Genomic DNA, 115,343 nt, shown 5'->3' on the forward strand with positions numbered 1-115,343 from the left:
TCATTGGTGTCGGTGGCGTGGGTGGGGCATTGATTGAACAAATCTACCGCCAGCAACCTTGGCTGAAGCAGCGCCATATTGATCTGCGCGTCTGCGGCATCGCCAACTCCAAAGCCATGTTGACCAATGTGCATGGCATCGCACTGGATAACTGGCGTCACGAATTGGCTGAAGTGCAGGAGCCATTTAACTTGAGTCGCCTCATTCGCTTGGTGAAAGAGTATCACCTGCTCAATCCAGTGATTGTGGACTGTACCTCCAGTCAGGCGGTGGCGGATCAATATGCGGATTTCTTGGCCGATGGTTTCCATGTGGTGACGCCAAACAAGAAAGCCAACACTTCATCCATGAATTACTACCGCCAGATGCGCGCAGCAGCGGCAAAGTCATGCCGCAAATTCTTGTATGACACCAACGTCGGCGCGGGTCTGCCGGTGATCGAAAACTTGCAGAATCTGCTCAATGCCGGTGACGAGCTGATGCGCTTCTCGGGCATCTTGTCAGGATCGCTCTCCTTTATCTTCGGCAAGCTGGATGAAGGGATGAGCTTGTCAGAGGCCACACTGCAAGCCAAGGCCATGGGGTATACCGAACCCGATCCTCGTGATGACCTCTCTGGGATGGATGTTGCCCGTAAATTGTTGATCTTGGCCCGAGAAGCAGGGTACAAACTGGAACTGGCGGATATCGAGGTTGAGTCCGTGCTGCCAGCAAGTTTCGATGCCTCCGGCGATGTCGACAGCTTCTTGGCGCGTTTGCCATCATTGGATTCGCAGTTTAGCCGTCTGGTGGCGAATGCTGCTGAGCAAGGGAAAGTGTTGCGTTATGTTGGGGTCATTGAGGAGGGGCGCTGTATCGTACGGATGGATGCGGTTGATGGTAACGATCCCCTGTATAAAGTGAAAAATGGCGAGAATGCGTTGGCTTTCTATACCCGCTATTATCAGCCTATTCCGTTGGTATTACGCGGTTATGGCGCAGGCAATGACGTCACTGCTGCTGGGGTATTTGCCGATCTTTTACGCACATTATCATGGAAGTTGGGAGTTTAAATATGGTTAGAATCTATGCTCCGGCATCAATTGGTAATGTCAGCGTCGGCTTCGATGTATTGGGTGCGGCAGTTTCGCCGATAGACGGCACCTTGCTCGGCGATTGCGTCAGTGTGACAGCGGCAGAGAGCTTCAGTCTGCGCAATGAAGGCCGCTTCGTGAGCAAATTACCTGATGACCCGAAAGAGAATATCGTTTATCAATGTTGGGAGCGTTTTTGTCAGGCAATAGGTAAAACGATCCCGGTGGAGATGGTACTGGAAAAGAACATGCCGATTGGTTCCGGGTTGGGTTCCAGTGCTTGCTCTGTGGTGGCGGGCTTGATGGCGATGAATGAATTCTGTGGCCAGCCGCTGGATGAAGTGACACTGCTGGGGCTGATGGGTGAGCTGGAAGGGCGTGTTTCGGGGAGTGTCCATTTTGATAATGTCGCGCCCTGCTATTTAGGCGGGATGCAGTTGATTCTCGAGCAGGCGGGCTACATCAGTCAGGAAGTCCCCGGTTTTGACGACTGGCTGTGGGTGATGGCCTATCCGGGCATTAAAGTCTCAACGGCGGAGGCGCGCGCCATTTTACCGGCACAGTATCGCCGTCAGGATTGCATCGCACATGGGCGCAACTTAGCGGGATTCATTCATGCCTGCCACACGCAGCAGCCAGATTTAGCTGCCAAGATGATGAAAGATGTGATCGCCGAACCTTATCGCACGCAACTGCTGCCGGGCTTTGCGGCGGCAAGGCAAGCCGCGCACGATATCGGCGCACTGGCTTGTGGCATTTCTGGCTCCGGCCCGACGCTGTTTGCTGTCTGTAACGACACAGAAACTGCGCAGCGCATGGCGAGCTGGCTACAAAATCATTACCTGCAAAACGACGAAGGTTTTGTTCATATTTGCCGTCTGGATACCGCAGGCGCACGACTATTGGGATAACGCATGAAACTGTATAACCTTAAAGATCACAACGAGCAGGTCAGCTTCTCGCAAGCGATCAAGCAGGGCCTTGGTAAGCAGCAGGGGCTTTTCTTCCCGCTGGACCTGCCCGAATTTAACGTCACAGAGATCGATCAACTGCTGGATCTGGATTTTGTCACGCGCAGCAGCCGGATTTTGTCTGCATTTATTGGCAGTGAAATTGCCCCTGACGTGTTGACCAAGCGGGTTCAGGCGGCATTTGAGTTTCCAGCCCCGGTGGCGCAGGTTGAGAATGATATCGCCGCACTGGAGCTGTTCCACGGCCCGACTTTGGCATTTAAAGATTTCGGTGCGCGTTTTATGGCGCAAATGCTGGCCGAAGTGGCTGGCGACCAGCCCGTTACCATTTTAACGGCAACTTCCGGTGATACCGGTGCGGCAGTGGCTCATGCTTTCTACGGCCTGAAAAATGTGCGTGTGGTTATCCTCTATCCACGCGGCAAAATCAGTCCGCTGCAAGAGAAGTTGTTCTGTACGCTGGGGGGCAATATCCACACGGTGGCGATTGATGGCGATTTTGATGCCTGCCAGGCGCTGGTCAAACAAGCTTTTGATGATGAAGAATTAAAGCAGGCACTGAGCCTTAACTCGGCTAACTCAATCAATATCAGCCGCTTACTGGCGCAGATTTGCTACTACTTTGAAGCGGTTGCCCAACTGCCCCAAGAGGCGCGCAATCAACTGGTTATCTCGGTACCCAGCGGTAACTTTGGTGATTTGACGGCGGGTCTGCTGGCTAAATCCCTCGGTTTACCGGTGAAGCGCTTTATCGCGGCAACCAATGCCAATGACACTGTGCCGCGTTTCTTGGTGAACGGCCAGTGGCAGCCAAAATCCACTGTGGCGACAATTTCGAATGCCATGGATGTCAGTCAGCCGAATAACTGGCCGCGCGTAGAAGAGCTATATCGCCGTAAAGTCTGGCAGTTGAAGGATTTGGGCCACGGTGCGGTGAGTGATGAAGTGACCAAAGAGACGATGCGCGAGATGGCGAAGCTGGGTTATATCTCAGAACCTCATGCCGCCATTGCTTACCGTGTATTGCGTGATCAGCTGCAAGATGGCGAGTTCGGGCTGTTCATCGGCACGGCGCATCCGGCAAAATTCAAAGAGAGTGTGGAAGAGATTCTGGGCCAAGAATTACCGTTGCCAAAACCGCTGGCCATTCGGGCGCAATTACCTTTGCTGTCCCATGATTTACCCGCCGATTTCGCGAAAATGCGCGCATTCTTGATGGCATTACCGAAGTGATATTTTATCGGTTTTAAAAATTTGTGTTAGAAGACGCCAGAGTCATTGACGGGTTCTGGCGTCTGGCGGGGTGACTGCCCCGATGGGCGCTCCGACGGCTTACGCCGTTACGACCCATTCGGCGCATTTCCCCGCCTATCAACTATTTTGATAGCTGAGCGGGCATTATTAATGCTGCTCTGGCCGCTTAAAGACCAGTTCGTTTTTCGCCGACAGTCCCGCATCAAACTCATAGCCCTCCAGATTAAAATCAACCAGTTGCTCGGGTTTGGTGAGCTTGTTCTGAATGATAAAACGGCTCATCAGGCCGCGAGCTTTCTTGGCGTAGAAACTGATAATTTTGTATTGACCGTTTTTCTCATCCAGAAATACCGGCTTAATTATTGAACCGGCTAATTTGGCGGGTTTCACGGCCTTAAAATACTCATCAGAGGCGAGGTTAATCAGCACATTATCCCCTTGCTGCGCCAGCGCCTGATTCAGTTTCTCGGTTATCTGGTCACCCCAAAAGGTATAAAGATCTTTGCCCTGCGGGTTAGCCAGCCTAATGCCCATTTCCAGTCGATAGGGCTGCATTAAATCCAATGGACGCAGCACGCCATACAAGCCAGAAAGCATACGTAAATGTTTTTGGGCGAAATCAAAATCGGCCTCGCTGAAAGTCTGTGCCTGCATCCCGGTATAGACATCCCCTTTGAAAGCCAGAATCGCCTGACGGGCATTTTCTGGCGTGAAATCTGGCTGCCATTCACCGAAGCGCGCGGTATTAAGCCCCGCCAGTTTGTCGCTAATCCCCATCAGACTGCTGATTTGAGCTGGCGTCAACTCGCGACAGATTTTAATAAGCGCTTGTGACTTATCCAACATTTCAGGCTGAGTAAACTTGTTAGTCGCTAACGGACTTTGATAATCAAGGGTTTTGGCTGGGGAGATAATAATAAGCATCACGACATCCTGTTAATCCAGATAACACACTGTAGCAAAAAGCGCACGCCAGCAGAAAGAAGATTGGGCGATTGCTAAGATAGGTAGGCTGCTTCTTTTATCGGGCGTATAGTTTTCAAAGTAAATATCCTTTCCAAAGGATAAATAGCTTAGCTAAATCGTCTCAGCACCACAAGAATGGACGAAGTGGCTATTAATTAGATGATTTTCCGCTGTTTTGAAAGGCGAAAACGGTTGCGAAACCGATAGAGCAAGGTTGCGCTTTTTTTAATCAGTTTAACTGCCTTGCACCAAGACTTACGCATGTTATTATCAAGACAAGGCAGTGCTTCGAAATAGCTAATATTGCGAAATGGCTAACATTCCAAAAGCGATGAGTCACCATTTCGAAAACGATAAGAAGATTTCGAAAGCGATAAAGTTGCGACATGCCAAAAGTTCATGCACAAACGACGAGAAACGACAACATGACCGATAAACTTACTTCCCTACGTCAAATCACCACTGTAGTCGCCGATACTGGGGATATCGCGGCAATGAAGCTGTATCAGCCGCAAGATGCCACCACCAACCCATCCCTTATTCTGAATGCGGCACAAATTCCTGAATATCGCAAACTGATCGATGAAGCCATTGCCTGGGCGCGCGAACAAAGCAGCGATCATGCTCAGCAGATCGTCGATGCTACGGATAAACTGGCCGTCAATATCGGTTTGGAAATTCTGAAACTGATCCCCGGCCGTATTTCTACCGAAGTTGATGCGCGCCTCTCCTATGACACCGTCGCTAGCGTGGCAAAAGCCAAGCGCCTGATCAAGTTGTACAACGAAGCGGGCATCAGCAATGACCGTATTCTGATCAAGCTGGCCTCGACTTGGCAGGGTATCCGTGCCGCAGAACAGTTGGAAAAAGAAGGTATTAACTGCAACCTGACACTGCTGTTCTCCTTCGCTCAAGCGCGTGCTTGTGCTGAAGCAGGTGTGTTCCTGATCTCTCCATTTGTTGGCCGTATTCTTGACTGGTACAAAGCCAATGGCGACAAAAAAGAGTTTGCGCCAAACGAAGATCCGGGTGTGGTTTCAGTGACCGAGATCTACCAGTATTACAAACAGCACGGTTATAAGACTGTGGTGATGGGCGCGAGCTTCCGTAATCTGGGCGAAATCATTGAATTGGCTGGTTGTGATCGTCTGACTATCGCGCCATCACTGCTGAAAGAGCTGGCAGAAAGCGAAGGCCCGGTAGAGCGCAAATTGTCTTACACCGGTGAAATTAAGCCGAAACCTGCACCACTGACTGAAGCTGAATTCTACTGGCAGCACAATCAGGACCCAATGGCGATTGATAAACTGGCTGATGGTATCCGTAAGTTTGCTATCGATCAGGGTAAGCTTGAGAAAATGATCTCAGACCTGCTGTAATCGGAGCAGATCACGCGAGATTTGACGAAAAGGTGGCGTAAGCCGCCTTTTCTGTTTCTAAAGGCCGCTTATTTTCTACGGCCTATTCACCAGAGAGGTTTACTGCCCGGCCACCACTTCAATCACTTTGGGTATGCTATCATTCGACCAGATAATCGCATTTCGTCGAGGTAGTAGCATGAATACATTACGTATAGGTTTAGTCTCCGTCTCTGATCGGGCGTCGAGCGGGGTTTATCAGGATAAAGGCATTCCGGCGCTGGAAGAGTGGCTGGCAAGTGCGCTAACCACCCCCTTTGAAATAGAAACGCGCCTTATCCCTGATGAGCAAACGCTGATTGAACAAGCACTGTGTGAGTTAGTCGATGAGATGGGTTGCCATTTGGTGTTGACCACGGGTGGAACCGGCCCGGCAAGGCGAGATGTCACCCCTGATGCCACTCTGGCGATTGCCGATCGGCAGATGCCCGGTTTTGGCGAGCAAATGCGTCAAATCAGCCTTCATTTCGTTCCTACCGCTATTTTATCCCGTCAAGTTGGGGTTATCCGCAAGCAGGCATTGATCATCAACTTACCGGGGCAGCCTAAATCGATTAAAGAGACGCTGGAAGGGGTGAGAGATGCGCAATCTAACGTCGTTGTCGCCGGTATCTTTGCCAGCGTGCCTTATTGCATTCAGTTACTGGACGGACCTTATATCGAAACGAACAGCGCAGTCGTAGCAGCTTTCCGTCCTAAAAATGCGGTAATTGAAATAAAAAGCTAAATTAAGATTTTTTATAACATAAAATGCCATAATGAACGTGTGGGGAATTTTGTACGGTATAGTCATGTTTACTTTACAAAAGATGAAAATATTTTTCTTCCCCAACTCTGGTTTACTACGGTGTCATATGTCTCAAGAACACAACTCATCTCAAAGCGACTCATCCCAACAGGATGCTGCTCACCAACATAATCGTCGGTTGAACAAGCAAGATTATAAAACGCTGACTCTGGCTGCATTGGGCGGGGCGCTAGAGTTTTATGACTTTATCATCTTTGTTTTTTTTGCAGCGGTGATTGGCGACCTCTTCTTTCCGACGGATATGCCTGAATGGCTGCGTCAGGTACAGACATTTGGTATTTTCGCTGCCGGCTATCTGGCCCGCCCATTGGGTGGCATCATCATGGCGCACTTTGGTGATTTGGTTGGCCGTAAGAAGATGTTTACTCTCAGTATTCTATTGATGGCATTGCCAACACTGGCAATTGGTATGCTGCCGACTTACGCCTCTATCGGCATCGCTGCGCCATTACTGTTGCTCTTAATGCGTGTGTTGCAAGGTGCTGCTATCGGCGGTGAAGTCCCCGGTGCATGGGTCTTTGTGGCTGAACATGTACCACGCCGACGCATTGGTATTGCCTGTGGCACCTTAACCGCCGGTCTGACTGCGGGGATCTTGCTGGGGTCACTGGTCGCCACAGCAATGAATACCACGTTAAGTCATCAGGCTATATTAGATGGCGGCTGGCGCGTACCGTTCTTCTTAGGCGGGATTTTCGGTCTGTTTGCGATGTATTTGCGCCGTTGGTTGCAGGAGACGCCTATCTTTAAAGAGATGCAGGCCCGTAAAGCCTTGGCTGAAGAGCTGCCGCTGAAATCTGTACTGGCTAATCATAAGAGAGAAGTGGTTGTTTCGATGCTGCTCACTTGGTTACTTTCTGCCGGTATCGTGGTGGTTATCCTAATGACACCGACTTATTTACAGAAACAGTTCGGCGTGCTGCCGGCTTTGGCATTGCAGGCGAACAGTTTGGCGATTGTCGCGTTGGTCTGTGGTTGTGTGATTGCGGGGTTGGTGATTGACCGCTTCGGAGTCAGTAAAACCTTTATTGTCGGCAGCCTGATGTTAGCCGCATCAACATGGTCGTTCTACCACACCAATCTCACTGATCCTACTCAGCTCTTTACCCATTATATGATGGCTGGATTCTGTGTGGGGATTGTGGGCGCGGTGCCTTATGTGATGGTGCGCGCTTTTCCCGCAGAGGTTCGCTTTACCGGTATTTCCTTCTCCTACAATGTGGCTTATGCCATTTTTGGCGGACTGACACCGATTCTGGTGACTTTATTGATGAAGGTGACCCCTATGGCACCCGCATATTATATGTTGCTGTTATCGCTGGTAGGATTGTTACTGGGTGTTTATCTGCGCAACGATATTAACAGTGATGCGAAAGCGCCTATGCCAAAAAGCATGATGAGCTAAATCTGAGGCGGCGATAGCCTAACAAATATAAATCTCAGTGAAAGCACAGCCCATAATTTGATAAAAATATTATGGGCTGTTTTCTTTCCACTCATGGATTAGAATTCTGATTTAAAGGTAAATCCAACCTTTTGTTTGACGCGTGCTGAAGGCTCAGAAATGACTTCAGAAAATAATATTTTGGCACCCTGTTGCTGTAAGTATCGAGCTAATACGCTAACGGCAGCTGTCCCTGCCCCTCTGACTGTGCCTTCAGCATAGGGGGATAATACATAATCGGGTTGTGTTGCGGAGGCCACCAGTTCAACTTGATCTCTATTATTAAAACTATCGGCCAAAACAATCGCAATAATTTCCCCGCGAAATTTAACAACTATATAAATTTCACCGGGGCGTTTAATGATCAATCTACGGTGTATTATACCGGTAACAATATTGCCAGCATGACGAGTTTTATTTAATGCGCTGGCTTCATCAGGATTGTCAAGTTGTTCAATGTGAGCACTTTGATATTGCTCCACCCATTGCACTATAGTTTCAATGAGCTGTTCTCGTGAGGCTTGATTCTTCTCAATTTCAGCAGCAGAAAGTTTTTCGACCTCCTCGGGAGGGGGCGTAACGATGATTTCAAATTCAAAATCTATTTCAGGATGTGCGACCAACTGACCGTGTTCCATCACTTGTGGCACTGTTGGTTTAAAGATAAATGATTCTAATAGTAACTCATAAATGCCTAATGGTAGCTGTTCTACCTTATCGGGCATATCATCAGATGCATAATAAAAACTATGGTTCAAATAACTCAGTTGAGCATAATCGAATGCAGTCTTAATTTGACTGAGGGCATTTTCGGAGGAGTGTGTGGTTACACTTTCTCTTACCGCCTGACTGAATCGTTGTTCTATTTCTGTATGCTCCATTGCTATGGTTGCCCCGGTACTTCCGGTTCTTATAATGGAATTTATGATTCGGCTAAAATAATCTGAATTCCAGGTTTGCAGACTAGCGCCAAATAACAGAGTGAAATCAGTCATAATATCTAGCGTCCAATCAATGCAATGGGGCCTTATCTGACGCGATTGCCGTGAGTGCAGCAACGAATAAATAGGAATCATACAGGTTTTTGCTACTGCAGGCAGGCTGAGTGATTGTTGGCTCTTTGTGCTGTCGATATAGGTCAATGTCATCTGGTTATCAAAGAACTCTTTTTGGTCTGGATCTGGATCTGTATTTATTGATGGTTGCTCTTTTAGTGGGCGACTCTCTCCTGCAATATGTAATGTTTTCCCTTTGGTATTACTTCTGAAATAGTTAGCTGCACTGTATACTATATTCGATAATTGCCGACATGACCCGTGAGTAATGTAATTGTAGATGTTTAGGAAGGGCACAAATGAACATATTATTTGACTTGTTTGGCTTAAATCCCTTTTCGCCCAATTGTGATCACCTGAATCAGCGGCAAGTATGGCTTTATTTAAAATTAATGGCCCAAGATCATTGTAATTTTTTATTATTATCTCTGGCTCTACATCAATATGGGATAACCACTGAAAAGAGATAATAGGTGATATGTCCACTAGTTCATCATCTAGGGTTTGAATGTATTGAATTTGTACGATGTCATCATTGACTTGTATAATAAATGAAAGTTCATCAGCATTATCTTTGTGTGCAAACATGAATTTATTAAGCATATTGTAATCAGAGAAGCTAATTCCCTTTTGTATCATGCTAATACTCGGACCGAGTGACAGACTGACACTATAACTGTCATCCTTCCCTTGGTTTGGGCTATTAAAAACCAAGAGTATTTGCTTGTTAGGCAAACGTTCATCATCCCAGTAGTCACCAAAAGATTCAGCGAGATTTATTTTGTATGTATCAAAAATAGTACATTTTTGATCACAATTGAGTTGCTTATTTTCTGATATCTTAATACCGGTTATTTCGTTGTACATCTCCAGACTACTCAATTTGTCAGCATTTACACTTTCTGTTAGCGAGTAGAAGGGGGGGTTGTAACTATCATTACTATAAATTTTTGTCATCATCCCTTGAGGGATTTTTATTGATCTTGTACTGTCATTGTCAATAATTGGCCAGTTGTCTTCTGCATATGATGATTCTCTATGTTTATTGTATAAATCAACTTGATCACCCGAAGAGAAGCACGAACTCTCACCTTGATAATTATCTTCGGTGTAAAAACAAACTTTGGTCTCATCGGAATAAGCGAATTTTGATATGGTTAATACAGAGATTGCTAATAGTTTTAGTGCTATTTGCATAGGCATCCCCTTGGTGTTATTAATTATAATCTATTTTGTCTTTATCGAAACTTTGCAATTATATGACATGCTAAAATTTTCGCTTTATCTATTTTTAACTATAATGTTTAATTGTCTTGTGATGTGTTTTTTATAGAGGGTTTTATTATTTGGATGAGTTGTTTTTTTATGACCAATTAAGATTGGGGTTTTATTTTTTTTGTTGCCATAAAAACAGATAAAAACGCTGAGTATTAGATTTCCTCTAACACTCAGTGTTTCGTTAATACAACGATTATGTTCGTGCTGCTATTAAATAGCAGGCTGGGCGTGTAATTTTTGGCCTGGTTCGCCAATTGGCAGTACGGTACGACCATATTGTTCGTTCAGCACTTCAGCCATTGCCAGATAAATGGCACTGGCACCACAAATAATGCCTTCGAAGCCAGCGAAGACCAGCAATGAATGGTTACCTGTGAAGTTACCCACTGCTAGCAGAGCAAATAGCACTGTCAGGCTGCCAAAAACAAACTGCAAGGCGCGGTTAGCCGGTAAGGTGCCAAAGAACATAAACAGCGTGAAGATGCCCCACAGACCTAAATAAACACCGAGGAATTGTGCGTCAGTGGCCTCTGCCAGACCCATTTTAGGCAACATCAGCAAGCCCACGAGGCTCAGCCAGAATGCGCCGTATGAGGTAAATGCCGTTGCCGCAAAGGTATTACCCTTTTTGTACTCTAATAAACCGGCCAAAATTTGTGCCAGGCCGCCGTAAAAAATCCCCATGCTCAAAATAACAGAGGTCAGGGGAAAGAAGCCTGCGTTGTGCAGGTTAAGCAAGACGGTAGTCATCCCAAAGCCCATCAGCCCTAATGGGCCAGGATTCGCCAACTTGGTGGTGTTCATAAGTCCTCTGTCACTAACAGAATGCTAAAAAATGGATAGACCCTTCTCCCTTGACGCCGCAGGGGTTGGCTGACGCCTCACCTGCAACATCAAACTCTTTGGGTATCATTATCCGAATAAGTATAAAGCGCCTGAATGACCAAAAAGTCGTCAATTCCCTCAGTGCGCGCGGCATCATAATGATCCCAGCGATTGGAAACAATGATCTTGAGGGTGATAAAAAGTATTTTTTTTTCACCTCCCCCCTTGATGATGAGTTTCGTGGCCCCATCTTATTCCCAACCGCAGGAGCTAATCGTGGATCAGCGGATACATGCACCAACACAATATTGGGCATGAAAACATTGATTAACAAAATACGGGCAGTTGAAAATAAGCAATCCGCCCACATATAGATTAGTAACTTGACCGAATATGACTTTTTAGTGGAGGCGTTTTAGATGGGTAAAATTATTGGTATCGACTTGGGTACTACCAACTCTTGTGTAGCTATTATGGATGGCGCAAAAGCGCGCGTGCTGGAGAACAGCGAAGGCGACCGCACCACGCCTTCTATCATCGCTTATACCCAAGATGGTGAAATTCTGGTTGGCCAACCGGCTAAACGTCAGGCTATCACTAACCCGCAAAATACATTGTTTGCTATCAAGCGTTTGATTGGCCGTCGTTTCCAGGATGAAGAAGCGCAGCGTGATAAAGATATCATGCCGTACAAAATCGTGGCAGCTGACAACGGCGATGCTTGGGTTGAAGTAAAAGGCCAGAAAGTTGCACCACCGCAGATCTCTGCTGAAGTGCTGAAGAAAATGAAGAAAACGGCTGAAGATTTCCTGGGTGAACCAGTGACTGAAGCGGTTATCACTGTACCTGCGTACTTCAACGATGCTCAGCGTCAGGCAACTAAAGATGCTGGCCGTATCGCAGGTTTGGAAGTAAAACGTATCATTAACGAACCAACCGCAGCGGCACTGGCCTACGGTCTGGACAAAGAAGTCGGTAACCGTACTATCGCGGTTTATGACCTCGGTGGTGGTACTTTCGATATCTCTATTATAGAGATCGATGAAGTTGATGGCGAAAAAACTTTCGAAGTTCTGGCAACCAACGGTGATACCCACTTGGGTGGTGAAGACTTCGATAGCCGCTTGATTAACTATCTGGTTGATGAATTCAAAAAAGACCAAGGTATGGATCTGCGTACTGATCCATTGGCAATGCAGCGCCTGAAAGAAGCCGCTGAAAAAGCAAAAATTGAGTTGTCTTCAGCTCAACAGACCGACGTTAACCTGCCGTACATCACGGCTGATGGCAGCGGTCCAAAACACATGAACATCAAAGTGACCCGCGCTAAATTGGAGTCACTGGTAGAAGATTTGGTCAACCGTTCTATTGAACCACTGAAAGTGGCGTTGCAAGATGCTGGCTTGTCTGTTTCCGACATTCAGGACGTTATCCTGGTGGGTGGTCAGACTCGTATGCCAATGGTTCAGAAGAAAGTGGCTGATTTCTTCGGCAAAGAACCACGTAAAGACGTTAACCCAGATGAAGCTGTAGCGATTGGTGCGGCAGTGCAGGGTGGTGTTCTGTCTGGTGAAGTGAAAGACGTCCTGTTGCTGGACGTGACTCCGCTGTCACTGGGTATTGAAACCATGGGTGGTGTGATGACTCCGCTTATCACCAAAAACACCACTATCCCAACTAAGCACAGTCAGGTGTTCTCTACTGCAGAAGACAACCAGTCTGCGGTAACCATCCATGTGCTTCAGGGTGAGCGTAAACGTGCTCAGGATAACAAGTCTCTGGGTCAGTTCAATCTGGACGGCATTCAGGCTGCACCGCGTGGTATGGCGCAAATCGAAGTGACCTTCGATATCGACGCCGACGGTATTTTGCATGTGTCTGCAAAAGACAAAAATACCGGTCGCGAGCAGAAGATCACCATCAAGGCATCTTCTGGTCTGAACGAGGAAGAGATCCAGAAAATGGTACGCGATGCTGAAGCTAACGCCGAAGCTGACCGTAAGTTTGAAGAGCTGGTACAGACCCGTAACCAAGCTGACCATCTGATTCACGGCACACGTAAACAGTTGGAAGAAGCCGGTGACAAACTGCCAGCAGAAGACAAAACTTCAATCGAAGAGGCTTTGAAAGCATTGGAAGCGGCGCTGAAAAGCGAAGATAAAGCTGAGATTGAAGCTAAAACTCAGGCTCTGGTGCAGGTCTCTGGCAAGTTGCTGGAAATGGCTCAGCAGCAGCAAGCTGCCGCAGGCGGTGATGCTGGCGATACCAGTGCCAAGAAAGAAGACGACGTTGTAGACGCCGAATTCGAAGAAGTGAAAGACAAAAAATAATCGCCCTTAAGCGGGCACAGCAGTGGTAGGCCTTACTGTTGCTGGAAACCAGCACGGGCGTCGAGGAAACTCTACGCCCGTGCACGCATGTTAAGGGTAGGAAAAAAAGAGAATGGCGAAGAGAGATTATTACGAGGTTCTGGGTGTTCAAAAGAACGCCGATGAACGTGAAATCAAAAAGGCCTATAAACGCCTGGCAGTAAAGTATCATCCGGACCGTAATCAGGACGAGAACGATACCGGCGAAAACTTTAAGGAAGTTAAAGAAGCCTACGAAATTCTGACCGACCCACAAAAGCGCGCAGCATATGACCAATATGGTCATGCCGCCTTCGAGCAAGGTGGTATGGGCGGCGGCGGTTTCGGTGGTGGTGGCGGTGCTGATTTTAGCGATATCTTTGGTGATGTTTTCGGCGATATCTTTGGTGGTGGACGCCGTCAGCGTGCCTCCCGTGGTTCGGATCTGCGCTACAACATGGATTTGACACTGGAAGAAGCGGTACGCGGTGTGACTAAAGAGATCCGCATCCCAACACTGAATGAGTGTGACGTTTGCCATGGTAGCGGTGCTAAGCCGGGAAGCTCTCCGGTCACCTGTTCGACTTGCCGTGGTGCGGGTCAGGTGCATATGCGCCAAGGGTTCTTTACCGTACAGCAGGCATGTCCGACTTGTCATGGCAACGGCCAAATCATTAAAGATCCGTGCAATAAGTGTCATGGGCATGGTCGCGTTGAGAAATCAAAAACACTGTCGGTTAAGATCCCGGCGGGTGTTGATACCGGTGATCGCATTCGCTTAACAGGCGAAGGTGAAGCGGGTGAGCACGGTGCACCAGCAGGTGATTTATATGTTCAGGTGCAAGTTAAAGCGCATCCAATCTTCGAACGCGAAGGCAATAATCTGTATTGCGAAGTGCCTATTAACTTTGCAATGGCAGCCTTGGGCGGCGAGATTGAAGTCCCAACACTGGATGGCCGCGTTAAGCTGAAAGTGCCTGCGGAAACCCAGACTGGCAAGCTGTTCCGTATGCGTGGCAAGGGTGTGAAATCTGTTCGTGGTGGGAGTCAAGGTGACTTGCTATGCCGCGTTGTGGTTGAGACACCTGTCCATCTGAGTGAAAAGCAAAAACAACTTCTGCGTGAACTCGAAGAGAGTTTTGTTGGTGCTGCGGGTGAGAAAAATAGCCCCCGCTCTAAAAGCTTTCTAGATGGCGTGAAGAAGTTCTTTGATGATTTGACTCGCTAATAAATGGCTTAACCTGTAAGCCATGCAGGTTAAGCCATTAGTCATGTTATGCCGCTCAATTAAGGGGTTAACGGTCCCTTCATTTAGCGGCATTATTCTCGCAACTGATTAATCTAATTTAACAGTATGTTAGGTTATAGCGAGTGGCAGACAACCTGCTTTTATTTTATTGACTCCCGCCGCGTATTAACTCATTACCCATCATATAATATGACTTTGAAATTAAATGTTGCTTATTTATATTTTATTTTGAATATAAAATAATGTCACATTTATATAATGCCATCTCAATTATCAATTAATAGACGATTTATAATAATCATTATCAGTTTCATGCACATAAATATAAAAATGGTGTTTGTTTCTATATTTAATAAAATCAACAAGATAAATAAAAGATAGCATGATTTTAATTGCGATATGAATACTAAAGCTCGAATGTAAATAAAAAACCACAACTGGGATATTAATAGATCCAATACTAATTGGATCTATTATTTATTTTGACAATAATTATGTGCCGAGCAAATTTTCTGCTGCATCTTGTCGTAAACAGGTAGGAGGTTCTGTCCGGTCACGTCGATTGTTACTCTTATTTAATATTCCAGTAGAGGTATTATTCACATGGTAACTAATAAGAAATTTACACATGAAAATGAAACAGCTGCTTTATATTTAATGGATCTAATTATGGGTTACAGCTATCAGGCATCACTTCGTGCCGTGGCTCTTTTAGGGGTGGCCGATCATCTTTTGGGTGGGCCAAAAACCGCGCAGGAATTGGCGCAGGAGTTGGACGTTGAAGCACTGCCCCTGCATCGGGTGATGCGATTATTGGCGACACGAGATATTTTTAAAGAAATTGACGGGCAGAAATTTATTCTTACTCCTGCGGCAGAGTGCCTATGTAAATCATCTCCTTATTCACTTCGTGGGGCGGCAATGATGCTGACGGATGAAACATTCTGGCGACCTGCGGGGATTATCGCTGAGAGTGTTCGTGGCCACTCCGCTTTTAAAAAGGTGTTCAACACCTCTTTCTTCGAGTATTGGTCACGCCCAGAAAATCATACTGAGGAGAATGATTTTCACGCCGGGATGTCTTCAATGTCAGAAGTGGAAAACCCTTGTTTGGTGCGCAGCTATGAATTCCCCAAAAATGCGACCGTGGTTGATGTCGCTGGGGGAATGGGCGGATTGCTGCTTAGGGTGTTGCAGGCCAATCCAACACTTCATGGCATTTTATTTGATAGGGAACCGGTTCTGGCAAGAACCCGTCTTGGCGAGTTAGGGGATGATTCACGTTGGAGACTCCAACCCGGTAGTTTCTTCGAGTCATGCCCACCGGCTGATATCTATTTACTGAAATATATCGTCCATGACTGGCCTGATGAAAAAGCGACAGAAATATTGCTAAATTGCCGTAAGGCAATGTTGCCAAATGGGAAAGTACTGATCATGGACACCCTTATTCAGGAAGACAACCAACCCCACTTCGGCAAAAGCATGGATATTCTTATGTTGGGCAGCTTTGACGGTGGGAGAGAGCGCACTGAAGTTGAGTTGAAAGGGATGCTGGCGAATGCTGACCTGAAAATAAATCGCATTATTGATACCGGCACTTATCTATCAATTGTCGAGGCTGTTGCTCGTTAATGATAGGGATATGAGCTACCCAAACTCCAGATACAATTTTCTATCGAGCCCACATTTCATTTTGTGGGCTTTTCTTTGTGACTGATTACCCGCATAAATCATCAGTCACTTGGTGCTTGAGTCGCGAATAAATGTGATTGACGTCGCCTATTGCTCGGTTATTTCGAGTATTAACTGCAATAAAAACGACTTTTTACGAGCTAATAATTAGCCTAGAATTTATAAATCAATTGCCAGTTACGCTAACTGGTTTCTCTGTCCGATGTAGGGAGTATTCATTGTGACAAACATGATTCGTCAATTTTTACGCCAAGAGGCGGCGGGGGGGATGATTCTCATCTTCGCCGCCATCGTGGCCCTATTTATGGCTAACACCTCGCTACAAGGGATTTATCACTCATTTCTTGATGTGCCGGTATCCGTAAAGATAGCGTCACTGGATATCAGCAAGCCACTATTACTGTGGATTAACGATGGTTTAATGGCGATATTCTTTCTCGTCGTTGGGCTAGAAGTTAAGCGCGAGCTGATGGAAGGTTCACTGGCAGGTCGTGATAAAGCAGTTTTCCCCGCAATTGCCGCATTGGGTGGTATGTTGGCCCCTGCTTTGATCTATTTGCTGTTTAATGGTGCGGATGAAGTGACCCGCCAAGGTTGGGCCATTCCGGCTGCAACGGATATCGCCTTCGCATTGGGTGTGATGGCGCTATTGGGTCCTCGGGTACCGACCAGCCTGAAAGTATTTTTACTGGCACTGGCGATTATCGATGATTTGGGTGTCATCATTATAATTGCGCTGTTTTATACCCATGAGGTATCAGTGCAAGCTTTGGCGATCGCCGCTGCGGCTATTGCGCTGCTGGGATACATGAACTGGCGTGGCGTCGGGAAAACCTCTGCTTATTTACTGGTGGGGTTAGTACTGTGGGTTTGCATTCTTAAGTCAGGTGTACATGCGACCTTAGCCGGCGTCATTGTTGGCTTTATGATTCCGCTGCATACCAAAAATAAACGCTCGCCTTCGGAATCGCTGGAACATGGTTTGCATCCGTGGGTTGCCTATTTGATTTTGCCATTATTTGCATTTGCCAATGCAGGCGTTTCATTACAGGGTGTCTCTCTCTCTGGGCTGACATCGTTACTACCTATGGGGATTGCGAGCGGCCTGTTTATTGGTAAACCTCTGGGAATTTTCATCTTTAGTTGGCTCGCGGTTAAGTTAGGGATTGCTAAACTGCCTGATACGATAAACTTTAAGCAGATTTTCGCTGTCTCAGTCCTTTGTGGTATTGGCTTTACAATGTCGATATTTATCGCTTCACTGGCATTTGAAGGCGCGGATCTTGCTCTGACGACCTATTCCAAACTGGGTATATTGCTAGGTTCGACCTCGGCAGCGATTGTGGGTTACAGCTTATTGCGCCTTGTGTTACCGGCGAATAAAACAGCAGCTAACTAGTCCAATGTATTGCTAACACAATTTATTGTTAACCCAACGTATGGGTATTGCCGGTGTCAAACAGAGGCATCGGCAGTTTTACTTGATGGAATTCCTGGCTCACAGTTCGTGTAGTCTAAAACAGGGAATGTTTTATCGTGTATGGGGCCATCTACCTTGGCTTCGCGATATGTTAAGGAGATAACGACATGCGAGTGTCACATATCAATTTCAATCATCTTTACTATTTTTGGCAGGTCTGCAAGGAAGGCTCCGTCGTGGGTGCTGCGGGAGCATTATTTCTGACGCCGCAAACTATTACCGGCCAAATTAAAGCCTTGGAAGAGCGACTGGGCGGTAAGTTGTTTAAACGCCAAGGGCGGGGCTTAGTGCCATCGGAACTGGGGCAGTTGGTCTTTCGCTATGCCGATAAAATGTTCATGCTCAGCCACGAAATGTTGGATATCGTTAACTATCGCAAAGAGTCCAATCTGCTCTTTGATGTGGGCGTTGCCGATGCTTTATCCAAGCGCTTGGTGAGTCAGGTGCTGGAAACGGCGGTCGTTGATAATGAAAAAATTCATCTGCGCTGCTTCGAATCGACCCATGAGATGCTGCTCGAGCAGTTAAGTCAGCATAAGCTGGATATGATTCTTTCCGATTGCCCAGTTGATTCCAGCCAGCAAGAGGGGCTGTTCTCGGTCAAACTGGGCGAATGCAGTGTGAGTTTCTATTGCCGTCAACCCATTCCGGATTTACCTTTCCCCGCTTGTTTACAGCAAAAACCTTTGCTGATCCCCGGCCGCCGTTCAATGCTCGGGCGCAAATTACTAAACTGGATTAACAGCAAAGGGCTACAGGTGGAAATTTTAGGGGAGTTTGATGATGCGGCGCTGATGAATGCTTTCGCTATCTACAACAATGCCATTTTTGTCGCCCCAACAATTTACGCTGCTGATACCTATGCCAAAGATGATCAAATTGTTGAAATTGGCCGATTGGATAATGTGCAAGAGGAGTATTACGTCATTTTTGCCGAGAGAATGATCCAGCATCCGGCAGTACAGCGGGTATGCAACAAAGATTTTTCAGCACTTTTTAGCGGCTAATATTTTTTGCAGCTAATAAAGTGCTTCGGTGATTGAGTGGCTAATATGTGAGCGGTTGGCGATCAACCTTATCGCTCTAGGGGCAGGGATGCAGTGAAAGAGATGAATGATTAGCCAAACGATGGACATAAAAAAACCGGCCTAGGCCGGTCTTTTTACTAAGCAACCAACATAATGCAATTACTGCATTGCGTTGATTTGCGCTACTAAGTTTGACTTATGACGCGCTGCTTTGTTTTTGTGGATCAGACCTTTACAGGACTGACGGTCCACAATTGGTTGCATTTCATTAAATGCTTTTTGCGCTGCGTCTTTATCGCCAGCTGCAATTGCCGCATACACCTTCTTAATGAAGGTACGCACCATTGAGCGACGGCTAGCATTATGCTTGCGGCGTTTCTCAGACTGTACGGCGCGTTTCTTAGCTGATTTGATATTAGCCAAGGTCCAACTCCCAAATATATTCTATTGAGGACAATTCAAAGGCCGAGGAATATGCCCTTTTAGCCTTCGTTTGTCAATGGATTTGTGCAAATAAGCGCCGTTTGTACGGGCGGCACTTGCTACGTTGTGATGGAGCGGGATTTTACCAGCTTCGCGCTGTGGAATACAGTCTTTCGAAAGAAAATTCCACAGTTCACTGCCTCGAAGGGATTCGACGGTGGTTCTTGTAAAAATCTCAGCCTGCTTCTGTATTCAACGGCGAGCGTATTCTACAGGATAAAGTCAGTAAAAGGGATTTTACCTGCATATTATTGGCAAAATGGTATGACTTTCGATTAAAGGTGCCAATCGCGGGTTAACCTTAACCGCTGTACAAGGTATAATCCGGCGATTCCCACTGTTTTTGAGCCAGCTATGGAGCTTATTCGCGGTATACATAATATCCGGGCACGCCACCATGGTTGCGTGCTAACTATCGGTAACTTTGATGGTGTCCATCGCGGACATCAAGCCTTATTGGAGCAGCTAAAGCGCGAAGGTCAGCGTTTGGGGCTGCCCGTTATGGTCATGATATTTGAACCGCAACCACTGGAATTGTTTGCAGCGGACAAAGCACCAGCACGGTTGACGCGCTTGCGTGATAAAGCGCGATATCTGGCTGATGCGGGTGTTGACTATTTATTGTGCGTTAAATTTGATCCGCGTTTTGCAGCGAATACGGCGCAAGCTTTTGTTGCTCAGTTGCTGGTAGAGAAGTTGGGTGTTAAGTTTTTAACGGTCGGTGATGATTTCCGCTTTGGCGCAGGGCGTCAGGGGGATTTTCAGCTGTTACAACAGGCGGGTGCTGAATTTGGCTTTGATGTCATTAGCACTGACAGCTTCTGTGACGGTGGGTTGCGCATTAGCAGCACAGCGATTCGTCAGGCGCTTCACGACGATAATCTCGTGTTGGCCGAAGCACTACTTGGCCACCCGTACAGTATTTCCGGCCGTGTAGTTCACGGCGATGAACTGGGGCGGACGATTGGCTTCCCCACGGCGAACTTGCCGTTAAAACGTTTAGTCGCTCCGGTAAAAGGAGTGTATGCGGTTGATGTTTATGGCTTGGATCCAGAGCCATTGCCCGGTGTTGCCAATATTGGCACCCGGCCTACTGTTGCGGGTGTTCGCCAGCAACTAGAGGTTCATCTGCTTGATGTAACAATGGATCTTTATGGGCGTCATATAGATGTGGTGCTCCGCGCGAAACTGCGCAATGAACAGCGTTTTGCTTCGCTCGATGCCCTGAAGCAGCAAATCGCCAATGATGTGGTGACGGCCCGAACATTTTTTGGGCTAAAGACACCGGTTTAATATTTCTAGCCGAAACGGAACCGAGAATCTAATGAGTGACTACAAGAATACCCTGAATTTACCTGAAACAGGGTTCCCGATGCGCGGCGATCTGGCTAAGCGTGAACCTGACATGCTGAAACGTTGGTATGAGCAGGATCTGTACGGGATTGTTCGTGCGGCCAAGAAAGGTAAAAAGACCTTTATTTTGCACGACGGCCCTCCTTATGCGAACGGCAACATTCACATTGGTCACTCTGTTAACAAAATTCTCAAAGATATTATTGTTAAATCGAAAGGAATGGCTGGCTACGACTCACCTTACATTCCAGGTTGGGACTGCCACGGTCTGCCGATCGAGTTAAAAGTTGAGCAGCTAATTGGTAAGCCGGGCGAAAAAGTCAGTGCCGCAGAGTTCCGTGCTGCCTGTCGTAAATACGCGGCTGAACAGGTTGAAGGCCAGAAAGCGGACTTTATCCGTCTGGGTGTACTAGGTGATTGGGACCATCCTTATCTGACGATGGATTTCAAAACCGAAGCCAATATCATTCGCGCATTAAGCAAAATTATTGATAACGGCCACCTGCACAAAGGCGCGAAGCCAGTGCATTGGTGTACTGATTGCGGTTCGTCATTGGCTGAAGCTGAAGTTGAATATTACGACAAAACCTCACCTTCTATTGATGTGCGCTTTAACGCCGTCGATGCCGCCGCAGTGAGCGCAAAATTTAGTGCAGTGAGTGCCAATGGCCCGGTTTCACTGGTTATCTGGACCACCACCCCGTGGACCTTGCCAGCCAACCGCGCAATTTCATTAAATGCTGAGTACATCTATCAGCTGGTGCAGGTTGACGGCGAGTGCCTGATTCTGGCGGAAGATCTGGTTGAGAGCGTCATGAAGCGCGCTGGTATCGCGGAATGGACCGTGTTGGGAAGCTGCAAAGGTGCTGATCTCGAGCTATTGCGCTTTAACCATCCGTTTATGGGCTTTGATGTTCCGGCGATTTTAGGCGACCACGTGACACTGGATGCCGGTACTGGCGCGGTTCACACGGCACCCGGTCATGGTCCAGATGACTTTGTTATTGGTCAAAAATATGGTTTGGAAGTAGCGAATCCGGTTGGCCCGAACGGCTGCTATTTGGCGGGGACTTACCCAACGCTGGATGGGCTGTTTGTGTTTAAAGCCAACGATGTGATTGTTGAGCTGCTGCGCGAGAAGGGCGCACTGCTGAAAGTGGAAAAACTGGTCCACAGCTATCCATGCTGCTGGCGTCACAAAACGCCCATTATCTTCCGCGCTACGCCGCAATGGTTCATCAGCATGGATCAGAAAGGTTTGCGTAAACAGTCACTGGAAGAGATCAAAGGCGTGCAGTGGATTCCAGATTGGGGGCAGGCGCGTATCGAAACCATGGTGGCCAATCGCCCAGACTGGTGCATTTCTCGCCAGCGCACTTGGGGCGTGCCGATGTCTCTATTTGTGCACAAAGAGACCGAAGCGCTTCACCCGCGTAGTATTGAGCTGATGGAAGAAGTGGCAAAACGTGTTGAGCAAGACGGCATTCAGGCGTGGTGGGATCTGGACCCGGCTGAGATTTTAGGTGCCGATGCCGCGGATTACGTCAAAGTGCCAGACACGTTAGACGTCTGGTTCGACTCTGGCTCAACCCACTCTTCCGTGGTTGATGTGCGCCCTGAGTTTGGTGGTCATAGCCCAGACATGTATCTGGAAGGTTCTGACCAACATCGTGGCTGGTTTATGTCGTCACTGATGATTGCGACCGCGATGAAAGGCAAAGCGCCTTATCGTCAGGTGCTGACCCACGGTTTCACCGTGGATGGTCAGGGGCGTAAAATGTCCAAATCCATCGGTAATACCATCAGCCCGCAAGAGGTGATGAACAAACTGGGTGGCGACATCCTACGTCTATGGGTGGCATCGACCGATTACACCGGTGAAATCGCCGTTTCTGACGAAATTCTGAAACGTTCTGCTGACTCCTATCGCCGCATCCGTAACACCGCGCGCTTCTTGCTGGCTAACCTGAATGGGTTTGATCCGGCGCAGCATCAGGTGAAGCCTGAAGAGATGGTAGTGGTTGATCGCTGGGCCGTGGGCCGTGCTCAAGCAGCCCAAGCCGAGATTATGGCAGCGTATGAAAATTACGATTTCCACTTAGTGGTGCAGCGCCTGATGCAGTTCTGCTCGGTTGAGATGGGTTCCTTCTATCTGGATATCATCAAAGACCGTCAGTACACCGCGAAAGGCGACAGCGTTGCTCGCCGTAGCTGCCAAACTGCGCTATTCCATATCGCCGAAGCATTGGTTCGCTGGATGGCTCCAATTATGTCATTCACCGCAGATGAGATCTGGAATCAATTGCCGGGTGAACGTCCGCAATACGTCTTCACTGAAGAGTGGTATGACGGCCTGTTCGGGTTGGCAGGCGATGAAGGCATGAACGATACTTTCTGGGCCGAGCTGCTGAAAGTCCGTGGCGAAGTGAACAAAGTCTTAGAGCAAGCCCGTAGCGACAAACGTATCGGTGGTTCGCTGGAAGCCGCAGTCACCTTGTACGCAGAGCCGGAATTGGCCGCACGTTTGAACAGCTTGCAAGATGAGTTGCGCTTTGTGCTGCTGACCTCTGCCGCGAAAGTCGCAGATTATGCCCAAGCAGGGGATGATGCGCTGCAAAGTGAGTTGATTGCAGGGCTGAAAATTACCTTTAACAAGGCTGACGGTGAGAAGTGCCCGCGTTGCTGGCATTACACTCAAGACGTCGGTTTGGTAGCGGAACATGCTGAGCTGTGCGGCCGCTGTGTCACTAACGTTGCCGGCGACGGTGAAGAGCGTAAGTTTGCCTAATGAGTAAGCCAATTTGTTCGACCGGATTGCGCTGGCTGTGGCTGGCGGTACTGGTGGTGATTTTGGATCTTGGCAGCAAGCAGTGGGTCATGACCCACTTTGCGCTGTATGAGTCCATATCACTGATTCCTTTTTTCAATATGACTTACGCACAGAATTATGGCGCGGCATTTAGTTTTCTCGCGGATAAAAGTGGCTGGCAGCGCTGGTTCTTTGCTGGGATAGCCATCGGCATCTCAGTCATATTGATGGTTATGATGTATCGCTCAACGGCAAAACAGCGCCTGATAAACTGTGCTTATGCATTAATTATCGGTGGTGCACTCGGGAATTTATTTGACCGTTTAGTACATGGCGCAGTGAACGATTTCATCGATTTTTACGTCAATAACTGGCACTTCCCGACATTCAATCTGGCTGATGTTGCGATCTGTATCGGTGCTGCGTTGGTCATATTTGAAGGCTTCTTGAGTCCGGCTGATAAAACGGCGATTGATAAAGGTGAGTGATATGTCCGAGGGTGGTTATCAAGTGCAAGAGCCTCTTGTGCAAGAGAATAGCGCGGTACTGGTGCACTTCACTCTGAAGCTGGAAGATGGCTCAACGGCTGAATCAACCCATATTCAGGGGAAGCCCGCGCTGTTTCGTTTAGGTGATGATAGTCTTTCAGATGCCTTGGAACAGCAGTTGATTGGCTTGAAAGTGGGTGATAAGCACACTTTCACCTTACAACCTGAAGATGCATTTGGCTTGGAAAGTCCTGATCTGATTCAGTATTTCACGCAGCGTGACTTTGCGCTAACAGGGGTGCCAGATGCTGGCACCATCATGCTGTTTACCGCTCGTGATGGCAGTGAAATGCCGGGCGTGGTGCGAGAGGTTGCTGAAGAGTCCATTACTGTTGATTTTAATCACCCGTTGGCAGGGCATGTCGTCAGCTTTGAAATTGAAGTGCTGGAGCTTGACCCCCAACAGGAGGCTGTCCATGCAGATATTGCTGGCTAATCCACGTGGCTTTTGCGCTGGCGTTGATCGGGCTATCAGTATTGTTGAGCGCGCGATCGAGATGTATGGCGCGCCAATTTATGTGCGGCATGAGGTCGTCCATAACCGCTATGTGGTTGATAGCCTTCGCGAACGCGGGGCTATCTTTATCGAAGAAATTTCGGAGGTGCCTGATGGCTCCATTCTGATTTTCTCGGCCCACGGTGTCTCGCAGGCCGTTCGCGCAGAAGCGCGTGAGCGTAAGCTGACGATGCTGTTTGATGCGACCTGTCCGTTGGTGACTAAGGTGCACATGGAAGTTGCGCGCGCCAGCCGCAAAGGTAAAGAAGCTATCCTGATAGGCCATGCGGGTCATCCGGAAGTGGAAGGGACGATGGGGCAGTACAGCAACCCGAAAGGGGGGATGTATCTGGTTGAGTCACCCGACGATGTCTGGGCGCTGAAGGTAAAAGACGAGAATAATCTATGCTTTATGACGCAGACAACCTTGTCCGTTGATGATACCTCTGCGGTTATTGATGCTTTAAATAAACGTTTTCCGAAGATTGTCGGCCCGCGTAAAGATGATATTTGCTACGCCACCACCAACCGACAAGAAGCGGTGCGCAATTTGGCGAATGATGCTGATGTGGTGTTGGTGGTCGGTTCGAAAAACTCATCTAACTCCAACCGTTTAGCCGAGTTGGCACAGCGGATGGGCAAACCGGCCTACCTGATTGACTCTGCGGCTGATATCCAAGAGTCGTGGTTGCAGGGGGCGGCGCAGATTGGTGTCACTGCTGGCGCATCTGCACCGGATGTACTGGTGCAGCAAGTGATTACACGTTTGCAGGCACTCGGCGCGGGTGGGTCCGTTGAACTCAGTGGCCGTGAAGAGAGCATTGTCTTCGAAGTCCCCAAAGAATTACGTGTTGATATCAAGCAGATCGATTGATTCCGCTTTTACTCTTTTTTGGCACGTATTCGTTAATTGATATCAAGCAGCCCTGAGTGGCTGCTTTTTTTATCGGTAAAACGGTGCTTTTTATCATGGCTGCAACAATATCCGGTTGAACTCATACATGGGAATGATGAAATATATTGCACCATAACTGAATGAATATGCGGAATAACGGCAAAATAGCAGATTAAGCGCGAAGGCATCTGAGCCGAATGAGTTGGGCGAGACTGGACTAAGGTTAATTAACGCTATTTCAGCCGTTAAGTGGTATCGCTGATAAAAACGGGCGTATATCATTTTTTTCTAATACAGATTAAATAGAGTGGCAGAGTCCAAAGCGGGCGGCTAATCTGAACCCTTGTCAGGGCAGATGACACAACATTAGGAGGAATCATGAATAATTCAACTATTCGTATCGCTGTTGTCGGCGCGGGTGGCCGTATGGGCCGACAATTAATTCAGGCCATTACCCAGACAGAGAGCGTTGTGTTGGGGGCGGCAGTTGAGCGCGTAGGCTCCACCTTGGTGGGAAGTGATGCTGGCGAGCTGGCCGGAACGGGTCTGTTGGGTATTACTGTAAGTGATGATTTATCCAAGGTAATTGATCATTTTGATGTGTTGATCGATTTTACTCGGCCAGAGGGTACGCTGGAACATTTAGCCATTTGCCGTCAGCACCGTAAAGCGATGGTTATTGGCACAACTGGCTTTGATGATGCAGGCAAAGCGGCCATTAGTGCAGCCGCCGCTGATATTGGTATTGTATTCGCAGCCAACTTCAGTGTTGGGGTGAATGTTGTGCTCAAACTGCTCGAAAAAGCAGCCAAAGTGATGGGCGACTACACCGATATCGAAATTATTGAAGCGCACCACCGACATAAAGTTGATGCGCCTTCAGGTACGGCTCTCGCCATGGGCGAAGCCATCGCTGATTCATTGGGCTGGTCACTGAACGAGTGTGCAGTCTACAGCCGTGAAGGCCACACTGGCGAGCGTAAGCCCGGCACGATAGGCTTTGCGACCGTGCGAGCCGGAGATATCGTCGGCGAACATACCGCGATGTTTGCTGATATTGGTGAACGAGTTGAAATCACGCACAAAGCGACCAGTCGTATGACATTTGCCAATGGTGCAGTTAAATCTGCTATTTGGGTGTCTGAGTATGATAATGGTCAGTTTGATATGCGAGATGTGCTGAATTTGAACCAACTTTAAAGGTGTAAAGCACAACCCGTGATGTGGTTGTTTTTATCATAATTATTTGATAATAGGGCAATATTTTATTGTCCTTTTTTATTTTATTTATGAAATTACATATTTGACGCTTATTTTATTATTTAATCTTCATTTATCTCTATTTTTAGTCAATTTTATCTCTTTTTATCCCCGCGTTAAGCGCCGACACTGATTTTCATCTCCTCTGAAGGATATTTCCCAGTCACTTACCCTCGCAACCGTTTACTATGTTAAGTTAGCATGTGTTTTTGTCGCTATAAGTCACTATTTTTGATGAGAACGGCAAAAAATAGAGAAAAAATGGCACTTTGGCTAGACAAGAGCCTCACTCATCATTAAAATGCGCCCAATTTGCCAAAAATTAGCTTTGAGGGCGGTTTTTGCATTGATTTAGATCGCTAGATATGAATTAATATGCAAATAATGTGACTGTTTATTCCTTGGAGGGTGTTTTGATTAAGTCAGCGCTATTGGTTCTCGAAGACGGAACCCAATTTCACGGTCGGGCCATCGGGGCAGAGGGTACGGCAGTGGGGGAAGTGGTCTTCAATACGTCGATGACCGGTTATCAAGAAATCCTCACTGATCCTTCCTACTCCCGCCAGATCGTTACTCTTACTTATCCTCATATCGGCAATGTCGGCACTAATGCCTCCGATGAAGAATCCTCCGCAGTACACGCCCAAGGTCTTGTTATTCGTGACCTGCCATTGATCGCCAGCAACTACCGCAGTGAAGAAGGCTTAGCCGAGTATCTCAAGCGTCACAACATTGTTGCGATTGCTGATATCGATACTCGCAAGCTGACGCGGTTGCTGCGTGAAAAAGGTGCGCAAAACGGCTGTATTATTGTGGGTGACTTATCTGATGCCGCTTTGGCGTTGGAAAAAGCGAAAGCTTTCCCCGGCTTGAAAGGGATGGATTTGGCGAAAGAAGTGACCACCAAGGATAGCTATGAGTGGCTGCAAGGCAGCTGGACACTGGAAGATGACTTGCCGGCGGCAAAACAGCCAGAAGATCTGCCCTTCCACGTCGTAGCCTACGATTATGGTGTGAAACGCAATATTCTGCGCATGCTGGTGGATCGCGGTTGTCGCCTGACGGTGGTCCCAGCGCAAACCTCGGCTGAAGACGTGCTGAAGCTGAATCCAGATGGCATTTTCTTGTCCAACGGCCCCGGTGATCCTGAGCCATGCGACTACGCTATCGCAGCGATTAAGCGTTTTCTGGAAACCGATATTCCGGTGTTTGGCATCTGCTTGGGCCACCAATTACTGGCACTGGCCAGTGGCGCAAAAACGGTAAAAATGAAGTTTGGTCACCACGGTGGCAACCATCCAGTGAAAGATTTGGATGCGGATTGCGTGATGATAACGGCACAGAACCACGGTTTCGCAGTAGATGAAGACACATTGCCATCTAACCTGCGTAAGACGCACGTTTCGCTATTTGATGGTTCTCTGCAAGGAATTCATCGTACCGATAAAGCCGCGTTCAGCTTCCAAGGTCACCCTGAAGCCAGTCCAGGGCCGCATGATGCCGCTCCGCTGTTTGATCACTTTATCGAGCTGATTGAAGCTTATCGCGCCACTGCCGCTAGCCACACTCATAAATAATCAGGAGCGATTACCATGCCAAAACGTACAGATATAAAAAGCATCCTGATTCTGGGCGCAGGTCCAATCGTTATCGGTCAAGCTTGTGAGTTTGACTACTCCGGCGCTCAGGCGTGTAAAGCGCTGCGTGAAGAGGGTTACCGCGTCATTCTGGTGAACTCAAACCCCGCGACTATCATGACTGACCCTGAGATGGCTGATGCGACCTATATCGAGCCGATCCACTGGGAAGTGGTGCGTAAAATCATCGAGAAAGAGCGCCCAGACGCCGTTTTGCCCACCATGGGGGGGCAAACCGCGCTGAACTGCGCGCTGGAGTTGGAGCGCCAAGGTGTTCTGGCTGAATTTGGCGTCACCATGATTGGTGCTACCGCCGATGCTATTGATAAAGCAGAAGACCGCCGTCGCTTTGATATCGCGATGAAGAAAATTGGTCTGGATACCGCCCGTTCCGGTATTGCCCATAACATGGAAGAAGCACTGGCCGTCGCGGCTGATGTGGGCTTCCCTTGCATTATCCGCCCCTCCTTTACCATGGGCGGCACTGGCGGCGGTATCGCCTATAACCGCGAAGAGTTTGAAGAAATTTGCGAACGCGGTCTGGATTTGTCGCCAACCAAAGAGTTGCTGATCGACGAGTCACTGATTGGCTGGAAAGAGTATGAGATGGAAGTTGTTCGCGATAAAAACGACAACTGCATCATTGTCTGCGCTATCGAAAACTTCGATGCGATGGGTATCCATACCGGCGACTCTATCACTGTGGCTCCTGCTCAAACACTCACCGACAAAGAGTATCAAATCATGCGTAATGCCTCGATGGCAGTACTGCGTGAAATCGGTGTAGAGACGGGGGGATCTAACGTGCAGTTCTCGGTTAACCCGAAGAATGGCCGTCTGATTGTGATTGAAATGAACCCTCGAGTCTCCCGCTCCTCTGCGCTAGCCTCTAAAGCAACGGGTTTCCCGATTGCCAAGATTGCCGCCAAGCTGGCGGTAGGTTATACGCTGGATGAGTTGATGAATGACATCACTGGCGGCCGCACTCCAGCCTCCTTTGAGCCATCCATTGACTACGTTGTTACCAAGATTCCTCGCTTTAACTTCGAAAAATTTGCCGGTGCTAATGACCGCCTGACCACGCAGATGAAATCTGTCGGCGAAGTGATGGCGATTGGCCGCACTTTACAGGAATCACTACAAAAAGCACTGCGCGGTTTGGAAGTGGGCGCGACAGGTTTTGACCCGAAAGTGAGTCTGGATGACCCCGAAGCGCTGACCAAAATTCGTCGTGAATTGAAAGAAGCGGGTTCTGACCGTATTTGGTATATCGCTGATGCCTTCCGTGCTGGGATGTCGGTTGATGGCGTTTTCAATCTGACCAACGTCGATCGCTGGTTCTTGGTGCAGATTGAAGAGCTGGTCCGTCTGGAAGAAAGTGTGGCGGAGTGCGGCATTAATGGCCTGAATGCTGAGTTTATGCGCCACCTGAAACGCAAAGGCTTTGCTGATGCCCGTTTGGCGAAATTGGTCGGCGCGGCAGAAAGCGAAGTACGCAAACTGCGTTACAAGCATGGCCTGCATCCGGTTTACAAGCGTGTGGACACCTGTGCGGCGGAGTTCTCTACCGACACCGCCTACATGTACTCGACCTACGAGGAAGAGTGTGAGTCCAACCCAACCAGTGACCGTCCGAAAGTGATGGTACTGGGTGGTGGTCCGAACCGCATCGGCCAAGGAATCGAGTTCGACTATTGCTGTGTACACGCCTCACTGGCGCTGCGTGAAGATGGTTACGAAACCATCATGGTGAACTGCAACCCAGAAACGGTTTCAACTGACTACGACACCTCTGATCGCCTCTACTTTGAGTCAGTGACGCTGGAAGATGTGCTGGAAATTGTGCGTATCGAGAAGCCGCAGGGCGTTATCGTGCAGTACGGTGGTCAAACGCCATTGAAATTGGCCCGTGAATTGGAAGCGGCGGGTGTGCCAGTGATTGGTACCAGCCCGGATGCTATTGACCGTGCTGAAGACCGTGAACGTTTCCAACAGGCGGTGAATCGTCTGGGCCTGAAACAGCCCGCGAACGCCACTGTTGCTACGATTGACCAAGCGGTAGAGAAAGCAACCGGTCTGGGTTATCCGCTGGTGGTGCGCCCATCGTATGTCTTGGGTGGCCGCGCAATGGAGATCGTTTATGACGAAGTCGACCTGCGCCGTTACTTCCAAAATGCGGTGAGTGTCTCGAATGATGCCCCGGTGCTGCTGGACCGTTTCCTTGATGATGCGGTTGAAGTGGATGTGGATGCCATTTGCGACGGCGAGCGTGTGCTTATCGGCGGCATTATGGAGCACATCGAGCAAGCGGGGGTTCACTCCGGTGACTCTGCATGTTCGTTGCCTGCTTACACCCTGAGCAAAGAGATTCAGGATGTGATGCGCCAGCAAGTTGAAAAACTGGCCTTCGAGCTGTGTGTTCGCGGCTTGATGAATGTGCAGTTCGCCGTCAAGAACAACGAAGTTTACCTGATTGAAGTTAACCCTCGTGCAGCTCGTACCGTACCATTTGTCTCCAAAGCAACCGGTATGCCACTGGCAAAAATTGCCGCGCGCGTGATGGTGGGGCAGTCACTGGCTGAGCAAGGTATCACCGAAGAGATTATTCCCCCTTATTACTCGGTAAAAGAAGTGGTCTTGCCGTTTAATAAATTCCCGGGTGTTGACCCGATTTTAGGGCCAGAAATGCGCTCTACCGGTGAAGTCATGGGGGTTGGCCGCACCTTCGCAGAAGCCTTCTCTAAAGCGATGCTGGGCAGTCAATCAGGCATGAAAAAGAGCGGTCGCGCACTGTTGTCGGTTCGTGAGGGTGATAAGCATCGGGTGGTGGATTTGGCCGCTAAATTGCTGAAACAGGGCTTTGAACTGGATGCGACTCACGGTACTGCGGTGGTGCTGGGCGAAGCAGGGATCAATCCACGCTTGGTCAACAAGGTGCATGAAGGTCGTCCACACATTCAGGACCGTATTAAGAATGGTGAGTACACCTATATCGTGAATACCACGGCAGGGCGTCAGGCGATTGAAGACTCCAAACTGATTCGCCGCAGTGCTTTGCAGTATAAGGTGCATTACGACACCACCTTGAATGGCGGTTTCGCAACGGCAATGGCATTAAATGCGGACCCAACCGAGCAAGTGATTTCAGTGCAAGAGATGCATGCCAAGATTAAGAATATGAAAGGCTAATTTAGGTTGTAATCGAGTTTGGGTTGTAGCTAAGAAAGCAGCGGGGCGATGGAGACATCGCCCTTTTTCATGCTTAGAGATTATAAAATCGCGGATTTTAGCCCTACAAGCAGTGTTTGTTATAAACGGAAGTATTATTCATAAACGATAGTATTGTTCATAAACAACATTGATCTTCACCAAGGTTAGCCCCCACCGAATTGTGGATAGTAACTTATACCCGTCATACTTCAAGTTGCATGTGCATTGGCTACGTTCAATTACCCGAATCACTTACTCATGTAAGCTCATCGGGGTTCTCTCACTTGCCGCCTTCCTGCAACTCGAATTATTTAGGGGATATAGGTAGTGGTTAAAAGTCGGTTTAGCTAGCTTAACGCGACTTTGATACCTAGGCCGATCAACAAGCCACCCAGTAATTTATCGACCACTTTTTGTGCTTTTGCCAGACCACGGCGCACGGGCGCACTTTGAATCAGAATCACCAGTAGAGGCCACCAGATGATGGACAGGACCCAGATGATTGAGGCGTACCACAGTTTTTCACCCACGCCAGAGTTTATCTGCAAAATTTGAGTGAAAACGGCGAGGAAGAAGAGCGTTGCTTTGGGATTTAATAAGTTGCAAAGGTATCCCTGCAAGAATGCGGCTTTCAACGTGATGGGAGATTGTGTCGCGTTCTCGACACTGAGCTGACTCTCTCCCCGCGACTGCAGGGCTTGGATACCAATCCAAATTAAGTAACAGGCACCGGCATATTTCAGCAGATTGAATAGCCAAGGGGTGGTGGTGATCACCACGGCTAGACCCGCCACGCAGTAAGACATATGAGTCGCCACGCCCAACACGACTCCGAATGCTGTCATCATGGCTGCGGGGCGGCGATAGCGGGCGGCGTTTTTAATCACCAGAAAAAAATCAGGGCCGGGGGATAGCATCCCCAAGGTAGCCAGTGTTGCGACGAATAACGAAGTTTCAAGCATAAGATTTACCGAATCAGAGTGGTGCGTTCTGGCGATAATAGCGCCACTGTGCTCCCCTTGCATTATTCTTATTGGTTATCTGTGGTGGTTGGATTATCAGCAGTGATGAAATGATGGTATCGAGCATGTCTCTTTTGACTGTTTTTTGACTCTTTTGATGGATAGCGATGCACGAATATGAGCTTGGATAATGTATTAAGCAGTGAGGTGCCGCATCAGCAGCAGCGGGAGATTACACGATTGTGCATCAAATGCGCTCTGCTACTGTTGCAACATGGCGCAGAGAGTATGCTGGTTGAGCAGCTATCCGCCCGCTTGGGTTTGGCGCTGGGGATGGACAGTGTTGAAAGCTCTATCTCGGCCAACGCGGTGGTTTTGACCACCATCAGCCAAGGGAATTGTCTGACCTCAACCCGTAAGAACACGGATCGTGGCATCAATATGCAGGTGGTGACTGAGGTCCAGCATATTGTGATTTTGGTGGAGCATCATTTGCTGGATGCGAAGGGGGTGGACAAGCGTTTCGAGAATATCAAACCGCTGCGTTATCCTCGCTGGCTGGTAGTGGTGATGGTTGCGCTCTCTTGTGGCTGCTTCAGTAAACTCAATGGCGGGGGGTGGGATGCATTTACTATCACCTTTATTGCCAGTGGGTTGGCGATGTTTGTGCGCCAAAGCCTGACGGCCCGCCATATGAACCCGCTGATTAATTTTTGTATCACTGCGTTTGTCGCGACATCAGCATCGGGCTTATTGATGCGACTCCCCTTTTTCCATGAAGCCTCCAGTGTGGCGATGGCCGCCAGTGTATTGCTATTGGTGCCGGGATTCCCGCTGATTAATGCTGTCGCTGATATGTTTAAGGGACATGTGAATACAGGGCTGGCACGTTGGGCGATGGCCAGTTTACTCACTCTATCCACCTGTATTGGTGTGATATTTGCGATGGCACTTTGGGGATTGCGGGGGTGGTCGTGAGTTTACTCTGGGCATTACTACAAGATATGGTGCTGGCTGCGATCCCTGCGCTGGGTTTTGCGATGGTATTTAATGTGCCGGTGCGGGCGCTGCGCTATTGCGCGTTACTGGGGGCTATTGGCCACGGTTCGCGCATGTTGATGGTGCATTTTGGTATGAATATCGAGCTGGCTTCATTATTGGCCTCGATTATGATTGGTGTCATCGGGATTAACTGGTCTCGCTGGCTGCTGGCGCACCCCAAAGTTTTCACTGTTGCTGCTGTGATTCCCATGTTCCCCGGAATCTCTGCTTATACCGCGATGATATCGGTGGTGGAGATCTCGCATATGGGTTACACCGAGGCATTAATGTCCACTATGGTGACCAATTTCTTGAAGGCATCATTTATTGTTGGCGCGTTGTCGATTGGTTTATCCTTGCCTGGATTATGGCTATATCGCAAACGTCCTGGTGTATAAGGCTTTTTTTATTCTCTGTCTGAGTATCGGGCTAAGAGCTTTCTCATATGTGTGATTAGCCTGCTTATCGCTATCGACGCTGGATTAGGCTTTACGTATAGTGTGAGCAATTTTTCGGTACTGGCTCTTGCAGCCTACAGGGTTTAACAATGATTATCAGCCTGATCGCTGCACTGGCAGCGGATCGCGTTATTGGTATGGAAAACGCCATGCCATGGCACTTACCTGCGGATTTAGCCTGGTTCAAACGTAACACGCTAAATAAGCCGGTCATTATGGGTCGCAAGACTTTCGAATCTATCGGTCGCCCTTTGCCGGGGCGCTTGAATATTGTGATCAGTAGCCAATCTGGCACTGATGACCGCGTAACTTGGGCAACCTCTATTGATGAAGCGCTCTCTCTTGCTGGTGATGCGGAAGAGGTGATGGTGATGGGCGGTGGGCGAGTCTATAACCAATTTTTAGACCGCGCGAACCGTATGTATCTGACCCATATCGATGCTGAAGTGGGTGGCGATACCCATTTCCCTGACTATGAGCCAGATGAGTGGGAAAGTACATTCAGTGAGTTTCATGATGCAGACGAAGCCAATTCTCACAGCTATTGCTTCGAGATTCTGGAACGTCGCTAAACGCTAAGAAAGATTATTTTGCTGAAAAGCCCATTTTTAAATGGGCTTTTTCGTTGAATGCAATTTTAAAATAAATTATACATTACAAATAGTTAGGCGGGTCTTCTGATGTTGCGGCTGCCTCATCAATACTATTGGTTTCTGCCTCAACTTTGAATGCATGCTGAGTGAAATAACGCTTATCTTCCCAACGGAGCATGGTTAAATCGCCCCCCCAGCAACATCCGGTATCCAGCCCATAAATGCCGTCAGGAACACCTTTACCTTCCAGCGATGCCCAGTGACCAAAAATAATTGAATATTCAGGATCGACAAGTCTTGGTAGTTCAAACCAAGGTTTAAGCGGGGCAGGGGCATTATCTGGCGTGTCTTTACAGATCATATCCAACTGCCCATTAGGGAAGCAAAAACGCATACGGGTCAGTGCATTGGTGCTAAAGCGCAAACGCGCTAGCCCGGTCAGCTCGGGTGACCAGTTGTTCGGCATATCACCGTACATGGCATCAAGGAAGAGCGGATAGCTGTCGCTGCTCAATACTGATTCGACTTCACGGGCGCACATCTTGGCGGTTTCGATATCCCATTGCGGCGTGATACCTGCATGGGCCATGATTAATTTTAGCTCATCATCAACCTGTAAAACCGGTTGGCGGCGTAGCCAATTAATCAACTCGTCAGCATCAGGGGCTTCAAGCAGCGGTGTAATACGATCTTTAGGTTTATTACGGCTGATACCCGCATAAACGGCCAGTAAATGCAGATCATGGTTACCCAGAACCAGACGAACGGCTGGCCCTAATGAGCGAACATAACGTAAAACATCCAATGAAGCTGGGCCACGGGCGACTAAATCACCGGTTAGCCACAAGGTATCCTGTTGCGGATCGAAGTTTGCCTGCGCCAATAGCGCAAGCAACTCATCAAGACAGCCATGAACATCGCCAATAAGATAAGTAGACATAATTGAGGTCAGGGTTAATGGATCAGTGCTGGGATCGCTAAGCGGAACACCGGAATTGCAGTACGGAAAGCCTGACCAAGGTGGTCAACCATCTCATAATGCCCTTCCATGGTACCCAGCGGGGTTTCTAAAACAGCGCCGCTGGTATATTGAAACTCATTACCTGGCAAGATCAACGGCTGTTCGCCGATGACCCCTTCACCCTGAACTTCAGTCTGTCGGCCATTACTATTAGTGATTAACCAATAGCGGCCCATCAGTTGCACATTTGAACGGCCTAAATTACGAATTGTCACGGTATAGGCAAAGACGAAACGCTCTTCATCAGGTATCGACTGGGTTTCCACATAGATACTTTGCACCTGTACACAAACGCGAGGCTGTTCAATCATGATGTGCTCCTGCTTATTCTTGCGGTGTCGATTGGGCTGAAAGCCAGTTCGCCAGCTTACAGTATTGCGCTACCGAAATGTTCTCTGCCCGCAATATCGGGTCAATGCCTAATTCGATTAACTGTTCTGCGGTGAATAGATCACCTAAGCTGTTACGGACAGTTTTTCTGCGCTGGTTGAATGCTTGCGTAGTAATACGGGTGAGCATACGCACATCGCCCACAGGGTTTGGCATGTTCACATGTGGAATCAAGCGCACCACGGCGGAATCAACTTTCGGGGCTGGGGTAAATGCAGTTGGCGGTACTTCCAACACAGGGATAACGTTGCAATAGTATTGCGCCATTACGGTCAAACGGCCATAAGCTTTACTGTTAGGCCCAGCAACCAAGCGGTTAACGACCTCTTTTTGTAACATGAAATGCATGTCACGAATAGCATTAGTATAGCTGAAAAGATGGAACATCAGCGGGGTGGAGATGTTGTATGGCAAGTTACCAAATACCCGTAATGGTTGCCCTGCTAGCTCGGCCAATTCAGCAAAATTGACCTTCATTGCATCTTGCTGATGGATGGTGAGCTTATCTTTCAACTGAGGATGGCTGGCCAGTCGAGCGGCTAAGTCACGATCCAACTCGATCACGGTCATGCGATCCATACGGGCGGCTACTGGCTCGGTTAATGCACCTAAACCGGGGCCAATTTCAACCACCGCTTCACCGGGAACAGGGTGGATAGCCGAGACAATGCTGTCGATGACAAACTGATCGTTTAAAAAGTTTTGTCCAAAGCGTTTGCGGGCAAAATGCCCTTGGTGGACTCTATTATTCATTGCTGTTATTTATCATTTTAATGGCTAAGTTTAATGCCGTAATGAAGCTGCCGACATCGGCAGATCCGGTTGCGGCGAGTTCTAAAGCGGTACCGTGATCCACAGAAGTGCGGATAAAAGGCAAACCGAGAGTGATATTGACTGCGCGGCCAAACCCTTGATATTTCAGCACTGGTAGCCCCTGATCATGGTACATCGCGAGCACGGCATCGGCGTGTTGCAGATATTTGGGCTGAAATAGGGTATCTGCAGGGAGAGGGCCGATAAGATTTATTCCTTGCTGACGCAATTCATTCAGCGCAGGAATAATCGTATCGATCTCTTCATGGCCCATATGACCACCTTCACCCGCATGAGGATTAAGCCCACACACATAAATCTGTGGCTGTTTAATGCCAAATTTGGTTTTCAGATCACTATCAAGAATGGTGATCACTTCGTGAAGGCTGCCCTGAGTGATGGCCCCCGGCACAGCCAACAAAGGCAGATGGGTGGTGGCAAGAGCCACTCGCAGCTCTTCTGTTGCCAACATCATCACGACACGTGGGCAATGGCTGCGGTCAGCAAAAAACTCGGTATGTCCGATAAAAGGGATACCGGCATCATTGATAATGCTTTTCTGTACCGGGCCTGTCACCAATGCGGCAAATTCGCCGCTGATCGCGCCATCACACGCCTTCGCCAAGGTTTCCACAACATAGTGGCTATTGTTGAGATCAAGCTGGCCTGCTGTCACCTCAGCGGCTGTTTTCACCGGCAAGATAGTGAGGGTGCCCGCTTGTTGTGCTAAGGCGGGCTGATCTGGCTGATATTCACGTAACTGCAAAGGCAGGTTCAACTGGTTGGCACGTGCAAGTAGCAAGGCCGGATCAGCGCACACCACTAACTCAACAGGCCAATCCTGTTGCGCCAAGGCGACGACTAAATCCGGCCCCACCCCGGCAGGCTCGCCGGGGGTAATGACAATACGGTTATTGTGGTTGTGCATTACTACCATCAAGAATTTTTACATAAGCAGCAGCGCGCTGCTCTTGCATCCAGGTTTGCGCTTCTTCAGCAAACTTACGGCTAAAGAGCATACGGTAAGCACGATCTTTCTGCGCAGCATCAGTTTTGTCTACCTGACGGGTATCGACAACTTGAATTAAGTGCCAGCCGAAAGAGGAGTGGACCGGTGCGCTGATTTCGCCTTTTTGCAGCTTCATCAATGCATCACGGAACGCAGGGTCATAAATATCGGGTGAAGCCCAACCCAAATCCCCCCCTTGCACCGCAGAACCTGGGTCCTGAGAGATCTCTTTGGCAATATTGGCGAAGGTTGCTTTCCCGCTTTTAATGTCAGCAGCAGCAGCAGTTAATTTAGCGCGCGCCTGATCGTCAGTCATCACTGGTGACGGTTTCAACAAGATGTGTCTTGCATGAACTTCAGTCACGGAGACCGTTTTATCTGCGCCACGGATATCATTCACTTTCAGGATATGGAAGCCGACACCTGAACGGATAGGGCCAACGACGTCACCTTTGTTCGCAGATTGCAATCTTTCTGCAAACAGTGAAGGCAGCTCTTGCAATTTACCCCAACCCATCTGGCCGCCTTTCAGCGCCTGAGAGTCAGCGGAGTTGGCGATAGCCAATTTACCAAAATCAGCGCCACCTTTGATGTCAGATACCAATTTATTCGCTAACTCTTCAGCCTGATCAACTTGCTGTTGAGAAGGATTCTCTGGCAGCGGGATCAGAATGTGGCTGAGGTTCAGCTCAGCATCAGCACTGGTTTGGTTACCAATCTGTTTGGCAAGAGATTCAACTTCCTGCGGCAGGATAGTTATCCGGCGGCGCACTTCATTGTTACGCACTTCTGAAGTCAGCATCTCTTTGCGGATCTGTTCGCGGTAAGTGTCGTAATTCAGACCATCGGCGGCTAAGCGACTGCGCATTTGGGCGGTAGTCATGCGGTTTTGTGCTGCAATATCAGCGATGGCTTTATCCAGCGCTTCGTCACTGACGGTAATGCCCATTTTCTTGGCCATCTGCAACTGGATATTATCCATAATCAGGCGCTCAAGAATCTGATGGCGCAACGTCGCATCATCTGGAACCTGTTGTCCGGCCTGCTGTGCATTCAGTTTCACTGATTGTAATAGGCCATCGACATCACTTTGCAGAACAACGCCGTTATCGACTACTGCGGCAACTTTATCAACTTCTTGTGGTGCTGCGAACGCGGTATTGGCACAGACAACCAATCCGAGAATAAGCGTTCTCCAGTTCTTCATACCTTTTCCATTTATGTAATCCGCTTTAGCGGGTTAAAATTCACTGTATTCAGTGTGTTACACAGTATCAGAATGCACTTTGATAAGGCAGAATACCTGAGCGTAGCATTTGTGCAGTTCCCAGGTTATGGTCGCTACTCAGACCACGTAGTTCGATATTAAAACTGACTCGGTTGTCGTATTTACTGACTTCATTTTGTGAGTTCCAGCCCGTGATTTTACGCTCATAGCCCAAGTTCACTGCCCAACAACAGGTGTTGTATTGTACGCCAACAAGCTGGCTGGCGGGCTGATTTGCTTTGGTATCGTAGTAATAAGATCCCACCAACGCCCAGCGGTCAGCAATAGGCCAACTGGCAGTCGCACCCACCTGAGATATCCCCTGTTGATAACCGGGGCTCGTCACGTTAGAGACTGCGGCCTTAATATATTCTGGGCTGGCATAGCGATAATTCAATTGAATCATACGCTCTGAGTCCTTTCTATACTCCATTACCGCGTTACCGAGGGTCAAATCCCCTAAACGAGTATCATATTGCGCCCCACCTTTCAGACCAACCTGATCGCTGATTCGCCAAAATGTATCGCCAGCCCAAACAAGGCTACCAGTATCATCACTGTTATCAATAGTTTCACTAATGCCGGTACGCGAACGGCTGAAGTAATAGATTTGACCTACAGAAGCATTAAAACGTTCAACCAGAGAATCATCATATATACGAGTGGTTAAACCGGTAGAAACCTGATTCGCGGACGCAATGCGGTCCAGACCACTATAGGTACGATCACGGAACAGACCAGAGTAATCCGACTGCATCAACGTGGTGTCATAAATATAGATATCATCCTGATTCCTGTAGGGAACGTAGAGATATTGTACGCGCGGCTCTAGCGTTTGGGTGAATCCTTCACTCCAATCCATTGGTCGGTCAAATACCACTTTGCCGTCAACTTTAAACTGCGGCATCACCCGATTAACCGAGTCTTTTAGGTCTGGGGCCGTTGCGCCGTTATTCACACTAGAATAGTAGTTGGCGAACCCGGTCGGGATATCCTGCTGATAATGGGTTGCCAGCAACTTAGCTTCGGTATTTAAGCTACCCCAACCATTGGATAATGGCAGGTTAACTGTGGGTTCAATATGGAAACGGCTAGCTTCCGGATTATTCAGATTCACGCTGGTGAATTTGGCGGCTTGACCATAAATATGCAGGTCAAACGGGCCAATATCATTTTTGTAGTAGTTCATATCCAGCTGTGGCTGAGCGCGATAAGCATTGTTGTTACCGGCGTCACTGAACACTTGGAACTGTTTGGAGGCTAAGGTGGCGTTCCAGTTCTGATCGGCATAACCGACGCTGAATATTTGCGTCGCATAGCCGTCAGTGGTTGAACCATATTGCGACGTTAAATCGGTGAAGTAATCCGGGTCACTGACGCGGGTATAGTTGACGTTAAAACGCCAAACTTTATCCATCACGCCGGAGTGGCCCCAGTAGTATAGCCAGCGGGTCGGATCTTGCTCTAGGCCATCTTGCCCGTGGTATAAACGGTCACTCGGTAGCCAATCTAACGCCATGGTGCCCGAGCCAGGTGCCAGCAAGTAGCGGAACTCATTCTGCCACTGCAACCCACGGCGCTCCATGTAGTGCGGGGTAATGGTGGCATCAAAGTTTGGAGCAATATTCCAGTAGTATGGCAGCATAAATTCGATGCCGTTATTACTGGTGTATTTAGCATTGGGGATCAGGAAACCCGAGCGGCGTTTATCGCCGACCGGCAATTGCATATACGGGCTGTAGAACACCGGTACTTTGCCAATTTTAAAGCGGGCATTCCAGATTTCGGCCACTTCTTCTTCGCGGTCATGAATGACTTCTGACCCCACGACGCTCCAGCTATTATCGCCAGGCAAGCAGGAGGTAAAGGTGCCGTTTTCCAGAATGGTGTAGCGATTCTTATCACGCAACTTCATCAAATCCGCATCACCGCGCCCCTGACGACCCACCATCTGATATTTGCCTTTATCCATATCAGTGTCTTTGGTGTTCAGGTTTGACCAGCCTTTCGGGCCTTTGAGCTTGATTTGCGGATCGTCATAATTAACGTCACCAGTGGCGGTGACCGTACGCACCGGGATAGCTTCACCGGGTTTTTGTACTTGTGTCAGCTCAACCTGATTGGCAGTTAGGGTGCTATTACCTTGCTGGACAACCACATTGCCAGTGAACAGTGCGCTATCCGGATAATTAGCTTCGGTTTTATCCGCATTAATGCGAACCGGTAGCTGATTCGGATCGCCTGTGACCAATGGCTGGTCATAGGTAGGTACACCGAGCATACATTGCTCAGCAAGGTCAGCCAGCGATTGCTGGCTATATAGTGCCGTCCATATCAATGTGGCCAGCAGTGTTGGGAATCTTTTTTTCATACGCGGTTTTGGTGTTCCGTCATCGGGGGGCATCATGCCGGCAAACGGTCTGAGACTATATTACTCATCACAGTTGCGCTAGTGTTAAATCCGGCCGCTTACACGTCTCGCTGTTAGGCGCTGAGCTGAATGCCGAGTATGATAATGCAAATTTTGACTGACGGCATGATGAATTGAGGAGTATATGCAGTATTGGGGAAAACTGCTCGGTCTAGTATTGGGCTTAATGTCAGGTACTGGTTTCTGGGGTGTGGTACTGGGGTTGCTTGTCGGCCATATGGTAGACAGGGTGCGAAGCACGAAGCGCCGCGGCTATTTTGCCGATCAACAAACACGACAATTCATTTTTTTCCGAGCCACTTTTCAGGTAATGGGGCATTTAACCAAGGCCAAAGGGCGGGTTACGGAGGTTGATATTCAACTTGCCAGTCAATTGATGGATAGAATGCAATTGCATGGTGAGGCCCGAGCAGCGGCGCAACAAGCGTTCCGTGAGGGGAAAGAGAGCGGATTCCCGTTGCGTGAAAGATTGCAGGAGTTACGGGGCGTCTGTTTTGGTCGTTTTGATTTAATTCGGATGTTTCTGGAAATTCAGTTGCAGGCTGCATTTGCCGATGGTTCGTTGCATCCCAATGAGCGGCAAGTGCTGTATGTCATCGCTGAAGAGCTGGGTATCTCCCGTGGCCAATTTGATCAGTTCCTGAGCATGATTGAGGGCGGTCGCCAGTTTGGTGGTCACGGCGGATGGCAGGGCCAACAGGGAGGATACTCTCAGGGGGGTTACCAGCAAGCGTCGAATGGACCAACATTGGAAGATGCCTGCAAAGTGCTGGGGGTGAGCAGTACTGATGACAGTGTGGTCATCAAGCGTGCTTACCGTAAATTAATGGGCGAGCATCATCCAGATAAGTTGGTGGCGAAAGGTTTGCCGCCAGAAATGATGGAGATGGCGAAACAAAAAGCCCAAGAAATTCAAGCCGCGTATGATTTGATTAAGCGCGAGAAGGGATTTAAGTAAGCTTGGCTGATTTCATATAAAAGATGCCTGCTATCAGGCATCTTTCACCATTGAGATAACTCTTTTTAAGATGCATTAAAATATTTGATGGGGAATCATTATCGCGGTGCCGAGAACCAGTAACTCTTCCCCTATATTCGGTCGCCTGACATTTATTGAATGATTTTTTTTGGCGCTGAACGCGGCCATTGCATCAGACAATGCATTATGGGTGTCTGAACCAGCCGGAAAAACATTATTTTCTTCTGTCATTGCTGGAGGGGCATATTGGTGATGAGATTCTTCGATATTATCGAAACTGACTTTAGAGTCATTTGTTCCCGTTTTATTTTTCTGCTGTGGAACATAAGCGCCCAGTTTACTATAAAACGTTTTTGAATCTGAAGCCCCAAAGGGACTGTCGCGGTGATATATTATCTCATCGTTAATAGTAATCTTAATTGAGGGGTGCTCTCGATGCATAACCATTTCGATAGTCAGTTGGCAATACGCACCTAACTCAATTTTATTTAACGTTATATTCTTATTTTTATATGTTTTGCCCTCAGGCCCAATGGGGTCGCCATTTTGATTAACGGTATTTGTTGCCGCCACTAACATGCCATCTTGTTTGATATGTAACGAGAAAGAAGGGCGGTCGCCACCCAGTAAGTTCATACTGCCACCCAGTTCCCTCACCTGAAATAGCACTAGATTATCGGGTAGAGAGGTTGCTTTGAAATCAAAAGAGTAAATCGACGCTGCTGTGACCTTAATGGGCCTAAAGTTAGAGATTTCAGCACGATAATTGCCTTGCTCTTTGGGCAAGTAAAAAGTGATCTCTTTATCATTGTTATCTGATTCGCTCTTTGGTTGGATAGCGAGATGCTGTAATTTGAGCGCTTTAGTGCTCTCTTTTATTCTTTCTGCGTTTGTTGTGCTGCTTTGGGGATGCCAATTTTGCGTGCTAGTATTGATGCTGACTGAATATCCTGATAGTGCTGTTACACTATTTTGATCTAACCGATGAATATGGCTTCTTAATTTCTGCCCTTGGCGAGGTATTAGTTTATCAGAAGACTTAGGGTAGGTTACTGCGGCTGACATAATAATATTCCTTCATTCATCTGTGATTGATGAAATATTATTACTTAGCTTTCTATTTTATTACTGTTTTATACTCTTAAATATATTATTTTCTAATAGTTAACGCGTTACTCAAAAGACTAATGCATGATTTAAAAAAGAACCATGCAGATGGGGCAAGATCAAAACTCTGCCTCACATTTAAAATGCATCACTGTCCCAAACTCTGGGTGAGTGATACATAATTCTTGCGCATGTAGCTGCAACCGAGATGCCATCGCTTTGGCTTCAGGATGGGCGTAAAAACCATCACCGAGGATCGGATGGCCCATCGCCAGCATGTGAACGCGCAACTGATGCGAGCGCCCCGTGATGGGTGACAACTTCACTCGCGTGCTGCCATCCGCATCCCGTGAAAGCACGTGATATTCCGTTTGTGCTGACTTTCCCGTTTCATAGCAGACTTTCTGTTTTGGCCGATTCGGCCAGTCGCAGATTAAAGGCAAGTCAATCAAGCCCTCATCTTGCGTCAGATGGCCCCATACTCGCGCGATATACGACTTTTTCGGCTCGCGTTCACGAAACTGGCGCTTCAGTTCGCGCTCAGCGGCTTTAGTCAACGCCACAATAATCACGCCGCTGGTTGCCATATCCAGACGATGAACAGATTCCGCTGTCGGATAATCGGCCTGAATACGGGTCATGATGCTGTCTTTGTTCTCGGGTGCGCGGCCGGGCACGGAAAGTAATCCGCTGGGTTTGTTCACCACCATGATGTGCTCATCTTGATACAAGATATGCAGCCAAGGATCGCGTGGAGGGTTATAGGGTTCCATTTGTATTATTCCAACATATAGCCGAGAAAGTGATTAACAGGAAGTTTGCTGAGCAAAACACCGTGGAAGAGAAAACCGAGCATCCGGTCTCGGTTTTCCCCTTTGGGGGTTACTGGTGCGTGACGACCACCAAGCGAATAGCGTCTAAACGCCAGCCCGCTTGATTCAGACTCTCCAGTACCAATTTACGGTTATGCTCCAGTGCTTCCAGTTCGTCATCACGAATATTGGGGTTAACCGCTTTCAGGGCTTCCAGACGAGCTAGCTCAGCACTTAACTTATCATCAGCTTCGTGCTTGGCGGCATCGATCAATAGCTGCGCTTGCTCTGCAACCAGCGCCTCTGCCTGCTGCAACATGGTGTGAACCTCTTGCTGTACGGCATTGACCAGTTTGCTGGAGGTGTGACGGTTGACCGCATTTAACTGACGGTTGAAGGTTTCGAATTCAACCTGTGCAGCCAAATTGGTGCCGTTACGGTCCATCAGCATTCGCACTGGGGTCGGCGGTAAGAAGCGAGTCAGTTGCAGGTGTTTTGGCGCTTGCGCCTCGACCACATAAACCAGTTCAGCCAACAAAGTGCCAACAGGCAATGCTTTGTTTTTCAACAAAGAAACGGCACAGCTACCGGTGTCGCCAGACAGAATAAGATCCAGACCATTGCGGATGATCGGATGTTCCCAACTGACAAATTGGGCATCTTCCCGCGAGAGTGCCTGTTCGCGATCAAAGGTGACGGTGCAGCCATCTTGCGGCAGCCCAGGGAAGTCTGGCACCAGCATGTGGTCAGATGGCGTCAGTACAATCAGATTATCGCTGCGATCTTCTTGATTGATGCCGACAATATCGAACAAATTAAGGGCGAAACTGACCAAATTGACGTCATTATCTTGATCAGAAATGATCTGTGCCAACTCCTGCCCATGTTCGCCGCCATTGGAGTGCATCTCTAGCAGGCGGTCACGGCCTTGCTCCAACTGAAGTTTCAGCTCTTCATGCTGCTGGCGGCAAGTGTGGATAAACTCATCCAACCCCTCCTGCTCGTTTGGTGTAGCCAAATAGCCAATCAGGGTTTGATAACCGGTGTCATAGATGGTGCGGCCTGTCGGGCAGGTGTGCTCGAAAGCATCCAAACCTTCGTGATACCAACGAACCAGCACGGCTTGAGCGGTATTTTCCAGATAGGGCACCATGATTTGGATTTCACGGTTCTGGCCAATACGGTCCAATCGACCAATACGCTGTTCTAGCAAATCTGGGTTGAAGGGCAGGTCAAACATCACCAACTGGCAGGCGAACTGGAAGTTACGCCCTTCCGAGCCAATTTCAGAGCACAATAACACCTGTGCGCCATCTTCTTCAGAGGCAAAATAGGCGGCAGCACGGTCGCGCTCAATCAGCGATAAACCTTCATGGAACACGGCGGCACGAATGGCTTCGCGCTCACGTAATACTTGTTCAAGCTGCAATGCGGTGGCGGCATGCGCGCAGATCACCAGCACTTTCTCGCCACGATTAGCCACCAGATAGTTAAGCAGCCACTCAACCCGAGGGTCGAAATTCCACCAAGTGGCATTTTCGCCTTCAAATTCCTGATAGATTTGCTCTGGATAGAGCATATCTTTGGCGCGCGCTTCCAGTGTTTTCTTGGCTCCCATGATGCTCGACACTTTAATCGCCGTTTGGTACTGCGTCGGCAGCGGCAACTTAATCTGATGCAATACGCGGTGCGGGAAGCCTTTCACCCCATTACGGGTGTTGCGGAACAAGATGCGGCTGGTGCCGTGTCTATCCATCAGCATGGTCACCAGCTCTTTGCGGGCTGCTTCGCTATCTTCACTTTGACTATTGGCGGCTTTCAGCAGCGGCTCAATATCTTGTTCAGCAATGAGTTCACCCAGCAGATTTAGCTTATCGTCAGCTAAGCGCTCGCCACCCAACAGCAGTGTCACGGCATCCGCGATCGGGCGATATTTCTGCTGCTCATTGATGAACTCTTCGTAGTCATGGAAGCGGTCAGGATCGAGCAAACGCAAGCGGGCAAAGTGGCTCTGCTGGCCCAATTGCTCCGGTGTTGCGGTCAACAACAGTACGCCGGGAATGTGTTCAGCCAACTGCTCAATCACTTGATATTCGCGGCTTGGCGCTTCTTCGCTCCACGCCAGATGGTGTGCTTCATCGACCACCAGCAGATCCCATGAGGCATCTGCCAACTGCTCTAAACGCTGCTTATTGCGGCGCACAAAGTCCAGTGAACAGATCACCATCTGTTCGGTTTCAAATGGGTTGGTGCTGTCGAGCAGGGCTTCGGAATAGCGGCTGTCATCAAACAGGGAGAAGCGCAGATTGAAGCGGCGCAACATCTCAACTAACCACTGATGTTGCAGGCTCTCTGGCACCACAATCAGCACGCGTTCAGCACGGCCAGCCAGTAGTTGCTGGTTGATAATCATCCCCGCTTCGATGGTTTTACCCAAGCCCACTTCATCGGCCAGTAATACGCGCGGTGCATGGCGCTGTCCCACTTCATAAGCGATATGTAGTTGGTGTGGGATCAGGCTGGCACGGACGCCACGTAGGCCGCTCCATGGGAGGCGGAACTGCTCACTTTGATATTTACGGGCGCGAAAACGCAGGGCAAAACGATCCATGCGATCGATTTGGCCGGCAAATAAGCGATCCTGTGGTTTGCTAAAAGTCAGTTTGCTATCGAGCAACACTTCGCGCATTGAGACGCCACTCTCTTCGGTATCCAGACGGGTGCCGATATAGGTAATCAGCCCGTTTTCGTGCGTCACATCTTCCACTTTTAGCTGCCAGCCTTCGTGGTGAGTGATGGTATCGCCCGGATTGAACATGACGCGGGTAATGGGCGAGTCATTTCTGGCGTAAAGGCGGTTTTCACCGGTTGCGGGGAACAGTAAGGTAATCATGCGTACGTCGATGGCCACGACAGTACCCAATCCAAGTTCGCTTTCTGTGTCGCTGATCCAGCGTTGACCAAGTGTAAAAGGCATAAATTATCGGCTCGATTTTTTTGTTGGACAGTTATGAGTAGAGAAAAGTGTTTGTCAGTGCGATTGATGCGAATTTTGGCAAGGGCGCTATGGTAATGGAAGGCGAGCGCTGCGTCACCTGTAAAACCGCTGATTTGCGATTAAAATAGCCCCATCTGACCGGTTATCAGTGTAGTGAAGTCATCGTGCATAAAAGGAAGTATAGCGTCAGCCACCGGTTGTAGTTGGCGGGTGAGGTAGTGATCGTAATCGATAGGAGATTGGCGGGTTTCCAGTGGCTCAGGGCCAGCGGTGGTGATGACATAGCTTATCCAGCCGCCATTTTGATATTGCAGCGGGCGGCCCTGCTGGCGGTTAAATTCATCTGCCAGACGTGCAGCTCTGACGTGGGGCGGCACATTGCGCTGATACTCCTCGAGCCGCCGACGCAGGCGCTTGCGGTAGATCAACTGCTCATCCAGCTCGCCATTCAGGGTGCGCGCCACGTAATCGCGCACATAGTCCTGATAGGGCTGCTGCTGGAAAATTCGCAGATATAACTCGCGCTGGAATTGCTGCGCCAGCGGGGTCCAATCGGTGCGAACCGTCTCTAGCCCCTTGTAGACCATCTGGTCGCCAGTGGGGGTGGATATCAGCCCGGCATAGCGCTTTTTACTGCCTTGCTCCGCGCCACGGATGGTGGGCATCAAAAAGCGCCGATAGTGGGTTTCAAACTCCAGCTCCAGTGCGCAGGGCAAATTAAAGGTTTCCCGTATATGGTTTTGCCACCATTGATTGACGTGCTGAACCAGCTCTTTGCCGATGCGCGATGCCTGCGCTTCGCTGTGGGCATTTTTCAGCCAGACAAAGGTGGAGTCGGTATCGCCATAAATCACCTGATAGCCCTGTGCTTCAATCAATTCGCGGGTTTGGCGCATGATCTCATGGCCACGGAGGGTGATCGACGACGCCAACCTGGGATCGAAAAAGCGGCAGCCGCTGGAGCCAAGCACGCCATAAAAGGCGTTCATAATGATCTTCAGGGCTTGCGATAACGGCTTGTTTTGTTGACGTTTCGCCGCTTCTCTTCCCTGCCAAATTTGGTTGACGATCGCCGGCAGGCAGTGTTTCTCGCGGGAGAACCAAGCCCCGCGAAAACCCGGCACCGAGTGCTCATCATCTGGCTGCTGCATACCCGCGACTAAGCCGACCGGATCAATGAGAAAAGTGCGGATAATCGAGGGGTAGAGGCTTTTGTAATCGAGCACCAGCACTGAATCATACAGGCCGGGCCGGGAGTCCATTACAAAGCCGCCGGGGCTGTGCTCTTCCGGTAGCTCGCCTAAATTGGGCGCGACATAGCCGATTCGGTGCATTCGTGGCAGATAAAGGTGGGTAAAGGCGGCTACTGAGCCACCACTGCGATCCGCCGCCAGCCCAGTGACAGTCGAGCGCTCAAGCAAGAAGCTCAGCAACTCGGTTTTGGCAAAAATCCGCGTCACCAACTCACAATCTTTTAGGTTATAGCGGGCCAGTGCTGGCTTATCATTGGCGAAGCGATGATTGATCTCATCCATGCGTTGATAGGGATTATCACTGGCTTTACCTTCGCCCAGCAGGGTTTGCGAGACAGATTCCAGACTGAAAGAGGGGAAGTTCCACGTGGCAGATTTTAGCGCTTCGATGCCATCGATAATCAGCCGCCCGGCCGCTGATGCAAAGAAGTGCCCCTGCTTGAAACCGTGCTCACGCCACTCCAGCAGGTTACCGCCACGGCCAAAGCGCAGCGGAATCTGATAGCGATCCGCGTGTTTTTGCAGCACGCGCAGATCAAACTGCACCAGATTCCAGCCGATAATGGCATCAGGATCATACCGCTCCAGCCATTGATTCAGCTTTTCCAGCAACAGCGGGCGGCTGGCGACATACTCCAGATTGAAATCCAGTGCGGCGCTTTTAGCACTATTACCACTACCAGCACTATTACCACTACCAGCACTATTACCACTACCAGCATCATCACCATTGGGCGGCCCGAGCATGTAAACCTGCCGCTGACCACAGCCTTCTAACCCAATGCAATAAAGTTCGCCGTGTTCGCTGGTTTCGATATCCAGCGACAGCAGTTTGAGTGTGGGCCGATACTCCTCCGCCGGTTTCATTTGGGTATTGAGCAGCGGGCCGTTGCCGTTGTCCTCACCGCTGAACCAGACTGGCGCGGTAATAAAGCGCTCCATCAGAAAACGTTCTGGCGGGCGAATGTCACCTTCATACACATTCACGCCACCTTCTCTGAGCAGTTTCTCTAGGCGGATTAATTGGCGATGCTGTGTGCAGTACAGCCCCAGTACTGGGCGCTGATGGAAATCGGTCAGCTCAAGGGGGCGGAGTTGCCAGCGGCGCTCATCGCACAGCAGGGTTTCAGCCCGTTGCCGCTGTTCGGCCGGGATAAAGGCGACCGATGGCTGAGGCGGCAGCCTGACATGTTGCGGCCCTTCATCGGTGGCTAACCAGAATTCAACTTCGGTGCCTGCCTGCGTGTCACGCCAGTGGCGGGTGAGCAGGAAGCCCTGACGGGTTTGCCCCACAGTGCTACCTTTAGTAAAGAGAAACGATCCAAATTATGTTCAGGCTATTTTATTTGTCGCCCGAGCTTAAGTTCTCTTAGTATGGGTATTTATACAGTAATTGTCTATTTCAATGATGGCTGGTCACTGATTCATACAATGAGGTGATTGACTCATCAGCAAAGGGGTCGGACAATCCCCCGCGCATTCAACAGGGTTGTTAACCAACGGACACATTTATGGAAGCCTATTTACTGCATTTACTGACACAATCTCTGGCTTTCGCGCTATTTGTCGTCATGCTCGTCACTTTTCTTGAATCTTTAGCGCTGGTGGGGATGCTACTGCCCGGCACGATCATGATGACCACCGTGGGGGCACTGATTGGCAGTGGGGAGATGGATTTTTATTGGGCTTGGGCTGCCGCCACTGTCGGTTGCCTGACCGGCGATTGGCTCTCCTACTTTATTGGCCGCCGCTTCAAAGAGCCGCTGCACCGCTGGTCTTTCCTGAAAAAACATAAATCGATGCTGGCGAAAACCGAACACGCGCTACACAACCACAGCATGGCGACGGTACTGCTGGGGCGCTTTATCGGCCCGGCGCGGCCTATTGTGCCGATGGTGGCGGGGATGCTGAATCTGCCGCCAGCAAAATTCGCGCTACCGAATGTGATTGGTTGCCTCACTTGGCCGCCAGTCTATTTCTTCCCCGGCATTCTGGCCGGTGTTGCCATTGATATCCCGCCGAGCGCCAACAGCTTTATGTTTAAGTGCCTGTTAGTGGCTGTGGTGCTGCTGATTTGGCTGGCGTGCTGGTTATCATGGCGCTGGTGGCGTTTTGGTAAACGCAGCCCCGATCGCCTGAGCAAGTGGCTGCCTCTTGCCCGACTGCGCTGGGTGACCGTGCTGGCCATTGCGCTGGCGATCGCCAGTTTTGTCTGGTTGCATATGCAGCCGATTATGCCGGTGTATCGCCATTTGCTGTGGAAGGTGCTGGGTGGCTAATCCCCAGCACACTGGCTTCGGGTGCACTGCCGCTGACCAGTGCCTGCGTCGGGCCGTCGTAGTAAATGCGGCCATCGACCACTAACAAAGTGCGGTCGGCGATGCGCGCGGCATCATCCAAATTGTGGGACACCATCAGCAGTGTCAGTTGACGCTGGCGGCATACCTGATCGACCAGTTGCAGCATTTCATTGCGCAATGCGGGATCCAGCGCAGAAAATGGCTCATCCAGCAGCAGAATGGGCTGGCTGCGTACCAGACAGCGCGCGAGGGCGGCCCGTTGACGTTGACCACCGGAGAGTTGCGCTGGCAGGCGGTCGAGACACGCCTCCAGTCCCACCTGCTGGGCGATCTGGCTCAATAACTGCTTCTGCTGTTGATTGAGTTTCAGCCCCGGATGCAGCCCCAGCCCAATGTTCTGCTCCACCGTGAGGTGCGAGAACAGATTATTCTCCTGAAACAGCATCGAGACTGGCCGTTGGGCGGGTGCGGTGGTGGTGTGATCCTGACTATTCAGTAACATGCGACCACTGGCGGGCGCTAAGAAACCGGCAATCAGGCTCAGCAGGGTGCTTTTACCTGCGCCACTGGGGCCAAGGATCGCCACCCGCTCACCGGGCTGAATGCATAAATCAAAGCGCATCGGTAAGTGCTCGTAGAGATAGGTGATTTTCTCAAGTTTTAACATGGCGGCTCGGCAGTCGTTCAATCAGAGTAAACAGCAGGAAGCAGAGCAACAGCAGGAGCAAGGCGGTCACTGCGCCATCATTACTGCGGTAAGAGCCTATCTGCTGATAGAGATAAAATGGCAAGGTGCGGAAATGCTCATTTCCAAATAGCGCCACCACACCAAAATCGCCGATGGAGAGCACACTGGCAAAGGCCAGCGCTTGCGCTAGCGGGCGCTTCAGGGCGCTGAGTTCAATATGGCGCAATCGGTGCCAGCCGCGAATATCCAGTGATAAACAGAGCGGCGTATAGCGCTCCGCCAGATCGCGCATTGGGTTATCCAGCACTTTCAAGGCATAGGGCACCGCCATCAGTGCATTGGTCAGGATCACCAGCGCGTAAGGGGATTGCGGCAAGCCCAATGTGTCATTGAGCAGCAAGAAGAAGCCCGTCGCCAGCACGATACCCGGCATCGCCAGAATCACCATGCCGCTCACTTCCAGCGCCTGCCCGTAAGCCATTTGCTGACGCAGTTTCAGCTCACGGCTGCTCCACAGCAGCATCATGGTCAGGATCACACAGAGCAATCCGGCCCCAATGGCGATGGTCAATGAGGTGAAAAAGGCTTGCCACAGTGCCGGTTGCTGCAACACGGTCACTATCGTTTGATTGCTGCCATCAATGACAACGGCGAGCAACGGGGGAACCATCAATAACAAAGCCGCACCAATTAGCAGTGTATCGCTGATGCGCGACCAAAAGCTGTCTTGCTGGCTGCGCCACTGCTGCCCGTGGGTATTGCCCACCGCCAGAACCGAATTTAGCCGTTGGCTCAGCACCACCAAGCCAAGGCAGCAGCCCAGTTGGATCAGCGCCAGTAATGCGGCGCGGCCCAGATCATAGTCGTAGCTCAGCGCTTGATAAATCGCCAGCTCAATGGTGGTGGCTTGTGGCCCTCCGCCCAGTGACAGCACGGTGGCGAAGCTGGCAAAACAGAGTATAAAAATCAGTGCGGCAGTGGGCAGAATTTGGCGGCGCAGGTAGGGCCACTCGACCCAACGAAAATGCTGCCAGCCACTCATGCCCAACTGTGCGGCGAGCTGGCGTTGCTCCACGGCGATGCCCTCCAGTGATTGCAACAACAGGCGGGTTGCCAGCGGCATATTAAAGAAAATATGCGCCAGCAAAATGCCTTGCAAACCATAGGGCGAGAAGCGGTAATCCACGCCGAGCCAGCCAAACAGCCCCGCCAACCAACCTTGGCGGCCATAGACCGTCAGGATGCCGAACAGGGCCACCAACACTGGCAGCACCAGTGTCATGGCACATAAGCGTAGCATCAGTTGGCGACCGGGAAAGCGGCGGCGGTACAGGGCGCGCGCCAGAAAAATAGCGGGTATCACCGACAGCAGCGCCGAGAGAAACGCCTGCCAGAAGGTAAAGCGAATCACATGCCACAGATAGCTATCGTGCCAAATGTTTTGCCAGTCTGCCGCAGGCGCATGTCGCCAGATGGCGGTGAACGCCAATAAGGCGACACCGACGATCAGTGCAGCGGCGAGCAGCCCCGGCCATAACCATGGCGGGATCAGTGGCTGACGGCGGATTGCCATGCTTGAATCCATTTGCCACGGTTATCGGCTACCTCTTTGGCATCAAACTGCAATGCTTTTTGCGGCACGTTGAGGGTGTCAAACCCCGCCGGAAGGTCCATTTTGATTACCGGATACATCCAGTTGCCAGTGGGAATATGATTTTGGAAAGCGGGGGTCACGATAAATTGCATAAAGCGCTGTGCCAGCTCCGGCTGTTTGCTAGAGGCCAATTGGCCCGCGACTTCCACTTGTAGGTAGTGGCCTTCGCTGAAATCGGCAGCGGCATAGTTGCTTTTCTTCTCTTCAATCAGATGGTAAGCCGGAGAGGTGGTGTAGCTCAGCACCAGATCCCCTTCGCCTTTCAGGAACAGGCCGTATGCTTCGCTCCAGCCTTTGGTGACGGTGACGGTTTTCTTCGCCAGCGCTTGCCACGCCTGCGGGGCTTTATCGCCATACACTTTTTGCATCCACAGCATTAAGCCGAGGCCCGGCGTGCTGGTACGGGGATCTTGATAAATCACCCGCCACGGCGCTTTGCTGCTGACTAACTCTTCCAAGCTTTTTGGCGGGTTTTTCAGTTTGTTTTTGTCATACACAAAAGCAAAGTAGCCATAGTCGTAAGGGACAAAGGTTTTGTTCTGCCACGGCTCAGGCAGTGTCAGTGCGCGGGTATCCACCTGACTTGGCGCGAACAGGCCGGTTTGCTCCGCCGCCTGCACCAGATTGTTATCTAAGCCTAAAATCACATCGGCCTGACTGTTTTTCCCCTCCATCCGCAGGCGATTCAGCAGTGAAACACCATCTTCCAGTGCCACAAATTTAAGCTGGCAATCGCACTCGGCTTCGAAGGCTTTTTTGATAGCTGGCCCCGGCCCCCATTCGGCAGCAAAGGAATCATAGGTGTAGACCGTGAGGGTGGGTTTATCGGCAGCAACAGCGGCCGCAGACAGTAAAAACAGACAGGGAATCATGCGTTTAAACACTTTGCACTCCTTAAGAATAAAGGTGGCAAAGGTATCTGAGGCGGTTAATAACAGCGGCAAGGTGCTGATCCGGCGTTATTTTTCTCAAATCCCTCCGCCGGGGTTAACCGGATCAGGTTCGACGGGTTTGCTCTCAGCTAACTTGCCGTTTTCTGCAATTTAGCACCCCGTTGAGACGCCGCTATTGTAGAGATTAATTTGAATAGGGGAAAGGGTATTGTTGGTCGATAAGATATTTGTGAGTCAGTAAATGCAGTCAATAACTATCCAATATTAAATACCCATAGGATATTAATAAATCAGATTAACGCTCGGGGCGTATTCTTAAAATAGAGAGATAAACCCGCGTAAAGGCTGAAATAGACCTCTATGAGTAGGCGGCCCAGTGATACCGGTTGGAAGATAAGATATTCTCTCTTTTTTGTGAATTTAATTATGGATGATGCTTTATGGACATTTACTTAAATAGAAGAGAAAGGGATAATAATTACTTTCTTGCATTGGCTCACTCGGCAGCCAATGACTTAATGAAAACAGCAAAGATTGTTTCCTCCCGCCACATTAAGGATTTCTTCCTTAAAGCGAGATTTGAAAGTGAAGTAAAACAACTGTCCGATGGCAACCTAAACATTATTCGTAATGCAAAAACCGATTCGGAGTGCCGTGTTGCGATCAATAATATCCAAGAGGAGTGTGCCAATATAGAAAGGCAAGGCACTATGCTTTCGCTGGATAGAGCAAAAGTCTATATGACGATTAATATGGAAAAATATAATAATGAAATTGGTTATACCATAAATGCCATTGGTGTTGTCGGTGGGGGATTACAAGCTCTTTCAGGGGCAGGACTTATAGTAAAGTCGGGATTTGTTATAGGAAAATTGGCTGGTGTACATTTAACGCTTAGTGGTGCTAGTACAGTCGCTGAAAAAGTATATCATTTACTCGGTCAAGATAACTATGTAGGGTTTATGGAAAAAGGTTACAGAATAACCGCTAAGTTTATGGGATTTGAGCCAAAAGCAGGATCGATGGCTTATCATGCTGTAGATATGGCATCATCACTGTATGGTGTGGCTGCTCTGAGTTTAAAACCTGATATATGGCGATTATTTAAATATATTCCGAGTGATTACTATAGAAACTATACAAAAATGAGTCAGGGTGCTTTACTACTGAAAATTGCTGGTGCTGGAAATAAAGTTCGTATCATTTCAGATATTAACGAACATGACGATGTTATTTATTTAAAATAACATATAAGGGGAGTTATTCCCCTTCATTTCTGTTTTTCTTTTTTAAAAACACATATGACTTATATGACAATTTAATTGGGTTAATTAAATTAACACTAAATAATAAAATCATTGCAACTACTGAGAAAGCTATTACCCCTATTCTAATAGGTTCGGTAACTATTAGTGGATATAATAATGGAATAATTCCAATAACAATGCAGCTAGGAATAAAACCTTTTTTTAAATCAAGAATTAGTGATTCTAAAGTCTCACCTCCAGCATCATTAACATGCTTATGGGTCAGAACTTTCTTTAATCGATTAACTTCTTTTTCCGTAAAACCGTTAGCTAATAGTTCTTTCTCCATTTCAATATTTGTCACCGCGCTATCTCCTTATTTTGCGTCTATTGGTATTATATCGTTAAGGAGATGGTGTCGTCCAATGTATTGATTGAAACTGTTATTATCAAAATCCCTGCTGGCGTTATTCGCCGCAGGGAAAGTGAAGAGATATTTATGCCTCGGGTGGGGTAAACCAAGCCGATTTGAAGTCAAACCAGCCGAGGGTGTTCATGCGCACGCCGCGCATACTGTGCTGCCCATATAATTCTAGCCAGTGATGGAACAGCGGGTGGAATTGATTTTGGCTGACCAAGCGCTGGCTCCAGTCCGCCATTGGCAGGGTATTATTGCGCCATGATTCCACGTCCTGATGCAGCTCATCGTCGAGACAGTGTTGCAGCAGCGGCAGCTCATACAGGGTGGCAAACAGGGAGAACTCCAGCGGCAGGTAGAAGTTGGCGCTGCCGAGCCAGATGTCACTCCGCGCATCACCCTGATACCAACTGACATAATCGACGGCCTGTATTGTCAGTGTGACGCCATGAGCCGCCAGCAAGGTGGTCAGTGTTTGGCTGATAGCATCAAACTCGGAGTGCTCGCGGTAAAAGGTCAGGGTCAGCTCAGTCAGCCCTTCCGGCTTGGGTTCCTGTGTGGTCAGCCGATTATGGTGCCAGCGCGGCAACATACCGTAAGCCGGAGACCAGTAGCGCTGATAAAAGGGGTCGGCATGGCTGAGCAGGGCGACGGGGGTGATCAACTCACAGAGCCAGCGGCGAATGTCGGGGTTGCAGGTTTGGGGGGAGCGCTGATCAAACAGCAAAAAGTAGCAGCCCTCTTCCAGCCGACTCTCCAGCTCATTTTTGCTGGTGTCGTCCGCCTGTAACTGCACGCCGGAGTAGACCAACTCCTCTGACAGCTCCGGCAGCACCCAGATATTCACCTCATCAATCAACGCGCGGAAACCAAAATAGTTATCAAACGCCTGTATTTTCAACTGGCTACGATGATTTCGGATCACTGAGTAGGGGCCAGTGCCGATAGGGTGGCGCTGGAAATCGGGCTGGCTTTCCCACTCCTGCGGCAAAATCATGGCGTGAACACTGCCCAACAGCCACGGCAACCAGTGGTCCGGGCTGCTGAGATGCACATCAATCACATAGGGTGTCGGTGAGCGCACAGCCGTGATATGCGAGAACAGTGGCTGCGGGATCAGGCGGGTCAGGCTGGCAATGACATCATTCATCTCCAGCTCACGGCCATGATGAAAATGGATGGCAGGGCGCAAATAAAAGCGCCAGTGCAGTGGGCTGATGGCCTGCCAGTGGTGAGATAAGTCCGGTTCGAGTTCCCCGTTTTCCTCATTTATCCGCGTCAGGCCGTTAAAAATCTGCCGCACCATATGGGTTTCTGAGCGGCGCAGGGCGGTGCCGGGTAGCAGGTTGGGCAGCGGGCGGTAATAGAGCACGCGCAGAATATGTTTACCTTGCCGGAAGCTGCGCCCCAACTGGGATAGCAGCATTTGGCGCACCGCTTTTTTATCCCCCACCAACTGCACCAGCTGATCAATATGGTCCTGTTCCAGCAACTCTTCGGCCCGCTGCTGTTGCAGTGCCAAGCCGGAGTAAAGGAAAGTCAATTGTGAGCGCTTACCACGGCCCGCTTCCGCTTGCCAACTGAGCCAACCCTCGTGCTGCATGCTACCCAGCAGGGATCGGACGTGGCGGCGTGAGCAACTGAGCACATCAGCCAGCTCCTGCAAGGTGGTTTCCGTTGGCTGACCATTAAAACGTTGCCAGAGGCGAATAAACTGCTGTTGCAGACGTGAGGCAGACATAAAAGGGGAACTCCACGGCAAAATTCATCAATTTTTCTTTCCCTATATTACGCAGATACTGGTTGCCATGAAAAGCGGGTTATTACCGCAATGCTGAGGCAGTCACAGCGAATGGGAGGAATAAGATGATTTTTAATTTACAGCGCTATTCCACTCATGACGGCCCCGGTATTCGTAGTGTGGTGTTCCTCAAAGGCTGTTCACTGAGCTGCCGCTGGTGTCAAAATCCAGAGAGTTGCTCACCTAAACCAGAAGTGTTATTTGACCCGCGCCTGTGTCTATCCGGCTGTGATTTGTGCCAGCAGGGCTGCCCGCAGGCCATCCAACGTGTTGATGATCAACTGGTGATTCAGCGCCAATTATTGGCGAAAGAAGATCTTCAGGCGCTGAGCCTAAGCTGCCCCAGTGGGGCGCTGACAATTTGTGGCAACCCGATTGATATTGAAGCCACGATGGAAACTTTGCTGCGCGACTTGCCATTTTATCGGCGCAGCGGCGGCGGGGTGACCTTATCTGGCGGCGAGCCTTTTATGCAGCCTGAGATTGCCGCTGAACTCTTGCAGCGCTGCCATCAACTCGGCATCCATACGGCGGTTGAGTCCTGTTTACATACGCCGTGGCGCTATATCGCCCCAGCTTTACCGTGGCTTGATTTGATGCTGGCGGACTTAAAACATACCGATGAACGCCGTTTTCAGCAGTGGACGGGCGGTTCAGCCAAGCGGGTGATGAATAACTTCCGCAAACTGGCCGCCGCAGGCACCCCTATCACGGTACGGGTGCCGCTGATCCCCGATTTCAATGCCGATCGCCACTCGGTGCAGAGGATCGTCGATTTTGCCGCCGATGAGATTGGCGTGAAAGAGATCCATTTTTTGCCTTACCACACACTGGGTATCAATAAGTATTCGCTGCTGGGTGAAGCCTATCTGGCCGCCAATAGCCCTTTGGACGATCCTGATCTGTTGGCCTTCGCGGAAAGTTATGCCCGTGATAAAGGCCTGACCGCAATGTTAAGAGGATGACGCAATGACCACGCTCGATTTGGTAACCTTAAGTGACCGGATAAAACAGCATAAAAATGCGCTGATCCACATTGTCAAACCGCCAGTCTGTACTGAGCGGGCGCGGCACTATACCGAGGCTTATCAGCAGCATCAGGATAAACCCTTGCCGGTTCGCCGTGCGCTGGCGCTGGCCCATCACTTACAGCAGCGCACGGTTTGGATCAAAAATGATGAGCTGATTATTGGTAATCAGGCCAGCCAACTGCGTGCCGCGCCGATCTTCCCTGAATACACGGTCGGCTGGATCGAGAGTGAGATCGACGAACTGGCCGATCGCCCCGGAGCGGGCTTCTCGGTCAGTGAAGAGGATAAAGCGGTACTGCATCAGATCTGTCCGTGGTGGCGGGGGCAAACCGTGCAGGATCGCTGCTACGGCATGTTTACTGACGAACAAAAAGCGCTACTGGCGACTGGCATTATTAAAGCGGAAGGCAATATGACCTCCGGTGATGCCCATTTGGCGGTTAACTTCCCGCTGTTGCTGGAGAAAGGGTTGGATGGTCTGCGCACCAAAGTTGCTCGCCGCCGCGAGCGCTTGCAACTGACCGACTGGAGTGATCTGCATAAAGAGCAATTCCTGAAAGCGATTGATATCTCGTTGGTGGCATTGAGCGAGCATATTGAGCGCTATGCTGCCGTGGCGCGGCAAATGGCGCAAGAAGAGTCGCGGGATTGGCGGCGCACTGAGTTGCTGGCTATTGCGGAGAACTGTGCGCTGATTGCCCATCAACCGCCGCAAACCTTCTGGCAAGCTTTGCAGCTGTGCTATTTCATTCAACTGATGTTGCAAATTGAGTCCAATGGTCACTCGGTCTCCTTTGGTCGCCTCGACCAGTACCTCTACCCGTGGTATCGCCGCGATGTGGAGCTGGAAAACAGCCTTAGCCGTGAGCAAGCCATTGAGATGCTGCATAGCTGCTGGCTGAAATTGCTGGAAGTGAACAAGATCCGTTCCGGCTCGCACTCCAAGGCGTCGGCGGGCAGCCCGCTCTACCAAAACGTCACTATTGGTGGGCAAAAACTGGTGCAGGGCAAAGCCATTGATGCGGTGAACCCGCTCTCTTACGCGGTGTTGGAGTCGTGCGGGCGCTTAAAATCAACCCAGCCTAACCTCAGTGTTCGCTACCATGCGGGGATCAGTGACGATTTCCTCGACGCCTGTGTGCAGGTTATTCGCTGTGGTTTTGGGATGCCCGCCTTCAATAATGATGAAATCGTGATTCCTGAATTTATCAAGCTGGGGGTGGAGCCGCAGGATGCCTATGACTATGCGGCGATTGGCTGCATTGAAACCGCCGTCGGCGGCAAATGGGGTTATCGCTGCACGGGGATGAGTTTTATCAACTTTGCTCGGGTGATGTTGGCGGCACTGGAACAGGGGCGCGATGCCACCTCTGGGCAGGTGTTCTTGCCGCAGGAGCAGGGGCTGTCGAAGGGCAACTTTACTGATTTTGACCAAGTGATGGCGCAATGGGATCAACAGATCCGCTACTACACCCGTAAATCGATCGAAATCGAGTGTGTGGTGGATACCGTGCTGGAGGAGAATGCCCACGATATCGTCTGCTCGGCACTGGTGGATGATTGCATTGAGCGCGGTAAAAGTATCAAGCAGGGGGGCGCGCGTTACGACTGGGTTTCGGGTCTGCAAGTGGGGATCGCCAATCTGGGCAACAGCTTGGCCGCAGTGCGTAAATTGGTGTTCGAACAACAACTTATCGGCCAGCAACAACTGGCCACTGCGCTCAGCAATGACTTTGCGGGCCTGAACGGCGAGCAACTGCGCCAGCATCTGATTAATTCAGCTCCGAAATACGGCAATGACGTTGATGACGTTGACCAACTGCTGGTGCGGGCTTATCAGACCTACATTGATGAGTTGAAGCAATATCACAATACCCGTTTTGGTCGCGGACCTATTGGTGGCACCTATTACGCCGGAACCTCATCCATCTCTGCCAATGTGCCATTTGGTGCCGCCACTATGGCAACACCGGATGGCCGCAAGGCGCATAGCCCACTGGCGGAGGGGGCAAGTCCAGCCTCCGGCACTGACCATCTGGGGCCAACGGCGGTGTTTAACTCACTGTCGAAACTGCCAACCGCTTCGATTCTGGGCGGCGTGTTACTGAATCAAAAATTGAATCCGTCAACGCTGGATAATCCGCGTGATCGTGAAAAGTTGATGATGATGTTGCGCACCTTCTTCGAGGAGTATCTGGGCTGGCACGTGCAGTACAACATTGTCTCCCGCGAGACATTAGTGGATGCCAAACAGCATCCGGATCGTTACCGCGATTTAGTGGTCAGGGTGGCGGGTTACTCCGCCTTCTTCACCGCGCTATCGCCAGATGCGCAGGACGATATTATCGCCCGCACCGAGCATACCTTGTAATTGGCTGTTTAAGTTGTGGCTTTCTGAGTGAAGTAAGTCCTGCTGTGAGTCCTAAAATTTCTGAGTAATGGTGTTTTTCACCAGCCAGTGGGTCACCTCACTGGCTTTTTTTATTCCCCTGCGTCCTTGACGCTGTGGCGTTGTTGGCCGCACTCGCTTACCCGAATCACTGACTAGAGTCAGCTCATCGGGATGCGTTCGTTTGCCGCCTAGCCACAACGCCAATGACTTTGGGGAATGTTCATTATTATGTCCTTGACGCTATGGCGTTGTTGGCCGCACTCGCTTACCCGAATCACTGACTAGAGTCAGCTCATCGGGATGCGTTCGTTTGCCGCCTAGCCACAACGCCAATGGCTTTGGGGAATGTTCATTATTATGTCCTTGAAGCTGTGGCGTTGTTGGCTTCGCTTACAACCCTAATTACTTTGGGTAATAGATTGCGAACTTGAAGCGCTTCTGTAGCATAGACGCAAATCGCTATTTCTGGCGCTGGAGCCTGGAATGAAATCTGCTTTAACTTATTCCCGCCGTGTTAATCCGGTTTTTCTTGCTTTCTTTGTGGTGGCTTTTCTTTCTGGTATCGCTGGCGCGTTGCAGGCTCCGACCTTAAGCCTGTTTCTCAGCACGGAAGTGAAGGTCCGCCCGCTCTGGGTCGGGCTGTTTTATACCGTGAATGCCATCGCGGGGATTACGGTCAGCTTTATCCTCGCCAAGCGCTCAGACTCACGCGGTGACCGCCGCAAACTCATTATGGTCTGCTACCTGATGGCGGTGGGGAACTGCCTGCTGTTCGCCTTTAATCGTGATTATCTGACTTTGATCACCGCAGGGGTGTTGTTGGCGTCCGTCGCCAACACCGCTATGCCGCAGATATTCGCCTTGGCGCGTGAGTATGCCGACAACTCGGCGCGTGAAGTGGTGATGTTCAGCTCTATTATGCGTGCACAGCTCTCATTGGCTTGGGTTATCGGGCCGCCACTGTCATTTATGTTGGCGCTGAATTATGGCTTTACTCTGATGTTCAGCATCGCCGCCGGGATTTTTGTGCTGAGTGCGCTGGTGGTGTGGTTTATTCTGCCGTCGGTGCCGCGAGCGGAGCCAGTGGTAGATGCCCCGGTGGTGGCGCAGGCCAGCCTGTTTGCCGATAAAAATGTGCTGTTGTTATTCATTGCCTCAATGCTGATGTGGACCTGCAACACCATGTACATCATTGATATGCCACTCTATATCACGGCAAGTCTGGGGCTGCCTGAGCGCTTAGCGGGTTTGTTGATGGGGACGGCTGCTGGGTTGGAGATCCCCATCATGCTGCTGGCGGGTTATTTGGTCAGGTACTTTGGTAAGCGCAAAATCATGCTCTTTGCGGTGCTGGCGGGGGTGCTGTTTTATACCGGATTGGTGCTATTTAAATTCAAAACCGCGTTGATGTTGCTACAGATTTTCAATGCCATTTTTATCGGCATCGTTGCGGGTATCGGTATGCTCTATTTCCAAGATTTAATGCCGGGCAGGGCGGGGGCCGCGACCACGTTGTTCACCAATAGTATCTCTACTGGGGTGATTCTGGCAGGGGTGCTGCAAGGGGGATTGACCGAAACGTGGGGGCATGATTCGGTGTATGTGGTGGCGATGGTGTTGGCGATTTTGGCGCTGGTTATTTGTTCACGAGTGCGAGAAGCCTAGATACCCTTCATCTTTCAAGTTGCAGGTGTGTTGGCTACTCTCGTTCACCCGAATCACGGACTGATGTCAGCTCATTGGGATGAACTCACTTGCCGCCTTCCTGCACCTCGAAATCTATTGGGTATACCCTCATAGGACTGCCATCTTTCAAGTTGCAGGTGTGTTGGCTACTCTCGTTCACCCGAATCACTGACTGATGTCAGCTCATCGGGATGAACTCACTTGCCGCCTTCCTGCACCTCGAAATCTATTGGGTATACCCTCATAGGACTGCCATCTTTCAAGTTGCAGGTGTGTTGGCTACTCTCGTTCACCCGAATCACTGACTGATGTCAGCTCATCGGGATGAACTCACTTGCCGCCTTCCTGCACCTCGAAATCTATTGGGTATACCCTCATAGCACTGCCATCTTTCAAGTTGCAGGTGTGTTGGCTGCTCTTGCTTGCCGCCTTCCTGCAACTTGAAATCTATTAGGTATTATTTAGCGTAAAAATGCGGGTTGTTGCTTTTCGTAGGCTGAAATATTGCTTTCGTGCTGCAAGGTCAGGCCAATACTGTCTAAGCCATTGATCATGCAGTGGCGGCGGAAACCGTCGATATCGAAAGGATAACTTTTGCCACCGGCATTCACGGTTTGAGCTTCCAGATCGACAACAAATTGAATGCCTTCGTTGCTTTTAACTAACTGGAATAGCGTGTCAATGTCGGCTTCGCTTAAGGTGACCGGTAACAGTTGGTTATTGAACGAGTTACCGTAAAAAATATCGGCGAAGCTGGGGGCGATAACCACATGGAAACCGTAATCCGTCAGTGCCCAAGGCGCATGTTCGCGCGATGAACCGCAACCGAAATTCTCACGGGCCAACAAAATGGTCGCGCCCTGATAGCGGGGCTGGTTCAGCACAAACTCAGGGTTTGGCACTTGGCCCGCATCGTCGAGAAAACGCCAGTCGTTAAACAGGTGTTGACCAAAACCAGTGCGAGTCACCTTTTGCAAAAACTGTTTTGGGATAATCGCATCAGTATCGACATTCGCCGCATCTAACGGGACGACCAAACCAATGTGTTGAGTAAATTTAGCCATGGTGGAATCTCCGGTTAGTGGGTGGCGGCGGTTAAGTCGCGGACATCAGCAAAGTGACCCGTAACGGCAGCAGCAGCGGCCATCGCCGGGCTAACCAAATGAGTGCGGCCACCTCGGCCCTGACGGCCTTCAAAGTTACGATTGCTGGTGGAGGCGCAGCGCTCACCGGGTTCCAGACGGTCGTTGTTCATCGCCAAACACATTGAGCAGCCGGGTAAACGCCACTCGAAACCGGCTTCGATAAAGATTTTATCCAAACCTTCCGCCTCGGCTTGCGCTTTCACCGGGCCGGAGCCGGGAACCACGATAGCCTGCACGCCGCTGGCGACTTTACGCCCTTGCGCGACAGCAGCAGCAGCGCGTAAATCTTCAATGCGCGAGTTGGTGCAAGAGCCGATAAAGACTTTATCAATCGCCACCTCGGTTAACTTGATCCCAGGGCGCAAGTCCATATAAGCCAAGGCTTTTTCGGCAGAAGCGCGCTCAACCGGATCACTGAAGGAGTCTGGTGCGGGAATGATTTGGTTGACGGCAATCACTTGGCCCGGATTGGTACCCCAAGTCACTTGTGGCGCGATATCCGCCGCGTCTAAGGTGACGATAGTATCGAATTTGGCATCCGCATCCGATTTCAAGGTGCGCCAGTAAGCCACGCCTTGCTCCCACTGCTCACCCGTCGGGGCAAACTGACGCCCTTTCAGATAGTCGAATGTGGTGTCATCCGGTGCCACTAACCCGGCTTTAGCGCCCATCTCGATAGCCATATTGCACAATGTCATGCGGCCTTCCATGCTCAGCGCTTCAATCGCGCTGCCACAGAACTCCACCACATAGCCGGTGCCGCCCGCGCTGCCGGTTTTACCGATAATCGCCAACACGATATCTTTGGCGGTGATTCCTGGGCCAACGTTGCCATTAACTTCAATTTTCATGGTCTTGGCGCGGCCCTGTTTCAGGGTCTGGGTGGCGAGCACGTGCTCCACTTCTGAGGTGCCAATACCGAAAGCCAATGAACCAAATGCGCCATGAGTGGCGGTATGAGAGTCGCCACACACAATGGTCATGCCCGGTAAGGTCATGCCTTGTTCAGGGCCAATCACATGGACGATGCCTTGGAACGGGTGGTTCAGATCATATAAGGAGACGCCAAATTCAGCACAGTTTTTAATCAATTCTTGCATCTGGATGCGTGCCATTTCACCGCTGGCATTGATATCTTTGGTCTGGGTTGAAACGTTGTGATCCATGGTGGCAAAGGTTTTACCCGGCTGACGTACCGGGCGACCCATGGCGCGCAAGCCATCAAAGGCTTGCGGTGAGGTCACTTCATGTACCAAGTGGCGATCAATGTACAACAGCGGGGTCTCATTGGGTGCTTCGTACACAATGTGCGCGTCGTACAGTTTTTGATATAAGGTCTTGTTTTGAGATGACATCTGGCCCATGTTAAACCCCCTCCGCCACGAATTTAGCGATGATATCGCCCATTTCATTGGTGCCAATGGCGTTGCCATCACCCGCCAAATCAGCGGTGCGATAGCCCTGTTCCAATGCCTGATTAATGGCGCGCTCAATGGCGTCAGCGGCATCATCTTTACCCAAACTAAAGCGCAACAGCAGGGTTAACGACAAGATCTGGGCTATTGGGTTGGCGATGTTTTTACCGGCGATATCCGGTGCGGAGCCGCCAGCGGGTTCATATAAGCCGAAACCCTGCTCGTTCAAGCTGGCTGATGGCAACATGCCCATGGAGCCAGTGATCATGGCGCACTCATCTGACAAAATATCGCCAAACAAGTTAGAGCACAGCAACACGTCAAACTGGGAAGGATCTTTGATTAACTGCATGGTGGCGTTATCAATGTACATGTGAGACAACGCGACATCCGGGTAGTCCGCCGCAATCGCGTTAACCACTTCACGCCACAAAATAGAACTCTGCAACACATTGGCTTTATCAATAGAGGTCACTTTGCCACGGCGCTTACGAGCTGATTCAAAGGCGATGCGGGCAATGCGCTCAATTTCGAAGCGGTGATACACTTCAGTATCAAATGCACGTTCGTACATCCCTTGGCCTTCACGGCCCTTCGGTTGACCGAAATAGATGCCGCCAGTTAATTCACGCACACACAGAATGTCGAAGCCTTTGGCGGCAATATCACTGCGCAACGGACAGAAATCTTCCAATCCCTGATACAAACGCGCTGGGCGCAAGTTGCTGAATAATTTGAAATGTTTTCGCAATGGTAACAGTGCGCCGCGCTCAGGTTGTTCCGCTGGTGGCAAATGTTCCCATTTAGGGCCGCCCACTGAGCCGAATAAAATCGCGTCGGCCTGCTCACAACCGCTGACGGTGGCGGGTGGCAATGGGCTGCCGTGGCGGTCGATGGCCGCGCCACCCACATCGTAAACGCTGGTTGAAATTTTGATGCCAAAGCGCTGACGCACCGCATCCAATACTTTACTTGCCTGAGCCATTACTTCAGGGCCGATGCCATCTCCGGGTAAAACGGCAATATGATAAGTCTTCGTCATGTTCACACCATTTCCTGATTATTTTGTTGCAAGCGCTGCTTCTCGATCTCGACCTGATGAGCGCGCCAGATGTTATTTAATACGTGAACCAATGCCTTAGCGGATGACTCGACAATGTCAGTTGCCAATCCTACGCCATGGAAGCGGCGGCCTTTGTGATCAACCACGATATCAACCTGACCCAGTGCATCTTTGCCCTGACCTTTGGCAGATAACTGATATTTCACCAGTTCGATGGGATAGTCGGTAATGCGATTGATAGCCTGATATACCGCATCAACTGGGCCGTTACCGGTGGCGGCTTCTGATTTTGTCTCTTCGCCACAAACCAATTTCACTGAGGCGGTCGCCATCACACTGGAACCAGATTGGACGCTGAAATAGTCCAAACGGTAATATTCAGGCTCTTCCTGCTGCTTATTAATGAAGGCTAAGGCTTCCAAATCGTAGTCGAAAACTTGGCCTTTTTTGTCCGCCAGTTTCAGGAAAGCGTCGTACAGGGAGTCCAAATTGTAATCTTTATCCTGATACCCCATCTCTTCCATGCGATGTTTTACCGCCGCGCGGCCGGAGCGGGAAGTCAGGTTCAACTGTACTTCTTTCAGGCCAATAGATTCAGGGGTCATGATTTCGTAGTTTTCGCGGTTTTTCAGTACGCCATCTTGATGAATACCGGAGGAGTGCGCGAAAGCATTACTACCAACAATGGCTTTGTTACCCGGGATTGGCATGTTGCATATTTTGCTGACCAACTGGCTGGTACGGTAAATTTCCTTATGATTGATATTAGTGTGCACCCCCAACATCTGATGGCGCACTTTAATAGCCATGATCACCTCTTCCAGTGAGCAGTTACCAGCACGTTCGCCCAAGCCGTTGATGGTGCCTTCAACCTGACGCGCCCCCGCTTGTACCGCAGTAATGGAGTTAGCCACTGACATGCCCAAATCATCGTGGCAATGCACCGAGATAATGGCTTTATCGATATTCGGTACGCGCTCATACAAGTCGGTGATGATTCCGCCGAACTGATAAGGGGTGGTGTAGCCGACGGTATCAGGGATATTGATGGTGGTGGCACCTGCTGTAATCGCCGCTTCTACAACACGGCACAAGTTATCAATCGGGGTGCGGCCCGCGTCTTCACAAGAGAATTCTACGTCGTCAGTATAGTTGCGGGCGCGCTTCACCGAGTGTACCGCCATCGCCAACACATCATCAAACGAGCGCTTTAACTTGGATTCAATATGCAAGGTGGAGGTGGCTAAGAAGACGTGGATGCGGAATGCTTCGGCTATACGTAAGGCTTCTGCCGCGACATCAATATCTTTATCTACACAACGTGCCAAGGCGCAAACCCGGCTATTTTTCACTTGCTGCGCGATAGTGCGTACTGACTCAAAATCGCCAGGAGAGGAAACCGGGAAGCCGACTTCCATTATATCGACACCCATTCTTTCCAGTGCCAGCGCGATTTGCAGCTTCTCTTTTACACTCAGACTGGCTTGCAATGCTTGTTCACCGTCACGCAATGTTGTATCAAAAATAATGACCTGTTGGCTCATGGTGGTATTCCTTGTCGTGTTTACATTTGCGCTTAGCGGGTAAAAAAAAACCCGCGCATTTGCGCGGGCTTGTTAATCTTGATGACTGAATCAGTTCTGATTTCCGTCCACCAACATACCGCGCAAGTGAGATGCGTTTAGTAGTAGGCTGAGTAGGCGGGTTGAGTAGAACATAATTTTTCAGTTTCTCATTGGCTAAGAATTGCGTTACCTAAATTGATACGTGAATTCTATGGTTATGTCAATATTTGTTTGAAATGGTATCTTCAACTGGTTACGGCGACTTCGGATTCCTTATTTTGGAATAAAAAACCTTATAGATAGTTTTATAGGATGATTATTCTGATATTTACTATGTTGCCTTTTTGTTTGTTTGGTATAACGATAACAATATGGGTTATTGTGCTTTTCAGATGTTCTAAGATCTTTGCCGCCCGCATATCAGGGATTAATCCCTGTTCTGAATGTTATATTTAGACTTTATAAGAATAGAATAAGAAGAGTGAGATTCATTAATTACTCACCCATTGAGTGAATTTACGGCAAACCTTATTATCTTTAACTTATATGTTTTGTGAATATAAATATTGATTGATTTAATGAATGGTATTATTTATTTGTTTAAAGTGTTATGACTATGGAGTAAAGTCATAATTAAGTTGGATGAGATTCAATCCATTATTAAACATGTTCGTGACTATAATTAATAACTAATAAGTTTTCATTGATGAATTTATTATTTGTTAATGGCATAGTTGTCAATCATCCCATTTTGTGATGTGATCATGCTATTGCTCTGATTGTTGACGTTTATGATGGAATAGGTTTGTATTTATAAAATGAATTAGTTTTAAATACTATATGGGATACTTTATGTGGATGGCTTATTCACGTATTTATCTATGGGCGTTATTGGCGGAAAATACATGGAGGCAATTCATATCTTTTCATTTATACAAGGATGAGACTCATTTTATCTTATAACGGTAACAATGAGAATATTGGCGTCATTAATAGTAAGAAATCAAAGATATTTTGAGATGGCTATAAATATCAGTGGAGTTCTTTTGTTAATCGTGCCATCTGCATAAAGCTTAGTGGAGTTAAGCATGTCTGAACACAACTTAGTCACCGACAGTCAAGCAACTAAAAAAGAGTGTAGTGAAGTTCACTTAAGAAGTGTCGACCTCAATTTATTAACTGTTTTTGATGCAGTAATGCAAATGCATAATGTAACACGTGCAGCCCAAGCACTGGGTATGTCCCAGCCAGCGGTAAGTAACGCGGTAGCCCGCCTAAAAGTGATGTTTAATGACGAATTGTTTGTTCGTTATGGCCGAGGTATTCAGCCTACCGCCAGAGCACGTCAGCTTTTTGGGCCGGTGCGGCAGGCGCTGCAATTGGTACAAAATGAGTTGCCAGGTGCTGGTTTTGAAGCCAAAAACAGTGGGCGGATATTTAATTTATCTATTTGTAGCCCTTTGGATATCAGGCTAACGGCACAAATAATAGAACGCGTTAAACAATTAGCACCCAATGTTCAACTTATTATCAGATCTAATCTGAATGAGAATATTGAGCACCAATTACGTTATCAAGAAACAGAATTTGTTATCGGTTATACCAAGTTTGAACGCCCCGACTTTCACGATATATCATTATTTGATGATGAATCAGTACTGGCTGTGTCTAAAGATCATCCACGTATTGATAATTCTATTACCCAGGAACAACTCATTTCCGAACCACATGCTGTCGTATCATTAGATAAAGTAGGTTCTTTTAGTGAGCTTTATTATGAATCCATTGTCAGTGCCCAAACTATAGCGTATGAAAGCACGGATATGAATAGCGTGCTTAATATTGTGTCTCAAACTTCCTTTGTGGCAATTGCTCCTCGATGGCTTGTTCAAAAATACAGTGAAACTCTTAATTTGAAACTGATCTCTTTGCCTTGGAAAGAGAATGTCAGTCGGCCATGTTATCTCACGTGGCATGAATCTACTGATAGAGATAAAGGTCATCAATGGATGAAAGAATTACTCGGTCAGCTTAATACCCCGTTGTAATCATTTCCGTTAAGCCCTGCTGCTGAAATTATATTATGATCAGTAGCAGGCAAGGAGAGATTGAATCCCACATTAGCTATCTTCCTTCCTTCCTTCCTTCCTTCCTTCATTACGCTATTCAGTAAAATGCACTCGTCTTGTTTAATCCCCGACCACTAGCTCTAACGGCTCTATTTTTCATCAAAATCTATTTTAGCTCACATTTCTGCGCTGAATTTTATTTGCCATAACCTCTGGAGCAGGTAGACTGCGCGAAAAAAAGTGAACACCTGTAAGCTGAATGCCAACAGGCAAAAAGTTGCAGTACACTTTAACTGAATGATTGATCAGCGAGCGGCGATGTTATGACCCACACACTAGAGCAATACCACCTTGTGCGCCGTCTGCGCCAGCAAATCAGCAATCGTGCCGATCAGATAGCCTTCCGTGAATGGTCACCAGAAGGCGAAAAACAGTTGAGCTGGCGTCAGGTTGACCAACACGTCACCCAAATTTCTACTGCACTACTCTCTTTGGATGCAGCAATTCAAGAGCGTATTGGGATTTTTGCTGATAACAGCATGGCCTGGTCGTTGGCGGATTTAGCTATTTTGCAATTGCGCGGCGTGAGTGTTCCCTTGTATGCCACTAATACCACGGCTCAGGCAGCCTATGTGCTCAATGATGCTGATGTGCGTATTTTATTCGTCGGTGGGCAAACGCAATATGATGTCGCAACCACGCTAAAGCCACTGTGCCCGCAGTTGACTCAGATTATCGTATTAGATCCCGCCGTCGATTTACGTGGCTGTGAATACGCCCAGCATTTAGCTGATTTTGAGCAGCAACCCGATGCCGTACAGCAGCATCTATTGACGACACGTATAGAGAGCTGCGATTTAGATGATCTGTTCACGCTGATTTATACCTCTGGTACCACGGGTGAACCTAAAGGTGTGATGTTGGATTACCGTAATATGGCGGCCCAACTCTACTTACACGATCAGCGCTTAACCCTGACAGTCGATGATGTTTCCCTCAGTTTCTTGCCGTTATCCCATGTATTTGAGCGGGCTTGGAGCTTCTATGTGATGCATACCGGCGCGCAGAACGTCTATATCCGTGATACGGATTGGGTGCGCCCCGCGATGCAGGCCGTAAAACCCACCGTTATGTGTGCGGTTCCCCGCTTTTACGAGAAAGTGTTCAGTGCCATCAATGACAAAGTTGCGCTGGCAAAATGGCACCGCCGAATACTGTTCCGTTGGGCGGTCGGCTGTGGCGAACGCAAATTCCAAAACCTGCAGCATGGGCAAACCGTATCGCCACTATCCGAGCTGACGTATAAGCTGGCGGATCGTTTGGTATTAAGCAAGTTACGGGGCTTATTGGGCGGAAAAGTGCGCTTTCTACCGGCGGCGGGCGCGCGGCTAGATGACAATATTATTCTGTTTTTCCAAGCTATCGGCATCAATATTAAGTACGGTTATGGCATGACGGAAACCTGTGCGACGGTTTCTTGTTGGGAAGAGAAAAACTTCTGTTTCGGCTCTATTGGCAAGCCACTGCCGGGGATTGATGTCCGCTTAGGCGCTGAAAATGAGATTCAAGTCCGTGGCCCGATTGTCATGCGCGGCTATTTTAAAAAGCCGCAAGAGACGGCCGAATCATTCACCGAAGATGGCTGGCTCAAAACCGGTGATGCCGGAGCTCTGGACGCTCAAGGTAATCTATTCATCACTGAGCGCTTAAAAGATCTGATGAAAACCTCGGGTGGAAAGTACATTGCACCACAAATGATTGAAGGCACCCTCGGTCAGGACCGTTTTATCGAACAAGTCGCGATTATTGCGGATACGCGTAAGTTTGTGTCGGCGCTGATTGTTCCGTGTTTTGAGTCACTGGAAGAGTATGCACGTTCGATAAATCTGAAGTATCACGATAGATTGGAGCTATTACGCCATAGCCATATTGTCAGTTTGTTCGAACAACGGCTGAAAGAGATGCAAAAAGAACTGGCGCTGTTTGAGCAGGTTAAGCGTTTTACGTTATTGCCACAGGCATTCACCATGGAGACAGGTGAGCTGACACCTACCATGAAGTTGCGGCGTAAAATCATTCTCCAGCGTTATCAGAATGAAATTGACTCTATGTACCGTGACTGATTTATCAATCTCCTGACAGCAATCCCCCTCTCTCCCTATTAATAGTGGGGATTGCTGTTTTTACGTTCAAAAACTCACTTTTGCTACCCATTTATGTGTAGTACCTATCATAATTCTGAATCCAACGCGTAAAAATCCACAGCCTGATTAAGTTCTATAATTGGCTATCAATGCGACGTAAAACACAAGATGGCGGATGCTAAAGCAGTGTTTTATCTTTGTAACGAGCACAAATCCAGAGTGTGACTGACGGAATTGTCTTTAGGGCAGAGAATTGCTGTTTGCCTGCCGTAAATTCTGACGTTATGTTAATAAGTTAGTTACCCTAACAATAACAAACTAAGAATAGGAATAAGGGGCGTTGTGCCTTTCCTACAGGAACCCGTGGAAATGATTTCCCGTTATCCGATGAGCAAACTAAGCCTGGAGGCAAAACCCATGGAGATGTTGTCAGGAGCCGAGATGGTTGTCCGATCGTTAATCGATCAGGGCGTTAAGCATGTGTTCGGTTATCCCGGCGGGGCCGTACTTGATATCTACGATGCCCTGCACACGGTTGGCGGCATCGATCACGTGCTGGTGCGCCATGAACAAGGTGCGGTACACATGGCTGATGGTTATGCGCGGGCAACCGGCGAAGTCGGCGTGGTGCTGGTCACTTCCGGCCCCGGTGCAACCAATGCGATTACCGGTATTGCCACGGCCTATATGGACTCCGTGCCGATGGTGGTGCTTTCTGGTCAGGTGCCTAGCTCGTTGATTGGCTATGACGCTTTCCAAGAGTGCGACATGGTGGGGATCTCCCGCCCGGTGGTCAAACACAGCTTCTTGGTTAAACGCACGGAAGATATTCCGACGGTACTGAAAAAGGCATTTTATCTGGCTTCGACAGGTCGCCCAGGTCCAGTAGTGATTGATCTACCGAAAGATATTGTCGGGCCTGCGGTCAAAATGCCTTACGCCTATCCAGAACAGGTTAGCTTGCGCTCCTATAATCCGACAGTGCAAGGTCACCGTGGGCAGATTAAACGCGCGCTGCAAACTATTCTTGCGGCCAAAAGACCGATTATGTATGTCGGTGGCGGGGCAATAAATTCAGCCTGCCACGAAGAGCTATTGGCGTTTGCCGAGAAGTTGAATCTTCCGGTCACCAGCTCGCTGATGGGGCTGGGGAGCTTCCCTGGAACACATCGCCAAAGTGTTGGCATGTTGGGGATGCACGGGACGTTTGAAGCCAATATGGCCATGCACAATACGGATCTGATTTTCGCCGTTGGTGTGCGCTTTGATGATCGTACCACCAATAATCTGGCTAAGTATTGCCCGGATGCTACTGTGGTGCATATCGATATCGACCCGACGTCAATCTCAAAAACCGTCAATGCAGATATTCCGATTGTCGGTGATGCCAAGCAAGTGTTAGTACAAATGCTGGATCTGTTACCGCAGATCGATTGCGCACAAGATTTTGATAGCTTACGTGACTGGTGGCAATCCATCGAACAGTGGCGCGCTCGCAATTGTCTGGGCTACAACAAAGAGAGTGGCAAGATCAAACCACAAGCGGTGATCGAAACACTGCACCGCCTGACCAAAGGTGATGCTTATGTCACGTCAGATGTGGGTCAACACCAGATGTTCGCCGCGCTTTACTATCCATTTGATAAACCACGCCATTGGATCAACTCCGGCGGTTTAGGCACCATGGGCTTCGGTCTACCGGCGGCACTTGGAGTTAAACTGGCGTTACCGGATGAAACTGTGGTGTGTGTCACCGGTGATGGCAGCATCCAGATGAATATTCAGGAGTTATCCACCGCGCTGCAATATAACTTGCCGGTACTGGTACTGAACCTGAATAACCGCTATCTCGGCATGGTGAAGCAGTGGCAGGATATGATCTATTCAGGCCGTCATTCACAGTCTTATATGGATTCACTGCCTGATTTTGTCAAATTGGCTGAAGCCTATGGTCACATCGGTATTGCGATCCGCACGCCGGAAGAGCTGGAAAGTAAGTTAGCTGATGCTTTGTCACAATTATCCGAGACGAATCGTCTGGTGTTTGTGGATGTGACTGTCGACGAAACGGAGCATGTTTACCCGATGCAGATTCGCGGTGGTGGCATGGACGAAATGTGGCTTAGCAAAACGGAGAGGACATAATTATGCGCCGCCGGATTTTATCAGTTCTGCTGGAAAACGAATCAGGTGCTCTATCACGTGTTGTGGGCCTGTTTTCTCAGCGCGGTTATAACATTGAGAGCTTGACTGTTGCGCCGACCGACGATCCAACGCTGTCTCGAATGACCATCCAAACTGTGGGTGATGCCAAGGTTCTGGAGCAGATCGAAAAACAGCTACACAAGCTGGTGGATGTTTTGCGGGTCAGCGAGTTGGTTTCCGGCTCACATGTTGAACGCGAAATCATGTTGGTTAAATTGCAGGCCAATGGTTACGGGCGTGAAGAGGTGAAGCGTTGCACTGAAATCTTCCGTGGGCAGATTGTCGATGTGACCGCCACGCTCTATACCGTCCAACTGGCTGGGACCAGCGATAAACTGGATGCATTTTTAAATGCTGTGCGGGAAGTGGCCGAAATTGTGGAAGTTGCCCGCTCCGGTATTGTTGGTGTCTCCCGTGGCGACAAGATTATGCGTTAACCATGGTGATTTATTCTGACTAGCATCAAATTATCAGGCTCGGCAGACATGCTGAGCTTTTTTTTTCTTATTATTTAACCAAGATAGCGTTATATGGCGGTTAAAGCAGTTGCTCAATAGTGAGTTCTGCGGTTAGATCGACAGAGCGCAATATCCGTAGTTAAACTATGTCTATAGGTTCTATGATCTATAGGTTCGATGGTTTATCAGTTCGATGGTTTAGCCGTAACGCTCCGGTTTATCGACGGATTGAGAGATTCCGAGAGATTTTGAGATATTCCGCTCTGGCAGACATTATGCCTTTCATTACTTTATTGGGTTTATAAGGGGTCAATGTGAAACTGGATGAAATCGCGCGTCTTGCGGGCGTTTCGCGCACCACCGCCAGTTATGTCATTAATGGCAAAGCGAAACAGTACCGGGTCAGCGATAAAACAGTAGATAAAGTTATGGCTGTTGTCAGGGAACATAACTATCACCCAAATGCCGTTGCGGCGGGATTGCGCGCGGGCAGAACCCGTTCGATCGGTTTGGTGATCCCGGATCTGGAGAACACCAGCTATACCCGCATCGCAAACTATCTTGAGCGCCAGGCTCGCCAGCGGGGCTACCAATTGTTGATCGCCTGTTCTGAGGATCAGCCCGATAATGAAATGCGTTGCATCGAGCACCTGTTGCAGCGCCAGGTTGACGCCATTATCGTTTCAACGGCTCTACCGCCAGAGCACCCTTTTTATCAGCGCTGGGCAAATGATCCATTGCCGATCATCGCCCTTGATCGCGCTCTTGACCGGGAGCACTTCATCAGCGTGGTGGGTGCCGATCAAGAAGATGCATTGATGTTGGCACAAGAATTACGAACTTTCCCCGCAGAATCAGTGCTGTACCTCGGTGCGTTACCTGAATTATCGGTGAGCTTCCTGCGAGAGATGGGCTTTCGTGAAGCGTGGAAGGATGATCCCCGTAAGGTCGACTACCTCTATGCCAATAGTTACGAACGCGAAGCCGCTGGTGTGCTGTTTGCAGAGTGGCTGAAGACCCACCCGATGCCACAGGCGCTGTTTACTACCTCATTCCAGCTGTTACAAGGCGTTATGGACGTCACCTTAAAGCAGAGCGGGCGCTTACCCAGCAATCTGGCGATCGCCACTTTTGGTGACAACGAATTGCTCGATTTCCTTGAATGCCCGGTATTGGCAGTCGCGCAGCGTCACCGTGATGTGGCTGAGCGCGTGTTGGAGTTGGTATTAGCCAGTTTGGACGAACCGCATAAACCGAAGCCCGGTTTAACGCGCATCCGGCGTAACCTGTTCCGCCGTGGCAGTTTGAGCCGTAAATAATCTGCTATCACGAATCAGGGTGCCGAGTGCACCCTGATTCGTGAGCTTGTATAAATCGCCCATCATTAGACATAGCCTGCAACGCGGAACAACCTCCGGCAATACTCCAAAAAGTAGCCATACGCCACACCCATCGCCATTGAAACCAAGGCGTTACTGGTTACTGCCGTGGTAATTTGCTCCAAATCAGCCCCAACAGACCATAAAATCAGCGCATAGACCGGTGACTGGAAACTGACATAGGCCAGTAGGTCTGCCAGATTTCTTGCCCAAAAATGTTCCCCAGCATGGCGATGTGCAAAACGAATGAATGCATCGCGATACACACCATAAGGCCAAGCGATAAGGATATTGACCGGTATCGAGACCAGACGGGAAGAGAGTGACTGCTGGAAGGTCATTCCCGAGATCACTATTTCAATTATCATACCGATGACAAAACAATACACCACGAGTGCGAAAGTATCGGCTGCGGCACTACGCAGACGGGACCCAGTTGAAAACATCGTCATTAACTCCCTACTTGGGGTAAACATCTGCTAAAACGCCAATTAATAAGATTATTAGCAGGGTTTATGTATTGCTCATCATTTGAAAGTTAGTTGATTGTATTGTATTTTTACTTTCAATGTAGTTTACAGTGCTATTGTTGGTAACATAACCAGCTTAAAATTTTTATTTTTAACATTTGTTTTGTTTTTATACTTTATCCTGTAAGTAATCGGGTTTTTAGTGGTTTTTTAAATGGGGAAGGATCAGTTTTTTATTTAAAAACAAAAAGTTATGATTTATCGTTTGTCGTGAGGAAAATCCATGTAATCTAAGTCAAATTTAAAATAATCGATGAGAAAAAAACTATTTTGCGGTGTTCCCCTAATTTAAGATTTATCTGCCTGAAGACATTCATATTTCAGTGATACCTCAAAATAAGCGCCAATAATTTATTTCAAAATAGATTAATCCTTGCGGCTTAATTGAAGTAAAATGCAGCGCCGATAACACTTGTTGTTCTCAAGGGTATTATTGTTTTGTCGTAGATTTTGCCGCTGACTTCGGCTGTTTTTCCTTAGAGAAGCCAGCAGATGCGGGTTTTGTACTCAGGCAGTTGAATTTTTCGCCGTACAATTTTCATACTGAAAATGAGACATTCCTTGCAGAAGGAAATAATGAGACAATTAATCGACAATTAATTATTTATTTAAGTAGCTGGAATTACTGGCGGAAAAATAGCCCGTTAATCATGACGTTAATTTCTATTTCAAGCACTAAAATAGCCCCTTCTACGAGATATATCTCAAAAACGGCCCATAAATATTGTCAAAGCGCCTCGGCTCTGGCTTGACAAGGTTTTCATACCATCCGTAAACTCTTTAATGTGGGGATTTGTGGGGTAAAGTGGCGAATTGGGTCATGAAGGGGTAACTCAGTCATGTTTCGTGGTGCAACGATGGTTAACCTCGACAGCAAAGGGCGGCTCGCCGTACCTACCCGTTATCGGGATTTGCTGAATGAGGAGTCGCAGGGCCAGATGGTCTGTACCATAGACCTTCACCAACCATGCCTGTTGCTTTATCCACTCCCTGAATGGGAAATCATTGAACAAAAATTATCTCGTCTGTCGAGCATGAATCCGGCTGAGCGTCGGGTTCAACGTTTGCTGTTAGGACATGCCAGTGAATGTCAGATGGATGGCGCTGGGCGCTTACTGATAGCAGGAACATTGCGTCAGCACGCCGGGCTGAATAAAGAAGTGATGCTGGTTGGGCAGTTCAACAAATTTGAGCTGTGGGATGAACAGACCTGGTATCAACAAGTCAAGGATGACATCGACGCAGAACAGTCGACTCAGGAACCTCTGTCTGAGCGGCTACAGGACTTATCGCTATAAGCATGGTAGATAACAAAAAAATTGTAGATAACAACTACAAGCACACCAGCGTATTGCTGGATGAGGCCGTTAATGGTCTGAACATCCGCGATAACGGCATCTATATTGACGGAACTTTTGGCCGTGGTGGCCATTCGCGTCTGATTTTGTCCCAACTTGGGCCAGAAGGGCGCTTGATAGCGATTGATCGCGACCCACAAGCGATTGAAGCCGCAAAATCTATTACCGATCCAAGATTCTCTATCGTACACGGTCCTTTTTCTGAATTAGCGCATTATGTGCGGGAATTAGATTTAGTGGGCCGCATTGACGGAATTTTGCTGGATCTCGGTGTTTCATCCCCACAATTGGATGATCCTGAGCGTGGTTTCTCATTTATGCGCGACGGGCCGCTGGACATGCGGATGGACCCCTCCCGTGGACTATCTGCCGCCGAATGGCTGATGAAAGCCAGCGCCGATGATATCGCTTGGGTGCTAAAGACCTTTGGCGAAGAGCGTTTTGCCAAGCGTCTGGCGAAGGCGATTGTTGAGCGCAATCTCACACAGCCGATGACACGTACCAAAGAGCTGGCGGATTTGATTGCTAACGCCAGCCCATTCCGCGAGAAGCATAAACACCCAGCGACCCGTAGCTTCCAGGCTATCCGTATCTATATCAACAGTGAGTTGGAAGAGATTGAGCGCGCACTGGATGGTGCCCATGAAGTGCTGGCACCTGAAGGTCGTTTGTCAGTGATTAGCTTCCACTCTCTTGAAGACCGCATTGTGAAGAATTTTATCCGTCAGCGCAGCCGTGGGCCACAGGTTCCAGCGGGATTGCCATTGACGGAAGCCCAGCTACGCAGCATGGGTGGGCGCACAATGAAATCCATTGGCAAGATGATGCCAGCGGATGCCGAAGTGGCTGAGAACCCACGAGCACGTAGCTCAGTACTGCGCTTTGCTGAGAGGATCAAAGAGTGATAGGCAATGAACGCCACGGTTTAGTTGGAGTCATCGGCGGTGATTTACTCCGCAATGCGAAGATCCCGTTAATTTTACTGGTCGCGGTGTTGGTGTCTGCCATTTTTGTTGTGACCACCGCCCACCGCACTCGCTTGTTGACTGCTGAGCGTGAGCAGTTGGTACTGGAGCGGGATGCGCTGGACATTGAGTGGCGCAACCTGATTCTGGAAGAGAACGCATTGGGTGACCACAGTCGTGTTGAAAGTATCGCTACTGACAAGCTGAAGATGCAACATGTTGATCCTTCACAAGAAAACATTGTGGTTCAGCAATAGGTTTTTCTCATCATAAAGGAAATAGTCGCCACCATGACTCTACGTTGCCAAGGTAACGCATGAAAGCAGCGCGCCCCGGGAAGTTAAAGCGCCAAGAAGAACAAGCCAGCTTTATTAGCTGGCGTTTTGCGTTGCTGTGCGGCTGTATTTTATTGGCATTGGTCGGGTTGATGCTCCGTACCGCCTACCTGCAAGTGATCAATCCTGACAAGCTGGTGCGCGAGGGTGATATGCGCTCGCTGAGGGTACAAGCTGTGCCGACGGCGCGTGGCATGATAAGCGACCGCTCAGGCCGTCCATTGGCTGTTAGCGTGCCAGTCAATGCCGTCTGGGCCGACCCGAAAGAGCTAACCGAGCGCGGCGGCATCACATTGGACACGCGCTGGAAAGCGCTCTCTGACGCACTGGAAATCCCGCTAGACCAATTGGCAACCCGAATCAATGCCAACCCCAAAGGGCGCTTTGTCTATCTGGCACGCCAAGTTAACCCTGCCATTGGCGACTATATCCATAAGCTGAAATTACCCGGCATCTATTTGCGCCAAGAATCCCGCCGCTACTATCCCGCAGGTCAGGTGATGGCACACATTATTGGCGTGACCAATATTGATAGCCAAGGCATTGAAGGCGTTGAGAAAAGTTTTGACCGCTGGCTCACAGGGCAACCGGGCGAGCGGACGGTACGTAAAGACCGCTATGGCCGCGTCATCGAGGATATCTCTTCCGTTGATAGTCAGGCAGCACATAATCTGGTGTTGAGTGTTGATGAGCGCTTGCAGGCGCTGGTGTATCGCGAACTGAATAATGCGGTGGCATTCAACAAAGCCGAATCAGGTACAGCGGTGTTAGTGGATGTGAATACTGGCGAAGTACTGGCGATGGCGAACAGCCCATCCTACAACCCAAACAACCTGACCGGTACGCCGAAAGACGCGATGCGTAACCGGGCCATAACCGATATTTTTGAACCCGGCTCGACAGTGAAGCCAATGGTAGTGATGACGGCATTGCAGCACGGCGTTGTGAAAGAGAACAGCGTGCTGAACACCTTGCCGTACTTTGTTAACGGCCACCAGATTAAAGACGTGGCCCGTTACGCAGAGCTATCCGTGACCGGGATCTTGCAGAAGTCGAGTAACGTCGGTGTTTCTAAACTGGCGTTAGCGATGCCATCCTCAGCGTTAGTAGATACTTACTCACGGTTTGGGTTTGGGAAAGCGACCAATTTGGGGTTGGTCGGAGAAAGCAGTGGCTTATATCCTAAAAAACAACGGTGGTCTGACATAGAGAGGGCCACCTTCTCTTTCGGCTACGGGCTAATGGTAACGCCGTTACAACTAGCGCGAGTCTATGCAACCATCGGCAGCATGGGGATTTATCGCCCGCTGTCGATTACCAAAGTTGACCCGCCAGTGGCCGGTGAGCGCATTTTCCCTGAACCGCTGGTACGCACCGTGGTTCATATGATGGAGAGTGTGGCATTACCTGGCGGCGGGGGCACCAAAGCGGCCATCAAAGGCTACCGTATTGCCATTAAAACCGGTACCGCCAAGAAAGTCGGCCCGGATGGCAAATATATGGACCGATACCTCGCTTACACCGCTGGCGTAGCGCCCGCGAGTAACCCTCGATTTGCTCTGGTTGTGGTTATCAATGACCCGCAGGCAGGGAAATATTACGGTGGTGCGGTTTCTGCACCGGTGTTCGGTGCCATCATGGGCGGCGTATTACGCACCATGAACATCGAGCCAGATGCGTTACCCACTGGTGATAAAAGCGAATTAGTGATTAATACAAAAGAGGGTTCAGGTGGCAGATCGTAACTTGCGCGACTTACTCGCTCCTTGGGGGCTAGACGTCCCGGAGCGTGCGCTACGGGAAATGACATTAGACAGCCGTGTTGCCGCTGCCGGGGATTTGTTTGTCGCCGTTGTCGGCCACCAGACGGACGGGCGTCGCTATATCCCGCAAGCCATCGCACAAGGTGTGGCGGCCATTGTGGCCGAAGCCGATGGTGTGGCACCGGATGCCAGTGTTTCAGAAATGCATGGCGTTCCTGTTATTTATTTGCGTAATTTGAATCAGCACTTATCCACACTGGCGGGCCAGTTTTACCATCAGCCGGGTGCCGCACTGCGTTTGGTTGGCGTGACCGGGACGAACGGCAAAACCACCACCACCCAATTGCTGGCACAATGGAGTCAGGCACTGGGCGAAACCAGTGCGGTGATGGGGACGGTCGGTAATGGCTTATTAGGTCAGGTGATTCCGACGGAAAACACTACTGGCTCAGCGGTTGATATCCAACATTTACTGCGCAATTTGGTCGATCAAGGGGCCACTTTCGCGGCGATGGAAGTCTCTTCCCACGGTTTGATTCAGAATCGCGTCGCAGCCTTGCCATTTGCCGCCGCCGTGTTCACGAACCTCAGCCGCGATCATCTGGATTACCACGGTAATATGGCGAGTTACGAGGCGGCAAAATGGTTGCTGTTCTCCACCCATCAATCCGAACACAAAATTATCAATGCGGATGACGAAGTTGGCCGCCGCTGGTTAAGCCAGTTGCCGCAAGCGGTCGCCGTCAGCATGGAAAGTCAGGTTCCTACGGGCTGGAAAGGCCCGTGGTTATCTGCTCGCAAAGTTCAATATCACGATAACGGCGCGAGTATCGCCTTTGATTCCAGTTGGGGCGAAGGTCAGTTAGAGAGCCGCTTGATGGGCGCTTTCAACGTCAGCAACTTGTTGGTGGCACTGTCAACGTTGCTCTCATTGGGTTATCCGTTAGCACAGCTTTTAGCGGCAGCCCCTCATCTGCAACCTGTTTGTGGGCGGATGGAGGTGTTTAACGCGCCGGGCAAGCCCACGGTGGTGGTCGATTATGCCCACACGCCGGATGCGCTGGAAAAAGCGCTGGCGGCAGCCCGTTTACACTGTAAAGGGCAGTTGTGGTGTGTGTTTGGTTGCGGTGGCGATCGTGACAAAGGTAAGCGCCCACTTATGGGCGGTATCGCGGAACAACTGGCTGATCGTGTCGTCGTCACAGACGATAACCCTCGCAGCGAAGAGCCGCAGGCGATTGTAGCCGATATCCTCAGCGGCTTATTGGATGCGGGACATGCACTAGCGATCCATGGTCGTGCCGAAGCCGTGACCAGTGCCATTATGCAGGCCAAAGCGGACGACGTAGTTCTGATCGCGGGCAAAGGGCACGAAGATTATCAACTGGTTGGCAACCGCCGACTGGATTACTCCGACCGCGTCACTGTCGCGCGTTTGTTGGGGGTGGTGGCATGATTAAGGTCTCGCTGCATTTCTTGTCCGAGCTGCTTAACGCGGAGTTTATTGTCAGCGATAAACAGGGCGATAACATCGAGATAACCGAAGTGACCATTGATACTCGTAAGGTCACGGCGGGTTGTCTGTTTGTGGCGCTGAAAGGCGAGCGCTTTGATGGACATGATTTCGCAGAAGATGCTGTTGCCGCAGGTGCTGGTGCTTTGCTGGTAAGTAAACGCTTACTGGTGGGGGTGCCGCAATTAGTGGTCAAAGACACCCGTCTGGCGTTGGGGCAGTTCGCGGCTTGGATTCGCCAGCAAGTGCCGGCCCGCGTGGTGGCCTTAACGGGCTCCTCAGGTAAAACCTCTGTCAAAGAGATGACGGCAGCGATTTTGCGTGAATGCGGCAATGTGCTCTATACCGCCGGTAACTTTAATAATGATATCGGTGTGCCGCTGACCCTCCTGCGTTTGACGGCAGAATATGATTTTGCGGTCATTGAGTTGGGTGCCAACCACGTGGGTGAGATTGCCTACACCACGGATTTAAGCCGCCCAGAAAGCGCTTTGGTGAACAATTTAGCCGCTGCGCATCTGGAAGGGTTCGGTTCTCTAGCTGGTGTGGCGCAAGCTAAAGGCGAGATTTTTGCGGGTTTGCCGGCAAACGGCACCGCCATTATCAATGCTGACAGCAACGACTGGCCGCACTGGCAGGAAACTCTGCATAACAAGCGAGTCTGGCGTTTTGGTCTTCAGGCAGCAGAAGATATCGATTTTTATGCTACTGACGTGCAAATCACGCCTCAGGCGACGCATTTCACCCTGCACTCACCATTTGGCACGGTCACCATTGAGCTGCCACTGCCAGGGCGACATAACATTGCTAATGCGCTTGCCGCTGCGGCGTTAGCCATGTCAGTTGGTGCGGATTTATCCGCTGTTCGTCAGGGGCTGATGCAGTTACAGGCCGTACCGGGGCGCTTATTCCCCATTCAACTTGCGACGGGCAAATTGTTGCTGGATGACACTTACAACGCCAATGTGGGTTCTATGACCGCAGCGGCGCAAGTGCTGGCAGAAATGCCGGGCTACCGTGTCATGGTGGTCGGCGACATGGGCGAGTTAGGTGAGACCGCGATTGATTGCCATCGTCAGGTCGGTGAAGCCGCGAAACAGGCGGGTATCGATAAGGTGCTGAGTGTCGGTACTTTAAGCCAGACGCTGAGCGATGCCAGCGGCAACGGCGAGCATTTTCAGGATAAGAGCGCATTAGCCGCCCGCGTAAGCGAACTGCTGAGCGAGCATCCGGTTATCACAGTATTAATTAAAGGTTCACGTAGCGCCGCCATGGAACATGTCGTGCGTGCGTTACAGGAGAAAGCATCATGTTAGTTTGGTTGGCTGAATATTTAGTGAAATTTTACTCGGGTTTTAACGTCTTTTCCTATTTGACGTTCCGAGCCATCGTCAGTCTGTTGACTGCCCTAGTGATTTCATTATGGATGGGGCCGCACCTGATTGCTTATTTGCAAAAATTGCAGATTGGTCAAGTGGTGCGTAATGATGGGCCTGAATCACATTTCAGTAAGCGCGGCACGCCGACCATGGGCGGCCTGATGATTCTGTTCTCCATCACCATTTCAGTGCTGATGTGGGCTTACCCATCCAATCCCTATGTCTGGTGTGTGCTGTTCATTCTAGTGGGTTATGGCATCGTCGGTTTCATTGACGATTATCGCAAAGTGGTCCGTAAAGACACCAAGGGCTTGATCGCCCGTTGGAAATACTTCTGGCAGTCAATCATTGCACTGGCGGCGGCATTTGCCATGTACAGCATCGGCAAAGACACGCCAGCCACCGAGCTGGTGGTGCCCTTCTTCAAAGACATTATGCCGCAACTGGGTTTGCTCTATATCTTGCTGGCGTACTTTGTGATTGTCGGCACCAGTAACGCGGTCAATCTGACTGACGGATTAGATGGCTTGGCGATTATGCCGACCGTTTTCGTGGCGGGTGGCTTTGCCTTGGTGGCTTGGGCGACTGGTAACGTGAACTTTGCGGCCTATCTGCATATTCCTTATCTGCGCCATGCCGGTGAGTTGGTAATTGTCTGTACCGCCATTGTGGGGGCAGGGCTGGGTTTCCTCTGGTTTAACACCTATCCGGCGCAGGTCTTTATGGGTGACGTCGGTTCGTTAGCTTTGGGCGGCGCACTGGGCACCATAGCAGTATTACTGCGCCAAGAGTTTTTGTTAGTGATTATGGGCGGTGTGTTCGTGGTTGAAACACTGTCGGTCATCTTGCAGGTAGGGTCCTTTAAGTTACGTGGGCAGCGCATTTTCCGCATGGCGCCGATTCATCACCATTACGAACTTAAAGGTTGGCCGGAACCACGGGTGATCGTGCGCTTCTGGATTATTTCGCTGATGCTGGTGCTGATTGGCCTGGCGACGCTGAAGGTGCGGTAATTATGGTTGATTATCAGGGTAAAAAAGTCGTCATTATCGGGCTGGGGCTAACCGGCCTTTCCTGCGTTGATTTCTTTATGGCGCGCGGTGTTACGCCGCGTGTGATGGATACCCGAATCAACCCTGCCGGGCTGGACAAGTTACCCGAAAGTATTGAGCGCCATGTCGGTGGCCTGAATCCGCAGTGGCTGCTGGATGCCGACTTGATTGTTGCTAGCCCCGGTATTGCACTGGCACACCCCGCGTTAAGTGATGCCGCTGATGCGGGGGTTGAAATTGTTGGTGATATCGAACTGTTCTGCCGTGAGAACCCAGCCCCTATCGTGGCGATTACCGGCTCTAACGGTAAAAGCACCGTGACCACCCTAGTCGGCGAGATGGCGAAAGCGGCGGGTTGGCAGGTGGGTGTCGGTGGCAACATTGGCGTTCCGGCCCTCACGCTGTTGAAACAAGAGAACCAATTGGTGGTGTTAGAGCTGTCCAGCTTCCAGTTGGAGACCACCACGAGCTTACGGGCCAGTGCGGCCACCATACTGAACGTGACGGAAGATCACACTGATCGTTATCCGTTCGGTTTGCAGCAATATCGTGCAGCTAAGCTGCGGGTGTATGAAAACGCTAAAGTTTGTGTCGTGAATGCCGATGACGCGCTGACCATGCCAGTGCGTGGTGCTGATAGCCGCTGCATCAGTTTTGGGGTCGATGTGGGTGATTATCACCTCAATAAGCAGCAGGGCGAAATCTGGCTGCGAGTGCAGGGTGAGAAAGTGCTGAATACCCGTGAGATGAAACTCACTGGGCGTCATAACTACACTAATGCGCTGGCGGCACTGGCGCTGGCTGATGCTGTGGGTATCCCGCGTTCATCCAGCTTGAAGGCATTGACCACATTTACTGGCCTGCCACATCGCTTCCAACTGGTGTTTGAGCACAATGGTGTGCGCTGGATTAATGACTCGAAAGCGACCAATGTGGGCAGCACTGAAGCGGCGTTAGAGGGTTTACAGGTTGATGGCACCTTGCATTTATTACTGGGCGGCGACGGCAAGTCCGCTGATTTCTCTGGATTGACGCGCTTTTTGCAAGGTGACCAAATCAAAGTTTACTGTTTTGGTCGTGATGGCGAAGAGTTGGCCGCACTGCGCCCTGAGGTCTCTCAATTAACCGAGACGATGGAGCAGGCAATGGTTTTGCTGTCGAAAAATCTGGCACCGGGAGACATGGTGTTGTTGTCACCTGCCTGCGCCAGCTTGGACCAATTCCGCAGCTTCGAGCAACGTGGTGATGAGTTTGCGCGTTTGGCAGAGGAGCTGGGCTGATGCGGGTGCCAGGGCTGGGGCTGTTTAATAGCGTAAAACATTTTGTGATGGGATCGCGGGAGAGCGACACCACCAGCATGGTGCTTTACGACAGAACCTTGCTGTGGCTGACATTCGGTTTGGCGATCATCGGTTTTGTGATGGTGACCTCGGCCTCAATGCCAATTGGTCAACGTCTGGCCAGTGACCCATTCCTGTTTGCTAAACGTGACGCGCTCTATTTGGCGCTGGCTTTTGGTCTATCGCTGGTGACGTTGCGCATCCCGATGGCGGTCTGGCAGCGCTACAGCAATATTATGCTATTGATTTCACTTGTGATGCTCTTGGTGGTGTTGGTTGTGGGTAGTTCGGTCAACGGTGCATCACGCTGGATTGCATTGGGGCCGCTGCGTATTCAGCCCGCAGAGTTATCCAAGCTGTCACTATTTTGTTATCTTGCGAGCTATTTGGTCCGCAAGGTCGAGGAGGTCCGCAGTAACTTTTGGGGCTTCTGTAAACCGATGGGCGTGATGGTCATTCTGGCGGTGCTACTGCTGGCACAGCCCGATTTAGGCACCGTGGTGGTGCTGTTTGTCACCACGCTAGCGATGCTGTTTTTGGCTGGGGCCAAAATGTGGCAGTTTCTGGCGATTATCGGCTCCGGTGTTTTTGCGGTTTGTCTGCTGATTGTTGCCGAACCCTACCGTATGCGCCGCGTTACCTCATTCTGGAACCCGTGGGCTGATCCATTTGGTAGCGGTTACCAGTTAACCCAGTCACTGATGGCATTTGGGCGCGGTGAATTCTGGGGGCAAGGCTTAGGGAATTCAGTGCAGAAACTGGAGTATTTACCGGAAGCCCATACCGACTTCATTTTCTCGATTTTAGGCGAAGAACTCGGGTATTTCGGTGTGGTTCTTGCATTGTTAATGGTATTCTTCGTCGCTTTTCGTGCTATGTCCATCGGGCGTCGCGCATTAGAGATAGATCAGCGATTTTCTGGCTTTTTGGCCTGCTCAATTGGCGTTTGGTTTAGCTTTCAGGCACTGGTTAACGTTGGGGCTGCGGCTGGGATGTTGCCGACCAAAGGTTTGACATTGCCACTGATAAGTTACGGTGGTTCGAGCCTGATTATTATGTCAACCGCGATAGTGCTGTTGTTACGTATTGATTTTGAAACACGTTTGGCAAAAGCCCAAGCGTTTGTAAGGAGTGCCCGATGAGTGGGAAGACCAAGCGTTTAATGGTGATGGCCGGTGGCACTGGGGGGCATGTCTTCCCCGGTTTGGCCGTGGCACATCATTTGATGGCGCAAGGCTGGCAGGTGCGCTGGTTAGGCACTGCAGACCGAATGGAAGCGTCATTAGTCCCCCAACATGGCATTGAGATTGATTTCATCCAGATTTCAGGTTTGCGCGGTAAGGGGCTGATGGCCCAACTGACAGCTCCAGTGCGGATTTATCGCGCGGTGCGTCAGGCGAAGAAAATCATGCGTGATTATCAGCCCGATGTGGTGCTGGGCATGGGCGGCTATGTTTCCGGCCCCGGTGGTTTGGCGGCATGGCTGTGTGGTATTCCGGTGGTGTTGCATGAGCAAAACGGCATTGCCGGTTTGACTAACCGCTGGCTGGCGAGAATCGCGAAGAAGGTTTTGCAGGCATTTCCGGGCGCATTCCCCGATGCCGATGTGGTGGGTAATCCGGTTCGCACTGATGTATTGGCATTGCCACTGCCGGCTGAGCGTTTGGCGGGCCGTGAAGGGCCGATTCGCGTATTGGTCATCGGTGGCAGTCAGGGCGCGCGGGTACTGAACCAAACGATGCCGCAAGTGGCTGCAACACTGGGTGAGCAGATCACGCTTTGGCATCAGGTAGGTAAAGGTGCATTGTCCGACGTCTTGCAGGCTTACCAGCAAGCAGGGCAGGGGGATCAACATCAGGTTGTCGAATTTATCGATGATATGGCGGCCGCCTATGCTTGGGCTGATGTGGTGGTTTGCCGCTCAGGCGCACTGACTGTTAGCGAAGTGGCTGCCGCAGGGTTACCGGCGATATTTGTGCCATTTCAACATAAAGATCGGCAGCAATATTGGAATGCACTGCCGCTGGAGAAAGCGGGGGCCGCCAAAATCATCGAGCAGCCGCAATTTACCGCGCAAGCGGTGAGCAGCCTACTCGCTGATTGGGATCGTGCAACCTTACTGACGATGGCTGAGCGAGCAAGAACCGTGGCGATTCCTGACGCGACAGAGCGTGTGGCGGCTGAAGTGGTCGCTGTCAGTAAGTGACATAGATAGAGATAATGAATGGTGGGCAGCGAATGCCGGCCATAGATGTGCAACAGACAAAAAGTGAAGAGAAACGTGAATACACAGCAACTGGCGAAACTACGAACTATCGTGCCCGAGATGCGCCGCGTCCGGCACATTCACTTTATCGGCATTGGTGGTGCTGGTATGGGTGGTATCGCTGAAGTGTTGGCAAACGAAGGTTATCAGATTAGTGGTTCAGATTTGGCACCCAACCCGGTCACTCAGCATTTGGCTTCATTGGGCGCACAGATCTATTTCCATCACCGTCCAGAAAACGTGTTAGATGCCAGTGTGGTGGTGGTTTCAACGGCAATCTCTGCGGACAACCCAGAGATTGTCGCGGCTCGCGAGGCGCGTATTCCGGTGATCCGCCGCGCAGAAATGTTGGCTGAACTGATGCGTTATCGCCATGGGATTGCCGTTGCAGGCACTCACGGCAAAACCACCACGACCGCCATGGTTTCCAGCATTTATGCTGAAGCGGGTTTAGATCCGACCTTTGTGAATGGTGGGCTGGTGAAAGCGGCGGGGACACACGCGCGTTTGGGTTCTAGCCGTTATCTGATAGCCGAAGCGGATGAAAGTGATGCATCATTCCTGCATTTGCAGCCAATGGTGGCGATTGTCACCAATATTGAAGCCGACCACATGGATACCTATCAGGGCGACTTCGAGAACTTAAAACAGACATTTATTAACTTTTTGCACAATTTGCCATTCTATGGCCGTGCGGTGATGTGTATCGATGATCCTGTCGTGCGCGAGTTGTTGCCACGTGTTGGCCGTCACATCACCACTTATGGTTTTAGCGACGATGCCGATGTACAGATCGCCAGTTATCGCCAAGAAGGTCCACAGGGGCACTTCACGATCAAGCGCTTGGATAAGCCATTGATGACCGTGACCTTGAATGCACCGGGTCGTCACAACGCGCTGAATGCAGCGGCGGCGATAGCTGTGGCGACGGAAGAGGGCATTGAGGACGAGGATATCCTGAGTGCGCTGGCAGGGTTTCAGGGGACAGGTCGCCGTTTTGATTTCCTCGGCAACTTCCCACTGGCACTGGTCAATGGCAAAGAGGGTAGTGCGATGCTGGTGGATGATTACGGTCATCACCCAACGGAAGTGGATGCCACCGTCAAAGCCGCGCGTGCTGGGTGGCCGGATAAACGCATCGTGATGGTTTTCCAGCCGCACCGCTATACCCGCACCCGCGACTTGTACGACGATTTTGCTAATGTGTTATCGCAAGTTGATGTTTTGCTGATGTTGGATGTGTATGCCGCAGGTGAAGCGCCGATCCCCGGTGCTGATAGCCGCTCGTTATGCCGCACCATCCGTAATCGTGGCAAGTTAGACCCGATTTTGGTTTCAGACAGTGAAACCGTACCAGAAGTATTGGCGCAAGTGCTGAATGGCGATGATCTTATTCTGGTTCAGGGCGCAGGTAACATTGGTAAAATTGCCCGTAAATTGGCTGAGCTTAAATTGCAGCCACAGATAAAAAACGAGGAACATCATGGCTGAGAAAGTTGCGGTACTGCTGGGGGGAACCTCCGCTGAACGTGAAGTGTCATTGCTATCCGGTCAGGCGGTTTTAGCGGGCCTGCGAGAAGCTGGCATCGACGCACATGGCGTTGATACCAAAGACTTTCCGGTAACTCAGCTTAAAGAACAGGGTTTTGATAAGGTATTTATCGCCTTACATGGCCGTGGTGGCGAAGATGGTACCTTACAAGGCGTTTTAGAGTTTCTGGGCCTGCCTTATACCGGCAGCGGCGTAATGGCCTCCGCCCTGACCATGGACAAATTGCGCACTAAATGGGTGTGGCAGGCGCTGGGTTTACCGATTTCGCCTTATGTTGCGTTGAATCGCCAACAGTTTGAAACACTTTCGCCAGACGAATTGGCGGCACGTGTGGCTAAGCTTGGCCTGCCGTTAATCGTGAAGCCAAGCCATGAAGGCTCCAGTGTCGGTATGAGCAAGGTAGATCACGCCAATGAGTTACAGGGTGCGCTGGTGGAAGCATTCCGCCATGACACTGATGTGCTGATTGAAAAATGGCTGAGCGGCCCGGAATTTACCGTGGGAATACTCGGCGATGACGTTTTACCGTCTATCCGAATTCAAGTACCCGGCGTGTTTTATGATTATGAAGCTAAGTATTTGTCAGACGAAACACAGTACTTCTGCCCAAGCGGCCTGAGCACTGAGTTAGAACAACAATTAGCGGCATTGGCATTACAGGCTTATCAGGCGCTGGGTTGCAGTGGTTGGGGTCGTGTTGATGTGATGCAAGACAGTGACGGCAATTTTTATCTGCTTGAGGTGAACACTTCACCGGGTATGACTAGCCACAGTTTAGTGCCGATGGCAGCCCGCCAATATGGGTTGAGTTTCTCCCAGTTGGTGGCCCGAATTCTGACGTTGGCTGACTGAGATGTCACAAGCTGCCCTGAATGCGCGTGAACGCGCGGCTGAAAATACCGCAGCCCGGCGCAGTAACGGAGGCCAATTGGCAGGATTAGTTTTCCTGCTGATGGTGCTCGGGACCATCCTCTGGGGTGGTTGGGTGGTGGTGGGTTGGATGAAAGACGCCAGTCGGCTACCGCTGTCGAAACTGGTGGTGACCGGTGAGCGCCATTACACCACCAATGATGATATTCGTCAGGCGATTCTGGCATTGGGCGCACCGGGTACGTTTATGACGCAGGATGTGAATATCATCCAGCAACAGATTGAGCGGTTACCTTGGATTCAACAGGCCAGTGTGCGTAAACAGTGGCCGGATGAGCTGAAAATCCATCTGGTGGAGTATGTGCCCTTTGCCCGCTGGAATGATTTGCATATGGTTGATGAGCAGGGGCGGTCATTCAGTGTGCCTTCTGAGCGAATGGGCAAACAGACATTGCCACTACTGTATGGCCCGGAAGGCAGTGAACAGGATGTTCTGGAAGGCTACCGGGTAATGAGCAAGGTGTTAGCGGCCAACAAGTATCAGCTAAAAATGGTGGCGATGAGCGCCCGACATTCTTGGCAGTTGGCCTTAGATAATGATGTTCGGCTGGAGCTGGGACGGGATGACCGGATGGGGCGTTTACAACGTTTCATCGAGTTATATCCGCTGTTGCAACAGCAGCCAGATAAACGCGTCAGTTATATAGATTTGCGGTATGAGACAGGGGCGGCAATAGGTTGGGCTCCGGTATTCATCGGCAGTCAGGGTGGTGAGCCACCGATAAATGGCCAGCAGAACAGTAATCCGCAACAGAATCAGGCACAGGCAAAACAACAATGATCAAGTCGACGGACAGAAAATTGGTAGTAGGTCTTGAGATCGGAACGGCAAAGGTCTCCGCATTGGTAGGGGAAGTTCTGCCCGATGGCATGGTCAATATTATTGGGGTAGGCAGCTGCCCATCCCGTGGCATGGATAAGGGTGGGGTTAACGACCTTGAATCGGTAGTGAAATGCGTTCAGCGCGCTATCGATCAGGCTGAGTTAATGGCAGATTGCCAAATTTCATCTGTTTATTTGGCGTTATCGGGTAAACATATCAGTTGTCAGAATGAAATAGGGATGGTTCCTATTTCAGAAGAAGAAGTAACTCAGGAAGATGTAGAGAACGTAGTGCATACCGCGAAGTCGGTGCGTGTGCGTGATGAGCATCGCATCCTGCATGTTATTCCGCAGGAATATGCCATCGATTATCAGGAAGGCATCAAAAATCCTGTCGGTCTTTCTGGTGTGCGGATGCAGGCCAAAGTGCACCTGATTACCTGCCATAACGATATGGCAAAAAATATCGTCAAAGCGGTTGAACGTTGTGGCCTCAAAGTGGACCAACTTATCTTCGCCGGTTTGGCCGCAAGTTATGCCGTATTGACTGAAGATGAACGTGAGCTAGGTGTCTGTGTGGTCGACATCGGCGGTGGCACTATGGATATGGCGGTCTATACCGGTGGCGCGTTACGGCACACCAAAGTGATCCCTTACGCCGGGAATGTGGTCACCAGCGACATAGCTTATGCCTTCGGTACACCGCCAACAGATGCGGAAGCGATTAAAGTTCGACACGGCTGTGCGCTCGGGTCGATAGTCAGCAAGGACGAAAGTGTAGAAGTGCCAAGTGTTGGCGGACGCCCTCCCCGTAGTCTGCAAAGACAGACGCTCGCGGAGGTTATAGAACCACGCTACACCGAGTTGCTGAATTTGGTTAACGACGAGATTTTACAATTGCAGGAGCAACTGCGTCAGCAAGGCGTGAAGCATCATCTGGCAGCCGGTATCGTGCTGACGGGCGGTGCGGCACAAATTGATGGTCTGGCTGAATGCGCACAACGGGTGTTCCATGCCCAGGTTCGCATCGGTCAACCGCTCAATATCACCGGGCTGACGGATTATGCACAGGAACCCTATTACTCCACTGCTGTTGGATTGTTGCATTACGGTAAAGAGTCTCACCTCAGTGGTGAGTCAGAAGTAGAAAAACGTGCCTCAGTGGGCAATTGGTTTAAACGTATCAATAGCTGGCTGAGAAAAGAGTTTTAATGTTTCAACAAAGAGATCAAGCTGAACATATTTTTTGATCTCGAAGCGACAGGCACAAAACGGAGAGAAACTATGTTTGAACCTATGGAACTAACCAATGACGCGGTGATTAAAGTCATCGGCGTCGGTGGTGGCGGTGGCAATGCCGTCGAACACATGGTGCGCGAGCGCATCGAAGGTGTTGAATTCTTTGCCGTTAATACAGACGCTCAGGCGCTACGTAAGACGGCTGTCGGCCAAACCATCCAGATCGGTAGCGGTATTACCAAAGGTTTGGGTGCTGGTGCGAACCCAGAAGTGGGCCGCAATTCAGCTGAAGAAGACCGTGAAGCTCTGCGTGCTGCTCTTGAAGGCGCGGACATGGTCTTTATCGCCGCAGGTATGGGCGGTGGTACAGGTACGGGCGCTGCCCCTGTGGTTGCCGAAGTCGCAAAAGAGTTGGGTATCCTGACCGTAGCCGTGGTAACCAAGCCTTTCAATTTTGAAGGCAAAAAACGCATGGCGTTTGCTGAGCAGGGTATAGCTGAGTTGTCCAAACATGTGGACTCACTGATCACTATTCCGAACGATAAGTTGCTGAAAGTTCTGGGTCGTGGCATCTCTTTACTGGATGCATTCGGTGCGGCTAACGACGTATTGAAAGGCGCTGTTCAGGGTATCGCTGAGCTGATCACCCGCCCAGGTCTGATGAACGTCGACTTTGCTGACGTGCGCACCGTGATGTCCGAAATGGGTTATGCCATGATGGGCTCCGGTGTGGCTTGTGGTGAAGATCGTGCGGAAGAAGCAGCAGAAATGGCGATTTCCAGCCCGTTGCTGGAAGATATCGACCTGTCTGGTGCTCGTGGCGTGCTGGTCAACATCACTGCTGGTTTCGATTTGCGTTTGGATGAATTCGAAACTGTGGGTAATACCATTCGTGCATTCGCGTCCGACAATGCGACCGTGGTTATCGGTACATCGTTAGACCCGGAAATGAATGACGAACTGCGCGTCACTGTGGTGGCAACCGGTATCGGGATGGATAAACGTCCTGAAATTACTCTGGTGACCAACAAACAGACTCAGCCTGTGATGGACCACCGTTACCAGCAGCATGGCATGTCACCTTTGCCTCAGGAAGTTAAACCTGCGGCTAAAGTGGTTAATGACCCTACTGCTCAAACCAATAAAGAGCCCGATTATTTGGATATTCCGGCATTTTTGCGCAAGCAAGCCGACTAATTTCCGAAAATATTGGAATCTCCGCTCTTTGTGCTAAACTGTCCCGCCGATCTTGTTATAAGCTAGGTCGGTAGGATGGATAACATTGCGAGATAAAACGATGATCAAACAAAGGACTTTAAAACGTATTGTTCAGGCGACTGGCGTCGGTTTGCACACCGGTAAAAAAGTCACGCTAACAATGCGACCCGCGCCGGCTAATACCGGGGTCATCTATCGTCGCACTGACTTGAATCCACCGGTTGATTTTCCGGCAGATGCAAAATCCGTGCGTGATACCATGCTCTGTACTTGCCTGGTCAATGAGCATGACGTGCGTATTTCTACTGTTGAGCATCTCAACGCTGCTTTGGCAGGGTTAGGGATTGATAACATTATTATTGAAGTTAACGCTCCCGAAGTACCGATCATGGACGGTAGTGCCAGTCCATTCGTGTACTTGCTGTTAGATGCGGGTATCGAAGAGTTAAACTCTGCGAAGAAATTCTTGCGTCTGAAAGAGACAGTACGGGTTGAAGACGGTGATAAATGGGCTGAATTGTCTCCATTCAATGGATTCCGTTTAGATTTCACTATTGATTTTAATCACCCGGCGATTGACTCAAGTACTCAACGTTACCGTCTGGATTTTTCGGCCGATTCATTCGTCCGTCAAATTAGTCGTGCACGTACTTTTGGTTTCATGCGCGATATCGAGTATCTACAGTCCCGTGGTTTGTGCCTGGGCGGTAGTTTCGATTGTGCCATCGTGGTAGATGATTACCGCGTATTAAATGAAGATGGTCTGCGCTTCGAAGATGAGTTTGTTCGTCACAAAATGCTGGATGCGATTGGTGACCTGTTTATGTGTGGCCATAATATTATTGGCGCATTTACGGCGTACAAATCGGGTCATGCTTTAAATAACAAGCTGTTGCAAGCGGTTTTAGCGAAGCAAGAAGCTTGGGAATTTGTGACGTTCCAAGACGAAGCTGAAATGCCATTGGCATTCAAAGCACCGTCTACGGTATTAGCTTACTAAGGCTATTTATCACCATCACTTTTGGTTGCGTTGGCACTCTCTCCGGCCAACGCAGCTAATCGTTCCAATATCGTCCTCAATTTCTCAGGGCTACGGCTCGCTAATCCTCTTAATTCCTTAGCACTTTCCAAACTTAAATGGCGTAATGGCGGAGATTTCCCAAGATTTTCCGACGATTTTGCGGCATCTTGAGTCAGGTTATGACCCTTAGCCATTAACGATGGATTAATCCTGATGTCGATTGAAGACAATGATGGTAGAATTTGCGCTCGTAGTGCAGAAAGTAAAGCGGGTTGCTCATAACGTAAGCGCATTAACCAGCTGGCATTCGCGGTTTCTAGCACTAAAACACTCTGTCGATAGTTAGCAACACGGCACCACGGCTGCAATTGTGAAGGGAGTAATCCTTTTACCGCACGGTTAAGTTTTAACAGTGCAGTCGCGCGTTGTTGTACGTTATGTAGCGGTCCATTTTCTGCTGCAACCGCATCATCGAACAGAACATCTAATAATTGTGGGCGGTTTTCACGCATTGACAAGGCTCCGGCGGATTTTAAACTCGTGATCGGTATTCTAAATCGTTGGCGACAATTTGGTAGACGTTATTTCTGGCCGCATCTCTTATTGGGGATGGTCGCGGCGAGTCTTGGCGTGCCTTCAAATCTGTCTGGCGTACCCGATCAAACCGCGATACCGAACACATCATCCAGCCAAAGCCGTCAGAATCATGCTGCGACAAACTTTAACAGTTTGGCATTGCTGCATGATATGCATCGTCGCCCTTCATTCAGCGTAGACTACTGGCAACAGCATGCACTGCGCACGGTTATTCGTCACCTCTCATTTGCGCTGGCACCTCAAGCGGTTTATACCAGAGCGCAAGAATCCGCAGAAGTCGAACAGGTAGAACCATCACAAATTCAGCAGCTTGCGTTGCTAGATACACTGAATGCGCTCCTGACGCACGAGTTTAAGCCACCTGCAATCATTCGCTATACTGAACAGGTTAAACGACCTGTTCTTTCGTTACACAAACCAGGGCTTTGGCTTGCACAAGTGCAAGGCATCCGCGCCGGACCTGCCAATTTCAGTTAATTCTCTTGATCTACCCCCATTTTATGCAACCTTTGACCGCCGGTTTGGTGGTCTTGTAAGAGATATAAAGAATCATGCTAATCAAATTATTAACCAAAGTTTTTGGCAGCCGTAACGATCGTACACTGCGCCGTATGCGCAAGGTGGTTGAGCTTATCAACCGCATGGAACCTGAAGTTGAAAAGCTGACCGACGCCGAACTTCGCGCCAAAACAGACGAATTCCGTGAGCGTCTGGCAAAAGGTGCTGTACTGGAAACCTTGATTCCCGAGGCGTTTGCTGTGGTACGCGAGGCCAGTAAACGTGTGTTTGGTATGCGCCACTTCGACGTACAGCTGCTCGGCGGTATGGTCCTGAATGAGCGCTGTATTGCTGAAATGCGTACGGGTGAAGGTAAAACATTGACCGCGACGCTGCCCGCTTACCTCAATGCGTTAAGTGGCCGTGGTGTTCATGTGGTGACCGTCAACGACTATTTGGCTCAGCGTGACGCCGAAAATAACCGTCCATTGTTCGAATTCCTTGGCCTGAGTGTGGGTATCAACTTGCCGAATATGACGGCACCTGCCAAGCGTGCCGCTTATGCTGCGGATATCACCTACGGTACGAACAACGAATACGGGTTTGACTATCTGCGCGACAATATGGCATTCAGCCCGGAAGAGCGTGTGCAGCGTAAGCTTCATTATGCGCTGGTGGATGAGGTTGACTCCATCTTGATCGATGAAGCCCGTACTCCGCTGATTATCTCTGGCCCTGCTGAAGATAGTTCTGAGATGTATATTCGGGTTAACAAGCTGATTCCAAAACTGATTCGTCAGGAAAAAGAAGATTCGGATACCTTCCAGGGTGAAGGCCACTTCTCAGTGGACGAAAAATCACGTCAGGTTCACCTGACAGAACGTGGTTTGATTCTGATTGAACAGATGCTGGTGGAAGCGGGCATTATGGAAGAGGGCGAGTCGCTCTATTCTCCAACGAACATTATGTTGATGCACCATGTGACGGCAGCGCTGCGTGCGCATGTGCTGTTTACCCGCGATGTTGATTACATTGTGAAAGACGGCGAAGTTATCATCGTCGACGAACACACCGGCCGTACCATGCAAGGGCGTCGCTGGTCAGATGGTCTGCATCAGGCGATTGAAGCAAAAGAAGGCGTGGAAATTCAGAACGAGAACCAAACGCTGGCTTCCATCACCTTCCAGAACTACTTCCGTTTGTACGAAAAGCTGGCCGGTATGACCGGCACAGCAGATACCGAAGCCTTTGAATTTAGCTCAATCTACAAGCTGGATACCATTGTTGTCCCTACTAACCGCCCAATGATTCGTAAAGATTTGGCTGATTTGGTCTATATGACTGAGCAGGAAAAAATCGGCGCGATCATCGAAGATATCCGTGAGCGTACTGCGAATGGTCAGCCCGTGTTGGTCGGGACCATCTCGATTGAGAAATCTGAGGTGGTATCCGCTGAGTTAACCAAAGCGGGCATTGAGCACAAAGTTCTGAACGCCAAATTCCACGCAATGGAAGCGGATATCGTTTCTCAAGCGGGTCAACCGGGCGCGGTAACCATCGCAACCAACATGGCTGGCCGTGGTACTGACATCGTGCTGGGTGGTAGCTGGCAGAGTGAGATTGCCCTGCTAGAAGATCCGACTGAAGATCAAATCGCAGCCATCAAAGCGGCATGGCAGATTCGCCATGATGCAGTATTGGCATCAGGTGGTTTGCACATCATTGGTACTGAGCGTCATGAATCACGCCGTATCGATAACCAGTTACGTGGTCGTGCAGGTCGTCAAGGTGATGCGGGTTCATCACGCTTCTACCTATCAATGGAAGATGCCCTGATGCGTATTTTTGCCTCTGACCGCGTGTCTGGCATGATGCGTAAGCTGGGGATGAAGCCTGGCGAAGCCATTGAGCATCCATGGGTAACCAAGGCCATTGCCAACGCACAGCGTAAAGTTGAAAGCCGTAACTTCGATATTCGTAAGCAATTACTGGAATATGATGATGTGGCTAGTGACCAGCGCCGCGCTATCTACAGCCAACGTAACGAGCTGCTGGACGTATCCGATGTTAGCGAAACTATTAACAGCATCCGTGAAGATGTCTTCAAAACAGTTATCGATGGCTACATTCCAACCCAATCACTGGAAGAAATGTGGGATGTTGAAGGGCTAGAACAGCGCCTGAAAAATGATTTCGATCTGGATATGCCGATTGCAAAATGGTTGGAAGATGAACCACAACTGCATGAAGAGACATTACGTGAACGTATTCTTCAGCAGGCGATCGAAGTCTATCACCGCAAAGAAGAAGTTGTTGGCATTGAAATGATGCGCAATTTCGAAAAAGGCGTAATGCTGCAAACGCTTGATTCCTTGTGGAAAGAGCATTTGGCTGCAATGGATTACCTGCGTCAAGGCATCCATTTGCGTGGTTATGCGCAAAAAGATCCTAAGCAGGAATATAAGCGTGAATCCTTCGCGATGTTTGCCGCCATGCTGGAATCACTGAAATATGAAGTGATTAGCGTGCTGAGCAAAGTACAGGTGCGGATGCCAGAAGAGGTAGAAGCATTGGAAGTACAGCGCCGTGAAGAAGCTGAGCGTTTGGCTAAACAGCAGCAATTGAGCCATCAGTCTGACAATAGCGCATTGATGTCACAGGAAGAGATCAATGTTGCCGCCAATCTTGAGCGCAAAGTGGGTCGTAACGATCCGTGCCCATGTGGTTCAGGCAAAAAATACAAACAGTGTCATGGTAGCCTACAGTAATATTTAGGCCACGGTTATACTGACAATAAGGGCGGCTAATTACCGCCCTTTATTTTGGCTTTTTGTTGGTCTACCTTAGATCAAGCCACCAGAAGGCTAGATGAGTCAGCGTTCTGATCAGGAGAGATAGAATTGAAACATTTACACATTGCGGTAGGGATTATTCGCAACGTCCAACAAGAAATTTTTATTACCCGGCGCGCGGCTGGCTCCCATATGGAGGGCTTTTGGGAGTTCCCAGGCGGGAAGATTGAACAAGGTGAAACGCCGGAGCTAGCTTTAAAACGTGAACTGTTGGAAGAAACCGGGATTGTGGTGCAGAAAGCGACTTTACTCAAAGTTCTGGAGCATACTTTTACTGATCGTATCGTGACATTAACCTTCTATTTAGTCGAAGCATGGGACGGCGAACCTTTTGGTCGCGAAGGGCAACCGACGCGCTGGGTGAGGCAATCAGAATTGTTGGCCGAAGAGTTTCCACCGGCTAATGCAGTAATCATTAACTTACTCACGGCATAGCATACGCCGCATTATGACTGAAATGGAGCAGGGGGCTGTTTGCTCCATTTTGGGTGCGGTATCAGTGCTTAGGCGGTTCTTCCTCACTCCATTCATCACTGTCAGATAACTCACCACTACTGGATATGCGTTTTTCTTCGTCTGCCCACTCACCTAAGTCAATAAGCTGACAACGTTTGCAACAGAAAGGGCGATAGGGGCTTTGCTCGCCCCAAACAACGATTTTCCCACAAGTTGGGCAATTAACCTCGATGACTTCGGGTTCCATGTTCTCTCCTAAAATCTATTAATACCTTTTATCTTTCAAGTGGCAGGTAAAAAGGTTTGCCACCTTGTACCCCTTGAAATCTATTGGGTATCATTATAACCAAATCAGCAGCAGGCTAATTCAAACGATAAACGGGCTGGCACAGTACCATTTTCGCTGTCGAGTGGTAAGAAGCGAATTGCATATCTTGTTTTATGACCAGAAATCTGCGGGTATAGCTGCGGATCCAGCGGCAGTCGTAACCTGAGTAGGTCTGCGCCTTCCGCATTATCTTGGAAGAAGCCATTCAAACTGATTTGTGGACGTAACGGGCCAGACTGGCGAATTAAATCTAAAATGATGGTCAGCGACTGATTGAGTGGGACTAAACTTGCCAGCAATTTACCAATATGCTGATTGCGTTGTTCCTGTGGCTGGTGCAGCCAAGTGTGTAAAGTGGGTAAATCAAAACTACAGCAACCGCCGGGAATACTCAGACGTTGGCGAACAACACTGATTAAGCGGTCTTCTTTCAATGCTTGCCCAATACGGGGTGCTGACATCAATACTGATGCTCGGTTTTTTAGCTGACTGCGCAGGGTATCCACTAACGACATATCAACACCGGGCATATCAGTCCATTGCTGTAATTTCTGTTGTTGGCGCTCAAGCTCTTTGAGCAAATCAGTACGCACTTCACCACGCTCAAGAACATCAATTAAATCAGATGCAGTACGGAAAAATGTTAACGCACTGGCGATATTATCTAATGAACATTGGCTTTCTAATTGCTGTAGTAAAAACTCCATTCTCAGCCAGGTGCGCATTTTTTCATTGAGCGGGTGTTCAAATAATATTGTTGAGGTGAGGTCACTCATCGATGTGGATCCTGTTGGGCCGCTGCTGCTAATTTTAAGTATTGCTGATGTAATGAAGCAACTTGCGGGGCGATAATCAATGGATCGCCGCTATTGTCAATAATGTCATCAGCACAGGCCAGCCGCTGCTGACGCGAAGCCTGTGATGCTAAAATATGTTCTGCCTGTTGACGGGTAATACCATCTCTCGCCATCGTTCGAGCGAGTTGTATTTCAGGTGCCACATCTATCACTAACACACGATTAGCACGGTGATGTAAACCATTTTCAACCAGCAAAGGGACAACCCACAGTACGTAGGGGGTCTTTATTTCTGCAAGCTGGCGTTGAGTTTCTTGCTGAATGAGTGGATGCAATAGTGAATTTAACCATGCTTTTTCATGCGGCTCACTGAAAATTTTTTCGCGCAATGCAGCGCGATTCAGTGTGCCATCAGCTTGCAAAATAGTTTCACCATAACGGGACGCAATAGCAGCTAAAGCGGGCATTCCCGGTTCAACGACTTGACGGGCAATGATATCAGCATCAATAAGGGGCACATCAAAATGGGCGAATAAATTTGCTACGGTACTTTTGCCGCTGCCAATCCCGCCGGTGAGAGCCACAATATAGGTCATTGCCTAGCCTTGCATGCTGTTAGTGAGTGGCCGAATTGTATCTGAAAGCAGGTGCTCAGGCATAGCAAGGAGTGCATTCTATTTGAACTGCGTGGGAAAATACGTGAAGTGGGTATAGAGAGAGGGGGGGGGCTTCGACTCTTCAGGTAATTTGTGGGATTGTAGCCTAAATAAAGGTGAATTCGCAGTCTTGCCGAAGAATTATTCATGCGTATGATAGCTTCACTGGGATGGCGTGATTTACGCCCGATCAATATTGCGATCTATCGCCACTAACCAGGAAATAATAAGCCATGCGTATTGAAGAAGGTTTGAAGTTAGGTTTCAAAGATGTGTTAATCCGTCCTAAACGTTCAACACTGAAAAGTCGCTCTGAAGTGGAGTTGGAACGCCAGTTTACCTTCAAACATTCAGGTTGGAATTGGTCCGGTGTACCTATCATCGCCGCTAATATGGATACTGTTGGCACCTTCCGCATGGCTGAAGTCTTGGCCTCATTCGATGTTCTTACCGCTGTTCATAAGCACTACACTGTTGAGCAGTGGGGCGAGTTTGTGAAACGTGTTCCTGAATCAGTATTGCGCCATGTCATGGTCTCAACGGGCACTTCATCTGCTGATTTCGACAAAATGAAACAAATTTTGGCGTTGTCACCTGCTTTAAAATTTATCTGTATTGATGTGGCTAACGGCTACTCAGAGCATTTTGTTGCCTTCTTGCAAAGAGCGCGCGAAGCTTGTCCAGATAAAGTGATCTGTGCGGGTAATGTGGTTACTGGCGAGATGGTAGAAGAGCTGATTCTCTCGGGTGCTGATATCGTTAAAGTCGGTATTGGGCCTGGCTCAGTATGCACTACGCGAGTGAAAACTGGGGTTGGCTATCCTCAATTGTCTGCTGTTATTGAATGCGCTGATGCGGCACATGGCCTGGGTGGGCAGATTGTCAGTGATGGCGGTTGTTCAGTACCGGGTGATGTTGCTAAAGCATTTGGCGGCGGCGCTGACTTTGTTATGTTGGGTGGCATGCTGGCTGGACATGATGAGTGTGAAGGTCGTGTTGTTGAAGAGAACGGCGAGAAATTCATGTTGTTCTATGGTATGAGCTCTGAATCTGCGATGAAACGCCATGTAGGCGGTGTTGCTGAGTATCGTGCAGCAGAAGGTAAAACGGTGAAGTTACCATTACGCGGTTCCGTAGATAACACAGTACGTGACATTATGGGCGGTCTGCGTTCAGCATGCACTTACGTGGGTGCTTCACACTTAAAAGAGCTGACCAAACGCACCACTTTTATCCGTGTGGCAGAGCAAGAAAACCGCGTATTTGGCAGTAATTAATACCTAACTATCCAACGATGATTTCTTTCTGGATACCATGGTCAATGAATGCCTGAAGGCTATTCATTGATATGAAAAGGGCGTCATTAGCATAGCGCCCTTTTTAATCACATTTTCTCCTATCACTGCACTCGAAAGCTCTCCTCAAGCGACCTCGTCTACCCGATAACATCTCCTAACTGGAATATCGGTAAATACATCGCTATCACTAGAACGCCAACAATACCGCCAATAATCAGCATCAAGAGTGGCTCTAACATTTGAGTGAGATTATCAGCCAAATCTTGCGTTTGTTGCTGATGCCAATCAGCCAGCTTATCCAATAGTACATCCAGAGCGCCTGACTCTTCGCCCACTCGTACCAGTTGTTGACACAATGGGGGAAATAAATGGTGTTGATCAAGGGCTGTATACAAAGGATCACCTTGATTTATCTGCTTTTGAATATGCAGTAGTGATTGCCGATAGGTATCGTTGCTGATGGAAAGAAGCGCTGCATCTAATCCTGCTGTCAGTGGTAATCCTGCATGTTGAGTGATAGCCAATGTTTGAAAAATTTGGCTAAGACAACTGCCACGTATTAATGCAGCGACTAATGGGATGCGTAATAAAAATTTTTGTTCCCATATTTGCCACTGAGCTTTATGGCGCCGTGCATAAAGATACCCGCTACAAAGTGATATCAATACTATGGCGATGCATGGACCATAATCAGTCAGGAATGCTGATATTGAAAGAAGCGAGGCAGTCAACGCAGGCAGTGGCGTATCAAATGATTGATAAATTTGTGCAAATTCAGGCAGCACCATTACCAGCATAACAACACTGACAACCAACGCAATGATGCAAACAAACACGGGATATTTTAGCGCCTTGACCACTTTCTTTTGTAATTTTTGCTGCCGTTCCTGATGCTCTACCAACTGAATACAACACTGTTCAAGATTTCCTGTTAACTCTCCCATGGCAATCACCGGGGGGTATAATTGCGGAAAAATTCGTGGGTAATGTGCCATTGCTTCGGATAATGATTGGCCCTGTGAGACCTGCTGGTTGATCTCCTGTAATAAGCATCGCCACGGAAGGGCATCCATCTCTTTTGCAAGCAACTGCAAGCTATTGACCAAAGGCAAGCCTGCTTGCAGCAATGTCGCTAACTGTCGGGTAACGACAATCAAACGTTCCCCTCGCCAATAGCTAGCCGATAACCGCTTACCGCCTTTAATGCCGAGTGGTTGCAACCCATGACGGAACATATGCTCGTAGACAATGTTTCTCTCTGTCGCCAGTATTGTACCGGTTTGTAATTGCCCTGAAGTCCCAATTGCTCTCCAATAGAATAAGCGTTGCTGGCTCACGGTGTTGCCTCAGCTTCTGCTAAAAACCCGACAACACGATTAATCTCCTCAAGAGTGGTGACGCCACTTTCGACCAACGCTAGACCTGCGGAGAGTAATGTTTTTTGCCCCTGATCCCGCGCCATTCGCGTGAGTTCTGCTGGGCTAACATTATTGAGCAAGGCTTGTTGTATTTGTGGGGTGATATTGAGCATCTCGTAGACTCCCGTCCGGCCATAATAACCCGCACAACAGTGCTCGCAGCCTCGAGCTTGATAATGTTGCAATGGTGCCGCCCGTGCTTCTGTTGGGGGGTGAAAAAGGTTTGGAGATGCTTGTCGGCAATGTATGCAGAGTTTGCGAACGAGGCGTTGGGCAATAACTAAGCTCAGGCTCGAGGCAATGAGGTGACGCTCTATTCCCATTTGAGTCAGGCGCATCAATGTTTCTGCTGTTGAGTTAGTATGCAGTGTTGAGAGTACCAGATGCCCGGTTAGTGCTGCTTTAACGGCTATTTCTGCGGTTTCATTGTCACGAATTTCACCGAGCATAACGACATCGGGATCCTGACGTAACATCGCACGTAATACATGAGAGAAATCTAGTCCAATCTTACTGTTGGTCTGAGTTTGATTAATACCATCAACCTGGATCTCGGTGGGATCTTCAACGCTACAGATATTTCTTTGCGGCTGATTAAGGTGCCCCAGGCTGCAATAAAGTGTCACTGTTTTACCACTACCTGTCGGGCCAGTGACCAGTATCAATCCTTGCGGAGCTGATAAAGCCCGCGTTAATTGTTGGACCGCTATTTTGGGTAAACCGAGCTTTTCCAATGTCGATTGCTGCTGCATGTTAAGGATGCGTAGCACCACTTTTTCACCATACTGCACTGGAAGAGTCGCTATTCTCATTGAGTAGCGAGTGCCATTCAGATGTAGATTTAGCTGACCATCTTGCGGTAACCGTTTTTCTGCGATATTCAATTTTGACATCACTTTCAGACAACTGCTGATTCGGCACACTAACTCAGTTGGAGGCGCTGGGGATTCATGTAATACCCCGTCAATTCTGAAACGGATGCGATAACGATGCTGATAAGGTTCCAAATGAATATCTGATGCGCGCTTTTGAATCGCTAGCCAGAGAGTTTGATGGATAAATTTGATAACCGGAATATTGCTCTCATTATCAAGCAGGTTTTCCTCCAGATCCTGTAATGGTTGATTTGATGAGGTGCCTCCCTGCCGCTCACCCTCATGTTGGGGTGTGCTTTGAGGGTGATTTGTGGGATCTATTCCGTTGCTTCGCTGTTCTTTGGCTGAAAGCGCGAGATTCAACGACTGCTCAATCTTGGCTTCCGGCCAATATTCCACTCTGATTTTACGGCCACAAGTAAAACGTAGCGCAGTTAATAATTCATCATTCACTGGGCCAGATGAGGCGATGGAGAGATTTTTACCATCGAGTTTTAGCGCTATTGTTCTATGACGGCGACAGAGTATGTGCAATTCATCACTGATCGCCTCAATCGGGGATGCTATGCGCTCAGTCATTTGATGCCGCCTTATCATTGAAACGGAATACGGTTTTACAGCTATCAGCAAGGCTGTCATCGGCTGCGCTACAGGTTCTCGACCAAGTTATATTGCCGCTGCGATTTAATGTGGGTGACATTGCCAGAGTTAGACCGTCGAGTGTCTGCTGGCCTGTCAGTGTAATCACCCCTTTATCAATAGTTGTTGCATTGACATAACGCGAGGGTTGCCCCGTAGGTATTCCGTTACTACCTGCATTGCAGCCATCAAGCTTGGCATGTTCCAGTGCGCAAAGTTCTACCGCCATCTTGTAGGGGACGATGCTCTGTAACATATCGGTGAGTGCTGCTTTTTGCATGTAACGTTGATAGGAAGGGATACCAATACCGCTGAGAACTGCGATTATTGCGATCACCACCATTAGTTCAATTAATGTAAAACCTCGTTGATTAGTCATTTACCACTCTCCTTGTGTTTGAGAAAACGAGGCAAGAGTGCAGATTTTTAAGTCGAGGGAAAAGGGGCATGACATCGATTTGCGAAGCGTACTGCCGGATATTTAGGTTATTACAATGGCATCACAGATAACCTCGGCGGCGCTCGCAAAACAGAACTTGAGTCTGTTATTGACGGAGATCCGCCGAGAATAATTTGTTAGGGTTATTGAAAGCGCATAGAGAGGTCTAAAGCCGTAATATGCTTGGTCAGTGCACCGACTGAAATGAAGTCAATGCCTGTTTCAGCATAGCTTCGTAGTGTTTCTAGTGTCACATTGCCGGAGACTTCCAATTGAGCACTTTCCTGAGTTTTGGCATGTTCATCACGCATCTGGACGGCATCACGCATCATGGGAATGGTGAAGTTATCCAGCATAATGATGTCTGCACCGGCTTCCAGTGCTTGTTGTAACTCATCAAGGGATTCAACTTCAACTTCGACAGGGACATCGGAATGTATCCAAAACGCTTTGGTCACAGCTTCTTTAATCGAACCAGCAGCAATAATGTGGTTTTCTTTGATAAGAAAAGCATCAGACAAACCGAGCCGGTGGTTATTACCGCCGCCACAGAGAACCGCATACTTCAAGGCAGTTCGTAGGCCCGGTAACGTTTTTCGGGTATCAAGTAGCTGCGTATGTAACCCGGAGAGCTCCGCAACATAGCGGCTAACTTCAGTTGCGACACCCGATAAAGTTTGCAGGAAGTTGAGTGCAGTACGTTCACCGGTGAGCAAGATACGGGCAGGGCCAGTCAGATGACAAAGCGTCTGATTCGCCGTCAGTTTGTCTCCGTCATTAACGAGCCATTCAACTGAAACTTGAGCACCCAGTTGAATAAACACTTCATTCAACCAGCGCTGACCACAAAAAATACCCGGTTCACGGGTAATGACAGTGGCACTGGCCTGTTTATCTGCTGGCAGCAATTGTGCCGTGAGATCGCGGTCTGCATTGACCTCACCACCGAGGTCTTCACTCAAAGCTTGAGCGACAATTGAAGGTATATCACGTTGAATTCGTTCCAATAGCTCGGCACGGCGGCTGTCAGCATTGTAGCTGCGGGTCGGCATAGAAAACTCCGAAATGGCGGATGGATAGTAGTCCAAACATGCTACTCTGTTGCTGGCTGAAGTGCCATAAAAGAGCCGACAGAACTGTACTATTAGGGAGCTTAGATAAACTATGCAGTTAGAAAATGACTGGCAGCTAGAAAATGGCTGGATTTCAGGGGCTAAACGGGTTGTCTCCCCCCATTTCGATCAGCGTCCAGAGGGTGAAGTGCCTTCACTGCTGGTGATCCATAATATCAGTTTACCTCCCGGTGAGTTTGGTGGCCCGTATATCGATCAGTTATTCACTGGCACACTCAATGCTGATGAACATCCCTATTTCGCTGATATCGTTCACTTGCGAGTTTCAGCCCACTGTCTGATTCGCCGTGATGGCGAAGTTATCCAATATGTTCCGTTTGATAAACGAGCTTGGCACGCGGGGGTATCCGCCTTTGCCGGACGTGAGCAGTGTAACGATTTTTCTATTGGAATCGAGCTGGAAGGAACGGATGTGTTACCGTTTACGCCCGCGCAATATCACAGCCTGCATAAGATAAGTGCGCTGCTATTTGCCTATTATCCGATAACCGTAGATCGGGTGACGGGGCACAGTGATATTGCGCCAGAACGCAAAACAGACCCCGGTCCTGCGTTTGATTGGGTCTCGTATCAGCAGTATTTAGCAAAGTTATCGTCATAATAGTGATGTTGGCTAACTCAATATTAGTCAGAGGCTGATTGTCGAGTACTCCTCTGTTGACCGCCTCATCTGATATGCTTGTTTATTAATGCCGGGAGGCATATGCCCAGTTTCAGGGCGGCTAAATGCAAAGGGAGAATAAGAGCTAATGACACTGTTTACGTTGTTGCTGGTGCTGGCGTGGGAACGCTTATTTAAACTGGGCGAACATTGGCAGTTAGATCACCGTCTTGAAGTTATATTTGGGCGTTTACGCCACTTTTCATTAGTACAAACACTTTTGCTGACCGCCGTGTGGATGGCGTTGATATGGCTGATTCTACAGTTGGTGAAAAATATCTTATTTGGTTTCCCTGCGTTACTTATCTGGATACTGATTTGCCTGTTATGTATTGGTGCGGGGGGAATACGTAAACATTATCGCGCGTATCTGAAAGCTGCACGGCAGGGTGATGCACATGCCACTGATAAAATGGCTGAGGAGTTAGCGCTAATTCATGGTTTGCCAGTCGATAGTGGCGAGAAAGCCAGACTGCAATCCCTACAAAATGCACTATTGTGGATAAACTTCCGCTACTATTTAGCCCCGATTTTCTGGTTTGTTGTCTGTGTTAACTATGGCCCAGTGGCGTTAGCAGGCTACGCCATGTTACGTGGCTATCAGACTTGGTTGGCTCGGCATCATACTCCTTTACAGCGCTCTCAATCGGGTATTGATCGCATCTTGCATTGGCTGGATTGGATACCCGTGCGGTTGGTCGGTGTTGCCTATGCATTACTGGGCCATGGTGAAAAAGCATTACCTGCTTGGTTTGCTTCATTGGGGGATTTCCATTCTCAGCAATACCAAGTGTTGACTAAACTCGCACAATACTCGCTGGCTCGGGAGCCTCATTTAGATCCTGTGCAGACACCAAGATCAGCTGTTTCGTTGGCACGAAAAGTGACGTTAGCGACGATTGTGGTGGTGGCTTTACTGACGATTTATGGTGCATTGGTCTAGAGAGTCGGGCTCATAGTGAGTTATCAGCCCTAAGATTATTGACAAAGTGTCAGCGGCAGAGAGAACAGGCGTCTCATAAAGACGCCTTATTCCCTTTGTTAGAATAAGCATCTATGAAGGTTCGAGCCGCGCTATATATGGACGTTTTACTCTTCCGCCTGTCCTCACCGTTTCAGATCGAGCCGCCGGAATTTATCTGCCCTTTTAGTTGATTCTCTATTATGAACTGTTGCTATTTCTTCTTCTCGTGCTGTTTTGTGATTCAAAGTCCGACTAATTCAGATGTTTTCTTTTTTGGAAAATATATGAATTTAAATTGGAAACCCTTAGTACTCTTATTTTTCATTAATTCCAACTTAATTCCGATGTATTCCTTTTAATAATTTTACTGTTTTTCATACTATTTAACCTGATCATTTTTCTATTGGCTCATTACCGTCTAATTACAGAATTCATTATTTTTTAGTTTTTATTTTAAACTCACGTTGAATTTAATACGTATTAGATTATGCCAATAATAAATCAGGAATATTATAATGGATTCTATTTTAAAAGGCATAAGGCATTACTTGTGCTTTGGTTTTCTAAAGAAAGTCATGGTGTACCTTCAAATAGTTTTACAAACGTTATTGGGTACACTTCCCCTCTATTCGATGAGTTTCAGTACTCATGCGGACAGTGGCATTGCAAAAAAAACAGCGCTGTTTAAGCGGCTTCATACACTCACTGCTACTGATACACTTGAGTCGGTGGCATCAGGCTATGGCTTATCTGTGGATGAGCTTTGGGCATTGAACATTAATTTATATAACAATCGTGTCGCTTTTGACGCGATCAAATACGGTGCGGTTGTTTATGTCCCAAATCGGGAGGAGGAGCAAAAAGCAACACAACAAGCCTCTTTAGTTGCCTCTCATCTATCCCAAATTGGCAGTACCCTGAGCAGCGAGAGCCGGGTTGAGGCATTTTCTCGTTTAGCTAAGGGAGTGTTATTATCTTCTACGGCTAAATCGGTCGAGGAGTGGTTAGGCCATATTGGCAAAGCTCAGGTCAAATTACAGGTTGATGACAAGAATGATTTCAGTGGTTCAGAATTGCATCTATTTGTCCCGCTCTATAATCAGCCTGAGAGATTAGCATTTAGCCAGTTTGGTTTTCGGCGTATAGACCAACGCAATATTATGAATATTGGCTTGGGTCAGCGCCACTATTTGTCTGACTGGATGTTGGGATATAACGTTTTCCTAGATCAACAAATATCGGGAAATGCCCATCGGCGCTTAGGGCTTGGTGGTGAATTGGCGCGGGATTACGTGAAGTTATCAGCCAATAGCTATTATCGTTTGGGCGGGTGGAAAAACTCCACTCGACTTGAAGATTATGATGAGCGTGCGGCGAGTGGTTATGATATTCGTACCGAAGCCTACTTACCTTATTATCCGCAGTTAGGCGGGAAGTTAATGTATGAGCAATACTTCGGCAATGAAGTTGCCCTGTTTGGCCTTAATGAACGGCAGAAAAACCCATCAGCACTAACTGCGAGTGTGAGTTATACCCCTTTCCCGTTGGTGAATTTAGCGCTCGAACATACCATTGGCAACAGTGGGAAAAATAAAACTGGGGTCAATTTAGCCGTCAATTACGAAATTAATACTCCGTGGCAAAAACAGATAGATCCCGCAGCGGTAAAAGCAACCCGGACACTGGCCGGTAGCCGTATGGATTTAGTCGATCGCAATAACAATATTGTGTTGGAATACCGCAAGCAGCAGGTCGTGACATTAAATCTACCGGCAAAAGTCAGCGGTAAAGAGAAGCAAGTATTGCCGATAAATTATACCTTTAATGCTCGCCATGGCTTAGATCGTATTGAGTGGGATGCTGCTGATGTGATTAATGCTGGCGGGAACATCAGCGATCAGGGCAATTTGGCTTATCATATTACCTTCCCGCCCTATATTGATGGTGGCGACAATGCCTATGTATTAGCTGGCCGTGCGGTTGATAAAAAAGGGAATTATTCGGTCTCTAACTCAACCAATATTTACGTTACTGGCGTGAATATTAATTCTGTAAAAAGTACAATCACGCTAACCCCTGCCACATTACCAGCCAATGCAACCAGCCGAAGTACACTGCAACTTAAATTAAATACTGATGCCGGTAACGCCGTCAGTGGTGCTGCAAGACAAATCACTTTTGCGGTGCGTGATGTCTCTGGCAATGTTCCTAGAGCCAGAAGTTTCGCCCAGCCAGTGGTGATTGCTGATGCACAGGAAATTCAAACCGGTGTTTATGAAACGTCGGTGACCAGCGGTAATTTGGTTGGGCGTTTTGAAATAACCCCAACTGTCCGTGGGGTTCAACTGAATCCGATTATTCTTACCCAATCTGCTGATGCCACTACCGCGACGATTAATGGCAGCGCGAATATTACTATTTCTACGCCAACAATTACTGCCAATGCGACGGATAAAACCCACCTGGAAGTGCTGGTGACTGATGCATTGGGCCATCCGGTGCCGGGTGTCGAAGTGACCTGGGTCAGTGATTTGAATTCGCCGGGTCTAGAGCACGTCACCAGTATCACTAATGAGCACGGTATCGCCGAAAACAATTTCACCTCCACCACGGCAGGAACCGCCAATATTACCGTCCAGACAGGCACGTCGCCTCCTGTTCAGGCGGGCACGATAGAGATCAAGCCAGATAAGGTCAACCGCACGACCTTTAAAGCTGATGAGACGGATCAGGTGACCTATACGGCGAAGGTTGTTGATATCAACAACAATCCGTTGGAGAACTTCCCGGTTAGCTGGCGTTTGACGCAGGGCGAAGGTCAGTATAAGAGCTTAAGTTACACCGGGCCAACCGGTGAAGCTGAAACCAAGCTGAGCGCTAGTCGTTTGGGCCAATATAAAATGGAGGCGCAGATCGGGATACTGAATGGTTCACCGACCCGCATAGTGGAAAAAGCGGCACCGGATGTTAGCACCACAGCAGGTGATATTGATCCAAGTAAATCTGATTTAGTGGTGGACGTGAACAGTATTGATGCCAGTGGCAAGACTAAGGCTAAGTTAACGGCCACCTTAAAAGATAAGTTTGGCAACTTATTGAAAGGGCAGACAGTTAATGTGAAAGAGACTCAAAATCTGACAGGAATAAAATTCAGCGTTAACCCAATGAAGGATAATGGGGATGGGACTTATAGTACCGAGGTGACATCAACCACCAAGGGGAATACTACATTCATTGCTAGCATCAATAGTGTTGATTTAACTCAGCAACCACAAATGCTGGTGGGGAATATTATTCCGCAGCTGAGTTTTGATAATAAAAACGAGAAGCAAACCTATAGAAAAACACCATTCGCTAAACAGGCATTAAAGGGCTTACCTCAAAGTGTTATTGCTCACTGGAACAGTGATAATTCGGATGTGGCGAAAATTGATCCGGCTACGGGTGAGATTAAGTTACTCAAAGCGGGTGTTGTGAATATTTCGGCGGTCACGCTGGCGGATAATACCTATGCGATGGGGACGGCCAGTTATCAGCTTGAGGTTGAACGGGCTGATCCTAAACTTAACTTTACTAAACGGTTTAGCAATGTCACTTGGGGGCAGGTTGCTGCAAAAGAACAGCCTAATGTGGGTAACTCTGATTGGGCAAATTCTCAGCCTCAGCTTAAGTGGAGCAGCTCTGAACCGAATGTTGCTAAAGTGGATGCCAATGGCAACATTACATTGTTGAAAGCGGGTGATACGTCGATTAAAGCGACAACAGCACAGACTGATCAATTTAAAGCTGCTGAGGCGGAGTATGTATTAAATATTAACAAGGCAAATTTACAGTTGAGTTTTAATGCTTCAGTGAAGCAATACTCGGTAGATAGCAAACCAAGTAATGTTCAATCATTAATTTTACCAACTGATTTGCCAGCTAGCGCTGTACGCTGGAGTTCAAGTAATCCAAGTGCTATGAACATTGATTCAAATGGACGTGTAAGCGGTGTTTCAGCCGGTGACAGTAATATTAAAATAGAAATAGATAAAAATGATTTCTATGCAGAAAATAGCGCTAAATACTTGGCTGAAGTCTATCAAAAACCGAGTGTTTCAATAAGCAGTACCAACACAGTCAGTAAAGGCGTATCTGGTTCTAATTCTTCTGAGTGGAAACCAGCATTTAAAGGTGACCAAATGGCGGTTAATTGGAGAGTATCAGGCTCCGGTAAGTTCGCAGGACCCAAAAAAGTTGTTGTGCAGTTTATTGAGGATGGGTCGGGGAGTAAACTTTTTGAAAAAGAATCTACATCTAACCTAGCTTCAGGCTCTACGGTTATTGAAGATACTAATGTTAAAAACTTGGTGGGCAAACGAGGGAAGTTTGTCGTCAAAACCGAAGGCACATCAGGCTTAAGTTCCCAAGATCAAACAAAAATTATTGATGTGAAAAGGCTTTATCCTGACGAAATTTGGAATAAAGTTCGTGTGAAATCAGGCCATAGTATATATGAGAAAGGGAAATCAGTTAAAGATTGCAGGACTTCCGCCGGATTTTGGAACGACACTCATCATGTTAATCTTAACTGGGGTGTGGGTATTGATTTAGGTAATAATCAATTGCTCGAAGGAATGGAAGTAAAACTTCGTATCGATAAAGTTAGTAGCAGCTACATAAGCCCTAAAGACATTGTTACCAGGAATATACTTAAAACTTTTGATGAGGTGAGTACACCTAGTTCAAATTATATTGCTGAAACATTACATACTGATTGTTATGATCCCCATAATGATAGTGTAGAGTTAGTCCTAGATGTGGAGTATCTCGGTAAAAAAACAATGTATAAAGCTGGCTCTGTTTATTGGGAGGGGCTAGGACGAACTAAGAAAGACTTTGTTGAGGCTAATATACAGCGTAAGTAATATTAGCTGGATTTTTAGTCAGCTTGATTAGACACCTGAGATAGTAATTAAGGATTCATACTTCACAAAAAGTGGGGTTCGTTAGAAATACGACAGGGCGGTAGTGCATACTACGGCCCTGTTTTTCTGAATACAATGAACAGGCCAGCACTGGAGGCTGGCCCGTAAGAGGCGTTATCGTCAAATCCTAAGGATAACCGATCACTTTCTGCTATTAAGATTTTACCCGCTGGCTACGATTTTTCAGGATATAACTGACCGCCAGTAGCAGTAACCATGCTGGAATCAATAGCACTGAAATCTGGATACCCGGCGTGAAATACATGATGACCAGAATGCCACTCAGGAAGAGTAAGCATAGATAGTTGCTGAACGGATACCAGAAGGCTTTGAACTGGGGAATGACACCCTGACGATTTTTAGCGGCACGGAATTTAAGGTGCGCGAGGCTAATCATCGCCCAGTTGATGACCAGTGCGGAGACCACCAGCGCCATCAATAATTCAAAAGCGCGACCCGGAATTAAGTAGTTAATCAGCACGCAGAACGCCGTGGCAAACGCCGAGACGGCAATGGCAATTACCGGAACACCGCGACCATCGACCTTCAACAGTATTTTCGGGCCGTTACCTTGTTTTGCGAGGCCGAATAACATGCGGCTGTTGCAGTAAACACAACTGTTGTAGACCGATAACGCCGCCGTCAGTACCACAATATTTAATACGGTGGCGACCACATTACTGTTCAATGCATGGAAGATCAGCACAAACGGACTGCCGCCTTCGACCACTTTGCCCCAAGGATAGAGTGACAGCAAGATAGCCAGAGAACCGATATAGAATAGCAGGATACGATAGATAACTTGATTGGTGGCTTTCGGGATGCTTTTGGCTGGATTTTCGGCTTCTGCTGCGGTGATACCCACTAACTCAAGGCCACCGAAGGAGAACATGATCACTGCCATTGCCATCACCAAGCCCATGATGCCATTGGGGAAGAAGCCCCCTTGCGCCCACAAGTTGGTTACTGTGGCTTCTGGGCCACCTTGCCCGCTCAGTAATAACCACCCACCGAAGAGAATCATGGCGATAATGGCGACCACTTTAATAATGGCAAACCAGAACTCCATCTCACCATAGACTTTGACGTTGGCCAGATTGATGGCATTGATGGCAAGGAAGAAGACCGCAGCCGAGACCCAAGTCGGGATCTCCGGCCACCAGTACTGCACATAGATACCGACGGCAGTCAGTTCGGCCATCGCCACTAACA

The 115,343-nt window shown here is 49.2% G+C and carries 90 protein-coding genes and 1 riboswitch (2 of these 91 cut by a window edge); of the genes, 56 read left to right on the forward strand and 34 right to left on the reverse strand.

Annotation, left to right across the window (positions count from 1 at the left end; translation table 11 throughout):
* The 3 genes in view from thrA to thrC are tightly spaced (at most 3 nt apart) and all read left to right on the forward strand, a layout consistent with a single transcriptional unit that may run on beyond the window.
* Window positions 1-1,052, forward strand: partial view of a bifunctional aspartate kinase/homoserine dehydrogenase I gene (gene thrA / locus HRD69_RS08745; protein WP_004875382.1) — the 3' end only. Its footprint begins 1,408 nt before the window's first position; 1,052 of the gene's 2,460 nt are visible here — the last part of the coding sequence; the start codon falls outside the window, past its left edge; the stop codon is at window positions 1,050-1,052.
* A 2-nt stretch (window positions 1,053-1,054) separates the two neighbouring features.
* Complete coding sequence (thrB, locus tag HRD69_RS08750; RefSeq protein WP_004875381.1) at window positions 1,055-1,984, forward strand: homoserine kinase; 930 nt, start codon at window positions 1,055-1,057, stop codon at window positions 1,982-1,984.
* A 3-nt stretch (window positions 1,985-1,987) separates the two neighbouring features.
* Window positions 1,988-3,277, forward strand: coding sequence for a threonine synthase (gene thrC / locus HRD69_RS08755; RefSeq protein WP_004875380.1), 1,290 nt, complete (start codon window positions 1,988-1,990; stop codon window positions 3,275-3,277).
* Between the two features lie 168 nt (window positions 3,278-3,445).
* Here the strand turns inward: thrC and yaaA are convergent, their stop codons facing one another.
* The gene (yaaA, locus tag HRD69_RS08760) at window positions 3,446-4,222 is read right to left on the reverse strand and encodes a peroxide stress protein YaaA (protein WP_004875379.1); all 777 of its coding nucleotides are present in this window, start codon (window positions 4,220-4,222) and stop codon (window positions 3,446-3,448) included.
* A gap of 467 nt (window positions 4,223-4,689) precedes the next feature.
* On the opposite strand from yaaA, the gene tal reads away from it, so the two are divergent.
* The 3 genes from tal (at window position 4,690) to HRD69_RS08775 (ending at window position 7,895) form a co-directional block, all read left to right on the forward strand.
* On the forward strand, window positions 4,690-5,643 hold the full coding sequence (tal, locus tag HRD69_RS08765) for a transaldolase (RefSeq protein WP_004875378.1): 954 nt from the start codon (window positions 4,690-4,692) through the stop codon (window positions 5,641-5,643).
* A 178-nt stretch (window positions 5,644-5,821) separates the two neighbouring features.
* Window positions 5,822-6,409: a molybdopterin adenylyltransferase gene (gene mog / locus HRD69_RS08770; RefSeq protein ID WP_004875377.1), complete on the forward strand. Its 588-nt coding sequence runs from the start codon at window positions 5,822-5,824 to the stop codon at window positions 6,407-6,409.
* 127 nt (window positions 6,410-6,536) lie between these two features.
* Window positions 6,537-7,895 (forward strand): MFS transporter, encoded by a 1,359-nt coding sequence (locus HRD69_RS08775; RefSeq protein ID WP_032814572.1) that lies wholly within the window; start codon window positions 6,537-6,539, stop codon window positions 7,893-7,895.
* A 98-nt stretch (window positions 7,896-7,993) separates the two neighbouring features.
* On the opposite strand, the gene HRD69_RS08780 is transcribed toward HRD69_RS08775, so the two are convergent.
* Together HRD69_RS08780 and satP are read right to left on the reverse strand one after the other, a co-directional pair.
* Window positions 7,994-10,186 (reverse strand): GNAT family N-acetyltransferase, encoded by a 2,193-nt coding sequence (locus tag HRD69_RS08780; protein WP_244953508.1) that lies wholly within the window; start codon window positions 10,184-10,186, stop codon window positions 7,994-7,996.
* 291 nt (window positions 10,187-10,477) lie between these two features.
* Window positions 10,478-11,071, reverse strand: coding sequence for an acetate uptake transporter (gene satP / locus HRD69_RS08785; RefSeq protein WP_004875374.1), 594 nt, complete (start codon window positions 11,069-11,071; stop codon window positions 10,478-10,480).
* A 440-nt stretch (window positions 11,072-11,511) separates the two neighbouring features.
* On the opposite strand from satP, the gene dnaK reads away from it, so the two are divergent.
* The 5 genes from dnaK to nhaR all read left to right on the forward strand — a co-directional run bounded on the left by dnaK (window position 11,512) and on the right by nhaR (window position 18,871).
* A complete protein-coding gene (gene dnaK, locus HRD69_RS08790; RefSeq protein ID WP_004875372.1) occupies window positions 11,512-13,422 on the forward strand; it encodes a molecular chaperone DnaK in 1,911 nt (636 codons plus the stop codon).
* 112 nt (window positions 13,423-13,534) lie between these two features.
* The gene (gene dnaJ / locus HRD69_RS08795; protein WP_004875371.1) at window positions 13,535-14,668 is read left to right on the forward strand and encodes a molecular chaperone DnaJ; all 1,134 of its coding nucleotides are present in this window, start codon (window positions 13,535-13,537) and stop codon (window positions 14,666-14,668) included.
* Window positions 14,669-15,292: 624 nt separating this feature from the next.
* The gene (locus tag HRD69_RS08800; RefSeq protein WP_032814569.1) at window positions 15,293-16,324 is read left to right on the forward strand and encodes a methyltransferase; all 1,032 of its coding nucleotides are present in this window, start codon (window positions 15,293-15,295) and stop codon (window positions 16,322-16,324) included.
* Between the two features lie 280 nt (window positions 16,325-16,604).
* Window positions 16,605-17,783, forward strand: a complete 1,179-nt coding sequence (nhaA, locus tag HRD69_RS08805; protein WP_032814567.1) for a Na+/H+ antiporter NhaA — start codon at window positions 16,605-16,607, stop codon at window positions 17,781-17,783.
* 188 nt (window positions 17,784-17,971) lie between these two features.
* Entirely contained in the window at window positions 17,972-18,871 is a 900-nt protein-coding gene (gene nhaR / locus HRD69_RS08810) for a transcriptional activator NhaR (RefSeq protein ID WP_004875365.1), read from the forward strand.
* Window positions 18,872-19,051: 180 nt separating this feature from the next.
* On the opposite strand, the gene rpsT is transcribed toward nhaR, so the two are convergent.
* Window positions 19,052-19,315, reverse strand: a complete 264-nt coding sequence (gene rpsT / locus HRD69_RS08815; protein WP_002220715.1) for a 30S ribosomal protein S20 — start codon at window positions 19,313-19,315, stop codon at window positions 19,052-19,054.
* A 414-nt stretch (window positions 19,316-19,729) separates the two neighbouring features.
* Between rpsT and ribF the strand changes: the two genes are divergently transcribed.
* The 8 genes from ribF (at window position 19,730) to carB (ending at window position 31,562) form a co-directional block, all read left to right on the forward strand.
* Window positions 19,730-20,668: a bifunctional riboflavin kinase/FAD synthetase gene (ribF, locus tag HRD69_RS08830; RefSeq protein WP_032814560.1), complete on the forward strand. Its 939-nt coding sequence runs from the start codon at window positions 19,730-19,732 to the stop codon at window positions 20,666-20,668.
* A gap of 31 nt (window positions 20,669-20,699) precedes the next feature.
* The gene (gene ileS / locus HRD69_RS08835) at window positions 20,700-23,516 is read left to right on the forward strand and encodes an isoleucine--tRNA ligase (protein ID WP_004875363.1); all 2,817 of its coding nucleotides are present in this window, start codon (window positions 20,700-20,702) and stop codon (window positions 23,514-23,516) included.
* Window positions 23,516-24,025 carry a signal peptidase II gene (gene lspA, locus HRD69_RS08840; protein WP_032814558.1) on the forward strand — a complete coding sequence of 170 codons (510 nt, stop codon included), beginning with the start codon at window positions 23,516-23,518 and terminating at the stop codon, window positions 24,023-24,025. The genes ileS and lspA overlap by 1 nt, the downstream gene beginning before the upstream one ends.
* A gap of 1 nt (window position 24,026) precedes the next feature.
* Window positions 24,027-24,521, forward strand: a complete 495-nt coding sequence (gene fkpB, locus HRD69_RS08845) for an FKBP-type peptidyl-prolyl cis-trans isomerase (protein ID WP_032814557.1) — start codon at window positions 24,027-24,029, stop codon at window positions 24,519-24,521.
* Window positions 24,502-25,455, forward strand: coding sequence for a 4-hydroxy-3-methylbut-2-enyl diphosphate reductase (gene ispH / locus HRD69_RS08850; protein WP_032814555.1), 954 nt, complete (start codon window positions 24,502-24,504; stop codon window positions 25,453-25,455). Before fkpB ends, ispH begins: the two co-directional genes overlap by 20 nt.
* 399 nt (window positions 25,456-25,854) lie before the next feature.
* Window positions 25,855-26,676, forward strand: a complete 822-nt coding sequence (gene dapB, locus HRD69_RS08855) for a 4-hydroxy-tetrahydrodipicolinate reductase (protein ID WP_004875358.1) — start codon at window positions 25,855-25,857, stop codon at window positions 26,674-26,676.
* 473 nt (window positions 26,677-27,149) lie between these two features.
* Window positions 27,150-28,313 (forward strand): glutamine-hydrolyzing carbamoyl-phosphate synthase small subunit, encoded by a 1,164-nt coding sequence (gene carA / locus HRD69_RS08860; RefSeq protein ID WP_032814554.1) that lies wholly within the window; start codon window positions 27,150-27,152, stop codon window positions 28,311-28,313.
* 15 nt (window positions 28,314-28,328) lie between these two features.
* Window positions 28,329-31,562, forward strand: coding sequence for a carbamoyl-phosphate synthase large subunit (gene carB, locus HRD69_RS08865; protein WP_004875356.1), 3,234 nt, complete (start codon window positions 28,329-28,331; stop codon window positions 31,560-31,562).
* 368 nt (window positions 31,563-31,930) lie between these two features.
* Here the strand turns inward: carB and HRD69_RS08870 are convergent, their stop codons facing one another.
* Complete coding sequence (locus HRD69_RS08870) at window positions 31,931-32,545, reverse strand: LysE family transporter (RefSeq protein ID WP_032814600.1); 615 nt, start codon at window positions 32,543-32,545, stop codon at window positions 31,931-31,933.
* A 177-nt stretch (window positions 32,546-32,722) separates the two neighbouring features.
* On the opposite strand from HRD69_RS08870, the gene HRD69_RS08875 reads away from it, so the two are divergent.
* The 3 genes from HRD69_RS08875 (at window position 32,723) to folA (ending at window position 34,616) form a co-directional block, all read left to right on the forward strand.
* Entirely contained in the window at window positions 32,723-33,523 is an 801-nt protein-coding gene (locus HRD69_RS08875) for a threonine/serine exporter family protein (protein WP_004875354.1), read from the forward strand.
* Complete coding sequence (locus HRD69_RS08880; RefSeq protein ID WP_032814552.1) at window positions 33,520-33,984, forward strand: threonine/serine exporter; 465 nt, start codon at window positions 33,520-33,522, stop codon at window positions 33,982-33,984. Before HRD69_RS08875 ends, HRD69_RS08880 begins: the two co-directional genes overlap by 4 nt.
* 149 nt (window positions 33,985-34,133) lie before the next feature.
* Window positions 34,134-34,616: a type 3 dihydrofolate reductase gene (gene folA / locus HRD69_RS08885; RefSeq protein ID WP_004875352.1), complete on the forward strand. Its 483-nt coding sequence runs from the start codon at window positions 34,134-34,136 to the stop codon at window positions 34,614-34,616.
* An 82-nt stretch (window positions 34,617-34,698) separates the two neighbouring features.
* On the opposite strand, the gene apaH is transcribed toward folA, so the two are convergent.
* From apaH to lptD, 6 genes are all read right to left on the reverse strand, one after another.
* Window positions 34,699-35,577, reverse strand: a complete 879-nt coding sequence (apaH, locus tag HRD69_RS08890) for a bis(5'-nucleosyl)-tetraphosphatase (symmetrical) ApaH (protein ID WP_004875351.1) — start codon at window positions 35,575-35,577, stop codon at window positions 34,699-34,701.
* A 14-nt stretch (window positions 35,578-35,591) separates the two neighbouring features.
* Window positions 35,592-35,969, reverse strand: coding sequence for a Co2+/Mg2+ efflux protein ApaG (apaG, locus tag HRD69_RS08895; protein ID WP_004715944.1), 378 nt, complete (start codon window positions 35,967-35,969; stop codon window positions 35,592-35,594).
* 13 nt (window positions 35,970-35,982) lie between these two features.
* Entirely contained in the window at window positions 35,983-36,801 is an 819-nt protein-coding gene (rsmA, locus tag HRD69_RS08900; protein WP_032814549.1) for a 16S rRNA (adenine(1518)-N(6)/adenine(1519)-N(6))-dimethyltransferase RsmA, read from the reverse strand.
* A complete protein-coding gene (gene pdxA / locus HRD69_RS08905) occupies window positions 36,794-37,789 on the reverse strand; it encodes a 4-hydroxythreonine-4-phosphate dehydrogenase PdxA (RefSeq protein WP_032814548.1) in 996 nt (331 codons plus the stop codon). Before pdxA ends, rsmA begins: the two co-directional genes overlap by 8 nt.
* Complete coding sequence (gene surA / locus HRD69_RS08910; RefSeq protein ID WP_004875347.1) at window positions 37,773-39,077, reverse strand: peptidylprolyl isomerase SurA; 1,305 nt, start codon at window positions 39,075-39,077, stop codon at window positions 37,773-37,775. Before surA ends, pdxA begins: the two co-directional genes overlap by 17 nt.
* Before the next feature lie 67 nt (window positions 39,078-39,144).
* The gene (lptD, locus tag HRD69_RS08915; protein ID WP_032814547.1) at window positions 39,145-41,508 is read right to left on the reverse strand and encodes an LPS assembly protein LptD; all 2,364 of its coding nucleotides are present in this window, start codon (window positions 41,506-41,508) and stop codon (window positions 39,145-39,147) included.
* A 184-nt stretch (window positions 41,509-41,692) separates the two neighbouring features.
* Between lptD and djlA the strand changes: the two genes are divergently transcribed.
* Window positions 41,693-42,526: a co-chaperone DjlA gene (gene djlA / locus HRD69_RS08920; protein ID WP_004875345.1), complete on the forward strand. Its 834-nt coding sequence runs from the start codon at window positions 41,693-41,695 to the stop codon at window positions 42,524-42,526.
* 75 nt (window positions 42,527-42,601) lie between these two features.
* Here the strand turns inward: djlA and HRD69_RS08925 are convergent, their stop codons facing one another.
* From HRD69_RS08925 to HRD69_RS08940, 4 genes are all read right to left on the reverse strand, one after another.
* Entirely contained in the window at window positions 42,602-43,612 is a 1,011-nt protein-coding gene (locus HRD69_RS08925) for a hypothetical protein (RefSeq protein WP_004875344.1), read from the reverse strand.
* 161 nt (window positions 43,613-43,773) lie between these two features.
* Entirely contained in the window at window positions 43,774-44,394 is a 621-nt protein-coding gene (rluA, locus tag HRD69_RS08930) for a bifunctional tRNA pseudouridine(32) synthase/23S rRNA pseudouridine(746) synthase RluA (protein WP_244262995.1), read from the reverse strand.
* Window positions 44,395-44,536: 142 nt separating this feature from the next.
* Window positions 44,537-47,443, reverse strand: coding sequence for an RNA polymerase-associated protein RapA (gene rapA / locus HRD69_RS08935; RefSeq protein WP_004875342.1), 2,907 nt, complete (start codon window positions 47,441-47,443; stop codon window positions 44,537-44,539).
* Between the two features lie 140 nt (window positions 47,444-47,583).
* Window positions 47,584-50,010 (reverse strand): DNA polymerase II, encoded by a 2,427-nt coding sequence (locus tag HRD69_RS08940; RefSeq protein ID WP_004875341.1) that lies wholly within the window; start codon window positions 50,008-50,010, stop codon window positions 47,584-47,586.
* A 218-nt stretch (window positions 50,011-50,228) separates the two neighbouring features.
* Between HRD69_RS08940 and HRD69_RS08945 the strand changes: the two genes are divergently transcribed.
* Window positions 50,229-50,996, forward strand: coding sequence for a DedA family protein (locus HRD69_RS08945; protein ID WP_004875340.1), 768 nt, complete (start codon window positions 50,229-50,231; stop codon window positions 50,994-50,996).
* Here HRD69_RS08945 and thiQ read toward each other — a convergent pair.
* Genes thiQ through thiB form a run of 3 tightly spaced genes read right to left on the reverse strand, consistent with a single transcriptional unit; the run spans window position 50,950 to window position 54,243 of the window.
* On the reverse strand, window positions 50,950-51,684 hold the full coding sequence (thiQ, locus tag HRD69_RS08950) for a thiamine ABC transporter ATP-binding protein ThiQ (RefSeq protein WP_050413205.1): 735 nt from the start codon (window positions 51,682-51,684) through the stop codon (window positions 50,950-50,952). The two genes, HRD69_RS08945 and thiQ, sit on opposite strands and share 47 nt — an antisense overlap.
* Window positions 51,671-53,278 carry a thiamine/thiamine pyrophosphate ABC transporter permease ThiP gene (gene thiP / locus HRD69_RS08955; protein ID WP_032814546.1) on the reverse strand — a complete coding sequence of 536 codons (1,608 nt, stop codon included), beginning with the start codon at window positions 53,276-53,278 and terminating at the stop codon, window positions 51,671-51,673. The genes thiQ and thiP overlap by 14 nt, the downstream gene beginning before the upstream one ends.
* Window positions 53,254-54,243 carry a thiamine ABC transporter substrate binding subunit gene (gene thiB / locus HRD69_RS08960; protein ID WP_032814595.1) on the reverse strand — a complete coding sequence of 330 codons (990 nt, stop codon included), beginning with the start codon at window positions 54,241-54,243 and terminating at the stop codon, window positions 53,254-53,256. The genes thiP and thiB overlap by 25 nt, the downstream gene beginning before the upstream one ends.
* 71 nt (window positions 54,244-54,314) lie before the next feature.
* Window positions 54,315-54,423, reverse strand: a riboswitch (TPP riboswitch).
* Between the two features lie 269 nt (window positions 54,424-54,692).
* Between thiB and HRD69_RS08965 the strand changes: the two genes are divergently transcribed.
* Window positions 54,693-55,499: a DUF4225 domain-containing protein gene (locus tag HRD69_RS08965; RefSeq protein WP_004875337.1), complete on the forward strand. Its 807-nt coding sequence runs from the start codon at window positions 54,693-54,695 to the stop codon at window positions 55,497-55,499.
* 13 nt (window positions 55,500-55,512) lie between these two features.
* Here HRD69_RS08965 and HRD69_RS08970 read toward each other — a convergent pair whose 3' ends face one another.
* Entirely contained in the window at window positions 55,513-55,863 is a 351-nt protein-coding gene (locus tag HRD69_RS08970; protein ID WP_244262994.1) for a hypothetical protein, read from the reverse strand.
* A gap of 133 nt (window positions 55,864-55,996) precedes the next feature.
* Entirely contained in the window at window positions 55,997-57,658 is a 1,662-nt protein-coding gene (sgrR, locus tag HRD69_RS08975) for an HTH-type transcriptional regulator SgrR (protein WP_004875336.1), read from the reverse strand.
* A 125-nt stretch (window positions 57,659-57,783) separates the two neighbouring features.
* On the opposite strand from sgrR, the gene HRD69_RS08980 reads away from it, so the two are divergent.
* The 3 genes from HRD69_RS08980 (at window position 57,784) to HRD69_RS08990 (ending at window position 62,806) form a co-directional block, all read left to right on the forward strand.
* The gene (locus HRD69_RS08980; RefSeq protein WP_004875335.1) at window positions 57,784-58,683 is read left to right on the forward strand and encodes a glycyl-radical enzyme activating protein; all 900 of its coding nucleotides are present in this window, start codon (window positions 57,784-57,786) and stop codon (window positions 58,681-58,683) included.
* A gap of 4 nt (window positions 58,684-58,687) precedes the next feature.
* Window positions 58,688-61,120 carry a formate C-acetyltransferase/glycerol dehydratase family glycyl radical enzyme gene (locus HRD69_RS08985; protein WP_004875334.1) on the forward strand — a complete coding sequence of 811 codons (2,433 nt, stop codon included), beginning with the start codon at window positions 58,688-58,690 and terminating at the stop codon, window positions 61,118-61,120.
* A gap of 504 nt (window positions 61,121-61,624) precedes the next feature.
* The gene (locus tag HRD69_RS08990; RefSeq protein ID WP_004875332.1) at window positions 61,625-62,806 is read left to right on the forward strand and encodes a sugar efflux transporter; all 1,182 of its coding nucleotides are present in this window, start codon (window positions 61,625-61,627) and stop codon (window positions 62,804-62,806) included.
* A 482-nt stretch (window positions 62,807-63,288) separates the two neighbouring features.
* Here the strand turns inward: HRD69_RS08990 and leuD are convergent, their stop codons facing one another.
* From leuD to leuA, 4 genes are read right to left on the reverse strand one after another with little or no spacing between them, the layout of a single operon-like run.
* The gene (gene leuD, locus HRD69_RS08995; protein WP_004875578.1) at window positions 63,289-63,891 is read right to left on the reverse strand and encodes a 3-isopropylmalate dehydratase small subunit; all 603 of its coding nucleotides are present in this window, start codon (window positions 63,889-63,891) and stop codon (window positions 63,289-63,291) included.
* 14 nt (window positions 63,892-63,905) lie between these two features.
* Window positions 63,906-65,336 carry a 3-isopropylmalate dehydratase large subunit gene (leuC, locus tag HRD69_RS09000; protein ID WP_004875577.1) on the reverse strand — a complete coding sequence of 477 codons (1,431 nt, stop codon included), beginning with the start codon at window positions 65,334-65,336 and terminating at the stop codon, window positions 63,906-63,908.
* 1 nt (window position 65,337) lies between these two features.
* Window positions 65,338-66,429: a 3-isopropylmalate dehydrogenase gene (gene leuB / locus HRD69_RS09005; protein WP_032814716.1), complete on the reverse strand. Its 1,092-nt coding sequence runs from the start codon at window positions 66,427-66,429 to the stop codon at window positions 65,338-65,340.
* 2 nt (window positions 66,430-66,431) lie between these two features.
* Window positions 66,432-67,994, reverse strand: coding sequence for a 2-isopropylmalate synthase (gene leuA, locus HRD69_RS09010; protein WP_004875575.1), 1,563 nt, complete (start codon window positions 67,992-67,994; stop codon window positions 66,432-66,434).
* 1,109 nt (window positions 67,995-69,103) lie between these two features.
* Between leuA and leuO the strand changes: the two genes are divergently transcribed.
* The 5 genes from leuO (at window position 69,104) to cra (ending at window position 76,210) form a co-directional block, all read left to right on the forward strand.
* Entirely contained in the window at window positions 69,104-70,063 is a 960-nt protein-coding gene (leuO, locus tag HRD69_RS09020; RefSeq protein WP_032814714.1) for a transcriptional regulator LeuO, read from the forward strand.
* 344 nt (window positions 70,064-70,407) lie between these two features.
* Window positions 70,408-72,207: an AMP-dependent synthetase/ligase gene (locus HRD69_RS09025; RefSeq protein WP_032814712.1), complete on the forward strand. Its 1,800-nt coding sequence runs from the start codon at window positions 70,408-70,410 to the stop codon at window positions 72,205-72,207.
* 438 nt (window positions 72,208-72,645) lie between these two features.
* On the forward strand, window positions 72,646-74,373 hold the full coding sequence (gene ilvI, locus HRD69_RS09030) for an acetolactate synthase 3 large subunit (RefSeq protein ID WP_032814718.1): 1,728 nt from the start codon (window positions 72,646-72,648) through the stop codon (window positions 74,371-74,373).
* 2 nt (window positions 74,374-74,375) lie between these two features.
* Complete coding sequence (gene ilvN / locus HRD69_RS09035; RefSeq protein WP_004875571.1) at window positions 74,376-74,870, forward strand: acetolactate synthase small subunit; 495 nt, start codon at window positions 74,376-74,378, stop codon at window positions 74,868-74,870.
* Window positions 74,871-75,205: 335 nt separating this feature from the next.
* Window positions 75,206-76,210 (forward strand): catabolite repressor/activator, encoded by a 1,005-nt coding sequence (cra, locus tag HRD69_RS09040; RefSeq protein ID WP_004875570.1) that lies wholly within the window; start codon window positions 75,206-75,208, stop codon window positions 76,208-76,210.
* 65 nt (window positions 76,211-76,275) lie between these two features.
* On the opposite strand, the gene HRD69_RS09045 is transcribed toward cra, so the two are convergent.
* On the reverse strand, window positions 76,276-76,716 hold the full coding sequence (locus HRD69_RS09045; RefSeq protein WP_032814711.1) for an L-alanine exporter AlaE: 441 nt from the start codon (window positions 76,714-76,716) through the stop codon (window positions 76,276-76,278).
* Window positions 76,717-77,639: 923 nt separating this feature from the next.
* On the opposite strand from HRD69_RS09045, the gene mraZ reads away from it, so the two are divergent.
* The 16 genes from mraZ (at window position 77,640) to lpxC (ending at window position 95,532) form a co-directional block, all read left to right on the forward strand.
* Window positions 77,640-78,098, forward strand: a complete 459-nt coding sequence (gene mraZ / locus HRD69_RS09050) for a division/cell wall cluster transcriptional repressor MraZ (protein ID WP_004875568.1) — start codon at window positions 77,640-77,642, stop codon at window positions 78,096-78,098.
* Between the two features lie 2 nt (window positions 78,099-78,100).
* On the forward strand, window positions 78,101-79,063 hold the full coding sequence (gene rsmH, locus HRD69_RS09055; RefSeq protein ID WP_004875566.1) for a 16S rRNA (cytosine(1402)-N(4))-methyltransferase RsmH: 963 nt from the start codon (window positions 78,101-78,103) through the stop codon (window positions 79,061-79,063).
* On the forward strand, window positions 79,060-79,380 hold the full coding sequence (ftsL, locus tag HRD69_RS09060; RefSeq protein ID WP_032814710.1) for a cell division protein FtsL: 321 nt from the start codon (window positions 79,060-79,062) through the stop codon (window positions 79,378-79,380). Before rsmH ends, ftsL begins: the two co-directional genes overlap by 4 nt.
* A 59-nt stretch (window positions 79,381-79,439) precedes the next feature.
* Window positions 79,440-81,203, forward strand: a complete 1,764-nt coding sequence (locus tag HRD69_RS09065) for a peptidoglycan glycosyltransferase FtsI (protein WP_004875565.1) — start codon at window positions 79,440-79,442, stop codon at window positions 81,201-81,203.
* On the forward strand, window positions 81,190-82,677 hold the full coding sequence (gene murE, locus HRD69_RS09070) for a UDP-N-acetylmuramoyl-L-alanyl-D-glutamate--2,6-diaminopimelate ligase (RefSeq protein ID WP_032814709.1): 1,488 nt from the start codon (window positions 81,190-81,192) through the stop codon (window positions 82,675-82,677). The genes HRD69_RS09065 and murE overlap by 14 nt, the downstream gene beginning before the upstream one ends.
* Window positions 82,674-84,050 carry a UDP-N-acetylmuramoyl-tripeptide--D-alanyl-D-alanine ligase gene (murF, locus tag HRD69_RS09075; protein WP_032814708.1) on the forward strand — a complete coding sequence of 459 codons (1,377 nt, stop codon included), beginning with the start codon at window positions 82,674-82,676 and terminating at the stop codon, window positions 84,048-84,050. The genes murE and murF overlap by 4 nt, the downstream gene beginning before the upstream one ends.
* A complete protein-coding gene (gene mraY / locus HRD69_RS09080; protein WP_032814707.1) occupies window positions 84,044-85,126 on the forward strand; it encodes a phospho-N-acetylmuramoyl-pentapeptide-transferase in 1,083 nt (360 codons plus the stop codon). Before murF ends, mraY begins: the two co-directional genes overlap by 7 nt.
* A 2-nt stretch (window positions 85,127-85,128) precedes the next feature.
* On the forward strand, window positions 85,129-86,445 hold the full coding sequence (gene murD / locus HRD69_RS09085) for a UDP-N-acetylmuramoyl-L-alanine--D-glutamate ligase (RefSeq protein ID WP_004875561.1): 1,317 nt from the start codon (window positions 85,129-85,131) through the stop codon (window positions 86,443-86,445).
* Window positions 86,445-87,647 (forward strand): cell division protein FtsW, encoded by a 1,203-nt coding sequence (ftsW, locus tag HRD69_RS09090; protein WP_032814706.1) that lies wholly within the window; start codon window positions 86,445-86,447, stop codon window positions 87,645-87,647. The genes murD and ftsW overlap by 1 nt, the downstream gene beginning before the upstream one ends.
* Complete coding sequence (gene murG, locus HRD69_RS09095) at window positions 87,644-88,711, forward strand: undecaprenyldiphospho-muramoylpentapeptide beta-N-acetylglucosaminyltransferase (protein ID WP_032814705.1); 1,068 nt, start codon at window positions 87,644-87,646, stop codon at window positions 88,709-88,711. Before ftsW ends, murG begins: the two co-directional genes overlap by 4 nt.
* A 75-nt stretch (window positions 88,712-88,786) precedes the next feature.
* The gene (murC, locus tag HRD69_RS09100; protein WP_004875559.1) at window positions 88,787-90,262 is read left to right on the forward strand and encodes a UDP-N-acetylmuramate--L-alanine ligase; all 1,476 of its coding nucleotides are present in this window, start codon (window positions 88,787-88,789) and stop codon (window positions 90,260-90,262) included.
* A complete protein-coding gene (locus HRD69_RS09105) occupies window positions 90,255-91,175 on the forward strand; it encodes a D-alanine--D-alanine ligase (RefSeq protein ID WP_032814703.1) in 921 nt (306 codons plus the stop codon). Before murC ends, HRD69_RS09105 begins: the two co-directional genes overlap by 8 nt.
* 1 nt (window position 91,176) lies before the next feature.
* Window positions 91,177-92,034: a cell division protein FtsQ gene (ftsQ, locus tag HRD69_RS09110; protein WP_004875557.1), complete on the forward strand. Its 858-nt coding sequence runs from the start codon at window positions 91,177-91,179 to the stop codon at window positions 92,032-92,034.
* The gene (gene ftsA, locus HRD69_RS09115) at window positions 92,031-93,287 is read left to right on the forward strand and encodes a cell division protein FtsA (protein ID WP_002210431.1); all 1,257 of its coding nucleotides are present in this window, start codon (window positions 92,031-92,033) and stop codon (window positions 93,285-93,287) included. Before ftsQ ends, ftsA begins: the two co-directional genes overlap by 4 nt.
* Before the next feature lie 72 nt (window positions 93,288-93,359).
* The gene (gene ftsZ / locus HRD69_RS09120; protein ID WP_004389003.1) at window positions 93,360-94,511 is read left to right on the forward strand and encodes a cell division protein FtsZ; all 1,152 of its coding nucleotides are present in this window, start codon (window positions 93,360-93,362) and stop codon (window positions 94,509-94,511) included.
* A gap of 100 nt (window positions 94,512-94,611) precedes the next feature.
* Window positions 94,612-95,532, forward strand: coding sequence for a UDP-3-O-acyl-N-acetylglucosamine deacetylase (lpxC, locus tag HRD69_RS09125; RefSeq protein WP_004389005.1), 921 nt, complete (start codon window positions 94,612-94,614; stop codon window positions 95,530-95,532).
* 2 nt (window positions 95,533-95,534) lie between these two features.
* Here the strand turns inward: lpxC and HRD69_RS09130 are convergent, their stop codons facing one another.
* The gene (locus HRD69_RS09130; RefSeq protein ID WP_004875556.1) at window positions 95,535-96,065 is read right to left on the reverse strand and encodes a DUF721 domain-containing protein; all 531 of its coding nucleotides are present in this window, start codon (window positions 96,063-96,065) and stop codon (window positions 95,535-95,537) included.
* Window positions 96,066-96,093: 28 nt separating this feature from the next.
* On the opposite strand from HRD69_RS09130, the gene secM reads away from it, so the two are divergent.
* The 3 genes from secM (at window position 96,094) to mutT (ending at window position 99,935) form a co-directional block, all read left to right on the forward strand.
* Complete coding sequence (secM, locus tag HRD69_RS09135; RefSeq protein WP_004875555.1) at window positions 96,094-96,627, forward strand: secA translation cis-regulator SecM; 534 nt, start codon at window positions 96,094-96,096, stop codon at window positions 96,625-96,627.
* 74 nt (window positions 96,628-96,701) lie between these two features.
* On the forward strand, window positions 96,702-99,416 hold the full coding sequence (secA, locus tag HRD69_RS09140) for a preprotein translocase subunit SecA (protein ID WP_004875554.1): 2,715 nt from the start codon (window positions 96,702-96,704) through the stop codon (window positions 99,414-99,416).
* Between the two features lie 132 nt (window positions 99,417-99,548).
* Window positions 99,549-99,935, forward strand: a complete 387-nt coding sequence (mutT, locus tag HRD69_RS09145; RefSeq protein WP_004875553.1) for an 8-oxo-dGTP diphosphatase MutT — start codon at window positions 99,549-99,551, stop codon at window positions 99,933-99,935.
* A gap of 61 nt (window positions 99,936-99,996) precedes the next feature.
* Here the strand turns inward: mutT and yacG are convergent, their stop codons facing one another.
* The 3 genes from yacG to coaE all read right to left on the reverse strand — a co-directional run bounded on the left by yacG (window position 99,997) and on the right by coaE (window position 101,677).
* Entirely contained in the window at window positions 99,997-100,203 is a 207-nt protein-coding gene (gene yacG / locus HRD69_RS09150) for a DNA gyrase inhibitor YacG (protein WP_032814702.1), read from the reverse strand.
* A 104-nt stretch (window positions 100,204-100,307) separates the two neighbouring features.
* The gene (gene zapD / locus HRD69_RS09155) at window positions 100,308-101,060 is read right to left on the reverse strand and encodes a cell division protein ZapD (protein ID WP_032814700.1); all 753 of its coding nucleotides are present in this window, start codon (window positions 101,058-101,060) and stop codon (window positions 100,308-100,310) included.
* The gene (coaE, locus tag HRD69_RS09160) at window positions 101,057-101,677 is read right to left on the reverse strand and encodes a dephospho-CoA kinase (RefSeq protein ID WP_004875551.1); all 621 of its coding nucleotides are present in this window, start codon (window positions 101,675-101,677) and stop codon (window positions 101,057-101,059) included. Before coaE ends, zapD begins: the two co-directional genes overlap by 4 nt.
* A gap of 293 nt (window positions 101,678-101,970) precedes the next feature.
* Here coaE and HRD69_RS09165 point away from each other — a divergent pair, with 293 nt between their 5' ends.
* Window positions 101,971-103,014, forward strand: coding sequence for a GMP reductase (locus tag HRD69_RS09165; RefSeq protein ID WP_004875550.1), 1,044 nt, complete (start codon window positions 101,971-101,973; stop codon window positions 103,012-103,014).
* A 158-nt stretch (window positions 103,015-103,172) separates the two neighbouring features.
* Here the strand turns inward: HRD69_RS09165 and hofC are convergent, their stop codons facing one another.
* From hofC to nadC, 4 genes are all read right to left on the reverse strand, one after another.
* Window positions 103,173-104,372, reverse strand: a complete 1,200-nt coding sequence (hofC, locus tag HRD69_RS09170; protein ID WP_032814698.1) for a protein transport protein HofC — start codon at window positions 104,370-104,372, stop codon at window positions 103,173-103,175.
* On the reverse strand, window positions 104,369-105,907 hold the full coding sequence (gene gspE, locus HRD69_RS09175) for a type II secretion system protein GspE (protein ID WP_032814696.1): 1,539 nt from the start codon (window positions 105,905-105,907) through the stop codon (window positions 104,369-104,371). The genes hofC and gspE overlap by 4 nt, the downstream gene beginning before the upstream one ends.
* The gene (gene ppdD, locus HRD69_RS09180) at window positions 105,900-106,346 is read right to left on the reverse strand and encodes a prepilin peptidase-dependent pilin (protein WP_032814694.1); all 447 of its coding nucleotides are present in this window, start codon (window positions 106,344-106,346) and stop codon (window positions 105,900-105,902) included. The genes gspE and ppdD overlap by 8 nt, the downstream gene beginning before the upstream one ends.
* 203 nt (window positions 106,347-106,549) lie before the next feature.
* On the reverse strand, window positions 106,550-107,458 hold the full coding sequence (nadC, locus tag HRD69_RS09185; protein WP_004875546.1) for a carboxylating nicotinate-nucleotide diphosphorylase: 909 nt from the start codon (window positions 107,456-107,458) through the stop codon (window positions 106,550-106,552).
* 112 nt (window positions 107,459-107,570) lie between these two features.
* On the opposite strand from nadC, the gene ampD reads away from it, so the two are divergent.
* The 3 genes from ampD (at window position 107,571) to HRD69_RS09200 (ending at window position 114,071) form a co-directional block, all read left to right on the forward strand.
* Window positions 107,571-108,140, forward strand: a complete 570-nt coding sequence (gene ampD, locus HRD69_RS09190; protein WP_004875545.1) for a 1,6-anhydro-N-acetylmuramyl-L-alanine amidase AmpD — start codon at window positions 107,571-107,573, stop codon at window positions 108,138-108,140.
* Window positions 108,141-108,288: 148 nt separating this feature from the next.
* Window positions 108,289-109,143, forward strand: a complete 855-nt coding sequence (gene ampE, locus HRD69_RS09195) for a beta-lactamase regulator AmpE (protein ID WP_004875544.1) — start codon at window positions 108,289-108,291, stop codon at window positions 109,141-109,143.
* 536 nt (window positions 109,144-109,679) lie between these two features.
* A complete protein-coding gene (locus HRD69_RS09200) occupies window positions 109,680-114,071 on the forward strand; it encodes an inverse autotransporter beta domain-containing protein (protein ID WP_032814693.1) in 4,392 nt (1,463 codons plus the stop codon).
* A 214-nt stretch (window positions 114,072-114,285) separates the two neighbouring features.
* Here HRD69_RS09200 and HRD69_RS09205 read toward each other — a convergent pair whose 3' ends face one another.
* Window positions 114,286-115,343, reverse strand: the 3' portion of a protein-coding gene (locus tag HRD69_RS09205; protein ID WP_004875542.1) for an amino acid permease. The gene runs 307 nt beyond the window's last position; the window shows 1,058 of its 1,365 coding nt (coding positions 308-1,365); its start codon lies off the right edge, out of view; it ends in the stop codon at window positions 114,286-114,288.

This window comes from Yersinia mollaretii ATCC 43969, from assembly GCF_013282725.1.
GTDB lineage: Bacteria > Pseudomonadota > Gammaproteobacteria > Enterobacterales > Enterobacteriaceae > Yersinia > Yersinia mollaretii.

Bases quoted from the DNA above. Each gene is read 5' to 3' on its own strand.
- thrB (WP_004875381.1), top strand. From the start codon at position 1,055: ATGGTTAGAATCTATGCTCCGGCATCAATTGGTAATGTCAGCGTCGGC.
- thrC (WP_004875380.1), top strand. From the start codon at position 1,988: ATGAAACTGTATAACCTTAAAGATCACAACGAGCAGGTCAGCTTCTCG.
- yaaA (WP_004875379.1), bottom strand. From the start codon at position 4,222: ATGCTTATTATTATCTCCCCAGCCAAAACCCTTGATTATCAAAGTCCG.
- tal (WP_004875378.1), top strand. From the start codon at position 4,690: ATGACCGATAAACTTACTTCCCTACGTCAAATCACCACTGTAGTCGCC.
- mog (WP_004875377.1), top strand. From the start codon at position 5,822: ATGAATACATTACGTATAGGTTTAGTCTCCGTCTCTGATCGGGCGTCG.
- HRD69_RS08775 (WP_032814572.1), top strand. From the start codon at position 6,537: ATGTCTCAAGAACACAACTCATCTCAAAGCGACTCATCCCAACAGGAT.
- HRD69_RS08780 (WP_244953508.1), bottom strand. From the start codon at position 10,186: ATGCAAATAGCACTAAAACTATTAGCAATCTCTGTATTAACCATATCA.
- satP (WP_004875374.1), bottom strand. From the start codon at position 11,071: ATGAACACCACCAAGTTGGCGAATCCTGGCCCATTAGGGCTGATGGGC.
- dnaK (WP_004875372.1), top strand. From the start codon at position 11,512: ATGGGTAAAATTATTGGTATCGACTTGGGTACTACCAACTCTTGTGTA.
- dnaJ (WP_004875371.1), top strand. From the start codon at position 13,535: ATGGCGAAGAGAGATTATTACGAGGTTCTGGGTGTTCAAAAGAACGCC.
- HRD69_RS08800 (WP_032814569.1), top strand. From the start codon at position 15,293: ATGGTAACTAATAAGAAATTTACACATGAAAATGAAACAGCTGCTTTA.
- nhaR (WP_004875365.1), top strand. From the start codon at position 17,972: ATGCGAGTGTCACATATCAATTTCAATCATCTTTACTATTTTTGGCAG.
- ribF (WP_032814560.1), top strand. From the start codon at position 19,730: ATGGAGCTTATTCGCGGTATACATAATATCCGGGCACGCCACCATGGT.
- ileS (WP_004875363.1), top strand. From the start codon at position 20,700: ATGAGTGACTACAAGAATACCCTGAATTTACCTGAAACAGGGTTCCCG.
- lspA (WP_032814558.1), top strand. From the start codon at position 23,516: ATGAGTAAGCCAATTTGTTCGACCGGATTGCGCTGGCTGTGGCTGGCG.
- fkpB (WP_032814557.1), top strand. From the start codon at position 24,027: ATGTCCGAGGGTGGTTATCAAGTGCAAGAGCCTCTTGTGCAAGAGAAT.
- ispH (WP_032814555.1), top strand. From the start codon at position 24,502: ATGCAGATATTGCTGGCTAATCCACGTGGCTTTTGCGCTGGCGTTGAT.
- dapB (WP_004875358.1), top strand. From the start codon at position 25,855: ATGAATAATTCAACTATTCGTATCGCTGTTGTCGGCGCGGGTGGCCGT.
- carB (WP_004875356.1), top strand. From the start codon at position 28,329: ATGCCAAAACGTACAGATATAAAAAGCATCCTGATTCTGGGCGCAGGT.
- HRD69_RS08870 (WP_032814600.1), bottom strand. From the start codon at position 32,545: ATGCTTGAAACTTCGTTATTCGTCGCAACACTGGCTACCTTGGGGATG.
- HRD69_RS08875 (WP_004875354.1), top strand. From the start codon at position 32,723: ATGAGCTTGGATAATGTATTAAGCAGTGAGGTGCCGCATCAGCAGCAG.
- folA (WP_004875352.1), top strand. From the start codon at position 34,134: ATGATTATCAGCCTGATCGCTGCACTGGCAGCGGATCGCGTTATTGGT.
- apaH (WP_004875351.1), bottom strand. From the start codon at position 35,577: ATGTCTACTTATCTTATTGGCGATGTTCATGGCTGTCTTGATGAGTTG.
- apaG (WP_004715944.1), bottom strand. From the start codon at position 35,969: ATGATTGAACAGCCTCGCGTTTGTGTACAGGTGCAAAGTATCTATGTG.
- rsmA (WP_032814549.1), bottom strand. From the start codon at position 36,801: ATGAATAATAGAGTCCACCAAGGGCATTTTGCCCGCAAACGCTTTGGA.
- pdxA (WP_032814548.1), bottom strand. From the start codon at position 37,789: ATGCACAACCACAATAACCGTATTGTCATTACCCCCGGCGAGCCTGCC.
- surA (WP_004875347.1), bottom strand. From the start codon at position 39,077: ATGAAGAACTGGAGAACGCTTATTCTCGGATTGGTTGTCTGTGCCAAT.
- lptD (WP_032814547.1), bottom strand. From the start codon at position 41,508: ATGAAAAAAAGATTCCCAACACTGCTGGCCACATTGATATGGACGGCA.
- djlA (WP_004875345.1), top strand. From the start codon at position 41,693: ATGCAGTATTGGGGAAAACTGCTCGGTCTAGTATTGGGCTTAATGTCA.
- HRD69_RS08925 (WP_004875344.1), bottom strand. From the start codon at position 43,612: ATGTCAGCCGCAGTAACCTACCCTAAGTCTTCTGATAAACTAATACCT.
- rapA (WP_004875342.1), bottom strand. From the start codon at position 47,443: ATGCCTTTTACACTTGGTCAACGCTGGATCAGCGACACAGAAAGCGAA.
- HRD69_RS08945 (WP_004875340.1), top strand. From the start codon at position 50,229: ATGGAAGCCTATTTACTGCATTTACTGACACAATCTCTGGCTTTCGCG.
- thiQ (WP_050413205.1), bottom strand. From the start codon at position 51,684: ATGTTAAAACTTGAGAAAATCACCTATCTCTACGAGCACTTACCGATG.
- thiP (WP_032814546.1), bottom strand. From the start codon at position 53,278: ATGGCAATCCGCCGTCAGCCACTGATCCCGCCATGGTTATGGCCGGGG.
- HRD69_RS08965 (WP_004875337.1), top strand. From the start codon at position 54,693: ATGGACATTTACTTAAATAGAAGAGAAAGGGATAATAATTACTTTCTT.
- sgrR (WP_004875336.1), bottom strand. From the start codon at position 57,658: ATGTCTGCCTCACGTCTGCAACAGCAGTTTATTCGCCTCTGGCAACGT.
- HRD69_RS08980 (WP_004875335.1), top strand. From the start codon at position 57,784: ATGATTTTTAATTTACAGCGCTATTCCACTCATGACGGCCCCGGTATT.
- HRD69_RS08985 (WP_004875334.1), top strand. From the start codon at position 58,688: ATGACCACGCTCGATTTGGTAACCTTAAGTGACCGGATAAAACAGCAT.
- HRD69_RS08990 (WP_004875332.1), top strand. From the start codon at position 61,625: ATGAAATCTGCTTTAACTTATTCCCGCCGTGTTAATCCGGTTTTTCTT.
- leuD (WP_004875578.1), bottom strand. From the start codon at position 63,891: ATGGCTAAATTTACTCAACACATTGGTTTGGTCGTCCCGTTAGATGCG.
- leuC (WP_004875577.1), bottom strand. From the start codon at position 65,336: ATGGGCCAGATGTCATCTCAAAACAAGACCTTATATCAAAAACTGTAC.
- leuB (WP_032814716.1), bottom strand. From the start codon at position 66,429: ATGACGAAGACTTATCATATTGCCGTTTTACCCGGAGATGGCATCGGC.
- leuA (WP_004875575.1), bottom strand. From the start codon at position 67,994: ATGAGCCAACAGGTCATTATTTTTGATACAACATTGCGTGACGGTGAA.
- leuO (WP_032814714.1), top strand. From the start codon at position 69,104: ATGTCTGAACACAACTTAGTCACCGACAGTCAAGCAACTAAAAAAGAG.
- HRD69_RS09025 (WP_032814712.1), top strand. From the start codon at position 70,408: ATGACCCACACACTAGAGCAATACCACCTTGTGCGCCGTCTGCGCCAG.
- ilvI (WP_032814718.1), top strand. From the start codon at position 72,646: ATGGAGATGTTGTCAGGAGCCGAGATGGTTGTCCGATCGTTAATCGAT.
- ilvN (WP_004875571.1), top strand. From the start codon at position 74,376: ATGCGCCGCCGGATTTTATCAGTTCTGCTGGAAAACGAATCAGGTGCT.
- HRD69_RS09045 (WP_032814711.1), bottom strand. From the start codon at position 76,716: ATGTTTTCAACTGGGTCCCGTCTGCGTAGTGCCGCAGCCGATACTTTC.
- mraZ (WP_004875568.1), top strand. From the start codon at position 77,640: ATGTTTCGTGGTGCAACGATGGTTAACCTCGACAGCAAAGGGCGGCTC.
- rsmH (WP_004875566.1), top strand. From the start codon at position 78,101: ATGGTAGATAACAAAAAAATTGTAGATAACAACTACAAGCACACCAGC.
- HRD69_RS09065 (WP_004875565.1), top strand. From the start codon at position 79,440: ATGAAAGCAGCGCGCCCCGGGAAGTTAAAGCGCCAAGAAGAACAAGCC.
- murF (WP_032814708.1), top strand. From the start codon at position 82,674: ATGATTAAGGTCTCGCTGCATTTCTTGTCCGAGCTGCTTAACGCGGAG.
- mraY (WP_032814707.1), top strand. From the start codon at position 84,044: ATGTTAGTTTGGTTGGCTGAATATTTAGTGAAATTTTACTCGGGTTTT.
- murD (WP_004875561.1), top strand. From the start codon at position 85,129: ATGGTTGATTATCAGGGTAAAAAAGTCGTCATTATCGGGCTGGGGCTA.
- ftsW (WP_032814706.1), top strand. From the start codon at position 86,445: ATGCGGGTGCCAGGGCTGGGGCTGTTTAATAGCGTAAAACATTTTGTG.
- murG (WP_032814705.1), top strand. From the start codon at position 87,644: ATGAGTGGGAAGACCAAGCGTTTAATGGTGATGGCCGGTGGCACTGGG.
- HRD69_RS09105 (WP_032814703.1), top strand. From the start codon at position 90,255: ATGGCTGAGAAAGTTGCGGTACTGCTGGGGGGAACCTCCGCTGAACGT.
- ftsQ (WP_004875557.1), top strand. From the start codon at position 91,177: ATGTCACAAGCTGCCCTGAATGCGCGTGAACGCGCGGCTGAAAATACC.
- ftsA (WP_002210431.1), top strand. From the start codon at position 92,031: ATGATCAAGTCGACGGACAGAAAATTGGTAGTAGGTCTTGAGATCGGA.
- ftsZ (WP_004389003.1), top strand. From the start codon at position 93,360: ATGTTTGAACCTATGGAACTAACCAATGACGCGGTGATTAAAGTCATC.
- lpxC (WP_004389005.1), top strand. From the start codon at position 94,612: ATGATCAAACAAAGGACTTTAAAACGTATTGTTCAGGCGACTGGCGTC.
- HRD69_RS09130 (WP_004875556.1), bottom strand. From the start codon at position 96,065: ATGCGTGAAAACCGCCCACAATTATTAGATGTTCTGTTCGATGATGCG.
- secA (WP_004875554.1), top strand. From the start codon at position 96,702: ATGCTAATCAAATTATTAACCAAAGTTTTTGGCAGCCGTAACGATCGT.
- yacG (WP_032814702.1), bottom strand. From the start codon at position 100,203: ATGGAACCCGAAGTCATCGAGGTTAATTGCCCAACTTGTGGGAAAATC.
- zapD (WP_032814700.1), bottom strand. From the start codon at position 101,060: ATGAGTGACCTCACCTCAACAATATTATTTGAACACCCGCTCAATGAA.
- coaE (WP_004875551.1), bottom strand. From the start codon at position 101,677: ATGACCTATATTGTGGCTCTCACCGGCGGGATTGGCAGCGGCAAAAGT.
- HRD69_RS09165 (WP_004875550.1), top strand. From the start codon at position 101,971: ATGCGTATTGAAGAAGGTTTGAAGTTAGGTTTCAAAGATGTGTTAATC.
- gspE (WP_032814696.1), bottom strand. From the start codon at position 105,907: ATGACTGAGCGCATAGCATCCCCGATTGAGGCGATCAGTGATGAATTG.
- ppdD (WP_032814694.1), bottom strand. From the start codon at position 106,346: ATGACTAATCAACGAGGTTTTACATTAATTGAACTAATGGTGGTGATC.
- nadC (WP_004875546.1), bottom strand. From the start codon at position 107,458: ATGCCGACCCGCAGCTACAATGCTGACAGCCGCCGTGCCGAGCTATTG.
- ampD (WP_004875545.1), top strand. From the start codon at position 107,571: ATGCAGTTAGAAAATGACTGGCAGCTAGAAAATGGCTGGATTTCAGGG.
- ampE (WP_004875544.1), top strand. From the start codon at position 108,289: ATGACACTGTTTACGTTGTTGCTGGTGCTGGCGTGGGAACGCTTATTT.
- HRD69_RS09200 (WP_032814693.1), top strand. From the start codon at position 109,680: ATGGATTCTATTTTAAAAGGCATAAGGCATTACTTGTGCTTTGGTTTT.